Here is a 115,343-nt window from a genome sequence, read left to right on the forward strand (position 1 = left end):
AGATGTGTAATAAGAGACAGCCGTAGCCCTCGGCGATGCGCTGGTGGTACGTCTGGCGGTCGATGACCTCCAGGCCGACGATCTCCCAGGGCGGCAGCCCGGCCGTCCGGCGGTGTTCCCCCCACAGCCGCAGGGCGACGGCGGCCGCGTCGTGGAGGTCGCGGGCCTCCTCCCAGTAGCGGATCTCGGCGTGGTCGTGGGCGTAGCGGCTGGTCAGCAGGAAGGGGTGGTCGTGGGCGAGCTGTTCGAGTCCGCGCCGCACCTCCTTGAGGGGGGCCTCGGGTCCGGAGAGGCTCAGCGTGACGTGCCACAGCCGGGGCAGATCCTGCGGCTCCTCGACGCTGTCGCCCTCGTACGTGTCCGAGGAGGCGACGCTGGTCAGCGTCCGCTCCTCGCCGGCCGCACGGGAGGAACCACCACCACGGGACGCCGCGGCCCCGGGGCGCACTCGTCTCACGACGGCCTCCTTCGCAACGATGTCGTGCCTCGTCAATAGGTCGTGCAAGGGTTCCTGCGGAATCTCCCTGAGACAAAGTTGAGCAGGCTCAGGAGCTTCGCGTGGCGGTTTTACGGAACGCGCACCGCCGGGGCCCGTGCTCCGGCCCTCCCGGGGGGCCGCTGGTCAGGGACGCAGGAGAACGAGGTCGTCCCTGTGTACGACCTCTCGTTCGTACGCGGGACCCAGCTCGCGCGCCAGTTCCCGGGTCGAGCGGCCGATCAGCTGGGGGATCTCCTTGGCGTCGAAGTTCACCAGTCCGCGCGCGACCGCCCGGCCCGTGCCGTCGCGCAGCTCTACGGGGTCGCCGGCGGTGAAGTCGCCCTCGACGGCCGCGATGCCGGCCGGCAGCAGTGACGTACGCCGCTCGACGACCGCGCGGACGGCGCCCTCGTCGAGGACGAGCGCGCCCTGCGGGGTGGAGGCGTGCTGGAGCCACAGCAGCCGGTCGGCGGACCGCTTGCCGGTGGGGTGGAAGTACGTGCCGGTGTCGCCGCCGGAGAGGGCGTCCGCCGCGTGGACGGCGCTGGTCAGGACCACGGGGACGCCCGCGCCGGTGGCGATCCCGGCCGCCTCGACCTTGGTGACCATGCCGCCGGTGCCGACGCCCGCCTTGCCGGCGCTGCCGATCTCCACGTGCGCGAGGTCCTCGGGACCCCGTACCTCCGCTATCCGCGACGTACCGGGCTTGCTGGGGTCGCCGTCGTACACGCCGTCCACGTCCGAGAGCAGGACCAGCAGGTCCGCCCGGACGAGGTGGGCGACGAGGGCGGCGAGGCGGTCGTTGTCGCCGAAGCGGATCTCGTCCGTGGCGACGGTGTCGTTCTCGTTGACGACGGGCAGCGCGCCCATCGCGAGGAGCTTGTCGAGGGTGCGGGAGGCGTTGCGGTGGTGGGCCCGGCGGCTCATGTCGTCAGAGGTGAGGAGCACCTGGCCGACCCGGATGCCGTAGCGGGCGCAGGAGGCCGTGTAGCGGGCCACCAGCAGGCCCTGGCCGACGCTGGCGGCGGCCTGCTGCCGGGCAAGGTCCTTGGGACGGCGGCGCAGGCCCAGGGGCGCGAGCCCGGCGGCGATGGCACCGGACGAGACGAGCACGATCTCCCGCTCGCCGCCGCTGCGGGCCTTGGCGAGGACGTCCACGAGGGCGTCCACCCGGTCCGCGTCGAGGCCCCCGGAGGCCGTCGTCAGCGACGAGGAGCCCACCTTGACCACGATCCGGTGCGCGTCCCGCACGCCCTGCCTTGCCGCTGACACCTGTATCCCCAATGTTCCGAACCAGCCCGGTGTGTGCACTGCGCAATCTACGGGAGCGGGCGGTCCGGACGCGTTCTCATTTCGAGGGGCGGACGGCGGGGGTCGCCGGGGCGGAAGGAACGCTCCGGCTCGGAGCCCTTTATGAGGAGATGCTGTGACGTCCCTCAAGGTTCCATGGCGTTTTGCCCGACTGGCGGCAATTGCCCTCGCGGGAGATTGCTCCTCGGCCTGCCTAGGTCATACGGTCAGGGATCGGCCTCCTCAGGCCACCCCCAAGACTCACCTTCCCCCCTTCGTCCGTCGCACCCTCCGCAGGAGCCCAGCCCGTGCCCTCCGCAGGCCTCGCACCCCGCCGCATCGCGCAGCTGTCAGCGCTGTTCGCGATGTTCGCGCTCTTCACGGCCCAGATCGTCTCCGCGCTGCTGCCGAACATCCCGGTGTTCGTCGCCGCCGGCGCGGCGGGCCTCGTCCTGGACACGTTCCTCCAGTACCGGGATCCCGGACTGCTCGCACTGTTGGGCAAGGTCCGCTTCGACGCGCTGGTGCGCCAGCTGCTGCGCGACATGCTGATCCTGGTGGGGCTGCTGCGCATCGACGGCATCGATCCGCTGCGTGAGCAGGCGCCCCTCCTGGTCGCCCTGATCGCCTTCTACGCGGTGCACTTCGCCTGCCAGGCCGTCTCGGTGCTGGTCCGCCGCACCCGGACCCTGCCGATCGTCACCCGCAACATCGACGCCTCCGAGCTGCGTCTGACGGCCGCCCCGCCGCGCATCCTGGCCCGCCGCCAGGCCCACCGGCTGCTGACCTTCTCGCTGCCCGTCACGGCCGGTCTGATGCTGACCGCGGCCACGCAGGACGCCCTCTGGGGCTTCGCCGGCGTGGGCGCCGGGCTCGCCCTGCTCGTCGTGGGCACCGCCCACCTCGCGACCTGGCTGCTGCCGAAGAAGCGCGCGAAGAGCGAGCAGCAGGTCATGGAGTGGCTGGACCGGTGGCTCGCCGACTACCGGCCGACCACCGCGATGTACTTCTCCGGCGGTACGACGTCCGCCTACCAGGCGAACATGTGGCTCTCCACGCTCTCCCAGCTGGAGAAGCCGCTGATCGTGCTGCGTGAACGTTTCATGGTGCAGAAGATCGACGCGACGGACGTGCCGATCATCTGCTTCCCGAAGGTATCGACGATGTTCTCCCTGGAGAACTCGACGCTGAAGATGATGCTGCACCCGGCCAACGCCGCGAAGACCTCCCAGGTGCTGCGCATCCCCACGATCAAGCACGCCTTCATCAACCACGGCGAGAGCGACAAGCTCTCCTCCTGCAACCCGTACGCCAAGGCGTACGACGAGGTGTGGGTCGCCGGTCCCGCGGCGCGGGAGCGGTACGCGCTCGCCGAGGTCGGCGTGGAGGACAAGGACATCGTCGAGGTCGGCCGCCCGCAGCTGGCGCCGATCCGCCCGTACGCGGGCCCACCGACCGGCACGTACACCACTGTCCTGTACGCCCCCACCTGGGAGGGCTGGGACGGCAACCCCGGCAACACGTCCGTGGTCCTGGCCGGCGAGAACATCGTCCGGCAGCTCCTCGCCGACGACAAGGTCCGGCTGCTGTACAAGCCGCACCCGATGACCGGCTCGGTCGACCCGCGCGCGGGCGCCGCGAACGAGCGGATCAAGGCGATGATCCGGGAGGCCAACACCAAGCGGTCCGGGGCTCGCCCCGGCCCCGAGGCCGCCACCGAACTCGCTCGCCGTACGGCCGAGTTGGACGAGCTCACCTCGACGTCGTTCCGGTCCAGCGCGGACGAGATGGAGCGGATGCTGCTGCAGGGCACGCCGAGCGGGGACCGTGAGGCGGCCATCGCGGAGGCGACGCTGGCCTGGGAGAAGGCGTACTGGGCGTCGTTCCCGGAGTGGGAGCACCGGATCATCACCGAGGCGCGGCCCGCGATCTTCGCCTGCTTCAACGCGTCGGACCTGCTGATCAGCGATGTCTCGTCGGTGGTCTCCGACTGGCTGTCGAGCGAGAAGCCGTACTCGGTCGCCAACACGTCCGGGCTGCCGGAGGTGGCGTTCCGGGCGGCGTTCCCGACGGTCTCGGCGGGTGTCGTGCTGACGCCCAAGGCGGACGGGGTGCCGGCGCTGCTGGAGTCGGTGCGCAACCCCGAGAAGGACCGTTTCACGCAGGCCCGCGCCGAGCTCAAGGAGCAGCTGCTCGGCCCCTCGGACCCGCCCTCGCTGGTCCGCTTCGGCCTCGCGGTGAAGGCGCTCTGCGCCAAGGCCGACGACCGTCGCGCCCGCATGGAGTCGCGCCTCGCCGACGAGGTTCCCGCGCCCCGCAAGGCGCAGGAGTCGAGCGACGAACTCGCGGAGGGCGAGCCGACGGAGGCGCTGGCCTGACGCAGACCCACAGCGACGAAGGGCCCCTGCCCCGGTTCATCACCGGGGCAGGGGCCCTTCGTCGTGTGCGCGTCGTCCGGGGCCGCCCAATGGCTCGGGGGCTGAGCCTGTGCGGCGACTGCGGCGGGTACGTGGTTGCTCGCGCAGTTCCCCGCACCCCCCACGGGGCTGCTCGTCATTGTCTCGTCCTGGCTGCGGGCCGTCATGCCGCTGGGGGCGGCACGGGAGCGAAACCCCGCCCTCGCGCCCGGCACCGGCTGAGGGCGCCGAGGGCAGGCCGGGCGCGGCAGAGCCCTGCGGCAGCCCTAGAACGGCTCGAAGTCGTCGTACTCCTTCTGGAGCTCGTCCCGCTCCGCCTGCCGGTCACGGCGGCGCTGGACGGCCGGTCGGGGCGCCTCGAAGCGGTGGTCCTCACCACGCCGTCCCAGCATCTCCGCACCGGCCATGACGGTCGGCTCCCAGTCGAAGACGACCGCGTTGTCCTCGGGCCCGATGGCGACGCCGTCGCCGGAGCGGGCGCCCGCCTTCATCAGCTCCTCCTCGACACCGAGGCGGTTGAGCCGGTCGGCGAGATAGCCGACCGCCTCGTCGTTGTTGAAGTCGGTCTGCCGCACCCAGCGCTCCGGCTTCTCGCCCCGCACGCGGTAGAGACCGTCCTCCTCCCGCACGACCGTGAAGCCCGCGTCGTCGACGGCCTTGGGCCGGATGACGATCCGCGTCGCCTCCTCCTTGGGCCTCGCGGCACGCGCCCGGCCGACGAGGTCGGCGAGTGCGAAGGACAGTTCCCGCAGGCCGGTGTGGGCGACGGCGGACACCTCGAAGACCCGGTAACCGCGGGCCTCCAGGTCCGGCCGCACCATTTCGGCGAGGTCCTTGCCGTCGGGCACGTCGATCTTGTTGAGGACGACGATCCGGGGCCGGTCGCCGAGCCCGCCGTACTGCGTCAGCTCCTCCTCGATGATGTCGAGGTCGGAGACGGGGTCACGGTCCGACTCCAGTGTCGCGGTGTCGAGGACGTGGACGAGGACGCTGCACCGCTCGACGTGGCGGAGGAATTCGAGCCCGAGGCCCTTGCCCTGACTGGCGCCGGGGATCAGGCCCGGCACGTCGGCGATCGTGTAGACCGTCTCGCCGGCGGTGACCACGCCCAGGTTCGGGACGAGGGTCGTGAAGGGGTAGTCCGCGATCTTCGGCTTGGCGGCGGACAGGACCGAGATCAGCGAGGACTTCCCGGCGCTGGGGTAGCCGACCAGCGCCACGTCGGCGACGGTCTTGAGCTCCAGGACGATGTCGCCCGTGTCCCCGGGGACGCCGAGCAGCGCGAAGCCGGGCGCCTTGCGGCGGGCGGAGGCGAGGGCCGCGTTGCCGAGGCCGCCCCGGCCGCCCTGTGCGGCGACGAATGAGGTGCCGTGGCCGACGAGGTCGGCGAGGACGTTCCCCTGGCGGTCGAGCACGACCGTGCCGTCCGGGACCGGCAGGACCAGGTCCTGTCCGTCCTTGCCGGAACGGTTGCCGCCCTCGCCGGGCTTGCCGTTGGTGGCCTTGCGGTGCGGGGAGTGGTGGTACTCCAGGAGGGTCGTCACCGACTGGTCGACGGTCAGGATGACGTCGCCGCCGCGCCCGCCGTTGCCGCCGTCGGGTCCGCCGAGCGGCTTGAACTTCTCCCGGTGGACGGAGGCACAGCCGTGACCTCCGTTACCCGCGGCGACATGCAGTTCGACGCGGTCCACGAAGGTGGTCATGGTGGGGTGCCTCCTGGGGGTCCCCCCGGCCGGGCGGCCAGGGGTGGTACGGGTTCAGTTATTGGTTAACACGCGAAAGGCGGACCCGCCTTCCCGCACGGGAAGTGAGGTCCGCCTCGCGAAAGACTGTCCGAAGACTTTTCCGATCAGCCGACCGGAACGATGTTCACGACCTTGCGGCCACGGGCGGTGCCGAACTCGACCGCACCGGCGTTCAGCGCGAACAGCGTGTCGTCCTTGCCGCGACCCACACCCGAACCCGGGTGGAAGTGCGTGCCACGCTGGCGGACCAGGATCTCACCGGCGTTGACGACCTGACCGCCGAAGCGCTTCACGCCGAGCCGCTGAGCGTTGGAGTCGCGACCGTTCCGGGTGGACGATGCGCCCTTCTTGTGTGCCATCTCTCCTCAGTCCCTTACTTCGCAGCCGCGGGGATCTCAGTGACCTTGATCGCCGTGTACTGCTGGCGGTGGCCCTGACGACGGCGGTAGCCGGTCTTGTTCTTGTAGCGCAGAATGTCGATCTTCTGCCCCTTGTGGTGGTCCACGACCTCGGCCTGGACCTTGATGCCGGCAAGGACCCACGGGTCACTGGTCACGGCGTCACCGTCGACGACGAGCAGGGTCGAGAGCTCGACCGTGTCGCCGACATTGGCGGTGGAAATCTTGTCAACCTCAACGATGTCGCCGACAGCAACCTTGTGCTGGCGACCACCGCTGCGCACGATGGCGTACACGCGGATCTCACTCTCTCGCTCCGGAACGGCACCCCCGCAGTCCAGCCGCCCGACGTGCGGACGGCCTCTCCCACGGCGCCCGGCGCGCGGAAGGAATGAGGTTTACGGGGATGTGACGCGTCACTACCTACGGACACGCCGACGGTCAAGGTTACGGGGCGGTGCCCGAAGGGGTCAAACCGAGCCCCTTCCCGCTACGGGACCGAGCCCCTCCCCCGCTACGGGGCGGGCTTCTCGCCGTCCGCCGGCAGCGGCTTCACGCCCTTGCACAGGTCGGTGGTGTCGGCCTTGCCCGGGTAGGCGACACCGATCACCCTGTCGAAGTGCGTCCGGTACATGTCGTGCACCGCGTCGTCGTCGACCTTGACGATCGCCTCGTCGTTCTCGCGCAACGCGGGCCCGGTGTAGTTGCCCGACCCGGTGAAGCTGATCTTGTTGCGCACGCCGTCGTACTGGCCGTCCACGAGGATGTACTTGGTGTGGATGATGTACGGCGTGGTCAGCTTCTTCCCGGGGTTCAGCGGGTCCCGGTCGTCGTTGTAGCACCGCACCGTCGGGCCGCCGGACGTGTGCATCTTCTCCCACGTCCCCTGGGTCCCGCCGCTGCTCTTGGCGCTGTCGGACTCGGCGTACACGATGCTCACGTTGCAGCCGGCCTTCTTCAGGGCCACCAGTTTCTCGGCGATCGCCAGCCGCGTGATCTTGAAGATCGCGACCCGCACCCAGGTCTTCCGCGCCACCCCGGCGCTGTCCTTGTACGAGCACTGCACGTTGTTCAGCACCGAGTACACGGTGTCGGTGGCCCGGGTGTTCCCGGCCCGGGGGAAGAAGTACGCCTTGTAGAGGCCGTTGCTGACGGTCCGGTACTCCCATGCCGCCCAGTCCCGGCCCACCATCGTGTCGAAGTAGTCCGCGTACGCGTCGTACATCGTCGGGTTGTCCGGCAGCAGCAGCGCGTCGTTGAAGAACTTGGTGTGCGCGGAGGGGGTGGAGTTCGACGTGGTCTGCACAACCACGTTGGTGGCGCCCTCGACCGCCGAGAACAGCCAGAACTTGTTGTGCATGATCGACTGCCCGTACTTCGGGTCGCCGAGGCAGGACCGGTCGACGGCGCAGGTCGCTATGTACGACCCCTTCGTCCGGTCGGTGCCGAGCGCCGCGACCAGGCTGCCGTACGCGGTGTTCGTGGGGCGGTCGCTGACGCTCGACTCGTCCAGCAGGACCTGGACGCGCACGCCCCGGTCCTTGGCGGCCACGAGCGCGTTGACGACGGACGCCTCCCACACGTGGTAGACGGCGACCTTGATGGTGGAGCCGGGGAGCGCGGCGTCCGTCAGCTCGACGAGCCGGGTACGTATCGCGAGTTGCGCGCCCTCGTCGCCCAACGGGTCGTTGAAGAGCGGGCCTTCGGTCCAGGTCGGCGCGGCCTGCGCGACATCCGCGGCCGTCACCTGCGCACCGGCCGCCGCCAGCACGGTGGCCAGCGCCACCGCCCCCCGCACACGCACGCGCGCCATGCGATCCCTCCCCGTTCCCGCCCTGCCCGTATGTCCACGACAGCGCTCACACCAACGCACACGCCATCGCTCACGACCGCGTATACGACTGCGAATTCGACTACGTGAGTGTTACAGGCGCCCGAGGGTGCTCAAGGGGGGAGGGGGTACCGAGGAGACGGCAGAGGAGCAAAACCGCTCAAATCTTCCCAGCCGGTGTGAAGTTACTCTCCCGGGACGGACCGGTGCCCCCACCGGATGGTCAAACCACCCGGTGGGGGCACCAGTTGGAGCGGATCGAGGTCCGCCCCGTGGGGCTCAGCTCTCGTCGGTCGAGGCCGTCACCGTGGCCGAGGACTGCTCGGCGGCCACCGTGGTCTTCTTCGCGGCCGACTTCTTCGTGGCCGCCTTCTTGGCCGTGGCCTTCTTCGCGACCGTCTTCTTGGCGGCCGCCGTCTTCTTCGTGGCGGCCTTCTTCGCCGTGGCCTTCTTGGCCGTCTTGCGCGCCGCCGCCTTCTTGGCGGGCGCCTCGGCCTCGGTCTCCTCGGCCGCCGGAGCGGTCTCCTCGACCGGGGCCTCGACCGCGTCCTCGGCCGCAGCCGACGGGACCACGACCACGGCCGCCTCCTCGGACGCGGTGGGCGCGGTCGCCTTGCGCACGGCACGCCGACGCGGACGGGCCGGAGCCGCGCTCTCGGCGACGGCCGCCGCCTCGGGCTGCGTGGCCTCCTCGGCCGCGGACTCGCCGACCGGCTCGGCCACGGGCTCCGGTGCCGGCTCGGCGGCCGCCACCGTGACCACGGTCTCCTCAGCCTCCGCGCCTGCCGGAGCGCCCGCCGGAGCGGACACCTTCCGGGTCGCGCGACGACGTGTGCGGCCCTTGGGAGCGGCCTCCTCGGTGCTCGGCTCGGCGGCCGGCGGCGTCTCGACGACCGGGTCCTCCACCGCGACCGGCTCCGCCTCGGCGGCCTCCCGCGACTTCGGGGCACGGTCCTCGGAGACGGTGGTGACGGCCACGGCATCACGCGACTCACGAGTTTCGCGGGACTTCGGGGCCCCGGAGGGCGCGGACGCCCGACGGGTGGCCCGACGACGCGAACGGCCGCGCCCGACCGCCGCCTCGGCCTCGGCGACGCTGCTGTACAGCTCCTCGTCCGGCTCGAACTCGGGGGACGGCAGCGCCACGGGCTCGGCGACCTCGGCGGCGACCTCGGCAGCCGCCTCGGTCTCGACCTGCTCGGCCGACTCCGCGGGCTCGACGGCCTCGGGAGCGGACACGTGCTCGTGGTCGTGCTCGGCACCCCCACGCCCGCGCTTGCGGCGCTTGCCGCCACCGCCGGGAGCGGTCGGCTGGTCCATGTGCACGATCACGCCGCGCCCGTTGCAGTGGACACAGGTCTCGGAGAAGGACTCCAGCAGGCCCTGGCCGACCCGCTTCCGGGTCATCTGCACCAGGCCCAGCGAGGTGACCTCGGCGACCTGGTGCTTCGTACGGTCGCGCCCCAGGCACTCCAGCAGGCGCCGCAGCACCAGGTCCCGGTTGGACTCCAGGACCATGTCGATGAAGTCGATCACGACGATGCCGCCGAGGTCGCGCAGCCGCAGCTGACGCACGATCTCCTCGGCCGCCTCCAGGTTGTTCCTGGTGACCGTCTCCTCCAGGTTGCCGCCCTGGCCGGTGAACTTGCCGGTGTTGACGTCGACCACGATCATGGCCTCGGTCTTGTCGATCACCAGCGAACCACCGCTGGGCAGCCAGACCTTGCGGTCCAGCGCCTTCATCAGCTGCTCGTCGATGCGGTACGTCGCGAAGACGTCGACCTCGGAGGTCCACTTCTGCAGACGCTCCGCCAGGTCGGGCGCGACGTGCGAGACATACCCGTGGATGGTCTCCCAGGCGTCCTCGCCGCTCACGATGACCTTGGAGAAGTCCTCGTTGAAGATGTCGCGGACGACCCGGACGGTCATGTCCGGCTCGCCGTACAGCAGCGTCGGCGCGTTGCCGTTCTTGGCCTTCTTCTGGATGTCCTCCCACTGCGCCTGCAGTCGCTCGACGTCGCGGCGCAGCTCGTCCTCGCTCGCGCCCTCGGCGGCGGTGCGCACGATGACGCCCGCGTCCTCGGGGACGATCTTCTTGAGGATGGTCTTCAGCCGGGCCCGCTCGGTGTCGGGCAGCTTGCGGCTGATACCGGTCATCGACCCCTCGGGGACGTAGACCAGGTAGCGGCCCGGCAGGGAGACCTGGCTGGTCAGACGCGCGCCCTTGTGCCCGATCGGGTCCTTGGTGACCTGGACGAGCACGGACTGGCCGGACTTCAGGGCTGACTCGATCCGGCGCGGCCCGTTGGCCATGCCGAGCGCCTCGAAGTTGACCTCACCGGCGTACAGGACCGCGTTGCGGCCCTTGCCGATGTCGATGAAGGCGGCCTCCATCGACGGCAGCACGTTCTGCACCTTGCCGAGGTAGACGTTGCCGACGTACGAGGTCGACTGCTCCTTGTTGACGTAGTGCTCGACGAGCACGTTGTCTTCCAGGACGCCGATCTGGGTGCGCTCGCCGCTCTGGCGGACGACCATGACGCGCTCGACGGCCTCGCGGCGGGCGAGGAACTCGGCCTCGGTGATGATCGGGACGCGCCGGCGCCCCTGCTCACGGCCTTCCCGGCGGCGCTGCTTCTTGGCCTCCAGCCGGGTGGAGCCCTTGATGGACTGCACCTCGTCGGACGGCTCGGTGTCCTTGGCGCGCCGCTCGCGCGGCTCGCGGACCTTGACGACCGTCCGCTCGGGGTCGTCGGACGCCGCCTCGGCCTCGGTGCCGGAGTCCCCGGCGCGGCGACGGCGGCGACGGCGGCGACGGCTGCTGCTGGAGCCCGAACCGGACTCCTCGCGCTCGTCGCCCTCGTCCTCGGCGTCCTCGTCCAGCTGCTCGGCGGTGTCCTCGGCGTCCTGCTCGGCCTGCTCGGCGGCGAGCTCGTCGCCCTCGGCGGCGTCCTCGGCCTCGGCCGACTCGCCCCGGCGACGACGGCGGCCACCCCGGCGACGGCGGCGCCGCGACCCGGTGGACTCCTCCTCGCCGTACTCGTCGCCCTCGGCGGCGTCCTCGGCGGACTCCTCGGGCTCCTCAGGCTCCTCCGGCTCGTCGGCCGCCACGGTGGCGGCCGCGGGCTGCTGCTCGGCCTCGGCCGAATCGCCCCGGCGACGACGGCGACGCCGCGACCCACCGGTGGGCTCCTCCTCGCCGAACCCGCCCGCGCCGGTGGTCCCGGCGCTCTCGGCAACGTCGGCCGGCTCCGCCGTCACGGTCTCGGCCTCCGCCTCGGCGGCGGCCTGCGCGGCGGCCCGCTCCGGCGTCTGGAACATCGGCTCGGTGAACACCGGCGCCTGGAACACGGCCACGGCAGGCCGGGACGGACGCGACGGCGCGTCCTCCGCGACCGGCGCCGCCGGCTCGGAGAAACCAACGGCCGCCTTCCGGGTGGCCCGACGACGGGCCCGACGCGGACCCGCGTCCTCGGCCTCCGCCTGGGCGGCCGCACGCGGCGCCCTGACCGGCTCGGGCTCGGCGACGGCGGTCGTGGGGGCGGCCTCGGCGGCGGGCGCCTGCTCGGCAGGAGCCGACACGGTCTCGGCGGCCACGGCCTCGCTCACACGCTCGTCGGCGGACTCGCCCTCGGGCGCCCCGGCGGGCGCGGCGGCCCGGCGCGTGGCACGCCGACGGGTGCGCCGAGGCGCGGCCTCCTCGGCCGCCGCCTCCACCGGCGCGCTCTCCTGAACAGCGGCGGGCGCGGCTTCCCCGGCCTCCGCCGGGGCCTCGACGGTCTCGGCGGCCTTCGGCTCACCGGCGGGCGCGGACGCCCGGCGCGTGGCACGACGGCGCGGACGCGGCGCGGCCTCTTCGGCGGCGGGCGCCTCAACGACGGCGGCGGCCTCGGACTCGGCGGCCTTCGCGGTCTCGGCGGGGGTCTCCTCGGCGGCCTGAGGGGCGCTCGTGGGCGCGGAGGCTCGACGGGTGGCGCGACGGCGTGTACGCCCGGCGGGCGCGGCCTCCTCGGCGGCGGGCGCCTCGGCGACGGCGGCGGGCGCGGCTGTTGCCTCGGCGGAGGCGGCCGGCGCCACGGTCTCGACGACTTCGACGACCTCGGCGTCCTTGGGCGCACCGGCGGGCGCGGAGGCGCGGCGGGTGGCGCGACGGCGCGTACGCCCGGCGGGCGCGGCCTCCTCGGCAGCGGGCGCCTCGGCGACGGCGGCGGGCTCGGCCACTTCCGTGGCCTCGGCCTCGGTGACCTGCGCGTCCTCACCGGTCAGGCCGTCCTCGACGGTCTCGGTGGTCTCGTCCGCCTCGGTCGGCTCGACGGCCGCGAGGTCCTCGGACTCGGTGGCCGGTATGGCCGGCGCGGTGGTCTCCGCGGCCTCTTCGGCGGCGGACGGCGGGCCCGCGGGGCGGGACGCGGCGCGGCGGCGACGGCGCGGCGGCAGGGTGTCGCTCGGCGTGTTGCGGTCGGAGCCCTGCGCGGGCTCGGCGGGTTCGATCGGTTCGGGCATGCGGGCGTTTCTCCCGTCAGGCTCCCGGGCGCCGCACCCGGTCCGGCGTGGCCGGTGACGTCCGCGGCTCGCGTCGTACGCGACTGCCGCCGTCCGGGGCGCGGGCGCCGCACGGGAGCTCTCTGTGTCCTGTCTCGCCGGTTCCGTACGCCATGTTGCGTACGGCCTGGCGAAAGTCTTGTGGTCGGTGCGCTGCCCGACCCAGGTGGCTCCCGGATCAGAGGGCGGCGCTACGACGTCCGTCCTACGCGGGGCCTACCGGCGCCGACGCCTTCGCGGCGGCAGCGGGTTCGGCCGTTGAGGGGGCCGGCGCTGCCTCGCGGTCGGGCGCGAGCGGGTCGGTCACCGTGCCGGTCTCTTCATCGAAAAGCCCCTGCGCCAGCCTGGTCACCGCTGCGGGGACCGGCGGCGCCAGGTCGGCCACGGCGCGGAGACCGGACAGGACGTCGTCGGGTCGTACGGCAGGCGTCACGTGCCGAACAACCAGCCGCAGTATCGCACAGGGCTGGTCCGTCGGCCCAGCAAGGGGCCCGGCGCCGGCCGCTCCGGTGGAGCCGACGCTTGCGGCCGGCTGTGGACCGGCCGTCTCAGAACCGTTCGCTCCGGCGCCTGCGTCACGTCCATCACGCGCGTCGTGGCCGTCACGGCTGTCGAGGTCGACGACGGCGGCACGGGCGTCGAAGGTCCGTACGCCGTTCTTGGTCCTGCGCTGGACCTCGACGAGGTCCGACGCCTTGAAGGCCTCGACCGCGCGCGCGGCGTCCTCGGGGTCCACGCCGTCCAGGCGCAGCTCCCATTCGGAGGCCGTGAGCCGGTCGGCGAGCCCGGAGGTGCGGGCCTCGACCGCGTCGACGATGTCGAGGCCGGTGGGCAGCGACTCGTCGAGCAGGATCCTGAGCTTCTCCGGATCACGCGCCTCGGTGAGCGCGATCTCCAGATACTCCGCCTCACTGCCCGTGCCGGTGGGTGCGGCATTGGCGTACGACACCTTCGGATGCGGCGTGAACCCCGCCGAGTACGCCATCGGCACCTCGGCGCGGCGCAGCGCACGCTCGAAGGCGCGCTGGAAGTCACGGTGGCTGGTGAACCGGAGGCGGCCGCGCTTGGTGTAGCGCAGTCGGATGCGCTGCACCGCGGGTGCGGGCGGCGGGCCTTCGGGCTGTCGCTTGCCCAGTGTCGTTCAGTCCTTCGTGAGAGCGGTCGTACTGCTACCAAGAGTACGTGTCTCGGCGGCTCCCGGTTCCCGCCTGGGGACGGGCTTCGGTTCCGTCTGTTGTCCGAAGAGGGCCGAGCGTACGCTCGCGCGGGCCTGGCGGACGGTCTCGCGGGCGGTGCTCAGCGCCTGCCGGGTGGTGCGGCCCACGGCGCGGCCGGCCGCCGCGACCGGCTTCCACACCGCGTCCCGCACGAAATGACCGGCCGGTGTGAGGACGGTCCGGTACACCCACCGAGTCGGCTCGACCAGGAGCCACCGGAACAGGTTCGCCAGGAACCGCCCGACGGCGAGCGAGATCCACCCGGCCACCCGCCACGCGTGCCCGAGCGCCTCCCCGATCTCCCGGCCGACGACTGCGAGGAACCGTCCGACGGGCGCGAGCACCCAGCGCCACACGGCGAGCGCGGGCAGCACCAGCAGCACGCGCAGGGTCCAGTACACACCGAGCCAGAGCCCGGTGAAGATCATCCGTACGAGCCACACGGCGCCCATGGCCACCCACGCGATCGCGTGCCCCACGGGCGTCAGCATGTACCGGTACAGCCAACCGGCCGGCACGACGAGGAGGTGGACGACCAGCCAGGCGATGCCCTGCCCGACCGGCAGCACGGTCCACCGGTACAGCCACAGGAGCCCGGCCAGGACGCCTCGGGCGACCCAGCCGCACCCGGCCCCGACACCGGCCGCCAGCCAGGAGATCGCGTGCCCCAGGGGCGTCAGCACATACCGGTACGTCCACACCGCCGGTACGACCAGCAGCCGGTGCCCGAGCCATCCGAGCCCCTGGGCGAGCGGCACGACGGCGTACCGCCACAGCGCCACACAGGGCCGAACGAGGACGATCCGGCCGAGCCACAGCGCCGCACGGCCGGCCGGCCGCAGCACGGTGTCCGTCAACAGCCGCCCGCCCGCCACCAGCGCGTCCCACACCATGCGCACGGGCACGACCAGCACGAGCACCACGATCCGCACCGGAATCCGGATCGCGACGACGAGACACCCCTCGGGCGCCGGCTGTGCCTGCTGGGCGGGCCTTTTCTCCAGGTCCATGACGACGTAGACGCCTCAGCGTGTCGCCCGGATCCAGGCATCACCGACGAGTTCCCACCGCTCCGGGCTCGGCGGCCCCTGCGCCAGCGGCAGCCCGCGCCCTGGCCGCCCGGGGCCGCTACCGCTTGCGCCCGGAGGCCCTCGCGGACTTCGCGGACTTCGCCGACCCGGCCGTCCTGCCGTTCGGGGCGGCCTTGGGGCGCCGCACCACCGCGGACAGGTCCGAGGCGACAGCGTGCGGCGCGGAGAACTCCCGGTTGATCTCGACCTGGCGGCGGACGCGTTCGGGCAGGTCCCGCATGGCCAGCAGGCGGTCGCACGCCCCGAGCGCGGCGGCGTGGTCACCCACCCAGTGGGCGGTGATGGAGAACTCGAACAGCAGGCCCCAGCGGTACACCCAGGGCTTGGTGAAGAGCAGGTCGTCCGGCGCGGGCCGGTCGACAACGTCGACGAGAAGGGCGTGCGCGGTGTGGTGGCGGCGCCGGAGCCGGAGGCGGGAGGCCAGCTCGTAGCAGGCCTCGAGCCGGGTGGGGCGTGACTCCCAGGCGCGGGAGAACGTGTCCATGGCTCCCGGCCAGTCCCCCTCCTCGTCCGCCCGGAGGATTCCCGCCTCCAGGAGCGAGCAGTAGACCTCCTCGCCCCAGCCGCCCATCGCCGCACGTCGCTCGTACAGGTCGATCGCCTCCCGGGCGTGGCCGAGGTCACGTTCGGTGTTGGCCAGGTAGAAGACGGTGCGGGGGTTGGTGGGGTCGCGTTCCAGTTCACGTCTGAGCAGACCCGCGTCGCGCTCGAACTTGTCGCTGCGGCAACCGCCGTCCGCGTGGTCCTCGATGACGAGGGCGTCCAGGTTCTCCTGGACGTCGAGCCCGTCGGTGCACGGGTACTCGTGGGTGACCCCTTCGTAGCGCCAGAGCCGGTCCCCGCGCATCAGGTGCTTGAAGCGGTGCTGGGTACCCGGTGTGTCGTAGCGCAGCATGTACGAGGTCGCCGTGAGCCGGGGCAGTGGCGCGTCCTGACGCAGTACGTGGTCGGCGTCGACGGTGAGCACGAAATCGGCCTTTCCCCGGGCGTGTTGGATGTTCCGCGTGCGGTTGTGGCCGAAGTCGACCCAGGGCTCCTCGCGCAGTTCGCCCGGGACGCCGTCCAGCGCCGCGCGGATCAGGTCCTGCGTGCCGTCCGTGGAGCCGGTGTCGGTGATGACCCACGTATCGATCAGCGGCCGGACGGAGGCGAGGCAGCGCTCGATCACCCGCGCCTCGTTCTTGACGATCATGCAGAGGCAGATGGTCTGCGGCTTCACGGCTCACCGGTCCAGAGGTGTGGGAACGCCGCCCCGACGGCCGCGTGACGTATCACCTCATATCGCACAAATACATTCCACCGGCGCCGAATTAGCCCAGCCGTGAGACCTGTTTAGGCTGATTTGATGATCTCCATCCCCGTCCGGTCCCGCTCGCTGGTCGAGTCGGTTGACAGGGACGAGGCTCACGATCGAGTGCGGGGAAAAGCCCCGAACCGGTCGAAACAAGGAGCACATAGATGAGTCCTGAGCGCAGGACGATCTCGCTGATAGGCCCGCTGGCACGCCACAGAATCACCAAGGCCGGCACGTATGCCTCGCTCGCACTGGCGGTGACCGCAGGACTGGCCGGCCCCGCCGCGGCGGCAACGCTGAGCGTGTCCGAGCACTCCACCGTGGCGAGGGGCGGCAACGACGAGTGCCCGCCCGCCGACGATCACGGTGATCAGCACCACACCGACGCCGGACAACATCAGGACCAGTACGACGGATCCGCGCCCGACTGGTACGACGATCAGGACCAGAACCGCACGGCGGCACTCGGTGGCAACGACGACCACTGCGAGGTGGGCCCCGCCGGCCCGACCGGACCTCAGGGCCCGACCGGCCCCAGGGGCGACACCGGTCCTCAGGGCGAAGTCGGCCCCGAGGGCCCCGCAGGTGACACCGGCGAAACGGGCCCCACCGGTCCCACCGGACCCACTGGCGCAACCGGCGCGGACGGGCCCGCCGGACTCACCGGGGCGACGGGCCCCACCGGTCCCACCGGAGCGGACGGCTCCGTCGGGCCCCAGGGCCCCACCGGCCCCACCGGCCCCACCGGAGCGGACGGGTTGACGGGAGCCACCGGTGCCACGGGCGCCACGGGGCCCGCCGGCCCCTGCGCCGACATCGACGCGGTACAGGACTCCAAGAAGCGCGAGTTCCGGGTCGTACTGAGCGACGGACGGGTCTTCGCGGGCATCCGCGACCTCCAGGGCGAGGTCGCCCACCCGTTCCTGTGGACCGACCTCAGCGCCCACCCCAACTTCCCGGCAGGCGGCCGTGATTCACAGGACCGCTACGTCGGCTTCGCCTGCGGTGTCTCCGTCAACACGAGCGGCCACGGCCACGGGCACGGGCAGAAGGAAACCGGCACGGAGACGGGCAAGGAGCACGGCCAGAGCCAGGGCCACAGCCAGGGCCACAGCCAGCAGACCGGCCAGAGCCACGCCCAGCAGACCGGCCAGAGCCAGAGCCAGGGGCACAGCCAGAACACGGGGCAGAGCCACGGCCAGGGCACGAGCAGCGGGCAGGCCGAGCAGACCGGGCAGAGCCACAGCCAGGGATCGAGCAGCGGTCACAGCCAGGACACCGGCAAGGACCATGGCGGCGGCTCCGGCACGGACCACGGCGAGGACAAGGGCCAGCCCAAGGATGACCAGGCCGGCGCCTCGAAGGGGCTCGTCAAGTTCAATGTCGTCACCACCGTGGGCCAGGTCTGGGAGACCACCTGTGTGCCGGTGGACACGCGGCCCCACGCCACCCTGAACTGCGACGACGAACAGGGCGACCCGCGGCCGTGGTACCGGGTCGAACTCCAGCCGGCGGACAACATCGTCAACGGCGGTTCGACCGTCACGCCCCGCGTGACCGGCCGGTAGTAAGTGAGAAGGGGTGCCCGGAGACCGGCCGAACGGCCCTCCGGACACCCCTCTACGACCTGTCGGCCGCGGCCGGGTCAGTGACTGTGACTGTGCGGCGCACTCCCCACCGGCTGCTTGACCGACAACGGCAGCAGCTTCTTGCCCGTCGGGCCGATCTGGATGTGGGTGTCCATCTGCGGACACACCCCGAGACACAACTCCGAGCGCAGCCCCAGAGGAAGGCTGAAGCCTTCAAGAGCAGGACAACAGATGGTCGTTCTACTCGGGGCACCACCAACCGCTTGCAGCGTGCCAGTCCTTCACCCAGTTCGCGAAGCCGTGTTCCGGCTGCCCAGTGAGAGAACCGGTGTAAGGCGTGGCGCAGCCGTCACGGAGCCACCACACGCGCCCACGCTGCGGCCCGGCCACCACCAACGTCCAGTACTCACCAACTCCGTCGGCCCCCAGCAGCACTGAACCGTCCTGGTACGTCCAGTGCAGCAGGGACGAGTGGAGCGCGTGATCGTAGTAGTCGTATTCCCACTGCCACTCCTCCTCCAGGGGGAAGGGCCGGCCGGGCACTCGTTCGGCGGTACCGTCGAACGGCTCCGGGCTCATCCAGCAGTCCGCCTCCCAGGAAACCCAGCTGATCGGCTTCTCTCCCAGGGGCAACAATCCACCCACCGCAGGGGGGCCTTCGTTCGTCCCGTTCGCGATCTCGGCCACAAAGGTGCGATACGGCTCAGGCAACACCACGCCGTGCCTGCTCTCCCAGGCCCCGAGCGCTTCCCAGCCCAGAGGACGACAGCGACACTCCGCCGGAAAGGCTTCACTCAGCAGGGCCATCACACCCGAGGGTCGCGTCATCCATGCGCCAACAGTTACCACCAGGCACCGACACTCCGCCCTGGCCATCCGGCGGGCAACTGGTCAGCCAACAGACTCAGACCCTGAATGCCATCAGCCCCACTCCACCCCGGAGTAGGGCTGCAGGCAGTCTCCAGGAGGCGGCAATGGCGAGTACACCAGGCCAGCGGCGCCGGCGCCGCGCTCAAGGCGTGATGTAGTCTCCCCAGCCGAACGTCGCCACGTACGCGCGTCGCACGGCGTTCCATCCACGCCAATCGCGCAGACGCGCAACCAACAACGCCATGGAGTACCAGGCACCGAAACAGCCTGCGATTGTCCATGCCCATCCGAGGCTTCCCAGGGTGGCGACGACCACCACCGCCATGGCGGTCGCCACCAAGCCGATGTGAGCGCCGCGCACATCCACACTCATGGCGCGGCGCACCGACCGGCGGTCCGCAGGTGCATCCCGCGCAGGCCGATGCTCCGCAGCCGCACCTTCACCGTCGAAGTCAGCGCCGCCCGTCACGGGCACCTCCGAAGCGCTCGGTCACCCGCACCATGTCAGACCCACTGCACCTCGGACAGAACCCGCGAAGAGCCCCCGGGAGGCGGCAGCGGCGTCCTAGGCGCATCCCGTGAGGTCCGCTGCCGCCCGCCGCGAGCACCGAGCCCACGAAGCATGGCGGCAGCCTCCTCCTCCGTCACGTCTGACAACGCATCCGCGATGCGCCGCAGCGCCTCACTCACCTCAGTGCCCGTGCCCGTGTCCGCTGGTCGCAGCGTCCTTCTTGACCGTCAGCGGCAGCAGCTTCTTGCCCGTCGGGCCGATCTGGATGTGGGTGTCCATCTGCGGACACACGCCGCAGTCGAAGCACGGTGTCCAGCGGCAGTCCTCGACCTCGGTCTCGTCGAGGGCGTCCTGCCAGTCCTCCCAGAGCCAGTCCTTGTCGAGGCCGGAGTCCAGGTGGTCCCAGGGCAGGACCTCCTCGTAGGCGCGCTCGCGGGTCGTGTACCAGTCGACGTCGAGGCCGAAGTCCGCGAGGGCCTTGTCCGCGCAGCTCATCCAGCGGTCGTAGGAGAAGTGCTCGCGCCAGCCGTCGAAGCGGCCGCCGTCCTCGTAGACCGCGCGGATGACGGCACCGATGCGGCGGTCGCCGCGCGACAGCAGGCCCTCGACGATGCCCGGCTTGCCGTCGTGGTAGCGGAAGCCGATGGAACGGCCGTACTTCTTGTCGCCGCGGATCTTGTCGCGGAGCTTTTCGAGCCGGGCGTCGGTCTCCTCGGCGGAGAGCTGCGGCGCCCACTGGAACGGCGTGTGCGGCTTGGGAACGAAGCCGCCGATCGACACCGTGCAGCGGATGTCGTTCGAGCCGGAGACCTCGCGGCCCTTCTGGATGACGCGGGTCGCCATGTCGGCGATCTGGAGGACGTCCTCGTCGGTCTCCGTGGGCAGGCCGCACATGAAGTACAGCTTCACCTGGCGCCAGCCGTTGCCGTACGCCGTGGAGACCGTGCGGATCAGGTCCTCCTCCGAGACCATCTTGTTGATGACCTTGCGCATGCGCTCGGAGCCGCCCTCGGGCGCGAAGGTCAGACCCGAGCGCCGGCCGTTGCGGGTCAGCTCGTTCGCGAGGTCGACGTTGAAGGCGTCCACACGGGTCGAGGGGAGGGACAGGCCGATCTTGTCCTCCTCGTACCGGTCCGCCAGGCCCTTGGCGATGTCGCCGATCTCACTGTGGTCGGCGGAGGAGAGGGAGAGCAGGCCGACCTCCTCGAAGCCGGTCGCCTTGAGGCCCTTCTCGACCATCTCGCCGATGCCCGTGATGGAACGCTCCCGGACCGGGCGGGTGATCATCCCCGCCTGGCAGAAGCGGCAGCCACGCGTGCAGCCGCGGAAGATCTCCACCGACATCCGCTCGTGCACCGTCTCGGCGAGCGGCACGAGGGGCTGCTTGGGGTAGGGCCACTCGTCCAGGTCCATGACGGTGTGCTTGGACACCCGCCACGGGACGCCCGACCTGTTCGGCACGACGCGGCCGATGCGGCCGTCCGCGAGGTACTCGACGTCGTAGAACGCGGGGATGTACACCGAGCCCGTCTTCGCGAGGCGGAAGAGGACCTCCTCGCGGCCGCCGGGCCTGCCCTCCGCCTTCCAGGCGCGGATGATCTCGGTCATGTCCAGCACGGCCTGCTCGCCGTCGCCGATGATCGCCGCGTCGATGAAGTCGGCGATGGGCTCCGGGTTGAAGGCCGCGTGGCCGCCCGCCAGCACGATCGGGTCGTCGAGCGTGCGGTCCTTGGACTCCAGGGGGATCCCGGCGAGGTCCAGGGCGGTCAGCATGTTGGTGTAGCCCAGCTCCGTGGAGAAGGACAGACCGAACACATCGAACGCCTTCACCGGGCGGTGGCTGTCGACGGTGAACTGCGGGACGCCGTGCTCCCGCATCAGCGCCTCCAGGTCCGGCCACACGCTGTACGTGCGCTCGGCGAGGACGCCCTCGCGCTCGTTCAGCACCTCGTAGAGGATCATGACGCCCTGGTTGGGCAGACCGACCTCGTACGCGTCCGGGTACATGAGCGCCCAGCGGACGTCCGCGGACTCCCAGGGCTTGACGGTGGAGTTGAGCTCACCACCGACGTACTGGATCGGCTTCTGCACATGCGGGAGCAGGGCCTCTAGCTGTGGGAAGACCGACTCGACAGACATCGCGGGGGTTACCTTCGTGAGCTGACTGGGGGCACCCCCGGCCGGAGGCTGGGGGGGGAGGGTGACCATCTAGCGTAACGCCCCCGGAGACACACCTCGCACGCCCGTCGGGCGACGGAGCTCAGAAGGGCATGTCCGCGCTGATCCTCTTCCACTCCCCGGGCAGCTCCGCCTCCGCCAGCTCCGCCCGGCGCTCCTCCCTGCCGTACAGCAGCCCGTACGTGAAGGCGCTCTCCCCCGGTGCCGCGTGGGCCTGGTGGGCGAGGTCGCGCAGGGCCTCGCGGGCCATCACGCTGTCCTGGTGCTCGCCGAGGACGCTCTGCAGGGACTTCATGTCCTTGACGAGCGCCTTGGCCGCTTTACCCAGGAGGGGACGTGCCGCCTCGGCCGCGTACCGGGTCCGCTTGGTCTTCTTGCGGGCCTCGTGCATGGCGAGGTCGCGGTCGGCGCCGGGCGGCTGGGCCAGGGCCTCCTCGACGAGGGCCGCCACCTTGGCGAAGTCCTTCCTGATCGCCTTGGTGATCACTTTCTCGGGATCGCCGTGGGCGGCCTTGAGCAGCGGCGGGTCCGCGATCACGGCGTCGAGGGTTTCCAGCAGCTCCAGATAGCGCGGTCCGTCCAGGGCCTCGATCAGTTCGGTCCGGGGGCCGGTACCTCCGTCCTTCCGCGACCAGGCGCGCAGCCGTGCGTGGACCGGGCCCGTCACCAGGCTCTCGGGGAGGGCGTCCAGTGCCTCGGTGAGCCGGTCTGTCAGAACCTCCTGGTCACGGTCGACACCCAGCTCCCCAGCGAGCCATTTCAGCTCCTCGCCGATCGGGTCCGTGATCGACCGGTCCAGGACCTTGCCGAACGACTTGAAGGTGCTGCGCAGGCGACGCGTGGCGACCCGCATGCTGTGGACGGAGTCGGAGACGTCCCGGCGGACGGCGGGGTCCAGCTCGACGATCGCGTCCCGCTGGGCCCGGACGTACACGAGGACGTGGTCCACGGGCGTGACCGGCTCTCCGGGCCCCTCGGCCTCCGCCGGCTTCCCGCCCTTCCCGCCTTTGTCGCTCTTCCCGCCTTTGTCGCTCTTCCCGTCCTTCTTGGCCTTCTTCCCCTTCGCGGGTGCCGTCTCCTGGAGGGCCCTGGCGAGCTTGGACGGCGAGTCCGACGGCCGTACGCCCGCCTTGCGGAGCTTCTTCTCCACCTTGTCGAGGAACGCGGGGTCGCCGTCGTCGGCGAGTTCGACCTCGATCTCGGACCACTGCGCGGTCCGGCCCTTCTCGGTGAGCCGCTCGGCGACCACGGCGTCCACGCTGGCCTCGGCGAGGAGCCTGCCGTCGGCGTCGAGCAGCTCGCTGACGGCGCGGGTGGACAGGAGACGGACCAGCGGGACCAGCTCCGCCGCCCGTACCCGGGAGCGGACCAGTCCGGCGAGTTCGTCGGGCAGCGTGTCGGACAGCGGGGCCCGGATCTCGTCCCGTACGCCCGAGGAGACGGGGAACTTCAGATGCCAGCCCGCGTCACTGCCGCCCGTACGGCGGCGCAGGGTGATGGACGCGGCGGCGAGTCGTTCGTCGAGGGTGTCGTAGTAGACGGCATCCAGCTCCGCCACGCCCTTGTCTATGACGGTCGCGACCCCGGCCACACCGGTGAGGTCCGGCAGGCCGCTCTCGTCGGACTCGTACTTCCGCTCGATCTCGCGCTTCGTGTCCGCCATGAAATGAATCTAGTCGCATATGCGGCGAAGGGGCAGACCATCGCGCCCGTAAAGGGAGCGGAGGCCTGCCCCTGAGGGGCCCCGTGCCCTACGCAGACATGGGTCGCTGCACTCTGATGGACTGCAGCAACCCCACCGCCACCCACACCGCGAACATCGACGAACCGCCGTACGACACGAACGGCAGCGGCAGTCCCGCCACCGGCATGATGCCGAGGGTCATGCCGATGTTCTCGAAGGACTGGAAGGCGAACCAGGCGATGATGCCGCCGGCGACGATCGTGCCGTACAGCTCGGTGGTCTCACGGGCGATCCGGCAGGCCCGCCACAGGACGACACCGAGCAGCACGATGATCAGCCCGGCGCCCACGAAGCCGAGCTCCTCCCCCGCCACCGTGAACACGAAGTCGGTCTGCTGCTCGGGCACGAACTGTCCCGTGGTCTGCGAGCCCTTGAACAGCCCGGTACCGAGCAGCCCGCCGGAGCCGATGGCGATCCGGGCCTGGTTGGTGTTGTAACCCACGCCGGCCGGGTCGAGTTCGGGGTTGGCGAAGGCCGCGAAGCGGTTGATCTGGTACTCGTCGAGCACCCCGAGCTGCCAGACGGCGATCGCGCCCACCGCGCCCGTGCCGATGAGGCCGAAGACCCACCGGTTGGAGGCGCCGGAGGTGAGCAGGACGCCGAGCACGATCACCACCATGACCATGACCGAGCCGAGGTCGGGCATGAGCAGCACGATCAGTATCGGGACAGCGGCGAGCCCGAGGGCCTGGACGACCGTGCGGTGGTCGGGGTGGGGTTTGTCGCCCGCGTCCACCCGGGCCGCCAGCAGCATCGCCATCCCCAGGATGATCGTGACCTTCACGAACTCGGAGGGCTGGAGCGAGAAGCCGCCGCCGATGACGATCCACGCGTGCGCGCCGTTGATGGTCGCGCCCATCGGGGTGAGCACCAGCAGGATGAGCAGCACCGAGATGCCGTACAGGATGGGCACGGCCGTGCGCAGGGTGCGGTGGCCGAGCCAGACCGTGCCGATCATCAGGGCGAAGCCGATGCCGGTGTTGAGCAGGTGCCGGAGCAGGAAGTAGTACGGGTCGCCCTGGTTGAGCTCGGTGCGGTTGCGGGTCGCCGAGTAGACGAGGGCCGCACCGATCAGGGAGAGCGCGATGGCCGAGAACAGTATCGGCCAGTCGAGCCGGCGGGCGAGCGAGTCACGGGCGAACAGCCGGGTCCAGCCGGTGCGTTCGGGCCCGTACCCGGAGACGGAGAAACTGTTGCCGGTCATCCGGACCTCCTCCGTCCCCGACCACCGCGACTGCCACCGCCGCCTTCACCTCGACAGCCACCGCGACTGCCACCGCCGCTGCCGCTGCCGCAACGGCCTCCGCCGCCGCCCCTGCGCCGTCGACCGCGATCGTCGCGTCGGCGGGCGGCGCGGTTGCTGCCGCCGCCCCTCGTGTCGAGGATCGCCGCCGGGACGTCGAAGGAGACCGGCCGGGCGCCGGGCCCCGCGGCGACCGCCTGGGTGCCGTCCTCGGCGGCCTCCTTCTTCGACTTCTTCGGCGGGTAGGACTCCAGCTTCGGGGAGTCGATCGAACCGTCGGACTCGATCTTCGGCAGGCCCTTCTGCGGGGTGGGCAGCAGTGCCTTCTTCCTGTCGATCTTTCCGTCCTCGGAGACGCCGTAGAGCGCGTTGTAGAGCTTGCGCACGGCGGGTGCCGAGGCGCCGGAGCCCGTACCACCCTGGGAGATCGTCATGACGATCGAGTAGTCCTTGGTGTACGTGGTGAACCAGGAGGTCGTCTGCTTGCCGTAGACCTCGGCCGTACCCGTCTTGGCGTGGATCGGGATCTCGTCCTGCGGCCAGCCCTGGAAACGCCAGGCTGCCGTGCCTCGGGTCGCGACTCCGGCAAGGGCTTCGTCTATCTCGTCGCGGGTCTTCTTCGTCATCGGCAGTTTGCCGTGCGACTTGGGCGCGATCTCCTGCACGTTCTTGCCGTCGGCGCTGATGATCGCCTTGCCGACGGTGGGGTCGTAGAGGGTGCCGCCGTTGGAGATGGCCGCGTAGATGGTGGCCATCTGGATCGGGGTGACGAGGGTGTCGCCCTGGCCGATGGAGTAGTTGACGGAGTCACCGGCGCGCAGGCGGTTGCCTTCGAGGCAGTTCTCGTACGCGATCTGCTCGGCGTACGAGCCGCCCTTCTTGCCGTACTTGCACCAGGCGTCCTTGTTGTCCTCCCAGTACTTCTGCTTCCACTGGCGGTCCGGGATGCGGCCGGTGACCTCGTTCGGCAGGTCGATGCCGGTCTCGGCGCCGAGGCCGAACTGGTGCGCGGTCTTGTAGAACCAGTCGTTGGCGCCCTTCTTGGGCTTGATGCCTCCGTCGCGCTTCCACTCCTCGTGGGACAGGCGGTAGAAGACGGTGTCGCAGGAGACCTCCAGCGCCTTGCCGAGGCTGATCGCGCCATGGCTCTGGGACTCGAAGTTCTTGAAGACCTGGCCGCCGATCGAGTACGAACTGGAGCATTGGTACGGGCCGTTGAAGGAGTAGCCGGCGTTCACCGCGGCGGCCGTCGGGATCACCTTGAAGACGGAGCCGGGGGCCGACTGGCCCTGGATCGCACGGTTCAGCAGCGGGTAGTTGGACTTCTTGCCGGTGAGCTTGGCGTAGTCCTTGGCGGAGATGCCGCCGACCCAGGCGTTGGGGTCGTAGTCCGGGTTGGAGGCCATGGCGACCACACGGCCGGTCTTGGCCTCCATGACGACGACCGCGCCGGAGTCCGCCTTGTAGTTGGTCCCGGTGTTGCGGTCGTTCTGCTTGCGGGCTTCCTTCATCGCCTCGTTGAGTTCGTACTCGGCGATGCGCTGCACCCGGGCGTCGATGCTGGTGACGAGGTTGGCGCCGGGCTGGGCGGGGTCGGCCTCGGCCTCGCCGATGACCCGGCCGAGGTTGTCGACCTCGTACCGGGTGACGCCGGCCTTGCCGCGCAGCTCCTTGTCGTACTGGCGCTCCAGGCCGGAGCGGCCGACCTGGTCGGAGCGCAGATACGGCGAGTCGGTGTCCTGGGCCTTGGTGATCTCCTCGTCGGTGACCGGGGAGAGGTATCCGAGGACCTGGGAGGTCTTGGAGCCGCCCGGGCTGGCGTAGCGGCGGACGGCCTGGGGTTCGGCGGTGATGCCGGGGAAGTCCTCGGAGCGCTCGCGGATCTGCAGGGCCTGCTTGGCGGTGGCCTCGTCGGTGATGGGAATCGGCTGGTAGGGCGAGCCGTTCCAGCAGGGCTGGGGGGTCTCCGCGTCGCAGAGGCGGACCTTGTCCATGACGTCCTTGGGCTTCATGTCCAGGACGCCGGCGAGCTTGGTGAGGACGGCCTTGCCGTCGTCGTCCATCTTCAGCAGGTCGGTGCGGGAGGCGGAGACGACGAGACGGGTCTCGTTGTCCGCGATCGGCACTCCGCGTGCGTCCAGGATCGAGCCGCGCACGGCGGGTTGGACGACCTGCTGGACGTGGTTGCCCGAGGCCTCCTTGGCGTAGGCGTCGCCCTCGCGGATCTGGAGGTACCAGAGGCGGCCGCCGAGGGTGCCGAGGAGGGAGAAGACGAGGATCTGGATGATGACGAGCCGGATCTGGACCCGTGGGGTCCGCCCGGTCTCCGGGATGTTGGTCACTGCCTGTCTCCCCCTCTCAGTGCGTGTGCGGGCCGTGCGGGTGCGAGTCGTGAGTGTGCGGGTGGTGCGCGTGGTGCCGGTACATGGGGTACACCGCTCGGCGGTGATCGGTTCCCACGTCCGTTCCCGCGCCCGCCCCGGGTGTCATGTGCCGTGCCGTCACAGCCGCTTGACCCCCTTGATGCGTCCCGCCCTGGCCATCCGTGAACGTGCGGCCTTCATACGGAGTCCGCCACGCTGATTGCCGATGCGCAGGCCGGTGCCGGAGGAGAGCCAGCCGGAGGCGACGTCGGTCGCCTTGGCGGCGCTGCCCGTCTCGCCGAGCGGGTCGTTCTCGGCGCGCCGGGCGAGCGCGATGACGCCGGGGACGACGAAGGGCGCGAGCAGCAGGTCGTAGAGCGCGGCGGTGAACAGCAGGCTGGGCAGGCCGACGTGGCGGGCCGCGTCGTCGCCGACGAGAGCGCCGACACCGGCGTACAGGAGGGTGGAGCCGAGGGCGGCGACGACGACCACGACCATCGGTCCGGTCGCCGACTTCAGGCGGCCCGTCTCGGGCTTCGCCAGTCCCGCGAGGTAGCCGATGACGCAGAGGACCAGGGCGTACCGCCCGGCCGCGTGGTCGGCGGGTGGCGCGAGGTCGGACAGCAGCCCGGCGCCGAAGCCGATCAGGGCGCCGCCGACATGGCCGTAGACCAGGGCGAGGCCGAGCACGGTGAGGAGCACCAGGTCCGGTACGGCGCCCGGGAGATGGAGTCTGGCGAGGACGCTCACCTGGATCACCAGGGCGACGATCACCAGGGTGGTGGAGAGCAGCATCCGGTTGAAGCGCATCAGGGGGTCAGCTCCTACTGTCCAACGTCTACTGCTCTTGCGACTGTCCGTCGGCGCCGTCGCCCGGTTCGTCCGCGCCCGGTGTGACCGTGACCGTCACGGTGGGGGTGGGGGTGGCCTTCGGCTTGGCCGGCAGGACGGTGTCGCGCGGGTCCTTGCGGGGCGGCTGGACGACGACGCCGACGATGTCCAACTGGGTGAAGGCCACGAACGGCTTGACGTAGATCGTGCGGGTGAGGTCGCCGCCGGAGGGGTCGACGCGGGAGACGACACCGACCGGGACGCCCGGGACGAACGGCTTGTCGGCCTGGGAGCCGAAGGTGACGAGGCGGTCGCCCTCCTTCACCTTGGCCTTGCCGTTGAGCAGTTCGACGCGCAGCGGCCGGTCGCCCTGGCCGGAGGCGAAGCCGAGTTCGTCGGTGGCCTCCATCCGGGTGCCGACGGTGAAGTCGGGGTCGTTGGCGAGGAGGACGGTCGCGGTGTTCGGCCCGACGGTGGTGACGCGGCCGACCAGCCCGTTGCCGTTGAGGACGGTCATGTCGCGGGTGATGCCGTCCTCGGTGCCGATGTCGATGGTGACGGTCCAGGAGAAGCCCTGGGCCGCTCCTATGGCGATGACCTCGGCGCCCTTGATGCCGTACCGCCCGTTCGCGGCGGTCTTCAGCATCTTGTCGAGCTGTTCGACCCTGCTGTTGTTGCGGTCGTCACTGCCGAGGGCCGCCTTCAGTTCGGCGTTCTCCTTCTCCAGCGCGGCAAGGCGGTCGTGGCGGGAGCCGGAGTCGCGGACGGCGCTTATGGCGTTGCCGATGGGGTCGACGGCGGTCGACACACCGTCCTCGATCGGGCCGAAGACGGTGGCGGCGGCACGTCGGGCACCGTCGACCGGTGAGTCCTTTCCGCCGCGGATGTCCACCGTGATCAGCGCGAACGCGACGGCGATCAGCAGCACCAGGAGCAGCCGGCTCTCTCGTGTGTCCCTCACGTGCGGCGGCCGTGCCTTCCTCATAGGAATTCGACAGGAATTGGGGAATTCGGGTAGCCCCTGGGAATCCCGGCACGGGAACGACAGGGGCGCTTTGTGGAGCTTATGCCTCGATATCAACGATCCGCCGCACGAGAGGAGAACGTCCCGTACGGCGGAATCGAAGGGTTACGTCATCTGCGGGGCTGGGCGTCGAGCACCTGCTGCAACGCCTCGAACTCCTCGACACACTTGCCGGAGCCGAGCGCCACACTGTCGAGCGGGTCCTCGGCGATATGGATCGGCATTCCGGTCTCCCGGCGCAGCCGTTCGTCGAGACCGCGCAGCAGGGCGCCGCCGCCGGTGAGGACGATGCCACGGTCCATGATGTCGCCGGAGAGTTCCGGGGGGCACTTGTCGAGGGTCGTCTTGACGGCATCGACGATGGCGTTGACGGGTTCCTCGATCGCCTTCCGCACTTCCCCGGCGGAGATGACGACGGTCTTGGGCAGCCCGGACACCAGGTCCCGGCCGCGGATTTCGGTGTGCTCGTCAGCGTCGAGGTCGTACGCCGAACCGATCGTGATCTTGATCTGTTCGGCCGTCCGCTCACCGAGGAGGAGGGAGTACTCCTTCTTGATGTGCTGGATGATCGCGTTGTCCAACTCGTCGCCCGCGACGCGGATGGACTGGGCGGTGACGATGCCGCCGAGGGAGATGACCGCGACCTCCGTGGTGCCGCCGCCGATGTCCACCACCATGTTGCCCGTGGCCTCGTGGACCGGCAGGCCGGAGCCGATGGCCGCTGCCATGGGTTCCTCGATGATGTGCACCTGACGGGCGCCTGCCTGGGAGGACGCCTCGATGACGGCGCGACGCTCGACACCGGTGATGCCGGACGGCACGCAGACGACGACCCGAGGACGGGCGAGATAGCGCCGCTTGTGGATCTTCAGGATGAAGTAGCGGAGCATCCGCTCGGTGATCTCGAAGTCGGCGATGACGCCGTCCTTCAGCGGACGTACGGCAACGATGTTGCCGGGGGTCCGCCCGATCATCTTCTTCGCCTCCGCGCCGACCGCGAGAATGCCACCGGTGTTGGTGTTGATCGCGACGACGGACGGCTCGTTCAGTACGATCCCGCGACCCCTGACGTACACCAGCGTGTTGGCGGTCCCGAGGTCGACAGCCATGTCACGGCCGATGAACGACATTGAGTTCCCCATCAGGATTCGTGTGGCCTTCCCAAGCGGAGCACTGACGGCTTTTGAGGGCTTTTCAGGGCTTTTTCGGGTCGGCGAAGTGGGTGCTGTGACGTGAAGGCTTACATCGTAGTCTCGCCCGCACGAACACTGCGCGAGGGTCTTCGCCATTGTGGGCATGCGATGCGCCGCCTCGCCTCTGGAGACGGTCCATCGGGGGTGCACGTTCCCCCGATCGCCGCGCATATGCCGTTGTACGGCGCAATTCTAGGCGGGGTTGGCTGGTCAGCCGGGGTGTAGGCCGTGTGGGTGGTGGCCGGGTGTGGTGGAAGTGTCCCGGGGGGTTCCGGAGGCTTTTCCGGTCCGCCAGGGGTGGTTCGCGGGTCTTCCAGAGGTGGCTGCCGGAGTTCCAGCGGTGTTCGCGCGGCGGGAGCGAGCGACTCGCAGGCCCCCGCCGTCGCGAACGCTACTACGCGCGCCCGGGGAAGAAGATCTTGACCTCGCGCTCGGCCGACTCCTCGGAGTCCGACGCGTGGATGAGGTTCTCACGCACGATCACGCCGTAGTCACCACGGATGGAGCCGGGCGCGGCGGCGATCGGGTCGGTCGGTCCGGCCAGCGCGCGGACACCTTCGATGACCCGCTCGCCCTCGACGATCAGGGCGACGACCGGACCGGAGGCCATGAACGCGACGAGCGGCTCGTAGAACGGCTTGCCCTTGTGTTCGCCGTAGTGCTGCTCCAGCGTCTCCTGGTCCAGGGTCCGCAGCTCCAGCGCGGTGATCTGCCAGCCGGCCTTGCGCTCGATACGGCTGATGATCTCGCCGGTCAGGCCCCGCCGGACGGCGTCGGGCTTGAGCAGGACGAGGGTGCGCTGGCTCACTGTGGTGACTCCTTCGTTTCACGCGGGTGCGGAGCTCAGAGGCTACAGGGCGCGCCCGGCACCTTGTTACGCAGCGTCAGGACGCACCGGAGGACGCACCGGCCCCGGTGGCGGCCTGCGCGGCGAACCGGGCCTTGGCCTCGTCGATCTTCCGTCCGTAGTGGATCGAGGCCCACCACAGGGCGGCGAAGACCGCGCCCAGGAAGAACATCGTCGGGACGAAGAACCCGGAGAGGATCAGCGCGATCTGGAGCGCCCAGCCGAGCTGGATCCCACCGGGCCTGGTGACGAGGCCGCACAGCAGGACGCAGAGGAACATGGCGATGCCGCTGACCGTCCAGACCGTGGTCATGGTCAGGTCGGGGTCCTTCATGGCGACCAGCCCGGCGAAGCCGATGACGAAGAACTCGCCGATGAGCGTCGAAGCACAGAGAGTACGCATGTCGTGGAACTCAGCCCTTCCCCAGCAGCAGCCGGGCCTCGCCGACGGTGATGACGGAACCGGTGACGAGGACGCCACCGCCCGCGAACTCGCCCTCCTCCTCGGCGAGCGTGATCGCTGCCTCCAGGGCGTCGGGCAGCCGGGGCTCGACCTGCACACGCTCCTCGCCGAAGACCTCCACCGCGATACCGGCCAGTTCGTCGGCGTCCATCGCCCGATGGCTGGAGTTCTGCGTGATCACGACCTCGGCGAAGATCGGTTCGAACGCCTCCAGGACGCCCCGCACGTTCTTGTCGCCGCTCGCGCCGACCACACCGATCAGTCGGCTGAAATCGAACGCCTCACCGACGGCCTCGGCCGTGGCCCGGGCGCCCGCCGGATTGTGCGCGGCGTCCAGCACGACGGTCGGGGACCGCCGCACGACCTCCAGCCGGCCCGGCGAGGAGACGGTCGCGAAGGCCTTGCGGACCGTGTCGATGTCGAGCGGCTCGGGCCGCTGCGAGCCGACGCCGAAGAACGCCTCCACCGCGGCGAGCGCGACGGCCGCGTTGTGCGCCTGGTACGGGCCGTGCAGCGGGAGGTAGACCTCGGGGTACTCGCCGCCCAGGCCGCGCAGGGTCAGCATCTGTCCGCCGACGGCGACCTGACGCGAGACGACACCGAACTCCAGACCCTCGCGGGCCACGGTCGCGTCGACTTCCACGGCCTTCTTCAGCAGCACCTGCGCCGCGTCGACCGGCTGCTGAGCCAGGATCACCGTCGCGTCCTGCTTGACGATCCCGGACTTCTCGACGGCGATCTCGGCGGGCGTCGTCCCCAGCCGGTCGGTGTGGTCGAGGTCGATGGGGGTGACGACGGCGACGTCCCCGTCGATGACGTTGGTGGCGTCCCAGGTGCCGCCCATGCCGACCTCGACGACCGCCACGTCCACGGGCGCGTCGGCGAAGGCGGCGTACGCCATCCCCGTGAGCACCTCGAAGAAGGAGAGCCGGTACTCCTGGGCCGCGTCCACCATCTCGATGTACGGCTTGATGTCCTCGTACGTCTCGATGAACCGCTCGGCGGAGATGGGGGCGCCGTCGAGGCTGATGCGCTCGGTGATCGACTGGACGTGCGGAGAGGTGTAGCGGCCGGTGCGCAGTTCGAAGGCGCCGAGGAGGGCCTCGATCATGCGGGCGGTGGAGGTCTTGCCGTTGGTGCCGGTGATGTGGAGGGAGGGGTACGAGCGCTGGGGCTCGCCCAGGACGTCCATCAGCGCGGCGATCCGCGTGACCGACGGCTCCAGCTTGGTCTCGCCCCAGCGGGTCGCAAGCTCGGCCTCGACGTCGCGCAGGGCCTTGTCGACGGCCGGGTCGGCGGGCCTGGCCGGCACGTCGGCCTGCGGTGCGCCGCCCTGGGCACGCAGGGTTCGGCTGCCGGCCTCGATCACCGCGAGGTCCGGATCCCGGTCGGTCTCCGCGGCGATGATCTCCTCGAACGGGTCGGTCGGGTCGATCGGGTCGGGCTGCTGGTCACTGCGTTCGCTCACGGGGCCCAGTCTACGGGTGGGGCTTCGCCGGGCCGGGGCGCCTCATGACTCGGGGGTACGGGTTGTGTGGCGGTCGCGGGTGGGTCGTGGTTGCTCGCGGAGTTCCCCGCGCCCCTTTGATGTCCGGCGGCTTCAAGTGGCCCACTTCCCACCCGCGCCCAGCGGAAGGCCCCGGTGCTGGAAAAGCACCGGGGCCGCCGTATGAGCTGCGAGGAGTTACGCCTTCGGGAGGCGGTCCAGTTGGGCGGTGATGCGGGCGATGTCCTCGTCCGCCTTGGCGAGGCGGCCCCGGATCTTGTCGACGACCTGGTCCGGCGCCTTCGCGAGGAACGCCTCGTTGCCGAGCTTGGCCGTGGCCTGGGCCTTCTCCTTCTCCGCGACCGCGAGGTCCTTCGCGAGGCGCTTGCGCTCGGCGGCGACGTCGATGACACCGGAGAGGTCGAGGGCGACCTCGGCCCCGGCCACCGGCAGGGTCGCGGTGGCCGCGAAGCCCTCGCCCTCCGGCTGGAGCCGCAGCAGCTGACGGATCGCGGCCTCGTGCGGGGCCAGGACCGTTCCGTCGAGGGTCAGCCGGGCCGGGACGCGCTGGCCCGGCTGGAGGCCCTGGTCGGCGCGGAACCGGCGGACCTCGGTGACGACCTGCTGGACCAGCTCGATCTCGCGCTCGGCGGCGTCGTCGCGGAACCCGCTGTCCTTGGGCCAGTCGGCGATGACGAGGGACTCTCCGCCCGTCAGCGTGGTCCACAGGGTGTCCGTGACGAACGGGACGACGGGGTGCAGCAGCTTCAGGGTGACGTCGAGGACCTCGCCCAGGACCCGCTTGCTGACCTCGGCCGGCTCGCCGCCCGCCTGGAACGTGGTCTTGGACAGCTCCACGTACCAGTCGAAGACCTCGTCCCACGCGAAGTGGAACAGGGCGTCGCTGAGCTTGGCGAACTGGAAGTCCTCGTAGTGGGCGTCGACCTGCTCGACCGTCTCGCCCAGGCGGGCCAGGATCCAGCGGTCGGTCGCCGACATGCGGGACGGGTCCGGCAGGGGGCCCTCGACCGTCGCGCCGTTCATCAGCGCGAAGCGCGTCGCGTTCCAGATCTTGTTGGCGAAGTTGCGGGAGGCCTGGACCCAGTCCTCGCCGATCGGGACGTCGGTGCCCGGGTTGGCGCCGCGCGCGAGGGTGAAGCGGAGCGCGTCGGAGCCGTACTTGTCCATCCAGTCGAGCGGGTCGACGACGTTGCCGAAGGACTTCGACATCTTCTTGCCGCGCTCGTCGCGGACCAGGCCGGTCAGCGCGATGGTCCTGAACGGGACCTCGCCGTCCATCGCGTACAGGCCGAACATCATCATCCGGGCGACCCAGAAGAAGATGATGTCGTGGCCGGTGAGCAGGACGTCGGTCGAGTAGAACTTCCGCAGGTCCTCGGTCTGTTCGGGCCAGCCGAGCGTGGAGAACGGCCACAGGCCGGAGGAGAACCAGGTGTCCAGGACGTCGGTGTCCTGGGTCCAGCCCTCGCCGGTGGGCGGCTCCTCGTCGGGGCCGACGCAGACCGTCTCGCCGTTCGGGCCGTACCAGACGGGGATGCGGTGGCCCCACCAGAGCTGGCGCGAGATGCACCAGTCGAACATGTTGTCCACCCAGTCGAAGTAACGCTTCGACATGTCCTCGGGGTGGATCTTGACCCGGCCGTCCCGGACCGCGTCACCGGCAGCCTTGGCCAGGGGCGCGACCTTGACCCACCACTGCATGGACAGACGCGGCTCGACGGTGGTCTTGCAGCGCGAGCAGTGGCCGACGGAGTGGACGTACGGACGCTTCTCGGCGACGATCCGGCCCTGCGAGCGCAGCGCGCCGACGACGGCGGAGCGGGCCTCGAAGCGGTCCTGGCCGAGGAAGGGGCCGTGGACGGTGATGACGCCGTGCTCGTCCATGATCGTCATGGACGGCAGGTCGTGGCGCTGGCCGATCGCGAAGTCGTTCGGGTCGTGGGCCGGCGTCACCTTGACGGCGCCCGTGCCGAACTCCGGGTCGACATGGGTGTCGGCGACGACCGGGATGGAGCGGTCGGTCAGCGGCAGCTTGATCTGCTTGCCGATGAGGTGCTTGTACCGCTCGTCGTCCGGGTGGACGGCGACGGCCGTGTCACCGAGCATCGTCTCGGCGCGGGTGGTGGCGACGACAAGGCTGTCCTCGCCCTCGCCGTACCGGATGGAGACCAGCTCGCCGGCGTCCTCCTGGTGCTCGACCTCGATGTCGGAGATGGCCGTCAGGCACCGCGGGCACCAGTTGATGATGCGCTCGGCGCGGTAGATCAGCTCGTCGTCGTAGAGCCGCTTGAAGATGGTCTGGACGGCCTTGGACAGGCCCTCGTCCATGGTGAACCGCTCGCGGTCCCAGTCGACTCCGTCGCCGAGCCGGCGCATCTGCCCGAGGATCTTGCCGCCGTACTCCTCCTTCCACTGCCAGACGCGCTCGACGAACTCCTCGCGCCCCAGGTCGTGGCGGGACTTGCCCTCTTCGGCGAGCTGCTGCTCGACCTTGTTCTGCGTCGCGATACCGGCGTGGTCCATGCCGGGGAGCCACAGGGATTCGTACCCCTGCATGCGCTTACGGCGCGTCAGGGCGTCCATGAGGGTGTGCTGGAAGGCGTGCCCGAGGTGCAGGCTGCCGGTGACGTTCGGCGGAGGGATGACGATGGTGTACGCGGGCTTGTCACTCTTGGCGTCGGCCGCGAAGTAACCACGCTCTACCCAACGCTCGTACAGCGTCCCCTCTACATCGGCCGGCGCGTACTGGGTCGGCAGATCGGTGGCGGGCGCTGGAGGCTGCTGCTGAGCGTTCTCGGTCACCCGCTCAGTTTAGAGGTGTCACGGGGTCGTCCCGAAACCGGATTCTTCCGTAACGGTGTGCCCCCCGGTGCGTGGGACCCATCGCGTTTGCGCCAGGATGTCAGGAACACATAAGCATCTGGAGGGGAACCCAGAACATGAGTCACAACCAGCCGGGCCCGTACGGCGGGCAGCCCCAGCAGCCCGGACCGTACGGTCAGCCGGGCGGCCAGCCGGGCCCCTACGGCCAGCAGCCGCCGCAGGCAGCCCCCCAGCCCGGCTACGGCTACCCGCAGCAGGCGCCGCCGCAGCAGCCGGGTTACGGGTACCCCCAGCAGGCCCCCCAGGGCGTGCCGCCCCAGACCCCGCCGTACGGCCAGCAGGCCCCGTACGGCGGCCAGCCGGGCTACCCGACCGTGCCCCAGCCGCCGGCCGCACCCGGCGGTGGCGGCAAGAAGGTCGGCATCATCCTCGGCGCGGTCGCCGTGGTCGCGGCGGTCGCGGTCGGCGCGTACTTCGTCTTCGGCGCGAGCGGCGGCGGGGACATCGCGGACGACGGCCCGCACAAGCTGACCACGCCGGCGGCCGTCATCGACGGCCAGTACAAGAAGGGCGAGGGCGGCGGCAGCAGCGGGATGTCCGACAAGGAGATGAAGCAGACGGAGGACTGGGGTGTGCAGGACCCCAAGGACGTCACTGCGACCTACTCGTCGGGTGAGGGCATCACCGCCAAGAACCTGACCTTCTCCGGGGTGTACGGCACGGTCGAGGACCCTGAGAAGGTCATCGACGCGATGTTCGCCAGCATGAAGGAGGAGTCCGAGAAGGGATCCGACTCCGACGGCAAGCTCGTGGGCAGCCCTCAGGAAGTCACGCCCGACGGCTTCGAGAACGGCATCATGAAGTGCCAGGAGAGCGAGGGCACCGAGGGCGGCAAGACCATGACGCTGCCGGTGTGCATCTGGGGTGACCACAGCACGGTCGCGTACGTGATCTCCATCGACATGGCCTCGATGGCCGCCGGCAAGAGCACGACGATCGACGAGGCGGCCGAGTTGGCGGCCAAGCTGCGCAACGACGTGCGCGTCAAGGCCTGACACTCCGCTCGGATCACGAAGGGGCCCCGGTCGGTCGACCGGGGCCCCTTCGATGTCTGTGTACCGCTGAGGAGTTACGCCGTCTTCTGCTCCCCCGGCCCCCGGCCGCGGGCGTCGCGCGGGATCAGGGTCGGGTTCACGTTCGAGTGGACGACGTCCGCCGTGATGACGACCCGGGCCACGTCCTTGCGGGACGGGACCTCGTACATCACGGACATCAGGACTTCCTCCATGATGGCGCGCAGGCCGCGCGCGCCGGTCTGGCGGAGGATGGCCTGGTCGGCGATGGCTTCGAGGGCCTCGCGCTCGAAGTCCAGCTCCACGCCGTCGAGTTCGAAGAGGCGCTGGTACTGCTTCACCAGCGCGTTGCGGGGCTCGACCAGGATCTGCAGGAGGGCCTCGCGGTCCAGGTTGTGGACCGAGGTGATGACCGGGAGGCGGCCGATGAACTCCGGGATCATCCCGAACTTGACCAGGTCCTCCGGCATGACGTCCTCGAACTGGTCCTTGGACTCGAGTTCGCGCTTCGAGCGGATCGTGGCGCCGAAGCCGATGCCCTTGGCGCCGGCGCGGGACTCGATGATCTTCTCCAGGCCCGCGAAGGCACCGCCGACGATGAACAGGACGTTCGTCGTGTCGATCTGGATGAACTCCTGGTGCGGGTGCTTGCGGCCGCCCTGCGGGGGGACCGAGGCCGTGGTGCCTTCCAGGATCTTCAGGAGCGCCTGCTGCACACCTTCACCCGACACGTCGCGGGTGATGGACGGGTTCTCGCTCTTTCGGGCCACCTTGTCGATCTCGTCGATGTAGATGATCCCGGTCTCGGCTTTCTTGACGTCGTAGTCGGCGGCCTGGATGAGCTTCAGCAGGATGTTCTCGACGTCCTCGCCGACGTAGCCCGCCTCCGTCAGCGCCGTCGCGTCCGCGATCGCGAACGGGACGTTCAGCATGCGCGCGAGGGTCTGGGCGAGGAGCGTCTTGCCGGAGCCCGTGGGGCCCAGCAGGAGGATGTTGGACTTCGCCAACTCGATGGCGTCCTCGCGGCTTTGGCCGCCGCCGTTCTCACCGGCCTGGACGCGCTTGTAGTGGTTGTAGACCGCCACGGAGAGCGCCTTCTTGGCCGCCTCCTGGCCGACCACGTACCCCTCGAGGAACTCGTAGATCTCGCGGGGCTTCGGGAGCTCCTCCCAGCGCACCTCGCTGGTCTCGGCGAGCTCCTCCTCGATGATCTCGTTGCAGAGGTCGATGCACTCGTCGCAGATGTACACACCGGGCCCTGCGATGAGCTTCTTGACCTGCTTCTGGCTCTTGCCGCAGAACGAGCACTTGAGCAGATCGCCGCCGTCACCGATGCGTGCCACGGTGTGCTTCCCCTTCGCCTGGGAGACGCCTGGACGATTGGAATCCAGCGGCTCCTGGTGCTGCCTTATGTCGACGGTACCTTGCCGGGCCCCCCGTTCGGGCCCCCCTTGGCACGGTTCGCTTTGACGTGCACCTTGTCGTGCACTGGGTCAAACGGTGCCAACCATGCCAAGGGGCGGCAGACATTACAGCCTTTTCGCGGTCAGCGGACGCTGTTGTTGTTCATCTTCCGCGTGGAGATGATCTGGTCGATCAGGCCGTACGACAGCGCGTCCTCGGCCGTGAGGATCTTGTCGCGCTCGATGTCCTCGCGGATCTTCTCGATCGGCGTGGTCGAGTGCTTGGCCAGCATCTCCTCCAGCTGCGCACGCATACGGAGGATCTCGTTGGCGGCGATCTCCAGGTCGGAGACCTGACCGCGGCCCGTCTCGCTGTACGGCTGGTGGATCAGGACGCGGGCGTTCGGCAGCGCCATGCGCTTGCCCGGCGTACCGGCGGCCAGCAGGATCGCGGCGGCGGAGGCCGCCTGGCCCATGCAGACCGTCTGGATGTCGGGCTTCACGAACTGCATCGTGTCGTAGATCGCGGTGAGCGCCGTGAAGGAGCCGCCGGGGCTGTTGATGTAGACCGAGATGTCCCGGTCGGGGTCCATCGACTCCAGGCACAGCAGCTGCGCCATGACGTCGTTGGCGGAGGCGTCGTCGATCTGCACGCCGAGGAAGATCACCCGCTCCTCGAAGAGCTTCGCGTACGGGTCGTACTCGCGGATGCCCTGGGAGGTGCGCTCGACGAAGCGCGGGATGACGTAACGGGACTCGGCCGTCGGACCCGAGTACTGGGAGCGTGCGCCGTCGTGGAGGCCGCTGCCGGGGAAGTCGTTCACTTGTGTCTCCTGGGAGCCTGAGAGGGGCTGAGGCGGTCGGCTGGGGGCGTTGCGGGGGTGTGCGTGCCGGCGGGTGCCGTCACGCCTGCCCGGCCCCGGTGCCGCCGCCGCCCGGCATGCCCGCGGCGGTGGCGATGACGTCGTCGATGAGGCCGTAGTCCTTGGCCTCGAAGGCGTCGAACCAGCGGTCGCGGTCCGAGTCACGGGTGATCTGCTCGACCGACTGGCCCGTGTGCTGGGAGGTGAGCTCGGCCATGCGCTTCTTGGTGTGCAGCAGCCGCTCGGCGTGGATCTTGATGTCCGAGGCGGAGCCCGCCAGGCCCGCGGAGGGCTGGTGGATCAGGATCTCGGCGTTCGGCAGCGCGAAGCGCTTGCCCGGGGTGCCCGCGCTGAGCAGGAACTGCCCCATCGAGGCCGCCAGACCCATGGCGATGGTCACCACGTCGTTCTTGATGTACTGCATCGTGTCGTAGATCGCCATGCCGGCCGTGATCGAGCCGCCCGGGCTGTTGATGTAGAGGTAAATGTCCTTGTCCGGGTCGGCGGCAAGGAGCAGCAGCTGTGCGGTGATCTTGTTCGCGATGTCGTCGTCGACCGGCTGGCCGAGGAAGATGATCCGCTCGTTGAGCAGCCGGTTGTAGACATGGTCGCCGAGGCCACCGCCGATGGAAGGCTCGCCGGCGGCGGAGGGCATCAGATTCGTCACGTATCCACCTGCTCGTCTTACGACGGCGCCGGGCCGTCTTCACGTTTCCCTTCCGGGGGCCGAGCCGTTTTCCCGACGGCTCCGCCCTCGTATTCATGGACCCTAACGCGGTGGCTCCGCCGGTGAATCCCGCAGAGGGAACTGTTCGCTGTCAGCGCATGCGTGTGCGCTCCGCTGGTGGGGCGGGCACTGGTGGCCCCCGCGCCCCTGGGTAGGCCGACGGGCCCCCGGGTCATGAGTGACCCGGGGGCCCGTCTTCGAGCCTGCTGTTCGCGGGGTGATCAGGCCTCGGGGGCCTTCTCCTCCGCCTCGGCCGCAGCGGGGGCCTCTTCGGCGGAGCCCTCGGCGGAAGCGTCCTCGTCCTCGTCGTCGTCCAGGTCGACGATCTCGCCGTTGGTGTCCTTCACCGTGGAGGACTCGACGACCAGGGCCAGGGCCTTGCCGCGGGCGACCTCGCCGACGAGGAGCTGGACCTGGTTGTTCTGGACGACGGCCTGGGCGAACTGGTCCGGGGACATGCCGGAGGAGGCCGCACGGCGCATGAGGTGCTCGGTGAGCTCCTCCTGGTTGACGTTGAGCTTCTCCTTGGCGACCAGCTCGTCGAGGACGAACTGGGTCTTGATGCCCTTGACGGCCGCTTCCTTGGTCTCGGCGTCGAACTCCTCGACCGTCTTGCCCTGGATCTCGAGGTACTTCTCGAGGTCGAGACCCATCTGGCCGAGCTGGTGGTGCTCCAGGTTGTGCTTGCGGGTGTTGATCTCGTCCTCGAGCAGCTTCTCGGGGACGGGCACCTCGACGAGCTCCAGCAGCTTCTCCAGGACGCGCTCCTGGGCCTGCGTGGCCTGGTCGTACTGCTTCATGTTCTCCAGGCGCTTGCGGCTGTCGGCGCGCAGCTCCTCGAGGGTGTCGAACTCGGAGGCGAGCTGGGCGAACTCGTCGTCCAGGGCCGGGAGTTCACGGGCGGCGACCTGGGAGACCTTGACGGTCACCTCGGCCTCCTTGCCGGCCGCCGAGCCGCCCTTGAGCTCGGAGGTGAAGGTGGCCTCGCCACCGGCCTCCAGGCCCTTCACGGCGTCGTCGATGCCGTCCAGCAGCTCGCCGGAGCCGATGGTGTAGGACACACCCTCGGCGACGCCGTCCTCGAGGACCTCGCCGTCGACCTTGGCCTCCAGGTCGAGCGTCACGACGTCGCCGTCCTCGGCGGCGCGCTCGACCGGGGAGGTGGAGGCGAAGCGCTCACGGAGCTGCTCCACCGCCTTCTCGACGTCCTCCTCGGTGACCTCGACGGCGTCGACCTCGACCTCGATGCCGGAGTAGTCCGGGATCTCGATGGTCGGGCGGACGTCGACCTCGGCGGTGAAGTTCAGCGTCTCGCCGTCCTTCAGCTCCGTGATGTCGACCTCGGGCTGGCCCAGGACGTTGAGCTCGGCCTCGTTGACCGCGTCGGTGTAGAACTTCGGAAGCGCGTCGTTGACCGCCTCCTCCAGGACCGCACCGCGGCCGAACCGCTGGTCGATGACGCGGGCCGGGATCTTGCCCTTGCGAAAGCCCTTCACCGTGACCTGCTGGTTGATCTTCTTGTACGCCGCGTCGAGGCTGTCCTTGAGCTCCTCGAAGGGCACCTCGATGCTGAGCCGAACCCGGGTCGGGTTCAGGGTCTCCACGGCGCTCTTCACGGTTCGGTCTCCTTGGGGGCTGACTTCTTGGGGTTCTGCTGATGTCCCCCGCCGGTGCGGCGGGGCTTCAGCGGATTAGCGGCCCTTGAGAGACGTGAGAGTGCAGACACACGGGCGCGCAGCTTGCATAGTAACCGCAGGCGGTACACGCCCCAAAAGGTGATCTTGCCGGTGGCGGGCGGCGCCGTACCGGCGCGGTGGTCGGGGTGGCGGGATTTGAACCCACGGCCTTCCGCTCCCAAAGCGGACGCGCTACCAAGCTGCGCCACACCCCGTCTGGTGCGACACGTAGGGTACATGCCCGCAGGCCATACGGTTGCCGGATTAACCGAGTGCGCGGGCGCGTGCGACGGCGGGCGCGGGGCGCGGCCGGGAAGGGGTGTGCGGCGGAGCCGCCCGACCCGCTACGATGCCTTCTGTGCCGCGGTCCTCCGACCTGCGGCGCACGCTGTGCGGGCGTAGCTCAATGGTAGAGCCCTAGTCTTCCAAACTAGCTACGCGGGTTCGATTCCCGTCGCCCGCTCCATACGGCTCAGGGCCAGGCCGGAGGATCTTCTCTCCGCCTGGCCCTGATCGTTTCCCCTCACGGTCGGAGTGAGGACCGAGGAGGTTCCCTGCCGTGCACCGCTCCCGCTCGGTCACCGTGGCGGTCGGGGTCGTGACCGCCGCCCTGCTGGTCGGCTGTGGCTCCGGAAGTGCCGGGGAGGCATCCGCGCCGACATCGAGGAGCGGAGTGTCCGCCTCGCCGGGGGCCGACGGCTCGTTCGACGTCGAGGCGGCGCTCGAGAACGCGGATCCGGCGCCCTACTCGGCCGAGGTGCGGACGGAGACCTATGCGGGCTCCACGCTGACGGTGGTCATGACCGGCCGGATGAACTTCAACGCGTCGAGCCCTACGGGCCGGCTGACCGTGGCGACCTCCGACAGCGTCCCGAAGGACCGGGCGTTCGAGGCGGAAACGATCCTGCTGGAGGACGCGACCTACACGCGCACCGTGGACGGCGACGGAGCGGCCGGTGAGTGGCGCCGTACGGGACCGGGCTCCTCGGGTGCGGACGTGGCCGACTACGGCGCTTACGCACAACTCCTCCTGGATCTCGGGCCGAAGGCTCGCCGTGGCCCGGAAGAGGTGGACGGGATCCGGACGTATCGACTCTCCGGCGAGGTCACCCAGGACCGGCTCCGGACCGTGGACCGTCGGCTGTACGACAGGATGCGCGCCACGGGCACCGAGGAGTTCGCCTGCGAGGTGTGGGTCGACGAGGCCGGCCGGGTCGTACGGTTCGAGCAGCGGCTCGAGGTGTCCGGCAACGCGACGCGCAACGTCGTGACCCTCAAGGGCTTCAAGGGCCCGGTGACCGTGAGCGCGCCCGAGTAGCTCCGGGCGATCACCGCGCCTCTCCTGGGCCGCACATGGCGCCCGAGGCGGCCCATGACGGCTGACGACATCGCGCGAAGAGGCCGAATCGCGACCTACTGGGATCCGGTCGCATGCGCTCACACTCGGCTTTATGGGGGCGATTCGGGATGGCGACCGGTCGGCATGCGATGAATGCGGCGAGACCGGTGTCAGCGTGGGCGAGCGCGGTCGGTTCCGGCTGCTGGCGCGGCTCTGCGAGAAGTGCTGGAACACCTTCGCCAACGAGATGGCCGCGACCGAGGGAGCCACGGCCGCGCCGAGACCCGACCCCGGCCCCGATGACGTGACGTGGTTCGAACCGCCGGTTTGCCCCGAATGCGGCGCCTTGGTCCGCACATACCCGACGAACTACGACCGTTGGGTCAGCCTCGCCATGGTGGAACTGCCCGCCAAGGACGTGCCGGAGGCCTTCCGGTGGCGTCTGACGAGGGTTCCGGACCTCTCACCCGTCCCCACGGACGTCGTGGCCGTACGGGTGCGCGGGATCGATCCGCTGCCGGGCGAACCCGTCGTGCCCGCCCACCGCATGATGTGTGCCGACGGCCCGGGTTCACCGTCTCGCGGCGCGCGGCCCGGCGGGCGTTAGAACTGGATCGAGTTGATCGTGTCCGCTATCGAGTTCAGGAAGCGTTGGATGTCGTCCGCCATGCCCGTCGAGGCGAGGAAGAAGCCGAAGAGGATGGCGACGACGGCCGGGCCGGCCTTGATCGTCCCCCCTCGCATCAGAACCACCAGGATGATCCCCAGCAAGAGCACCACTGACAGCGAAATGGCCACACAGATCACACCCTCGGTCGGTCCGCACTCCCGGCCCGGGGCGCCGACCCCACGCGCACCCCGCCAGAACCATCGTGCCACCAACCAGGCCGTCATATGCAGCGGCTGAGACAACGTCGACCACGGCACCGCACCCGCGCCACCCCCGTCCCCGGCCAACGGGGGGACCGCGAAGGCGAATTCGACGTGATCGTTTCCGTGCACACACAACCCGAGCGCAGGGAATTCGAATTGTTGCCACAGACACACCAAGAGGCTCGCCCAGGGCGGTAATTAACCGGACATTTCACCGGAATCGCCTGCGCACGTTATGCACCATTTAGTCGGGATGAATGCGGACAGACCGGCGCAGGCCATGCACCTTGGGGTGTACGGACGGTGATGTTCTACGTGAGGCACACTTCACCGAATCCGGGGTACCCGTGAGTGACACGTACCCCTCAATACAGGATTCACGTCGGTGGTTTTACGAAATCGCACGGACACCGCTAGGGTGCCTCAGATGTTCACCGCTGCCTCGTCCCCCGCTTGCGCAGCGAGTGCTCGGACCGTCCCCCGGAGTTCCCGGCGGGAGGGTCTGTGACGAACTCGCTGCGACCGCACGACCGGTCCAGGGCGCCGCTCCCGCCGGCACAGTCACCACAGTCGCCGGCCGACGGAGTGCCGAGTCCGCGCTCGCTCAAGTCCTCGTCCCCTCACCCGCTGCCGGGTGGCGCCTCCCCGGAGGCCAGACCGGCCAAACAGCGTGACGCGTTCTTCGACAACGCGAAGTACCTCGCCATCGTGCTCGTCGCGATGGGGCACGCGTGGGAGCCGCTGACCGATCACAGCCGCGCCGCCGAGGCGCTGTACATGTTCGTGTACACGTTCCACATGCCGGCCTTCATCATCATCTCCGGCTACTTCTCGCGCAGTTTCGACATGCGCCCCGACCGGCTACGCCGGCTGATCACCGGCATCGCCGTGCCGTACGTCCTCTTCGAGATCGCGTACTCCTTCTTCAAGCGGTACGGCAACGACGACCCCTCGCACCCGATCAGCCTGCTCGACCCGTGGTACCTCACCTGGTTCCTGATCGCGCTGTTCGTGTGGCGGCTGACGACCCCGCTGTGGAAGGTGGTGCGCTGGCCGATCCCGGTGGCGCTCGGCATCGGGGCGCTCGCCTCCGTCTCGCCCGACATCGGCGACGACCTGGACCTGCAACGCGTCCTGCAGTTCCTGCCCTTCTTCGTCGTCGGTCTCTTCATGAAGCCCGCGCACTTCCAGTTCATGCGGCGCCGTGAGGTGCGGATCCTGTCCGTACCGGTGGCGGCCTCCGCGCTGGCGATGGCGTACTGGGTGGGCCCGCACATGAACTCGGCGTGGTTCTATCACCGGGACAGCGCACAGGAGCTGGGTGCGCCGTGGTGGGCCGGGGTCGTCATGACCTTCGCGCTCTTCGGCTGCTCCATGGTGCTCACCACCTGCTTCTTCGCCTGGGTGCCCCGGCGGAAGATGTGGTTCACCGTGCTGGGCGCGGGCACGCTCTACGGCTACCTGCTGCACGGGTTCCTCGCGAAGGGCTCGCGCTTCTGGGACTGGTACGACGCCAACGCGTGGGTGTACCAGCCGCTCGGCGAGCTGTTGGTCACGGTCTTCGCCGCGGCCGTCATCACCGTGCTGTGCACGCCGCCGGTGCAGCGGATGTTCCGGTTCGCCATGGAGCCGAAGATGGAGTGGGCGTTCAAGAGGGACGCCGCCGAGTTGGCTCGGGAGCGCGGGAAGGCCGGGGCCAAGGTCTAGCTTCCGCCGGCCGTCTCGCCTTCATGCCCGCTTTCGCCGGGTGCGTCACGTCGCCTCCTCGGCCGTCGGTTCGTCCGGCAGGCCGAGGAGGTTTCGCATGTGGGCGTACTTGGCGGTCAGACGGGTTCGGGTGGGGGCGTCGAGGGCTGCCAAGCGGGCGGGGTTCGCGTTGTGCGCCAGGTCGGACTGTTTGACCAGGAGGGCGCCGGGGGTGGTGAGGATGCGGGCGGCGTAGGCCTCCGGGGATTCGCCGGGGTGCTTGGTGAGGGCCCGGATGATGGCCTTCGTGCGGGGGGTCAGGGGGGCGGTGGTCAGCCATTCCTCGGTGAGGGCGTGGTCCTCGATGGCGTCGTGCAGCCAGGCTGCGGCGATCTGGTCGGGGTCGCCGCCGTGGGTGGCTACGCCGTGGGCGACCGCTTGGAGGTGCTCGGTGTAGGGGTGGCCTGCCTTGTCGGTCTGGGTGGCGTGGGCGGTGCGGGCGAGGGTCTCCACTTCGGGGAGGGTGAGGTGGGTCGGGGGCATCGGGGGCTCCTTTGCGGGTTCGCGGGTTCGTCGGTTGCGGTCTTGGGGTCGACCCCGCCGCCCCTACTCGTCCCGTCCTCCAGGGGCTGTGCCCCTTCGGCCCCCTGGGGGCGTGAGGGTTCGGGGGCGGGGGACGGGGCCGGGTGGGTGGGTGAGATTTGGGTGGGGAGGGATGGGTTGTCGGGTGCGGGTTCGTCGTGGTTGCTCGCGCGGTTCCCCGCGCCCCTGAAGGGCGCGGGGGTCCCCGCGGGCCGATCGGCGAAGGTCCAACCCTCGCGCCCGCGCCGATCGACCACGCTCAAGCTCCCGCCTCCGCGTCCATCAAGCACGCTCAAACCCTCGCCTCCGCGCTCGCGCTGATCGACCACGCCCAAGCCCCCGCGTCCGTGCCCATCGAGCACGTTCAAACCGCCGGCTCCGCGCCTGCGACGGTTGGTGACGGCGAGATCCCTGTGGGGCGATGTGCGGTGGTCGAAGCGGGGCTACCTCGTCGGGGTGGGGGCTTCTCGGCAGATCAGCAGGAGGGCTCGGTCGTCGTTGACGTCCTTGGCGACCGCTTCGATCAGGTGCCAGGCCGCGCCGTGGAAGCCGCCGGCGACGTAGCGGTCGGCCTCGCCCGTGAGGCGGTCGATGCCTTCGACGATGTCGCGGTCGGACGTCTCGACGAGGCCGTCGGTGAAGAGCATCAGGACGTCGCCGGGGCGCAGGGAGCCCTTGACGGGGTCGAACTGGGCGCCGTCGTAGACGCCGAGGAGGGGGCCCTCGGCGGCCTTCTCCTCCCAGCGGCCGGTGCCGGCGCTGAGCTGGAGGCCCGGCGGGTGGCCGGCGGAGAAGAGTTCGTAGTCGCCGGAGTCGAGGTCGAGGACGAGGTGGATGGAGGTCGCGAAGCCCTCGTCCCAGTCCTGGCGCAGGAGGTAGCCGTTGGCCGCCGGGAGGAACGCGTGCGGTGGGAGCGATCCCAGCAGACCGCCGAAGGCGCCGGAGAGGAGCAGGGCTCGGGAGCCCGCGTCCATGCCCTTGCCGGAGACGTCGGTGAGGACGACTTCCAGGGTGCGGCCGCCGTTCGTCCGGGCGGCCACGACGAAGTCGCCCGAGAACGACTGGCCGCCCGCGGGGCGCAGTGCCATCTCGCGGTGCCAACCGGACGGCAGCTGCGGCAGCTTGCTCTGCACCCGGATGCGTTCGCGCAGGTCGAAGAGCATGGTGCCGCCGCGCCGCCAGGGGACGCCGACGCGGCTGCGGAACTGGGCGATGAGCAGACCGAAGAAACCGCAGGCGGCGACCACGAGCACTATGCCGGGCGTCACCCGGGCCGGACCGTCGGTGTACGGGCCGAGCTTGACGGACTCCACGATGAGGGCGGTCGCGGCGGCGGCGTAGAGGCCGAGGAGGCTGGCGGGCCGGAGCAGCAGACCGCCGGCGACGATGGGGAGGACGAGGGCGGCGGGTGAGAACCACACCTCGTTGATCATCGTGAAGCAGGCGATCAGCGGGATCATCAGCAGCAGACCGGCCAGGGCGATCCAGTCGGAGCCGTCCCCGCGGAAGTAGTCGACGGCAGATTTGCGCACGCCGGTGCGGGCCCGGTGAACCAGCTTCTTCATCCGGGCCGTGAGCGTATCGGCCGCCGCGCGCCGCTCTCGTCCTGCTGCCATTGTTCGGGACCTTATCCATCGGACCAGCCCCTGTGCACAGGAGGTCCTACTTGTCCCCCTTCCGAGGGCCGGTTCACGACGAATCTCACACAGAACTCACACCGGAACGCGTTCATCGGCCCCCGTGCGCCCTCCGTGCGGCACCTGGGAAGGATCCCACGTCGAACGGCGACGCGCGGGCAAATTCGTTCGCTCGTACCGGATCGCCCTGCTAGGCATGGCGTATGACGACTGAGCTGCGGGCGCTGCGCAAGGAAGACTGGAACGTCTGGTACGACAACCTCGTCCGCGCCTTCGGCGGCGCTCCCGAACCCGTCGAGGAACGGGAGTTGTGGAAGGCGCTCACCCCGTACGACCGCTCGATCGGTGTGTGGGACGGCGACCAATGCGTGGGCACGGCCGGGGCGTTCGACTTCCGGATGACGGTGCCCGGGGGCGCGGTCGTCCCGACGGCGGGCGTCACGATGGTCGGCGTCGCGGCCACGCACCGGCGGCGCGGGGTGCTGACGTCCATGATGCGGCGGCAGTTGGACGACATCCGCTCCTGGGGCGAGCCGCTGGCCGTGCTGACCGCGTCCGAGCCGGTGATCTACGGCCGCTTCGGGTACGGCCAGGCCACACATCGGATCACCGCCGACATCGACACCACCCGGGTACGGCTGTCCGTGCCGCCCGGCACCGACGACGTACGACTGCGGTACGCGGACGCGGCCGAGGTGCTCGACGTGTGCGAGGAGGTGTACGCCCGTCTGGTGCCGGAGCGGCCGGGGATGATGGAGCGGCGGCCCGGCTGGGAGCGCGTGGACCTGCTCGACACGGAGCGCCACCGGGAAGGTGCCTCGCCGTTGCAGTGCGTGGTGGCCGAGCGGGCGGGTGAGGGGGCCGGTTCCGGGGTCGTGGGGTACGCCCGTTTCCGGATCAAGTCCGACTGGGGGCACGCCGGGCCGGAGGGGGTCGTCCAGGTGAGTTCGCTGGAGGCCGTGGACCCCGCCGCGCGGGCCGCGTTGTGGCGGTTCCTCTTCGACATCGACCTGACGCGGTGCGTGGTGGCCCACCGGCTGCCGGTGGACGAGCCGGTGCTGCACCTGGTGTCGGACGTCCGCCGGTGCGGGCTGCGGGTCAAGGACGATCTGTACGTGCGGCTCGTGGACGTCGGTGCCGCGCTGCGGGCGCGGACCTATCAGGCGCCGCTGGACGTCGTGTTCGAGGTCGAGGACGCCTTCTGCCCCTGGAACGAGGGGCGTTGGCGGCTCACCGGCGACGCCAAGGGAGCGACCTGCGAGCGGACCGCCGACGCCGCCGATCTCTCCCTCTCCGTACGGGAGTTGGGGGCGGCCTATCTGGGCGGTGTGAGCCTGGCCTCGCTGGGCGCGGCCGGGCGGGTGCGGGAACTGCGGGAGGGGGCGCTGGCGGAGGCGTCCACCGGCTTCCTGTCCTCGGGGCTCGCACCCTGGCTCCCGCACGGGTTCTAGGGGGCCGGGGCAACAGCGTCCGGTATCAGCGGTGTTGGCAGGACGGGCACCAGAAGAGGTTGCGGGCGGCGAGATCGGCGGTGCGGATCTCGCCGCCGCAGATGTGACAGGGCAGGGTCGCCCTGCGGTACACGTACACCTCACCCCCGTGGTCGTCGACGCGCGGCGGACGGCCCATCGCCTCCGGGAGGTGCTCGGGGCGGACCGTGTCGATGCGGTTGTGGCGTACGCCCTCGCGCATCAGAGCGACGAGGTCGGCCCAGATCGCGTCCCACTCCGCCGGGGTGATGTCCCTGCCCGCGCGGTACGGGTCGATGCCGTGCCGGAAGAGGACTTCCGCGCGGTAGACGTTGCCGACGCCCGCGATCACCTTCTGGTCCAGGAGGAGCGCGGCGATCGTCGTCCGGCTGCGGGAGATCCGGGCGTACGCGCGGGCCTGGTCGGCGTCGGGGCGGAGCGGGTCCGGGCCGAGGCGGGCGTGCACGGCCTGCTTCTCGGCGTCCGTGATGAGGGCGCAGGTGGTGGGGCCCCGGAGGTCCATGTACGACGTGTCGTTGCGCAGCCGGAGGCGGACGGTGTCCGTGGGCGGGGGCGCGGGGGCCGGGCCGAAGGTGACCTTGCCGAAGAGGCCGAGGTGGATGTGGACGCGTTCCTCGGCGGCCGCGTCGCCGAAGTGCAGGAAGAGGTGCTTGCCGTGGGCCTCGGCCGCGTGGAGGGGGGTGCCGGTGAGGAGGGCTGCGGCGTCGGCGAACTTGCCCTGGGGGCTGGTGACGTGGACGTTCCGGCCGACGCCGTCGCCGACGCCTTCGGGGGCGAAGTGGGTGCGGCAGTCTTCGGCGAGGCGGTGGATGGTGTGCCCCTCCGGCACGTTGTCCTCCGGGGTTCGGCAGGGTGGGTGGGGGGAGGTTGGGGGTGCGTTGTCGGGTGCGTTGTCGGGTGCGTTGTCGGGTGCGTTGTCGGGTGCGTTGTCGGGTGCGTTGTCGGGTGCGGGTGGGTGGGGGTTGCTCGCGCAGTTCCCCGCGCCCCTGAGAAGCAGGGGCTGCGCCCCCTGCTTCTCAGCCCACAGCCCCGTCGGCTTCACCGCCGACAGCCTCGTCGGCTTCACCATTGACAGCCCCGTCGGCCGCGCGGCCGACGGGGTCTGCGAGGTCGGTGACTACGCCTGGGGGTGGTGCGGCGGGATCGGCGGGAGGTCGCCTGTCGTCTCGTATGTCGCCAGCATGTCGATGCGGCGGATGTGACGCTCGTCACCGGAGAACGGCGTGTTGAGGAAGGTCTCGACGAACTTGGTCGCGTCCTCCTCGGAGTGCATCCGGGCGCCGACGGCGACGACGTTCGCGTTGTTGTGCTCACGGCCCAGCGCGGCCGTCTCGGCGCTCCACGCGAGGGCCGCGCGGACGCCGGCCACCTTGTTCGCGGCGATCTGCTCGCCGTTGCCCGAGCCGCCGATGACGACGCCGAGGGACTCGGGGTCCGCGGCCGTGCGCTCCGCCGCGCGGAGGCAGAACGGCGGGTAGTCGTCCTGGGCGTCGTAGATGTGGGGCCCACAGTCGACGGGCTCGTGGCCGGCGGCCTTCAGCCACTCGACGAGGTGGTTCTTGAGTTCGTATCCGGCGTGATCCGAGCCGAGGTAGACGCGCATGGTCCGAGTGTGACACGCGTGTTTCGGCGCGGCACGACGGGGTGCGGAACCAGGAAACTGTGAGCTGAACCACGGAACCTCAAGTAAACCTCAAGTAACGATCTGGATTCAAAGGTTCAGGATTCCTTTCACCTCCGATTCACTGGACCGATCTTTACAGCCGGCCCATCCGGCCCCCAGCTGTGCACTCTCGTCTCCCGCTCTGACGAGAGTCGATCGGGGGGTCCTTGGGCAGACGCACGGAAGTCCCCACAACGGCGCAAAGGAAACCTCCCCCCATGACCTCCCAGCCGACCCTGCCGGACCAGGCAGACACCCCAGGCTCTTCCTCTCCCCCCTCCCCCGGTCTGCACGCGGGCCTCAAGAACCGGCATCTGTCGATGATCGCCATCGGTGGTGTGATCGGCGCCGGTCTGTTCGTCGGGTCCAGTTCCGGCATCGCCACGGCCGGCCCCGGCATCCTGCTGTCGTACGCGCTCGTCGGCACGATGGTGGTGCTGGTGATGCGGATGCTCGGTGAGATGTCCGCCGCCAACCCGACCTCGGGTTCGTTCTCCGCCCACGCCGACCGCGCGCTCGGGCGCTGGGCCGGGTTCTCGATCGGCTGGCTGTACTGGTTCTTCTGGGTCGTCGTGCTCGCGGTCGAGGCGACCGCGGGTGCGGTGATCCTGGAGGGCTGGATCCCGGCCGTACCCCAGTGGGGCTGGGCGCTGATCGTGATGATCGTGCTGACCGCCACGAACCTGGTGTCGGTCGGCTCCTACGGTGAGTTCGAGTTCTGGTTCGCCGGGATCAAGGTCGTCGCGATCGCCGCGTTCATCGTGGTGGGCGGACTGGCGGTCTTCGGGGTGCTGCCGGGCGTCGACTCCGAGAAGGCCGGGCTGGCCAACCTCACCGACCACGGCGGCTTCCTGCCCAATGGCGCGGGCGCCATCCTCATCGGTGTGCTGCTGGTCGTCTTCTCCTTCATGGGCAGCGAGATCGCCACCCTGGCCGCCGGGGAGACGGAGAACCCGCAGAAGGCGGTGACCAAGTCCACCAACAGCATCATCTGGCGGATCGGCGTCTTCTACCTCGGCTCGATCTTCGTCGTGGTGGCCCTGCTGCCGTGGAACGACCCGTCGATCAAGGAGAAGGGCTCCTACGTGGCCGCCCTGGACTCCCTCGGCATCGCGCACGCCGGGCAGATCATGAACTTCATCGTGCTGACCTCGGTGCTGTCCTGTCTCAACTCCGGTCTCTACACCGCGTCGCGGATGGCGTTCTCGCTGGGGACGCGCGGGGACGCGCCGCGCGCGTTCGGCCGTACGAACACGCGGGGTGTGCCGATGGCGGCCATCCTGTCCTCGGTGGTCTTCGGGTTCGTCGCCGTCGTCTTCAACTACTTCTTCCCCGAGGGCGTCTTCCTCTTCCTGGTCAACTCCTCCGGTGCGGTCGCCCTGTTCGTGTGGCTCGTCATCTGCTTCTCCCAGCTGCGGATGCGGCGGATCATCGAGCGGGAGACGCCGGAGAAGCTCGTCGTGAAGATGTGGCTGTACCCGTATCTGACGTGGGCCACCATCGGACTGATCCTCTTCGTCCTCGGCTACATGCTCACCGACACCGAACACGGCAACCGCGAGATCCTGTTGCTGTCGCTGCTGGTCGCGGCGGTCGTCGTCGCCATCGCGCTCGTGAAGGAGAAGGTCGGTGGCGGGAAGCCCGCCGCCGAGTCCGCCGACAAGGTGTCCGACACCGTGCGCTGACCGACTCGTAGGTCGGATGAGGGGTCCGGTGGTGGTTCTTCCTCCGCCGGGCCTCTTCTTCTATGCCCAGGGCCTCCACGAGGCCCTCATGCGGCCCGTATGCGGCCCGCATGAGGCCTACAGCGGGGTGAAGCTCTCCTCGACCTTCTCGTAGACCGGGAGGGCGCGGTCCTCGATGTCGGGGTGGTACCAGGTGGTCAGCTGGTAGGACTTGCCGCCGGTGTTGAAGCCGAGGGAGCGGACGTGCCAGGGCAGTTCCTGGGCGGTGACGGTGTACTCCCACACGACGGCGGGCCTGCCACGGAACTCTGTCTCCTCCAGGCGGATCCGCTGGTATCCCGGCCCCTCGCTGGTGCTCTTCTCCTTCTTCCGCCACTGCTCCAGCAGGTCACCGCGCGCGAGCGAGGCCTTGCCGACGATCTCCTGCCGGGCGTCCGGCGAGGTGTAGTGCACCTCCGCGCCGGCGTGCACCTCCCGGGAGAAGCCGTCGGGCGGGACCCAGGCGAACACACCTGCCTCCGTACGGGCGCCCGGCGGCAGCTTCGGTGGCCGGGACGTGCCGGCGACGGTGGGGGACGGGGAGGAGCCGGAGGGCGAGGCCGTCGTCGACGACGCCTTGTCGTCCTTGCCGCCCTTGTCGTCGGGCGAGCCGTTCACCGCCGGTACGAGGACCGCGGCCACGGCGGCGGTCACGGCCACGGCGGCGGCCGCGACGAGGCCGATACGGCGGTTGCGCCGCCGGCGGCCCTCGGGGCCCGTGGGACCGTCCGGCTCCGTACGCCGGGACGGCACGGGCGGGCCGGGCAGTTCGCCTGGCGGCATGGGGGTGGGAGTGGGCGTTGGCGTGGGGTGGGCTGCGGGAGGGGGCGTCGAGGTGGTCCGGGGCCTGGTCGGCAGGTCGCTGTGGGTGGAGTGCTCGGGCGCCGGATCGGGGTCGGGGTCGGGGAGGCGGGGGTCTGCCGGAGGGTGAGACGCGGGAGGGGAAGAAGAGGTGGAGGGAGGGGTGCGGCGGAGGACGGGCGTGGTGGCTCGGTCGGGTTCCGGGGTGGAACGGACCGTGGGGGTGCGGTGTGCTGGTGGAGTCGGGTGGGGTGCGGGAGCGGGGTGTCGTGCGGGAGAAGGGGGCGTCGCCTCCGCCTCCGCTTCCGGGGCGGGGCCGGTCGGCGGTCGCCCGTTTCCGTCCGGTGGCCCCGGCCTCTCCTCCGGCTCCGGCATCGGCATCGGCGTCGGAGGGCTCGCGGTCGGCTGATCGAGGCCGGCTCCAGGGTCCCCCTGGCCCGGTTCGCTCGGCTCGCCGGTGGGCCGGGCTTCCGTCGACTCCGGCGGAACGGGTTCGGTCGGCCCCCTTGCCGCCTGTGGGGCGGCCGCCGGGGGTGTGGTGGCGGCGCGTAGTGCCTCGATGAGGTGGGGCAGGGCCGGCCGGGCCTCGGGGTCCTTGTCGAGGAGGGCGGCCAGGAGGTGTTGGAGGGAGCCCGCGGCGGCGGGGAGTTCGGGCTCCTCGTAGAGGACGGCGTGGAGGGTGGCGAGAGTGGTGGAGCGCGAGAAGGGGGAACGGCCGCCGAGGGCCGCGCAGAGCGTGGCGCCGAGGGACCAGAGGTCGGAGGGCGGGCCCTGGGGGCGGCCGGAGATCCGCTCGGGGGCCATGTAGTCGGGGGAGCCGACGAGCATGCCGGCCATGGTGAGGGCCTCGGCGTTCTGGATGGCGGCGATACCGAAGTCGGTGAGGACGGCCCGGTGGATGCCCGTACGCCTGATCAGGACGTTGGCCGGTTTGATGTCGCGGTGCAGGACGCCCTGGGCGTGCACCTGGCCCAGCGCGTCGACCAGTTCGAGGCCGATCCGGGCCGTGTCGTGCGCGTCCAAGGGGCCGTCCTCCGCCAACAACCGTTCCAGGGAGCGGCCGTCGACCAGTTCCATGACGATCCAGAGCCGCTCGCCGGCGTCGACGACGTCGTAGACGCGTACGACGTTGGGGTGGTCGATCCGGGCCGTGGCCCTGGCCTCGCGCAGGGTCCGCTCGCGTCGGGTGCGGCTGTCCTCCGGGTCCTGACCGTCGATACGCATTTCCTTGACGGCGACCTGCCGGTCGAGTATTTCGTCGCCGGCCCGCCAGACCCGACCCATTCCGCCTTGGCCGATGCATTCGACCAGCCGATAACGGTCGGCCACGACAAGACCCGGAACACCGCCCCGCGTTATTTCCGGCACCCCCATGCCCCCCTTCGGCAACGCTTTCCCAACCGACCGCACACGCCACAGATGAACCACATCGTCGCGCATTGGTCACACTTCGTGCCGCACCAGCATAGTGCTGGGAAATTTTGTGGTACCTCTTCATAGGCCGTGAATTCAGGCACGGCCAGGGGGACGCAAGGGGGATGGAACATGAGTTCTCATCGTAAGACTGCCATCGCCGGATCGCTGCTCACCGCGTCGTTCACGGCGGTGATGATTCTCGGCTTCACGGCCTCGGCGGACGACGAGGGGGGATTGAGCAATCATGGCGGAAAGACCGTGGACGCGGCACCGGCGGACGTGAAGCTCTCGACGCTGCTGTCCAAGGAGATCAAGGTCGACAACAAGTCCGGGGAAACCGATATCACCGGCGTCGTGAAGAACGAGGGCAGCAAGGCCAGCGGCAAAATCCGATTGCTCGTGGTCGGTTTCGACGGCATGACGGTCAAAAACGTGAAGGGTTGTTCGGCAATTCCGGAGGGGGATCTTCCCGACGGCGCGAACAGTGGTTTCGCGTGCACGATCGACGATCTGGCGGCCGGAAAGTCGAAGACCTATGCGATCGACGCCACGTACGACCTGAGCAAGCAGGGCAAGATCTGTCTGCCGGTGCAGAACGCCGACGGTTCGAAGACGTACTGGCAGCAGGGGCCTGTCCCGTTCGGCACGACCAACCAGGCACCGAACGAGCCCGCGACCCCGCTGCTCCTCGGCACCGACAACAGTCCCGTCACCCCCGGCGGCGGAGGCGGCGACGGTGACGGCGACGGCGACGGCGACGGGGGCAGCGATGGCGGTAGCGGTGGCGGCGGGAAGGACGACAAGCCGGACGAGCTGCCGCAGACCGGTCCGGCCGACCGGGTCCTGCCGCTGGGCCTGGCCGGCGCCGCGCTCGTCTCCGCCGGTGCGGCAGGCCTGTGGTGGAACCAGCGGCGGGCCCGACAGGAGTCCTGACCCGGGGGCCCGAACGTGGGAAGCGCGCACGCATGAACACACGTGACGGGCTCGCATGAACGCCGGAGAGGCTCGCCGTGGTGCGGTCGGTGGACGACCCGGCGAGCCTCTTCGGGGGCGACGCCCGCTCAGTGGCGGGGCGTCACCCGCGTCACTTCTTGAGCAGCTTCCACGCCGTCGGCAGCAGCCCCATGGCCAGTGCGACCTTGAGAGCGTCGCCGATCAGGAAGGGGGTGAGGCCGAGCGCGACGGCGGACGAGAGGCTGATGCCGGCGGCGGCCGCGAGGTACGGGACGCCGACGGCGTAGATGATCGCCTCGCCCACGAGCATCGTGCCGGCCATCCGCAGCGTGGAGCGGTCGCCGCCCCGACGGGCCAGGGCGCCCACGGCGGCGACCGCCAGGACCATTCCGAGGATGTAGCCGAAGGAGACGCCGACGCCGGACGTGCCGTTGGCGAACCACGGCACGCCGGCCAGGCCGGCCAGCGCGTACAGGGCGAGGGCGGCGACACCCCGGCCCGCGCCGAGGGTGGTGCCGACGAGCAGGGCCGCGAAGGTCTGGCCGGTGACCGGGACCGGCGAACCCGGCACGGGCACCGCGATCTGGGCGGCGAGGCCGGTCAGCGCGGCACCGCCCACCACGAGCGCGATGTCGCGGGCGCGGGCGCCGGTGAAGGGCAGACGGTCGGCGAGGACCTCGCCGGGGCGGGCTGTCGTGGCGACGGCGGTGCTCATGTTCGGGCTCACTCCGGCGGGTGACGGGGGCGGGGACACGGTGACGCTATCCCAGCCGACTCGGGCCGGACATCATCAGCGCTCGACAAAGGCATGAACGACGGCTTGGTTGACTTCGAACAAAGGATGCTGGTTACACCCGGTACGGCGTGACACCGGTCACTGAGGTGGAACCACTTGGGGCCTGACGGGGCATCGACTCACATCTGTAGGGTTTCGCCAATCGGGTCGACGGGGTGGACAGGTGCCGTCTCGCCCGTCGGTCGCCGTCTGGGCAGCGGTGGGCCGGTTTGCTAGCTTCGGACGCATGGTTGCCCAGGCCCGGTACTTCTCGTCGCGTCGCTACGTCGACCTGCGACGCGTGGGCGCGGCCACCTGTCGCCGACCCGGGTGAGGCGGCTCCGGCACGCCTCGCCCTCCGAGGCGCAGTGTCGGACCCGTTCCCGAGGATGATCGCCATGCCGCGTGCCGCGACAGCACCCACCCCTCACGCTCCCCCTCCCCCAACTTCCGCTTCTCCGGCTGCCCTTCGGGCCGCTCCCCCGTCGGCCCCCTCCGCCGCCGGGTCCGCCGTACCGCGTGCCGCCGACAGCGACCGGCGGCGGACCAGTGCCAGCGTGGTCCTGCGGTCCGTGCTGGAGCACGGCCCCGTCGCACGCAGCGTCATCGCCCGGGTGACCGGGCTGTCGCCGGCCTCGGTGACCGACTACTGCGCCCGCTTCACCGGGCTCGGTCTCATCCGTGAGGCCGAACCTCCCCGGCGCTCCAAGGGGGCGGGCCGTCCGCATGTGCCCCTGGACCTGGACGACTCGCGGTTCGTGGTGGGCGGGGTGCATGTGGCCGTTCCGTACACGACGGTCGCCCTGCTCGATCTGCGCGGACGGGTGCTCGTGGAGCGGCGGTCCAAGCACGCGTCCACCGAGCCCGGACCGGTCCTTGCGAGGGCGGCCGACGAACTCCGGGCCCTGCTGGAGAAGATGCCGGGCTGCCGACCCCTGGCCGTCGGTTTCGCGGCAGGCGGCCGGGTGGACCGCGAGAGCGGGACCGTCGTCGAGCATCCGCTGCTCGGCTGGCGCGAGGTGCCGGTGCGGGAGGTGCTCGGCGGCCTCACCGGCCTGCCGGTCCATGTGGACGGGCACGCGCGGGCGTTGGTGGCCGCCGAGCAGCTGTTCGGGCGGGCGCGGGGCAGCCGGAGCGTGCTGCACCTGTTCGTCGGCAACATGGTCGACGCGGCGTTCGCCACCAACGACGAGGTGCACCACGGGCCGCGCTCGCAGGCCGGTTCGGTCGCGCATCTGCCGTTGCCCGGGGGCACCGAGCCCTGCGACTGCGGGCGGGTCGGCTGCCTCCAGGTCGAGTTGAGCGAACTGACCCTGTGCCGGCGGGCCCGGGAGGCGGGGGTCGTCGAGGGGGCGAACCCGATGCGGGTGCTGGCCGCCGCGGCGGACGGCGACGCGACGGCCGTACGGCTGCTGGTGGAGCGGGCCCGGATGGTGGGGCGGGCGGCGGAGTTGCTGCTCGACGTGCTGAACCCGGAGACCGTGGTCGTCACCGAGATCGGGGTGATCGGCCGGGCGGACTGTCTCGCCGCGTTGCACGAGGCGGTCGGGGCGGGCCGGGCGGCGGCCGTGAGGCCGACGAGCTTCCCCGACTCCGTGCTGGCCACGGCGGGCGGGGCGGTGGCCCTGGACGTGCTGTTCCGGGATCCGATGGGGTCCGTGGAGCGTCTGGCGCACGCCTCGGCCGGGATCGGTTAATTCAGAAAGTCCGAATGTTGACAGGCCTTGTCCAAGACCGGGAACATCGTATTCATGCTGCTCACGAGTTGTCGCACCTTCTGTTGCTGACACGATGACGTCCCGGGGTGCCCACCGCGCCCCGGCCTACGCGGCACTTCTTCCTGCGTGAATTCACTTCCGCGGTTCCCTGCTTTTCTCGTCCGCTTCCGCGGGTCCTCCATGCGCGCTTCCGTGCGCGGTCCCACCGTTTCCCTCTGGGGGTTCTCCATGCCTTCTTCCGCCGCGTCCGGTTTCGACCGGCGACTCTTCCTCACCTCTCTGCTCGGCGTCACAGCCGCGGCGGCCGGGCTCAGCGGCTGCGCCGACAGCAGCGCGGCGACCGCCCGCACGGCGGCCGACGCGCCACTGCCCACCAAGGTCCCCACGGGTACGAGCCTGAAGATCTCCTCGTTCCAGAATCAACAGGAGTTGCAGCTCAAGCTCGCGAAACTCGACGATCTGCCTTTCCGGGTGAGCAGTTGGGCGAACATCGGCGCCGGCCCCGATGTCATCAACGCTTTCCGGTCAGGGTCGCTGGACGTCGCCAACAATGCGGGGATCCCGCCGATCCAGGCGCATTTCCAGGGATACGACGCGAAGATCGTCGCCATCAACATCACCCGGAAACCGAACTATCTCTTCGCCACCAAGCCCGGCAGCGACATCACCTCCGTCAAGGATTTCCGGGGCAAGAAGCTCGCCTTCTCCCAGGGGCAGGCGCAGGGTGTCGTCCTCCTGCGGGCGTTGAAGGAGGCGGGACTCGCCTACGACGAGGCCGAGCTGGTTCCGCTGACCAGCAACCAGTTCCTGACGGCCCTCCAGTCGGGCCAGGTGGACGTCGCGCCGCTCGCCAACCAGCAGGCGCCCGCCTATCTCCAGCAGTACGAGTCCAAGGGCGCCCGCACGATCCCCACGGATGTGGTGGACCTGCTCAGCCTGCTGTGGGCGCCGGCCTCCGTGCTGGCCGACTCCGCGAAGGCCGCCGCCGTCGCCGCGTACATCCCGTTCTGGGCGAAGGGCGCGGTCTGGCAGTACGAGAACCCGGACATCTGGAACGAGGAGTTCTACGTGAAGACCCAGAACCTGACGACCGCCCAGGCCGAGTCGATCAGCGAGCTCGCCAACAAGCCGCTTTTCCCGTCGAGTTGGGACGAGGCGATCAAGTGGGAGCAGGAGACCGCCGATCTGCTGGCCGAGGGCGGCTTCGTGAAGAAGTTCGACGTCGGCACGCTCTTCGACCGGCGGTTCGAGGGGATCGCCGCGAAGGCCGTGCCCGCGGAGTACCGGAAGTGAGCGCCGTGACCACGGGCGCGGCCACCACGGCAGGCGCGGCCACCACGGCAGGCGCGGCCACCACGGAGGGCACGGCCACCACGGAAGACGCGGCCACCGCGGCGAGCGCGACCACGGTCGACACGCCCCGCTCCGACGTCCTCGCGTCCGGCTCCGGCACGGCCGGGGAGGAGGTCGTCCCGGTCCGCAGGCGTCGTCGGCTCTCCCCCGGCAAGCGGCTGCCCGCCTCCCGGCTGGTCGGGCCGGCGCTGGTCCTCGCCCTCTGGGCCGTGGCCTCCGCCGCCGGCCAGCTCGACCCGGCGGCGATCCCGGCGCCCTGGACCGTGCTGGAGACCGGGGTCCGGCTGTGGACCGACGGGACGCTTCCGACGGACATCGTCACCTCGTTGCAGCGGGCCGGGTACGGATTCTCGATCGGGCTGACCGCCGGTGTCCTGCTCGCCCTGGCCTCCGGACTCAGCCGGACCGGCGAGGCGCTGATCGACGGAACCGTGCAGCTCAACCGGGCGATCCCGACGCTGGGTCTGATCCCGCTGTTCATCCTCTGGCTGGGCATCGGCGAGACCTTCAAGATCGCGATCATCGCCATCGTCGTCTACATCCCGATCTACCTCAACACCCATGCCGCGCTGGCCGGGATCGACAGCCGTTTCGTCGAACTCGCCGAGGTGCAGGGCCTGTCGAGGTTCCAGTTCGTCCGGCAGATCGTCATCCCCGGCGCGCTGCCCGGCTTCTTCGTGGGTCTGCGGCTCGGGGTGACCGGCTCCTGGCTGGGCCTGGTCGTCCTGGAGCAGATCAATGCCACCAACGGACTCGGCTACATGATGTTCCAGGCCACGAACTACGGCCAGAGCGACGTCATCCTCGTCGGCCTGGCCGTCTACGGAATCTTCGGCCTGGCCTCCGACAGCGCGGTCCGTCTCATCGAACGGAGGGTGCTGTCATGGCGACGCACACTGAGCAGCTGACGCCCGCGGGCCCCGAATCGCCGACGGCCACGGCCACCGTCGACCGCCCCGCCGTCCAGCTCCGGGACCTGACCAGGTCCTTCGACGGGCGCAAGGTCCTCGACGGTGTCGACCTGGACATCCCCGCCGGGCAGTTCGTCGCCCTGCTCGGGCACAGCGGCTCCGGCAAGAGCACGCTGCTGCGGGCGGTCGCCGGGCTGGACCACGAGGTGGCGGGCAGTGGTCGGCTCACCGCCCCGGCCAGGGTGTCCGTCGTCTTCCAGGACTCCCGGCTGCTGCCCTGGCGGCGGGTGCTGGACAACGTACTGCTCGGCACGGAGGGCAAGGAGGCCGTCGGCCGGGGCCGTGAGGCGCTCGCCGAGGTGGGCCTGAAAGGCCGCGAGCGTGCCTGGCCGAACGAGCTGTCCGGCGGTGAGGCCCAGCGCGCGGCGCTGGCCCGCTCGCTGGTCCGCGAACCCGAACTCCTGCTGGCCGACGAGCCGTTCGGCGCCCTGGACGCGCTCACCCGGATCAAGATGCACACCCTGCTCCGGCAGCTGTGGGAACGCCACCGCCCGTCCGTCCTGCTCGTCACGCACGACGTGGACGAGGCGATCGTGCTCGCCGACCGGGTGCTCGTGCTCGAAGAGGGCCGCATCGGCCTGGACCTGACCATCGACCGCCCGCACCCGCGCTCGTACCGGGACCCCCTGCTGGGCGAGTACCGCGAGCGGCTGCTGGCCGCGCTCGGTGTGAGAGAGGACCACCAATGACGTCAAGACAGCTCCATCTCAACGCCTTCCTGATGAACACCGGGCACCACGAGGCCTCGTGGCGGCTGCCCGAGTCCGACCCGTTCGCGCACGTCGAGCTGGACCACTACGTGCGGCTGGCCCGGATCGCGGAGCGCGGCACGTTCGACTCGCTGTTCCTGGCCGACGGGCCGCAGTTGTGGGGCAGCGTGGGCCAGCGTCCGGCGGGCGCCCTGGAGCCGCTGACCCTGCTGACCGCGCTGGCGACGGCCACCGAGCACATCGGTCTGATCGCCACCGCCTCCACCTCCTACAACTCCCCGTACAACCTCGCCCGCAAGTTCGCCTCGCTCGACATCCTCAGCGGCGGCCGGGCCGGCTGGAACATCGTCACCACCGCCGGTGCCGAGGCCGCCCGCAACTTCGGTCTGGAGGCCGAGCCCGCGCACGCCCGGCGGTACGCCCGGGCGGCCGAGTTCCTCGACGTGGCCCTGAAGCTCTGGGACAGCTGGGAGGACGACGCGATCGTCGCCGACAAGGAGACCGGCGTCTGGGGCGACGACACGAAGATCCATCCGCCCCGGCACAAGGGCACGTACTTCAGTGTCGAAGGGCCGCTCAACGTGCCGCGCTCACCGCAGGGGTATCCGCTGCTGGTGCAGGCCGGGTCCAGCGAGGACGGCAAGGAGTTCGCCGCGCGGTACGCGGAGGCCGTGTTCACCGCCCAGCAGACGATCGAGGACGCGCAGGCCTTCTACGCCGACCTCAAGTCCCGTACGGCCGCCGCCGGCCGGGACCCCGAGCGCATCAAGGTGCTGCCCGGAATCGTCCCCGTCCTCGGGTCGACGGAGGCCGAGGCGCGGGCTGCCGAGCGGGTCCTGGAGGACCACATCGTGTACACGCACGGGGTGGGCAATCTGGAACGGCTGCTGCAACTGCCCGCCGGTTCCCTGGAGCTGGACGCGCCGCTGCCCGCCGATCTGCCGCCGGAGAGCGCGATCGAGGGGGCCAGGAGCCGCTACACGCTCGTCGTCGAGCTGGCCCGGCGCGACCGGCTCACCGTACGGGAGCTGATCGGGCGGCTGGGCGGCGGGCGCGGGCACCTCACCTTCGCCGGGACGCCCGAGCAGGTCGCCGACACGATCGAGAGCTGGTTCACGCAGGGTGCCGCCGACGGCTTCAACATCATGCCCGCGGTGCTGCCGTCCGGCCTCGACGCCTTCGTCGAGCACGTCGTCCCGATCCTGCGCGCCCGCGGTCTGCTGCGGACGGAGTACGGCCCACGCCGGACCCTACGGGACCGCTACGGCCTGCCCCGCCCCGCCAACCAGCACGTCGGCACACCTGAATCCGCACCCGCACCCGCCCTCGTCTGATCCGCGAAAGGAACCAACGCCATGAGCATCGACATCGACATCCAGAAGGTCACCGGGAACATCGGCGCCCGGGTCTCCGGCGTGGACGTCTCCCAGCCCCTCGGCGAGGAGACGGTCGCCGCGCTGCGTGCGGCGCTCAACGTCCACAAGGCGCTCGTGTTCGACGACGTGCACCTCGACGACCACGGCCATCAGGCCTTCGTGCGCCACTTCGGTGACATCACCACCGCCCACCCGACGGTGTCGGCCGTCGCGGGCGCCGCGAACGTCCTGCCCGTGGACAGCGAGCGAGGACGCGCCAACCACTGGCACACCGACGTCACGTTCGTCCTCAACCCGCCGCAGGCCACCACCCTGCGCAGCATCACGATCCCGCCGTACGGCGGCGAGACGCTGATCGCGAACGCGGCGGCGGCCTACCGGGACCTGCCCGAGCCGCTGCGACGGCTGGCCGACGGTCTGTGGGCCGAACACACCAACGACTACGACTACGCGGTGCCGGACGAGGAGATCGACGCGGAGAAGGCGGCGCAGCGCGCCCAGTTCACCTCGATCAAGTACCGCACGGCCCACCCGGTGGTGCGGGTGCACCCGCTGACCGGTGAACGGGGCCTGTTCATCGGCGGGTTCGCGCAGCGGATCGTGGGCCTGTCGCTCGGCGAGTCCCGCAAGGTCCTGGACCTGCTCCAGTCGTATGTGACCCGGCCGGAGAACGTGCTGCGCCACCGCTGGTCGGAGAACCAGCTGGTCGTCTTCGACAACCGCATCACCCAGCACTACGCCGTCGACAACTACGACGGTCTGCCGCGCCGGCTGCACCGGGTGACCGTCGCCGGTGACGTCCCGGTGGGTGTCGAGGGCAAGGAGAGCTACTCGATCGAGGGGGACGCCTCGCACTACACGTCCGTCGCCGCCCGGGAGGGGGTCGCCGTAGCCGCGTAGTCGCGTAGCGGCGGAGTCACGATCCGTGACGGTCGCGTCCGGATAGCGGACGGCCCCTCCACGCGCCTGGAGGGGCTGTCCAGACTGTCGGCGTTTTTGCCGTCTCACGCATTGGACGAACCGCGCCCATGCCCAGCACCTCCGTCAAGGCTCCACAAGAGTCCGACGCGTCCCTGTCCCACGGCCTCAAGCAGCGTCACCTGTCGATGATCGCCCTCGGCGGTGTGATCGGCGCGGGTCTCTTCGTCGGGTCGGGGGCGGGCATCGCCGCCGCCGGTCCCTCGATCGTCCTCGCGTACGCGCTCTCCGGGCTCCTCGTCATGCTGGTGATGCGGATGCTCGGCGAGATGTCCGCCGCGTATCCCTCCTCGGGTTCCTTCTCCGCGCACGCCGAACGCGCCATCGGTCCGTGGGCGGGCTTCACGGCCGGCTGGTCGTTCTGGGTGCTGCTCTGCACGGCCGTGGGCCTGGAGGGCATCGGCGCCGCGAAGATCGTGACGGGGTGGCTGCCCGGGACGCCAGAGTGGGCCTGGGTGGCACTGTTCATGCTGGTGTTCCTGGGCACCAATCTGGCCGCCGTGAAGAACTTCGGCGAGTTCGAGTTCTGGTTCGCCGCGCTGAAGGTCGGCGCGATCTCCCTGTTCCTGGTGCTGGGCGTGCTGGCCGTCGCCGGTGTCCTGCCCGGCACCGACGCGCCCGGCCTCACCAACCTCACCGGCGAGGGCGGCCTGCTGCCGGGCGGCACGGACGGTCTGGTCATCGGCCTGCTGGCGTCGATCTTCGCGTACGGCGGTCTGGAGACCGTGACGATCGCGGCGGCCGAGTCCGAGGACCCGGTGAAGGGCGTGGCCACGGCGGTCCGTACGGCGATGTGGCGCATCGCCCTCTTCTACATCGGCTCCATGGCGGTCATCGTCACCCTCGTCCCGTGGGACTCCGAGGAGGTCGTGGAGAAGGGCCCGTACGTCGCCGCCCTCGACCACCTGGGGATCCCCGGCGCCGGTCAGGTGATGAACGTGGTCGTGCTGGTGGCCCTGCTGAGCGCGATGAACGCCAACATCTACGGCTCGTCCCGGATCGCGTACTCCCTGGTGGCGCGCGGGCAGGGCCCGAAGGCGATCGGCCGGGTGTCGGGCGGGGTCCCCCGGGTCGCGGTCCTGGCCTCCAGCGTCTTCGGCTTCCTCTGCGTCCTGCTCAGCTACTGGCGCCCCGACGACGTCTTCCCGTGGCTGCTGAACATGATCGGGGCGGTCGTCCTCGTCGTCTGGATCCTCATCGCCGTCTCCCAGTTGCTCCTGCGCCGCCGTATCGAGCGGGAGGCCCCGGAGCGGCTGGTCGTGCGGATGTGGGCGTTCCCGTGGCTGACCTGGGTGGCGCTCGCGGGGATGGCCGCCGTGTTCGTCCTCATGGCCCGGGAGCCGGGGACGCGGACGCAGTTGTACTGGACCGGCGGGATGACTCTGATCCTGGCGGCGATCGGGTACGCCCGGCAGCGGGTGCGCGCCGAGCGCTGATCCCGCTCGCACTTCAGGGCCCTCGCGCGGAGGACGGACGGTCGGTCCGCGCGAGGGCCCTTTGGCGTGCCCGGGCACACCCCCACAGTCTCTTGCTGCTAGCGTGCACTTGCAAGTACTTTGCAATAAGAGGTCGGAGGGGACCCCCATGCCCGTCTACACGCTTCCTGAACTGCCGTACGACTACGCGGCACTGGCACCCGTGATCAGCCCCGAGATCATCGAGCTGCACCACGACAAGCACCACGCGGCGTACGTCAAGGGAGCCAACGACACCCTGGAGCAGCTGGCCGAGGCGCGGGACAAGGAGAGCTGGGGGGCGATCAACGGCCTGGAGAAGAACCTGGCCTTCCACCTCTCCGGCCACATCCTGCACTCGATCTACTGGCAGAACATGACCGGCGACGGCGGCGGCGAGCCCTTGGAGAAGGACGGCGTCGGTGAGCTGGCGGACGCCATCGCCGAGTCCTTCGGCTCCTTCGCGGGCTTCAAGGCCCAGTTGACCAAGGCCGCCGCCACCACCCAGGGCTCGGGCTGGGGCGTCCTTGCGTACGAGCCGCTGAGCGGGCGGCTGGTCGTCGAGCAGGTCTACGACCACCAGGGCAACGTCGGCCAGGGCTCGACCCCGATCCTGGTCTTCGACGCCTGGGAGCACGCCTTCTACCTGCAGTACAAGAACCAGAAGGTCGACTTCATCGACGCCATGTGGGCGGTCGTGAACTGGCAGGACGTGGCCCGCCGTTACGCGGCGGCCCGATCCCGCGCGGATGTGCTGCTGCTGGCCCCCTGAGCCGGTGGCCGAGACGTCCTGCTCGTGATCGTCTTCTCAACCTTCACCGGGCAGGCGGGAAAAGGGAGAACCCCCGCGAGGACGTGACTCGCGGGGGTTCTCGTTCTCCGGGCCGCCGGAACACGCCACGGCGGGACGCATTCCGGTCTGACCGCTTCCTCATTTTTCGCCCTATGCTCCCGTTTCCGGCCGGATTCCCGATCCGGCGGACCGGACCGACGGGAGGTCGCGTGGACACGAGCTACAAGCACTGCCCACCGTGCGGCGGCGGTAAGCCCCTGCCGTTCTACAAGGCGGACAAGGAGGTACGGCAGTACCTGGAGTCCCTGGGCAAGAACCCGGCCGGCTGGTGGCGCTGCGGCAACCGCGGAGAGAAGGGCCGCTGCCTCTTCGTCCAGCCGTACGGCAGGCAGAGCGAGGGCCTGACCCTCCCCGAGTCCTTCCGGTGAGCTTTTCCCCGTGCGACGACCGCCGGCCACCGACGGGCGAGTGAGCCGACGGTCACCTACGGCGAGTGAGCCGAAGGGGCGCGCCTGTGTCGAGAGGCCGAACGCGCGCAGGCCCGACGAAGGAGGGCCGAGCACGATCGGCCTCTCGACACGGGCACCAGCGCCCCGGAGGCGAACCGAGCCTCAAGAAATGAGGTGGGCCGAGCACGATCGGCCTCTCGACACAGGCACCAGCGCCCCGGAGGCGAACCGAGCCCTAGGAAACCAAGTTGCTGAAGTCCGGGCCCTTGGTGCGGGTGCGCTTGATCTCGTAGAAGCCGGGGACCGACGCGACGAGGAGGGTGCCGTCCCAGAGCCGGGCGGCCTCCTCGCCCTTCGGGGCGGGGGTGACGACCGGGCCGAAGAAGGCGATCTGCTCGCCGTCGGCGCCGGGGACGGCGATCACGGGGGTGCCGACGTCCTGGCCGACCTTGTCGATGCCTTCCTTGTGGGAGGCGCGCAGCTCGGCCTCGTACGGGGTGTCGTCCCAGTGGTCCATCAGGGACTCGGGCAGGCCGACGTCCTTCAGCGCGGCGGCGACCGTCTCCTTCTCGGGGCCCTCGCCCTGGTTGTGGATCCGGGTGCCGAGCGCGGTGTAGAGGTCGCCGAGGATCTCGGGGCCGTGCTCCTGCCGGGCGGCTATGACGATCCGCACCGGGCCCCAGGCCTTGGTGGCCAGCAGCTCGCGGTACTCCTCGGGCAGCTCGTCGATCTTGGGCTCGTTGAGGACCGCGAGGCTCATCACGTGCCAGCGGACCTCGATGTCCCGGACCTGCTCCACCTCCAGAACCCAGCGCGAGGTCATCCAGGCCCAGGGGCACAGCGGATCGAACCAGAAGTCGACAGGGGTCTTGCCGGAGGTCTGCTCGGACATGGTTCTCCTCGAAAGGGATACGAAGCGGAGTCGTGCGGGCTCGGTTTACCGGGCAACAAACCCGGCAACACCGAGGACCGCCCCGGCCATTCCCGCGGTGCATGGCAGGATCGGGCTGTCCGCATACTGAACACCACCCCGAGGGAGTGCCGCCCGTGCCCGGTGAGAATCTGACCCGTGACGAGGCCCAGGAGCGGGCCGCGCTGTTGTCCGTCGACGGTTACGAGGTCTCCCTCGACCTGCGGTCCGCCGTCGGGGACTCCGGTGACCTCGCCGGTGAACCGCGCACGTTCCGGTCGGTGACGACCATCCGCTTCCGGTGCGCCGACCCGGGCGCCACGAGCTTCGCCGATCTGGTCGCCCCGCGGGTGACGGCCGTCTCCCTCAACGGCAAGGACCTCGACCCGAGCGAGGTCTTCGACGGCTCCCGGATCACCCTCGACGACCTGGCCGCCGAGAACGAGCTGGTGGTCGACGCCCAGTGCGCCTACTCCCGCACCGGCGAGGGCATGCACCGCTTCGTCGACCCCGAGGACGGCGAGGTCTACCTCTACACGCAGTACGAGCCGGCCGACTCACGCCGCGTCTTCGCCAATTTCGAGCAGCCCGACCTCAAGGCCCCGTACCGCTTCGAGGTGCGCGCGCCCGAGGACTGGGTCGTGTGGAGCAACGGGGTCGGCGAGCGCACGGACGGGGTGTGGCGGTTCGCGGAGACGAAGCCGATCTCGACGTACATCACGGCGGTCGTCGCCGGCCCGTACCACTATGTGACGGACACCTACGAGCGGACCTTCGAGGACGGTACGCGGGTGGAGATCCCCCTCGGCGCGATGTGCCGCAAGGGTCTCGCCCCCTACTTCGACTCCGACGACGTCTTCGAGATCACCAAGCAGGGCCTGGACTTCTTCCACGACCACTTCGACTACCCGTACCCGTTCGGGAAGTACGACCAGGCGTTCGTGCCCGAGTACAACCTCGGCGCGATGGAGAACCCGGGGCTGGTCACCTTCCGCGAGGAGTTCATCTTCCGGGGCAAGGTCACCCGGGCGTCGTACGAGCGGCGGGCCAACGTCATCCTGCACGAGATGGCGCACATGTGGTTCGGCGACCTGGTGACCATGGTCTGGTGGGACGACCTGTGGCTGAAGGAGTCCTTCGCGGACTTCATGGGCTCCTTCTCGATGGTCGAGGCGACCCGCTTCACAGGCGGCTGGGTCACGTTCGCCAACAACCGCAAGTCCTGGGCGTACCGCGCCGACCAGCTGCCCTCCACCCACCCGATCACGGCCGACATCCGTGACCTGGAGGACGCCAAGCTCAACTTCGACGGGATCACCTACGCCAAGGGCGCGTCCGTGCTGAAGCAGCTGGTGGCGTACGTGGGGCGCGAGGCGTTCCTGGAGGGCGCCCGGCGCTACTTCAAGCGGAACGCGTACGGCAACACCAAGCTGGGCGATCTGCTGTCGGTCCTGGAGGAGACCAGCGGCCGGGACATGGCGTCCTGGTCGCGGGCCTGGCTGCAGACGGCGGGGGTCAACTCCCTGACGCCGCAGGTGCTCCTGGATGCCGAGGGCCGGATCGACGAGCTGGCGGTGGTGCAGGAGGCCGCGGAGTCGCATCCCGAACTGCGGCCGCACCGGGTGGCGATCGGTCTGTACCGGCGCGCGGACGCCGACGGGGAGGGCGGCTCCGGAGCGCTGGAGCGGTACGCGCGCGCCGAAGTCGATGTCGACGGGCCTCGTACGGTCGTCGCCGAGCTGGCGGGGGCCGAGGCGCCCGCACTGGTGCTGGTCAACGACGACGACCTGACCTACTGCAAGATCCGCTTCGACGCGGCGTCGCTGGACACGCTGCGGGCCGGGCTCGGGGACGTCACCGACCCGCTGGCGCGGGCGCTGTGCTGGTCGGCGCTGTGGAACCTGACGCGGGACGCGCTGCTGCCGGCGCGGGACTTCGTCGACCTGGTGCTGCGTTTCGCCGGGCGGGAGTCCGACATCGGGGTGCTGCAGATGCTGCACGCGTGGGCCGGTTCGGCGCTGACGCACTACGCGGCGCCCCAGTGGCGGGAGACCGGGGGCAGGCTGCTCGCGGAGGGTGCGCTGCGGGAGCTGCGGGCCGCCGAGGCGGGGAGCCAGCACCAGCTGACGTGGGCCCGGTTCTTCGCTTCGGTGGCCTCGGGCGAGTCCGAACTGGCTTTGCTGCAGGAGCTGTTGAACGGGACCGAGAAGGTCGACGGGCTGGAGGTCGACCAGGAGCTGCGGTGGGCCTTCCTGGAGCCGCTGGCGACGCACGGGGTCGCCGACGAGGGCGCCCTGGCCGCCGAGTTGGCGCGGGACGACACGGCCTCCGGGAAGCGGCATCAGGTGCGGTGCCTGGCGGCGCGGCCGTCCGCCGCGGTCAAGGCGCAGGCGTGGGCGTCGGTCGTGGAGTCGGACAAGCTGTCCAACGCGCTGGTCGAGGCGACGATCGCGGGGTTCGCGCGGCCGTCGCAGCGGGAGTTGACGGCTCCGTACGCGGTGAAGTACTTCGAAGTGATCGAGCGGTTGTGGGCCGAGCGATCCATCCAGATCGGGATGGACGTGGTGCGGGGGCTGTTCCCCTCGCTCCAGGACTCGCCGGGGACGCTGGAGGCGACGGACGCGTGGCTCGCCTCGCACGAGTCGGCGCCGCCGGCGCTGCGGAGGCTGGTGATCGAGGCCCGGGACGACCTGGCCCGGGGGCTGCGGGGTCAGGAGTGTGACGCGGCGGCGGAGTAACTGCCGCGAGGGCGCGGCCCTTTGAGAGCCGCGGGGACTGCGCGAGCAGCCCCCGCGGCCCGCGGCCGCCCGAGCGGGACGCGCCCCCCGAGCTCATGGACGCCGGGGCCGGTTCAGGGTTACGAAATTCGGGTAATCAGAGCCGTAACCTTTTTCGGCCCCCGTCCGGACCAGCGGATATCGGCAGTCGAACGCACGTACTTTAGTGCGGTCTTGTCCGGATTTGTCGACGGGCGTGTAACAGAGGTTCATGAGCGGGCCCGACACGGGAACCTCCGGGTCATGACGCACAACACCCCGCTCTCCCCCCGCCCCCTCCGTCGCCTCTCGGACGTCACGCGCCGGGTGCTGACGGCCGCGCAGCTGCGCGCGCAGGGTGTCACCGCCGCCGAGACGAACGAGCAGTGCCGGCCCGGTGGCTCCTGGCAGCAGATCCTGCCGGGTGTGTTCCTGCTGCACCCGGGCCCGCCCACCTCGGAGGAGCGCCTGCACGCGGTGCTCTCGTACGCGGCCCGCTCCCCGTTCCGCGAGTCCTCCACCGGGGCCGGCGGCATCGCCGGGGTACCCGCGCAGCCCAACGCCGACGAGCCCCGCCCGGCGCCGGTGCCCCGCTACCCGGACGCGGTGATCACGGGGCTCGCCGCCCTGACACTGCACGGCTTCGCGTCCGCTCCCCCGCTCCCCTCCCTCGACACGATCGACGTCCTGGTCCCGCGGCTGCGCCGGCTGCGGACCGTGGGATGCGCGCGGATCGTGCGCACCCCGGCCGTGCCCACCCCGTCGTACGTGACCGGCTTGCCCGTCGCCCCCGTGCCGCGCGCCCTCGCGGACGCGGTCGGGGAGCTCTCCGACGTGGCCACCGTGCGCCGACTGCTCACGGAGGCGGTACGCGGCGGGCACACCGAACCCGCCGCCGTTATCCGGGAGCTGACCGAGGCGCGGCTGCTGAACCGCCCGCACGTGGCCGACGCGGTGGAGTCGCTGCTCGCGGAGGGGCGGGCCGTCGCGGAGGACCACCTGTACCGGATGGTCCGCGAGCACGCCCTCCCGGACCCCGTCTGGAACGTGGACCTGCGCCTCCCCGGCGGGCCGCACCTCGGCGGCCTCGACGCGTACTGGCCGGAGCAGGCCGTCGCGGTCGAGCTGGACACGCGGGCCCCGCGGCAGGAGGACGACGCGCTGTGGTCGGAGTACGCCCGCAAGCGCGAGGTGTTGGAGCGGCTCGGCATCACGGTCGTCCACATCACGCCCCGCAAACTGCGTGACTCGCTGGAACAGCAGGCGGCCGTCGTCCGCACCGCGTTGATGGCGTCGTGCGACCGGGATCCGGCGGCGTACGTCGTGGTGCTTCCCCGGTAACCGGGAACCCGGACCACCAGGAGGGGAGGGGAAGGGCCGCCGATCGCTTCGGCGGCCCTTCCTCATGTCCCCGGCCGGGGGCGGGACGCCGCTCACGCCACCCGGCAGGATCCAGCGCCTACTTCGTGCAGAACTCCGCCTCCACGATCGGCAGACTGTCGCCCGCCCAGTCGCTGTTGAAGTTGTAGGTGAGGGTGTGGCGGCCGTCGGCGGTGGTGGCGGTCTCGGAGAGGGAGCCGTGGATGCCGCCGCTGTGGCCCCAGAGCCGGACACCGCAGGAGAGTTCGTAGGTGATGAGGCCGAGGCCGTAGCCGCCGCGGTCGCCGTCGACGGGGACGGTGGTCTTCATCTCGGCGAGCTGTTTCCTCGGCAGGAGCTTGCCGCGCAGCAGGGCTGAGTAGAAGCGGTTCAGGTCGTCGGCATCGGAGATCATCTCGCCCGCCGCGCCGGCGATCGAGGGGTTGAGCTTCGTCGCGTCGTACGTCTTCCCGTTCGTGGTCTCCGCGAGCTTGGAGTAGGCGCGGCTGTGCGGCTTCGGGAGGGTGGGGTCGGTGCCGGGGACCCTCGTGTCGGTCAGGCCCAGGGGTTTGATGATGCGGGCGCGGATCTCGTCGCCGTACGAGCGGCCCGTGGCCTTCTCGATCACCAGGCCGGCGAGGACGTAGTTGGTGTTGGAGTAGCTCCAGTCGGTGCCCGGGGCGAAGGTCGGCTCGTGCTTCATGGCGATGCCGACCAGTTGGCGCGGGGTCCAGGTGCGGTAGCGGTTCTTGAGGAACCCCTCGGCGAGGAACACGTCCTTCACGAACTGCTCGTCCGAGGTGTACTCGGCGATTCCGCTGGTGTGGTTGAGGAGTTGGCGGAGCGTCACCTTGCGCCCGTCGTGGCCCTTGCCGCGGACGACGCCCGGCAGCCACTTCTCCACCGTGTCGTCCAGGGACAGCCTGCCTTCGGCCGCCAGTTGCAGCAGCACGGTGGCGGTGAAGGTCTTGGTGATGCTGCCGACGCGGAAGTGGTCGTGGGCCGAGCGCGGCTTGCCCGTCCTGAGGTCGCCCACGCCGGACGTCGCCTTCCAGACGCCGCGTTCGTCCTTCGCCTGGACCGCGATGCCGACGACACCGTCCTCGACATTGGCGTCCATGGCCTTCCGCGTCGCGCGGTGGTCGCCCCCGGCCGACGCGGCGGCGGGTGCCGCCGCGACCGTCGGAGCGGCGAGCGCGAGCGCGGCGACGACGGCCGTGGCCGCCACGAGACCCGCGCGTGCCGCACGGGCCCTGCGTCCCGCGCGGGCTGTGCGGACCGCGTGAGCTGTGCGTGTCGTACCTGCTGACATGTGGTTCTCCCCCTTCGCCCGGTCCTCTCGGTGACTCCGAGAACGTCCGGTCGCGAAGGGGGACACGGCATCGCACACCCGGGTTGACCGGGTCGACACCGGTTGAGCGCTTTTCAGCCTTTGCGGAGGACCAGCTCGGTGTTGCGGTCGCCGGCCTTGCCCGTGAGGGTGTCGCGGCGGCCCGGGGCATTGTAGGAAAGCTCTCGGTAGAGGGCGGCGAGGCCGGTCTGCGAGAGGTCCGTGAAGTCGGTGGCGTGCGGGGCGGCCGATTCGATCAGGGTGGTGAAGACGGAGAGCGTGCCGTCCTTGTTGTCCACCAGCTCGATGACGCGGGCGAGTTGGGGGAAGTCGATGTGGGAGGCCGTGGAGATCTCCCAGAAGGAACCGCCGCCCGAGGACGCGTGCGGGGTGATGCGGTTGCGGTGGCTGTGGCCGTTCACCCAGGCCAGGACATTGCGGTGGCGGCCGAGCAGTGCCAGCACCTCGTCGCCGCCGTGGCGGGCCTCGGTGGGACGGGCGGGGTCCTTGCGCAGGTTCCGCATGGACTTGCTGGTGTGGTGGCTGAAGACGACGGCGTACGAACCGTCCTTGGCGGCCTCCTTCAACGTACGGTCCAGCCACTTGAGCTGGGCCGTGCCGAGCGAGCCCTCGTAGTGCCCGCCCGGGTCGGTGGAGTCGAGGCTGATGCCGATGACGTCGTCCGCGACGCGGAAGGCGTAGTACTGGGTGCGGGCGTCGAGGTTGGCCTGTGAGTAGCCGTGGCCGACCGGGCCGGGGCCGGTGTGGGCCGGGTCCAGGTGGGCCCTGAGGTACTCCTGCGGGGTGAAGGGCGCGCGGTTCTCGTCCGGGGTGACCGAACGCATCTTCTTCGCCTGGGCCTTCATGATGGCTTTCCACTCGGCGCCCTTGGGGTCGCCGCCGCTCTTGACGTTGTCCCAGATGGCCTTGCCGATCTTCTCGTCCAGCGTCATCAGCTTCTTGCCGCCGACCGCGAAGTCGGCGAACCAGGAGTCGCCGGGGGCGTAGCAGCCGCCGGGGAGGGAGTCGTGGTTGCCGACCGTGGAGTACCAGGGGACGTTCAGGCCGGGGCTGTTGACCTCGCGGATCGCGGCGGCGAGGAAGCCGTTCAGGCGCGGGAAGCCGAGCTGCTTGTCGGCGTCGCGGAGGGCCGCGTCCGGCTGCCAGTAGAGCTTCAGGCCGCTGTTCTGGACGCCCTCGTAGCGGCGCGGGTCACCGGAGTTGGGGGTGACCCGGCCGCCGCTCATCACCTTCAGGAACCAGTCCAGTTCCGTCCGGGAGTTGTTGTCGGTGTTGTCGCCGGTCGTCATCACGAAGTGGAGCGGGGAGCCCGTCACCGGGGCGCCGCGCAGCGCGTTCACGCGCTCGACGAGCGAGACGGCGCCGGCCACGGACAGCGCCTCCTGGGGCCGCCACGCGCTGGCGGTCTGGGCGCGCAGGTACTCGTAGCGCAGCGGGTGCTGGACGTCGACCACGTGCAGGTCGGTGAACTGCACGAAGGACGCCAGAGCCGTACGGCGCTTCTCGCGGCCGGACTTGGGGGTGGCGAGGTCGCCGCGCACGACCCGCGCCCAGGCCGGACCGGAGCCGAGGCGGCGGTAGCCGGAGGAGCCGCGGGGCGTGGCGACCGAGGCGAGGGTGGTGCCCCGGGTGTACGGCGCGAGGGGGGCGGCCGGGGCCTCTCTGTTGGAGAGGTTGGCCAAGGGGACCTCGGTGGCCGCGGCGCGGTCGGCGGCGGAGGCGGCGGCGTGGGCTTCGGTCTCCGGCCGCAGGGCGAAGCCCACGCCCGCGGCGAGGCCGACCGCGCCGGTGGCGGCGAGGAAGGCCCGGCGGTCAGGGTTGGTGGCGGCAGCAGCGACTGAGCGTATGCGCGACATGGCGCGGTCTCCCCGAGTGCGAACGCGTCGGAAGTGGTCGCGGGGCCGCTCCGCGGTGGGGGCCGGAGTGGGGTTCCCGCTCTTCCTTGATGCTTGGCAGCGGGGGTGGCCTGGACGTTAACGACGTCGCAACGGGTGGCGCCGATCACCGTACGTCGATCTTCGGGGACGGGGCGCGTTCACTGGGGGTTCCCTAATGTGAGGGGGAGGGACGGGAAGGAGTCACTCCCTGTTCATCTGACGGGGTACAGCACCTATTCGCCGTGGGGGCGCCGGTGATGGTGTGTCCGGGGCGCGTGGTGGCTCGCGCGGTTCCCCGCGCTCCTAAAGCGTCGCCGGTGGTTCCAGGTGGCCGTCGGCCGGGCGCTCGCGCCACAGACGTAGGCCCACGTCCACCAGGCCCACCCGTTCCAGGGTCGGAACCTCGTCCAGGGGGTGCCAGGCGGCCATGTCCGTGGAGCCGTTGGTCTCGTGGCGGAGGTCGCCGCCGGTGACGCGGGCCTCGTAGACGATGCGGAGGGCCTGGTGGTCGGCGCGGGTGCCGAGGCGGCGGGGGTAGGTGCGCCGACCGGTGTCGATGCCGAGGAGGGCCGTGGGCTCGACGGTGTAGCCGGTCTCCTCGGCGGCCTCCCGGACGACCGTGGCGTAGGGGTCCTCGCCGTGATCCATGCCGCCGCCGGGCAGGGTCCACCGCTTCTCTCCGGTGTCCTTGGCGACCCAGCGGGCCAGCAGCAGATGTCCGTCGCGTACACAGACGGCGTAGGCCGCCACCCTCAACTCCTCGCGCATGCACAGACGTTAGCCAAAATGTCCGCTCATGGACGGTCATCGACCCTATACCCGGTGGCGGGTTTACGCCATGACACAATCCCGCCGCGGTCAACCCTCCCCAAACATGTGTCACTTCGGTAAGGCTGAGCGATCATCCGGCACCGCATAACGGACCGGACCGATCCGAACCCGCCGCTCGGATCATCAATGTTCGTTCTCACCTGAATTCCTTACCTACAGGGATGCTGATGACCCTCACCCCCCACCCCGGCTCTGGCCCGGGTGCGAGACGCGTGGCCCGGATAGCCGTGGCCGCGGGACTGGTCGCCGCGCTCTCCGCGGCCGGGCCGATACCCATGGCCTTCTCGGCGGACGACCCGTCCGCCGCCGTCCCGGCGGACGGCGGCGTCAAGTCCGCGCACGACAAGCTCGGTTCGACCGACGCCGATCTGCTCGCCGAGGCCAAGGCCGACGGCGACAAGAACGTCACGATGATGATCGCCACCACGCCCGGCAAGACCGAACAGGTCGCCGAGCAGCTGGACGCGGTCAAGGGCGGCTCCGTGGGCCGTACCTACGACAAGCTCGGCTACGTCCGCGCCACGGTCCCGACCAAGGGCGCCGACTCGGCCATCTCGGCCGCCGCGAAGCTCTCCTCCGTCCAGGGCATCGACCTGCGCCAGGAGATCGTCCTCGACGACCCCTCGCCGGTCTCGGACAAGGACGCGAAGTCGCAGGCCAAGGCCGCGAAGAGCTATCCGGCCCCGGGCAAGAAGACCCCGGCCGAGAACCCGTACAACCCGTCCTTCGAGACGGGCGCCGTCGACTTCGTGAAGCAGAACCCGAAGGCGGACGGCCGGGGCATCACCATCGGCGTCCTGGACTCCGGCGTCGACCTCGCGCACCCCGCGCTGCAGAAGACCACCACCGGCAAGCGCAAGATCGTCGACTGGGTGACGTCCACCGACCCGATCGTCGACGGCGACGGCAGCTGGCGCCCGATGACGAACTCGGTCGCCGGTCCCACCTTCACCTACGGCGGCGGGACCTGGACCGCGCCCGCGGGCTCGTACTCCGTCAACCTCTTCCGTGAGTCGATCACGGCGGCCGGTGACGCGGCGGGCGACGTGAACCGCGACGGCGACACCACCGACGCGTGGGGCGTGCTGTACGACGCGGCGGCCGGCACGGTCACCGTCGACGTCAACCAGAACTTCGACTTCACCGACGACAAGCCGATGAAGCCGTACAAGGACGGCTACCAGATCGGCTACTTCGGCACCGACAACCCGGCGACCGACGTCGCCGAGCGTCAGCCGTTCGTCGTGGAGTACCGCAAGGACGTCCCGATGGACCCCTTCGGGGGCGACTGGGTCGGCAAGAAGGCCGACTTCGTCAACATCGGTCTCATCTCCAGCGAGCACGGCACCCACGTCGCCGGCATCACCGCCGCGAAGGGCCTGTTCGGCGGCAAGATGAACGGCGCCGCTCCCGGCGCACAGATCGTCTCCTCCCGCGCCTGCGAGTTCGGCCCCGGCTGCACCAACGTGGCGCTCACCGAGGGCATGATCGACCTCGTCGTCAACCGCGGTGTCGACATCGTCAACATGTCGATCGGCGGCCTCCCCGCGCTGAACGACGGCAACAACGCGCGCGCCGAGCTCTACACGCGTCTCATCGACACCTACGGCGTCCAGCTGGTCATCTCGGCCGGCAACTCGGGCCCGGGTGCCAACACGATCGGCGACCCCGGCCTGGCCGACAAGGTCATCTCGGTCGGCGCGTCCATCTCCAAGGAGACCTGGGCCTCCAACTACGGCTCGCGGGTCGCCAAGGACTACCAGCTGTTCAACTTCTCCTCGCGCGGCCCGCGCGAGGACGGCGGCTTCACGCCGACCCTGGTGGCGCCCGGTGCCGCGGTCAACACCGCGCAGACCTGGCTGCCGGGCGTCATCGCCCCCGAGGCGGGCTACACGCTCCCGGCCGGCTACCAGATGCTCAACGGCACCTCGATGTCCTCCCCGCAGGCGGCCGGCTCCTCCGCGCTGCTGCTCAGCGCCGCGAAGCAGAAGGGCATCGACCTGACGCCCGCGAAGCTGCGCACCGCGCTGACCTCGACGGCCGACCACATCAGCGGTGTCCAGGCGTACGCCGAGGGCGCGGGCCTGATGAACATCGTCGACGCGTGGAAGTCGATCAAGAAGGGCGCGACCGCGCACGAGTACTCGGTCAAGGCACCCGTCGACACCGCGATCGACTTCGCGCTGAAGACGCCGGGCTTCGGCACCGGCATCTACGACCGTGAGGGCGGCCTGAAGGTCGGGCAGAAGAAGACGTACGAGGTGACCGTCACCCGTACCACGGGCGCCGCCAAGGCGATCCGCCACGAGCTGCACCTGGAGAACAACCGGGACAAGACATTCCGGATCGTCGGCGACGACGTGGTCTCCCTGCCGCTGAACAAGCCGGTCACCGTGAAGATCGCCGCCAAGCCGGCGAACTCCGGCATCAGCAGCGCGATCCTGGAGATCGACGACCCGAAGACCGTCGGCATCGACCGGCAGGTCCTCAACACGGTGGTCGCGTCCGCGCCGCTGAAGTACACCCACTCGGCGTCCGGCACGGTCCAGCGCAACTCCTTCAAGTCGTACTTCATCACCGTCCCCGAGGGTGCCAAGACCCTCGAGGTCGCGATGAGCGGGCTGAAGGGCAAGAGCCAGACCCGGTTCATCGCCAACCACCCGTACGGCCTGGCGGTCGAGAGCACCAGCTCGCTGACCTGCTACAGCAACTTCCAGGACGGCGGAGGCTGCAAGCCGGACGTGCGCTCGTACGCCAACCCGACGCCCGGTGTCTGGGAGATCGAGGTCGAGTCGCGCCGTACGTCGCCGCTGCTCGACAACCCCTACAAGCTGAACTTCGCGGTCTACGGCGCGAGCTTCGACCCGGAGGTCGTCACCGTCCCCGAGGCCAAGGTCGGCACCCCGACCGCCGCCACCTGGAAGGTGACCAACGCTCTCGCCCCCGTCGACGGCAAGCTGGCGGGCGGCCCGCTGGGCTCGGCCAAGACCGACCGGCCGACCATCGCGACCGGTGTCACCCAGACCACCACGGTCGAGGTGCCCGCGGGCGCCGAGTCCCTGGACGTGGCCATCGGCAACACCGCCGACACGGGTGCGGACCTCGACCTGTACGTCCGCGACGCCGCGGGCAACGAGGTCGCGAGCTCCGCGGACGGCGACTCCGAGGAGTCCGTCTCCGTCCCCAAGCCGGCCGCCGGCACGTACACCATCGAGGTCGTCGGCTACGCGGTGCCCTCCGGGTCGACCGCGTACGACTACCGCGACGTGTTCTTCTCCTCCGCCCTCGGCGAGGTGAAGGTCGCGGACACCGCCGTCAAGCTCGGCACGGGCGCGTCGGCCACCGTCTCCGGTGACGTCGTCGCGGCCGCCGAGGCCCCGGCCGGCCGGGAGTTCTTCGGCCAGGTGCAGCTGGTGAACGCGCGGGGCACCGCCGCGGGCACCGGCAGTGTGCGGATCGAGAAGGTCACGCCGTAGTGCGCCGGCAGTGAGTGAGCCGTACTGAGGCGAACGGAGGGGCGGGTGTCCGGATGGACACCCGCCCCTTCGTCTCGCTCCCCTTCCGGCTTCCCCGGTCGTTCAGCGGGTCAGCCGCACTTGATCCGCTTCGACTCCGGCAGCGCCGCCTCGATCCAGGCCCGCTCGCGGGCGATCTCCGCCTCCTTCGTGGTCCAGATGTCCGGCTGCGCGCTGTCCCGGGGGAAGCCGAGGAGGACGTGGTCGCCCTCCTTCAGCCGGGGGTCGACGTCCTGGCTCATCGGGAAGACGATCCGGTCCTCCCCCTTGTCGGGCTTGATCCAGTGGTCCACCTCCACCGTGATCCGGTCCTGCTCGGCTCCTGGCACGGGTTCGACCTCGGTGACGGTGCCCTCCACGATCGTGCGGGCACAGGCGACGTACCCCTCCCGGCTGAGCGAGGCGGACCCGTCCCCCCGGTCGGGGGCCGTCTTCCCGGTGTCCCCGCTCGACTGCTCGGAGACACTGCCGCCGCGGGCGTCCTTGCTGCTCGCCCCGCCACCGGGCTGCATGACCCCCCAGCCGATGACGAGGACCACGGAGGCGGCGGCCGCGGCGGCGAGGGTGCGGCCGGTGATCCGCAGGGCGCGCCGGGCGCGGGACGGCCGCGACGGCAGGGGGGTCACCGACGCGGTGGGGGCCGACGCGGGCCCGGACACCGGCCCGGGGTCCGTCTCGGCACCGGCCGTGTCCCCCGGCCGCGCGGCCCCCACTCGCCCCGGCGCGACCCCGGTCGCGGCGTCCTCGCCCGGCGCCGCCAGCGCCTCGCCGATCAGCCCCAGCTGCTCCCGCAGCAGCGCGAGGTCGGCGACGGCCGCCTCGTGGGACGCCATGTACTCGGCGTCCCGCAGGGCGTCCTCGGGCACCGGTTCGTCGAGAAGGGCCGCCATCAGCGCGTCCATGCCGGCGTAGGCGGTGTCGGCGTAGGCGGTGTCGGCGTAGGCGGTGCCGCCGTACGCGGGCCCGTCGTACGGGTGCTCGTCGTGCGTGGCGCCGTCGCGAGCAGCGGAGCCGTCGTGTCCGGGGCCGTCGGGCGCAGGGCCCTCGTGGCCGTGGAGCGCCTCCTGCTCGGTGTCGCGTCGGCTGTCGTCCCGGGCGGTCATGTCACACCACCTCGTCCTCGTGCAGGCGGGTGCGCAGGGCGCGGACCGCCGAGTGGAGCCTGCTCTTGACCGTGCCCTCGGGGATGCCGAGCTCGTCGGCGATCCCGCGTACCGGCAGGTCGGCGTAGAAGCGCAGGACGAGGACCTGGCGCAGGGCGTCGGGCAGCTCGTCCAGGCCTCGGGCGACGGCGAGCGAGAGCACGCTGGAGTCCTCGCCCGAGGGGTGCTCGTGCTGGCGCAGCGAGGCGAGCCGCTCCCCCAGGCGCTCCTGGCGGCGCTTGGCGCGGTGCCAGTCCATCGCCAGGTTGGAGGCGACCACCGCCGCCCACGCGGACACGTCCCGCGGCGCCTCCCGGCCGCTCGCGGCCCGCTCCAGCAGCCGCAGCCGTACCTGCTGTACCCCGTCCAGCAGGTCCGACTGCGGCACACCGCCGAGCGCGAGCACGGCCCGCACCCGCCGCTCCTGGGCCGCGTCCAGTGGGTCGTCCGGCTCCTGGACCCCCTCGACGTGGCGCGCCTTTCTGCGCAGCACAGCCACCCCTCCCCTCCCGCGTTTCCCCTACGACGCCGCCGCGGGCCGAAACGTTCGGCGGGTTCGGCACGACTTTGACGGTCCGGCGCAGAGGCGTACGTCACACCTTCGCGTGCACCCGGTCGGCGTGGGCAGGGTCGAGGCAGTACAGCTTGCGGCACGGAGCCGCCGTAGGGCGAATTTCTCCAGCTCAGCAGGGGTGCCTCCCGAAGAAGCGGCTCCCCTGCCGGGGGCGGGGCCGTCCCGTCCCTCGGGCGTTCCGGTCAAAGGATTGGACAGGCGGACCCGGGCTGACCGCATGATGGAAAGGCCTCGGCCATGCCGCAGACACACACAAGCCACGTCAAAGGAGTCGCCGTGAGGGTCGGAATCGTCGGAGCCACCGGTCAGGTCGGCACGGTCATGCGCAAGATCCTCAAGGACCGCGACTTCCCGACGCGCGAGCTGCGCCTGTTCGCGTCCGCCCGCTCGGCCGGTTCGGTCATCGACGGCGTGACGGTGGAGGACGCGGCGACCGCCGACTACTCCGGCCTCGACATCGTCCTGTTCTCCGCGGGCGGCGCGACCTCGAAGGCGCTGGCCGAGAAGGTGGCCTCGCAGGGCGCGGTCGTGATCGACAACTCCTCGGCGTGGCGCCGCGACCCCGAGGTGCCCCTCGTGGTCTCCGAGGTGAACCCGCACGCGATCGCGGACCGCCCCAAGGGCATCATCGCCAACCCGAACTGCACGACGATGGCCGCGATGCCGGTCCTGCGTCCGCTGCACGAGGAGGCGGGCCTCGAAGCGCTGGTCGTCGCCACCTACCAGGCGGTCTCCGGTTCCGGTCTGGCCGGCGTCGCGGAGCTGCACGGCCAGGTCCAGAAGGTCGCGGCCGACGCGGACAAGCTGACGCACGACGGCTCGGCGGTGGACTTCCCCGAGCCCGGGGTGTACAAGCGGCCCATCGCCTTCAACGTGCTCCCGCTCGCGGGTTCGATCGTCGACGACGGTCTGCACGAGACGGACGAGGAGCAGAAGCTCCGCCACGAGTCCCGCAAGATCCTGGAGATCCCCGGTCTCAAGGTCTCCGGCACCTGCGTCCGCGTCCCGGTCTTCTCCGGGCACTCCCTCCAGGTCAACGCCCGCTTCGCCCGCCCGATCAGCGTGGAGCGCGCCACCGAGCTGCTGGCCGGCGCCCCGGGCGTGGCCCTCTCCGACATCCCGACCCCCCTCCAGGCCGCCGGCCAGGACCCCTCCTTCGTCGGCCGTATCCGCGCCGACGAGACCGTGGACAACGGCCTCGCCCTGTTCGTCTCCAACGACAACCTCCGCAAGGGCGCCGCGCTGAACGCGGTCCAGATCGCGGAGCTGGTGGCGGCGGAGCTGAACGAGAAGTAGGCGCACGACACGCGGAAGGGGCGCCCACCGGATGCCGGGGGCGCCCCTTTTTTGCCTGCCCGGTGGCGCATACCCGCACACCCCCACCCCATGGAAGGATGGCGCAACCCACACATACCGAGGAGATGACCGCGTGCCTGGCACAAACCTGACCCGCGACGAGGCTCAGCAGCGGGCGGCGCTGCTGAGCGTCGACTCGTACGAGATCGATCTCGACCTCTCCGGCGCGCAGGAGGGCGGCACCTACCGGTCCGTCACCACGGTGCGCTTCGACGTCGCGGAGAACGGCGCGACGTCCTTCATCGACCTGGTGGCCCCGGCCGTCCACGAGGTGACCCTCAACGGCGACGCGCTGGACCCGGCGGAGCTCTTCGCCGACTCCCGGATCGCACTGCCCGGCCTGCTCGAGGGCCGCAACATCCTGCGGGTCGTGGCCGACTGCGCCTACACCAACACGGGTGAGGGGCTGCACCGGTTCGTGGACCCGGTCGACGAACAGGCCTACCTGTACACCCAGTTCGAGGTCCCGGACGCGCGCCGGGTCTTCGCGTCGTTCGAGCAGCCGGACCTGAAGGCCACCTTCCAGTTCACCGTGAAGGCCCCGGCCGGCTGGACCGTCATCTCCAACTCGCCGACGCCGGAGCCCAAGGACGACGTCTGGGTCTTCGAGCCGACGCCCCGGATCTCTACGTACATCACGGCGCTGATCGTCGGCCCGTACCACTCGGTGCACAGCGTGTACGAGAAGGACGGGCAGAGCGTGCCGCTCGGCATCTACTGCCGCCCGTCGCTCGCCGAGTACCTGGACTCCGACGCGATCTTCGAGGTCACCCGGCAGGGCTTCGACTGGTTCCAGGAGAAGTTCGACTACGCCTACCCGTTCGAAAAGTACGACCAGCTGTTCGTGCCGGAGTTCAACGCGGGCGCGATGGAGAACGCGGGCGCGGTGACCATCCGCGACCAGTACGTCTTCCGCTCGAAGGTGACGGACGCCGCGTACGAGGTCCGCGCCGAGACCATCCTCCACGAACTGGCCCACATGTGGTTCGGCGACCTGGTGACGATGGAGTGGTGGAACGACCTGTGGCTGAACGAGTCGTTCGCCACCTACACGTCGATCGCCTGCCAGGCGGACGCCCCCGGCTCGCGCTGGCCGCACTCCTGGACCACGTTCGCCAACTCCATGAAGACCTGGGCGTACCGGCAGGACCAGCTGCCGTCCACGCACCCGATCATGGCGGAGATCAACGACCTGGACGACGTGCTCGTCAACTTCGACGGCATCACCTACGCGAAGGGGGCTTCCGTACTGAAGCAGCTCGTCGCGTACGTCGGCCAGGAGGAGTTCTTCCGGGGCGTGCAGGCGTACTTCAAGGCGCACGCGTTCGGCAACACGCGCCTGTCCGATCTGCTGGGCGCCCTGGAGGAGACCTCCGGCCGTGATCTGAAGGCCTGGTCGAAGGCGTGGCTGGAGACGGCCGGCATCAACGTCCTGCGCCCGGAGATCGAGACCGACGAGCACGGCGTCATCACCTCCTTCGCGATCCGTCAGGAGGCCCCGGCGCTGCCGACGGGCGCGAAGGGCGAGCCGACGCTGCGCCCGCACCGCATCGCGGTCGGCCTGTACGAACTGGACGACGACAGCGGCAAGCTGGTCCGTGACGAGCGCGTCGAGCTGGACGTCGACGGGGAACTGACCGCCGTGCCGCAGCTGGTGGGCAGGCGCCGCCCGGCCGTGGTCCTCCTCAACGACGACGACCTGTCGTACGCGAAGGTCCGCCTCGACGAGCAGTCCCTCGCCTTCGTCACCGAGCACCTCGGCGACTTCGAGTCCTCCCTGCCGCGCGCCCTGTGCTGGGCCTCGGCCTGGGACATGACCCGCGACGCCGAGCTCGCGACCCGCGACTACCTGTCCCTGGTGCTCTCCGGCATCGGCAAGGAGTCCGACATCGGTGTCGTGCAGTCGCTGCACCGTCAGGTGAAGCTGGCGATCGAGCTGTACGCCGACCCGACGGCCCGCGAGGCGCTGCTGACCCGCTGGACGGACGCCACGCTCGCGCACCTGCGCGCGGCCGAGGCCGCCTCCGACCACCAGCTGGCGTGGGCCCGCGCGTTCGCCGCGACCGCCCGCACCCCCGAGCAGCTGGACCTCCTGGAGGCCCTGCTGGAGGGGACGCAGACGATCGAGGGGCTGGCCGTCGACACCGAGCTGCGCTGGTCGTTCGTGCAGCGGCTCGCGGCGGTGGGCCGCTACGACGAGGCGGAGATCGCCGGCGAGTACGAGCGCGACAGGACGGCCGCCGGTGAGCGTCACGCGGCCACCGCCCGTGCCTCCCGCCCGACGCCCGAGGCCAAGGCCGAGGCCTGGTCGCAGGTCGTCGAGTCGGACAAGCTCCCCAACGCGGTCCAGGAAGCGGTCATCGGCGGCTTCGTCCAGACCGACCAGCGTGACCTCCTCGCCCCGTACACCGACAAGTACTTCGAGGTGGTCAAGTCCATCTGGGACTCCCGCTCCCACGAGATCGCCCAGCAGATCGCGGTCGGCCTCTACCCGACCGTCCAGGTCTCGGCCGACACCCTGCACAAGACGGACACCTGGCTCGCCACCGCCGAGCCGAACGCGGCCCTGCGCCGCCTGGTGTCGGAGTCCCGCTCGGGCGTCGAACGCGCCCTGAGGGCCCAGGCCGCGGACGCGGCGGCGCCCGCGGAGTGACGAGGCCGCCGCCATGACGATGGGGGGCGCCCGGTGACTTCACCGGGCGCCCCCCGCCGTCGTCCGGGCGCCACCCGCCGCCGTCGTCGGGCGCGGTGAGCGGCGCGGTGAGCGGCCGTCCGTGGCGGGGCCGGTCCTGGGCGCGGTCGGGCCGGGGCGGAGCTGGCCCAGGACGGTCGCGCCGAAGGCGATGGCCATGCCCAGGAGCTGGAGGGGCGTGAGGGCCTGCCCGAGCGCCGCCCAGCCGACCACGGCCGCCGTCAGGGGGGAGAGGGGGCCGAGGAAGGTGACCTGGGTGGCGGAGAGGCGGCCGATGCCCCGGAACCAGAGCCAGTAGGAGACGGCGGTGTTGGCGAGGGCGAGGTAGAGGTACCCGCCGATCGCCCGGCCGTCCAGGGCCGGGGGCGCGCCCTCGACGAGCAGGGCGAGCGGGGCGATCAGCAGGCCGCCCGCGGTCAGCTGCCACCCGGTGAGGGCGCGCGGCCCCACACCGGCCGGGCGGCCCCAGCGCTTGGTGAGGACCGTGCCGGTGGACATGGAGGCCGTGGAGGCCAGCGCCGCCACCAAGCCGACCGGGTCCAGCGCGCCCGCCGCCTTCAGGACGACCAGGCTGACGCCGAGGGCGGCGGCGATCCCGGTGAGGAGGGTGCGCAGGGTCGGCCGCTCCCCCAGGAGCACGGTCGCCAGACCCGCGACGAAGAGCGGGCCGACCGAGCCGACGACCGCCGCCATTCCGCCGGGCAGCCGGTAGGCGGAGAGGAAGAGCAGCGGGAAGAAGACGCCGATGTTCAGCGCGCCCAGCACCGCGGCCTTCCCCCACCAGATCCCGCGCGGCAGCGTGCGGGAGATCGCCAGGAGCAGCAGACCCGCCGGGAGCGCCCGCACCAGGCCCGTGAACAGGGGACGGTCGGCCGGCAGGAACTCCGTCGTCACGGCGTAGGTGGTGCCCCAGGAGATGGGGGCCAGCGCGGTCAGGGCGATGAGGGGGAGCCGGCTCGCGGCGGGTGCGGCGTACGCGGTGTGCGCGGTCATGGGACGCGTCCTTCCCGAGGGTTTAGCTTACTTTCCATTAGCTTAGCGCTAAGCAACTTTCCGTCAAGCTACTTTCTTGCGGCCGACCCATCGGCGTCCGATACTCACCTCATGAACCCGCGTTCCGAGCCCGACCAGCCGCTCCGCGACCCCGTCGACGCGATCATCGACCAGTGGGCGGCCGCCCGGCCCGACCTCGACACCACCGCGATGGCGGTCTTCGGCCGCGTCAACCGGCTCTCCCGGACCCTCGGCGACCTGATGGAGAAGACCTACGGGCGGTTCGGGATCTCGCGCGGCGAGTTCGACGTGCTCGCGACCCTGCGGCGCTCCGGCGAGCCGTTCACGCTCTCGCCGCGCCAGCTCTCCGCCACGCTCATGCTCACCACCGGCGGCATGACCGGCCGCCTCGACAAGCTCGAACGCGCGGGTCTGCTGCGCCGCTCCCCCGACCCGCACGACCGCCGCGCCCTCCAGGTCACCCTCACCGAGCAGGGCCTGCGCCTGATCGACGAAGCCGTCGCGGCTGGCGTCGCCGTCCAGACCGAGGCGCTCGCCCACCTGAACGAGGAACAGGCCGGCCAACTGGCCGACCTGTTGAGGCTGCTGGTGGTGGGGGCGGGGTCCTGAGCGGTGACGGGGGGCGGGCCCTGAGCGATGACGGGGACGGGGTCCTGATCGGGTCCTGAGGCGCCGCCTGTGCGGCCGCCCGCCCGAGCCGCCCGCATGAGCCGCCCGCATGAGCCGCCCCGCCCGAGCCACCAGTCCGGCGAAACCCGTCAGGCTGCCGCGCCCACCCACTGCGCGAGCGCCCCCTCGACCGCCGCGTCGTCCGCGTCCTCCGCCGCCCAGGCCACATAGCCGTCCGGGCGGACGAGGACGGTGGTGCGGCGGTCGCTCGTCCAGGTCGCCGCGGCGAGGCGGTCCTTGCGTGCGCCGAGAACGAGGGACCTGTCCGCACCCCGCGGGCCGTCGAGGGCGGTGGTCCGGTCCGCGCCGCGCGGGCCGACGAGGACGAAGCGGCCGCCGCGCAGGGCCTCGTAGAGGCGGCCGGTGGAGAGGGCGACGTCCGGTACGCGGGTGCCGACCAGGCGGTGGGCGCCGCGTGGCGCGGGGTACTGGTAACCGATGCCCGTGATCTGGCCGACCGCGCGGGTACGGGCCGGGGGGACGTGGTTGACGAAGGTGGTCAGGGCGGTGCGGAGCGCCAGCATCCAGGGGGACTTGGCCATGGCGAGACGGACGATGCCGCCGCTGCTGCGGAGCACGGCCCTGCCGACGGGGTGGCGTTCGGCCTGGTAGCTGTCGAGGAGGGCGGGGTCCGCGTGGCCGCCCAGGACAGCGGCCAGCTTCCAACCCAGGTTGGCGGCGTCCTGGAGCCCGGTGTTCATGCCCTGCCCGCCGGCCGGGGTGTGCACATGGGCGGCGTCACCGGCGAGGAAGACCCGGCCGACCCGGTACGCGGGGGCCTGGCGCTCGTCGCAGTGGAAACGGGACATCCAGCGGGCGTCCCGCATGCCGTAGTCGCGGCCGAGCGCGAGCCGGGTGATCTCCCTGACCTCGTCGAGGTCGAGCGGCTCGCTGTCCGGGACGTCACGGCCCCGGTGCCAGCCGATGACCCGGTGGTAGCCGTCGCCGAAGGGCGCGATGAAGGCGAAGGCGTCGCCGACGGCGTTGGCGGTCAGCACCTCCTCCGGCTGTTCGTCGAGCCGTACGTCCGCGAGGACCACGGAACGGATGACGGACTTCCCCGGGAACGGCAGCCCCACCGCCTCGCGGACCGCGCTGCGGTGCCCGTCCGCCCCGACGACGTACGCGGCGGTCAGTCGGCCGGTGCCCCCGTCCGCCGTCCGTACGTCGACCGCGACACCGTGCGCGCCCCCGGCGCCGCCCACGCCCTCGCCCTGCTGGATCGCCGTCACCTCCGTCTCGTACCGGAACCGCACCCCGGCCTCCACCGCCCGCCGCTGCAGAACCTCCTCGACCTCGTACTGCGGGATCACCAGGAGGTGGTTGAAGCGCGAGGGAAGGGTGTCGAGACGAACGGAGAGGCGCCCGAAGAGGGCGATGCGGTCGAGGCGCCGGCCCCTGGCCTCCAGCTCGTCGGCGAGGCCCCGGGCGTCGAGCTGCTCCAGGGTGCGGGCGTGTGCGACGAAGGCCCGGGAGAGGTTGCTGATCCGGTGCTCGCGCTTCTCGACGAGGGTGACGGGGACACCGGCGGCGGCGAGGTCGCCGGCGAGCAGCAGCCCGGTGGGCCCAGCGCCCACCACGACGACACCGTGGGGGTCGTCAGCGTCCTGGGCGTTGTCCTGGGCGTTCTGGGGGCGAGGGGTGCGGGTGGTGTCGTCGTCGCGCTTGCCGTTCATGGCGGCCTCCTGCCAACACATGTTGGTCAACGGTTGTTGGCCAACGCCTGTTGTCAAACGTAGAGACGCAGCCCTGGACTGTCAACAGCTGTTGGCCTACGTTTGTTGGCATGAACGAAACGGCAGCACCCACACCCCGCCGGTCCGACGCGACCCGGCACGCGATCCTCCGGGCGGCGCGCGAGCGGTTCGCGGCCGACGGGTACGACGGGGCCACCATCCGGGCGATCGCCAAGGACGCCCGGATCGATCCGTCGATGGTCATGCGGTACTACGGCTCGAAGGAGGGGCTGTACGCCGCCGCGCTCGACGTCGACCTGCGGCTGCCGGACCCGGGCGCGATCGACGCGCGGGAGGTGGGCCGGGTGCTGGTGAGCCATTTCCTCGACCTCTGGGAGGAGAACGAGATGCTCACCGCGATGCTCCGGGTCGGCACCACGAACCAGGCGGGCGCCGAACGGATGCAGGGGGTCTTCCGGGACCAGTTGCTGCCGCTCGCCCGGCAGGTGTGCCCGCACCCCGAGGAGGCGGGGACCCGGGCCGCGCTCTGCGCGTCACAGGTGCTGGGGCTGGCTCTGACGCGTTACGTCCTGCGGTTCCCGCCGACCGTGGCGCTGAGCCGCGAGGAGATCGTGGAGTGGATGGGGCCGACGGTGCAGCGGTATCTCACGGCGCACCGGGCGTAGCACGCGACGAGGGCACCCTCGGCGCACTGGTGTGCGGAGGGTGCCCTCGGCCGAACGTGTTGAGGAAGGTGTGGCGCCAGGCGGTCAGGCCTTCGCCTTGGCCTTGGCCTTCGGCTGACGGTCCGTGGAGCCGTCCAGGACCATGACGAGGCCGGTGATCACCGCGAACAGGGCGAGCGGCGCGACGACGAAGAGGCCGAGCGTCTCGATCACGCTGAGGCCCGGGCCCGGGTCGTCGCCGTCGTCGGGCGTCAGCGCGAGGGCGGGGGACGACATGAGCAGCATCATCAGCGTCGTACCGGCAGCCAGGGCGCCGGCGCGCAGGGCGTTCTTCTTGTCCACGCGCTAAAGGTAACGAACGTGGGTGGGGCGCGCGCGGGCGGGGGGGCGCCTTGCGGGATGCGGGAGCGCCCAACAGCTCGGGAGGTGCCGGTTTCGCGGGCGGGTGCGGGTGCGTCGTGGTTGCTCGCGCAGTTCCCCGCGCCCTGGAAAAGCAGGGGGCTGCGCCCCGCGCTTTCCCCCCACGGACCCACCGCCTTCCAGGCCCGCAGGGCCTGGTCCTTCAGGGGCGCGGGGAACTGCGCGAGAAGCCCCACCGGAGGGCACCCGCCGACGCACCCGGCCCTCCGAGCTATGAGGCGCCCCCACCCACCCCCCGCAGCACATCCACCAACGCGTGCAACCGGGGCGACGCGGCCAGTTCCTCCAGCGTCACCGCCCGCCCCTCCGCGTCAGCGATCGGCAGACGCCAGTTCGGGTACTGATCCCACGTCCCCGGCAGATTCTGCGGTCGCCGGTCACCGAGCGCGTCGGGGAGCCAGAGGCCGATCATGCGCGCGGGGGTCCGGAGCAGAAAGCGGTGGAGCGCCTGGATCTGCGCCTCCTCGGAGGTCGTGGAGATCCCCCCGCCGGCCCCGTCGAGCAGCCCCAGCCGGGCGAGGACGGCCAGCCACTCCCCCGCGTCGGCGGCCGCCTCCGCCCGTTCCTCCTCCAGGGAGCGGGTCAGCAGACCCAGACCGTGGCGGAGGTCGACGTGGTCGCAGGTCAGCCGGGAGGCGGTGGGCGGCAGGTCGTGCGTGGTGGCGGTGGCGAGACAGTTCGCGCGCCAGCGTTCGGGCGGGAGCGGGCGGCCCGTGCCCTCCCAGTCCCGTTCGAACCAGAGCACGGACGTGCCCAGCACCCCGCGGGCGTCGAGGGCCTCGCGGACGCCGGGTTCGACCGTGCCCAGGTCCTCGCCGATCACCAGGGCGCCGGCCCGCCCCGCCTCCAGGACCAGGATCGCGAGCATGGCGTCGGCGTCGTAGCGGACGTACGTGCCCTCGGTCGGGGCCTCGCCCTGCGGGACCCACCAGAGGCGGAACAGACCCATGACGTGGTCGATGCGGAGGGCGCCCGCGTGGCGCAGCAGGGCGCGCAGGAGGTGCCGGTAGGGGGCGTACCCGGATTCGGCGAGACGATCGGGGCGCCAGGGCGGCAGGCCCCAGTCCTGGCCCCGTGAGTTGAAGGCGTCGGGGGGCGCGCCGACGGACATGCCGGCCGCGAAGTACTCCTGCTGGGCCCAGGCGTCGGCGCCGCCGGGGTGGACCCCGACCGCCAGGTCGTGCACCAGGCCGATGGGCATGCCGGCGTCGCGCGCGGAGCGCTGCGCGGTGCCGAGCTGCGCGTCGGTGAGCCAGGCGAGGCGGGTGTGGAAGTCGACGCGGTCCATCAACTCGCCGCGGGCGCGGGCGGTTTCGGCGGAGCGCGGGTCGCGCAGGCCGGCGGGCCAGCGCGACCAGTCGGAGCCGTGGACCTCGGCGAGCGCGCACCAGGTGGCGTGGTCCTCCAGCGCCTGGCCCTCCTCGGCGAGGAAGTCCCAGTACGCGGCTCGCCGCCCGGGACCGAGCGGGACGGCGCGCACCAGCTCCAGGGCCTCCCGTTTGAGGTCCCACACCGCGTCCCGGTCGATCAGCTCACCCTTGGCGAGCACGGAGTCCCGCAGGCGCGCGGCCCGCTCCGACAGCGCGCCGAGGCGGTCGCGGTCGTCGGGGGACGAGGCAGCGGCCTCCGCGAGGGCGTAGGCGTACTCCGGGACGTCCTCCACACGCAGGTGGACGGGGTCCGGGTAGCGGCGGGAGGAGGGGCGGTACGGGGAGGGGTCGGTGGGGGCGCCGGGTACGGCCGCGTGCAGCGGGTTGACCTGGACGAAGCCGGCGCCGAGGGCGCGGCCGGCCCAGGCGGACAGCTCGGCGAGGTCCCCGAGGTCGCCCATGCCCCAGCTGCGCCGCGAGAGGAGGGAGTAGAGCTGGACGAGGAGGCCGTAGGTGCGGCCGGGCGGGGCGGGCAGCCGAGCCGGGGCCACGACGAGGTGGGCCTCGGCGGTGCGGCCGTCGGGGGTGGTGGCGCGCAGGGCGTGCACGCCCGGGGGCAGCTGCTCGGTCGTCGAGCGGAGTTCGCCCTGCTCGGTCTCGACGCGCAGCCGGGTGCCCTCGGGGAGGGAGGCCAGCGCGGCCGGGGGTCCGCCGTCGGTCCACTGGACCAGGGTCGGCGGCAACAGCCGTGCGGAGATCTGGCGTTCGCGGGCGGCGAGGGCGGTGCACACGGCCTCGGGGGTGCTCGCGTCGACGTCGAGCGCGGCGAGGACGGCCACGACCGCACCGTCCGAGGCCGCGACCGTTCGGTCCGGTGAGGGGCTGTAGGAGGTGGCCACGCCGTGCAGGGCGGCGAGCCGGGCCAGCGGGGTCTCGGGCGCCGGGCCCGAACCCCCTGGGTCTTCTGTCATCTAGACCCCCGATGCGGCGCCGTGGGACGTGGGTTCACTGGTGAGGGGAGCCGCGTCGGCGAGGGGCGGCTCACTGGTGAGGGGGGCCGCGTCCGGGAGCGGCGGTTCGCTGGTGAGCGGGACGTCGGCGCAGGGCCCTTCGGCGCTGAACACGCAGACGTGCGGCTCGTGGAGCTCGTAGGGCTCCGCCTCGCGTTTGGAGCGGGCCTGGGTCGGCAGGGGGGTGGTCGTGGCCACGGGGGCCTCCTAGTCGTCGTACGGCGATGGGGTGCGGGTCCGGGGTACTCCAGCCCTACCCAGCGCGCGCCGCCGCAGACGTGGGCGGGCGGACATCGTGGGCTTGTTCACTTCCTCGCCGGATCCGGAACACACGCCGGGGTCGCTCCGGGGCCGCTCCGGGGCCAGCTATTCACTCAGTACATATACTCAGTGCATACTGAGGGGCATGAGCACCCGTCACATCCTGTTGGGGCTGCTCGCCAGAGGGCCGAGCCATGGCTACGACCTCAAGCGACGGCACGACGAACGCTTCCCGCAGGCCCGTCCGCTGGCCTACGGGCAGGTCTACACGACCCTGCAGCGGCTGGTCCGCGACGGGCTCGCCGAGGTCGACGGCACCGAGGCGGACAGCGGCCCGGAACGGACGATGTACCGCTCGACGGACGAGGGGGCGCGCGAGCTGGCCAGGTGGGCCGGGGAGATCACCGCGCCGGCGCCGTTCGTGACGAACGAGATCTTCGCCAAGCTCGTCGTCTCGATCCTCACCGACGGCGACCCGGCCGCCTACCTACGGGGGCAACGCACCGCGCACATGGCGCGCATGCGGGAGCTGACCGCCGTGAAGACCGCGCCGGGCGCCGACCTCTCGACCGTGCTCGCGGCCGACTACGCCCTCAACCACCTCGACGCCGACCTCCGCTGGATGAACACCACGGCGGCCCGGCTGATCACCCTGACCGCGGAGGTCGACGCAGCATGACCGAGAAGAACACCCGTCCCTCGCCGGTGCTCACGGCCCGCGGACTGGTCAAGGAGCACGGCAGGACACGGGCGCTGCGGGGCGCCTCGCTGGAGCTCCGGGAGGCCGAGATCCTCGCCGTCACGGGGGCCAGCGGCAGCGGGAAGTCCACGCTGCTGCACTGCATGGCGGGCATCGTCCGGCCGGACGAGGGCTCGGTCGCGTACGCCGGGAAGCGGCTCGACCAGCTCCCCGAGAAGGACCTGAGCGAGCTGCGCCGGACGGACTTCGGGGTCGTCTTCCAGTTCGGCCAGCTCATACCCGAGCTCACGGCCGTCGACAACGTCGCGCTGCCGCTGCTGCTGGCCGGCACGGACCGCGGCACCGCGCGGGAGCGGGCCGGCGAGTGGCTGGAGCGGTTCGGGGTGCGGGGGCAGGAGGAGCAGCGGCCCGGGGAGATGAGCGGCGGCCAGGCGCAGCGGGTGTCGCTGGCGCGGGCGCTGGTGACCGGGCCGAGGGTGGTGTTCGCGGACGAGCCGACCGGGGCGCTGGACTCGCTGGCGAGCGAGCAGGTGATGGCGGCGCTGACACACGCGGCCCGGGAGTCCCGCACTGCGGTGCTGCTGATCACGCACGACGCGCAGACCGCGGCGTACGCGGACCGCGAGGTCACGCTGCGGGACGGGGTCGTTGTCTCCGAGGCCGACGCCTCCCTGGAGGTGTCCCGGTGAGCACCCTGGCGAACGATGCGCGCCTCGCCCTGCTGCTGACGCAGGGCTCGGACCGGCGCGAGTGGTGGCGGGTGTCGCTGACAGGCCTGGGCGCCGCGCTGGCGACTGCCCTCGGACTGGCGGCGGGCGTGCTGGCCTCGTTGGAGGGCCGGTACCGGGTGGGCATGGCCAACGGTCTGCTGGACAACCCTGGTCAGCGCTCCGGGGTGATCGCCACCCTGCTGCTCCTGCTCGTTCCGGTGCTCGGGTTCCTCGGCCAGTGCACGCGGGTGGGCGCCGTCCACCGGAACCGGCGCCTGGCCGGACTGCGGCTGGCGGGCGCCTCGGCGGGACAGGTACGCCGGATCGCGGCGTTGGAGACAGGGTTGGCCTGCCTGGCCGGTTCCCTGGTCACGACCGTCGCCTTCGTGGTGTTCCTGCTCAGCGAGTGGCGAAGCCCGAGCGTGGTGGCCTGGATCGTGATCGCGCTGATGGCCCTGGGTGTGCCGGTGGCGGGCGCGGGCGTGAGCGTGCTGGCCCTGCGCCGGGTGGTTGCCTCGCCGCTGGGCTGGGTGCGCCGGGTCACGCCGAGCACGGGCCGGCGACCCGGGTGGGTGTTCCTGGGGGCGGTGGGACTGCTGGTGCTCACGACGCTGGTCGCCGTCGCCAACACCAACCGGGACATGCCCGACTACAAGTCCGGCCAGTCTGCGCTGCTCTTCTGCGGCGCGCTGCTCGCGGTGGGCGCGGGCGTGGTGCTGCTCTCGGGCACCGTCTCCAGGCTCACCGGGCAACTGCTCGCCAGGCGCACCGGGAATCCGGCGGTGCTGATCGCCGCCGAGCGGCTGCGTGACGACCCCTGGGCCTCGGCCCGCATCCACGCGGCCGTCGTCATGGGGACCGTGGTCGGCAGCGGGTACGTCGGCGTACGGCAGGGGATGCTCTCGGACATCCGCAGGCACGACTACCTGCTCGATCGGGCGGACTTCTACTACACCGGCCTGAACTTCACCGCCGCCGCCATCATCGTCGGCTTCGCCGTCACGCTGTTCGGACTGGCCGTGGGCACCGCCGAGTCGCTCGCCACGCGCCGTCAGGGGCTGGCCGCGCAGGTCGCCGCCGGGGTGCCGCACGAGACGCTGGGCCGGGCACTGCTCCTGGAGACCGCGCTGCCACTGGCGCCCACGGTGCTGTTGGCAGGGGCCGGGGGCACGGTGATCGCCTTCGGGTACGCACTGGGCATGAGCGACTTCTCGGTCATGCCGTACGGGGCGCTGCTGGTGCCCGTCGCCGTGTACGGCGTCTGTCTGCTGGCGGCGGCCACGTCGCTGCCGCTGCTGCGCCGGACGGTCCGTCCCACCGAGCTGCGGTACGCATAGGGTCCCCGTCCGGTGTCCCAGGGGAAACGGGGGTGCTCCTGGGGCACGGAACAGGGGTCGGAAAAGAAAAGGGGGCGCCTGGAGAGATCCAGGCGCCCCCACGGGCGTACACACCATGGCGCACGCCTCTACGCGCTACTTCGGCACGCCCGAGGGCGCGATCGGTGTCGCCCGCTCCGACTGCGGCGATGTGGTGGACGCGTAGGCCGACGGGGGCGCCACACCGGCCGCCGGGTCGGCGTCCTCGTCGGCCGCGAGGGCCGGGGCACCGCCCACGATGCGGATGTCGGCGGCGTCGAAGGCCTTCTTGATGCGCCAGCGCAGCTCCCGCTCGACCGTGAGGGCCTTGCCCGGCATGGTCTTGGCGGAGACGCGGACGACCATCGAGTCCAGGAGCACGTCGTCGAGGCCGAGGACCTCGATGGGGCCCCACAGGAGCTCGTTCCAGGGCTCCTCCTTGCTCATCGCCTCGCCGACCTCCGCGAGGGTGCGGCGGACCTTGTCGAGGTCCTCGTCGTAGCGGACGGTGACGTCGACGCCGGCCGTGGCCCAGCCCTGCGACAGGTTGCCGATGCGCTTGACCTCGCCGTTGCGGACGTACCAGATCTCGCCGTTGTCGCCGCGCAGCTTGGTGACGCGCAGGCCGACCTCGATGACCTCGCCGGACGCGACGCCCGCGTCGACGGTGTCACCGACGCCGTACTGGTCCTCAAGGATCATGAAGACACCGGAGAGGAAGTCCGTGACCAGGTTCCGGGCGCCGAAACCGATGGCGACGCCGGCGACACCGGCGGAGGCCAGCAGCGGGGCGAGGTTGATCTCGAAGGTGGCGAGGACCATCAGGGCGGCCGTGCCCAGGATCAGGAACGACGCGACCGAGCGCAGCACCGAGCCGATGGCCTGGGAGCGCTGGCGGCGGCGCTCGACGTTGACCAGCAGACCACCGAGGGTGCCCCCCTCGACGCCCGGCACCGAGCGGTTCATCCGGTCTATGAGCTTGGTGATGGCCCGCCGGACCACCACTCTCAGCACCGCCGCTATCACCACGATCAGCAGGACGCGGAGACCGATGGCCAGCCATGTGGACCAGTTCTCCTCCACCCAGCTGGCGGCGTTGGTCGCGCTCTCCTGTGCGTCCTCCAGCGACGGCACGGCCGGTGTCGTCGCCGTCTCCGAGGGGGACGGCGACGGCGCGGCGGCGGCCAGGAGGAGGGACAGGGAAGAAACGGACGGCACGGCGGGAACCTCCAAGGTGCGTTATCTGCCTTCCGGCACGGCGGTCAAGATCCATCGGGTCACGGAAAGGTCACCGGACGGGCAGGCCCACCACACTAACGGGGCATTGTGTGGAGGTCGCCGCCATGTTCGAGGGAGACAGGGCGCTCACCAGGGAGTGAAGGGCGCACACGACGGGGGATGAATGAGGTGTGGTCGAAAACACTCCCAGCCCGTTACCGGGACATGGTGGCGCTTTCACCAGGCCTGAGGGGAGACTGACTACGGATCGTCCACGGCGCGAGCCACGCGCCGCCGGCGTACAAGGAGGCATCCGTGCCGCACGTCCTGGTCCTCAACGCGTCGTACGAGCCGCTCGGCGTCGTACCGCTCCGCCGCGCGCTCGTCCTCGTCCTGGAGAACAAGGCCGTCTCCCTGGAAGAATCCGGCGCCTATCTGCACAGCGCGACCGTCACAGTCCCCGCACCCAGCGTGGTCCGGCTCAAGCGATTCGTCCGGGTTCCCTATCGGGGGCCCGTTCCTCTGACCCGTCGGGCGCTGTTCGCCCGCGACGGGGGCCGGTGCATGTACTGCGGTGGCGTCGCAACCAGCGTCGACCACGTCATCCCACGCAGTCGCGGGGGCAAGCACGTCTGGGACAACGTCGTCGCGTCGTGCCGCCGCTGCAACCACGTCAAGGCCGACCGCCATCTCGTCGAGATCGGCTGGCGGCTCCGCCACAAACCCGCACCGCCCACCGGGCTGGCCTGGCGCATCATCGGCACGGGGCACAGGGACCCGCGCTGGCTGCCGTACCTGCAGCCGTTCGGCGCGGACGACGCGTTGGCCCGGATCGACGGCATCTCCGCCTGACGGTCCGGGTTTTTGCATGGCCGGGTGCCCTCGCCGCAGGGGCACCCGGTACCCATCGCGGGGGTCACCTGGAACGCTCGCATCCGCTTGACCTGCGCCTTCGGAACCGTCTTCACAGGTACCCCGCATTCCCTTCGCATGCATGATCGCCTAGTGTCACCCCCACAGCGGGCCCTTGTTCTGGAGCTCAACGCCCAGGGGCCCGCCACGAATGTGGGGACTCATGCACAAGCTCGCCATAGGCGCCGTCGTGTCCGGCGCCCTGGCTCTCACCGGCGTCGCCGCGCCCGCCGCGCTGGCCGACTCGCCGGCTCTGGCCTTCGGCGCCATCACGGTCAACAGCGGCAAGCCGATCGCGGTCGGCACCAGGGCCGAGGTGACCGTGCCGGTCACGTACAGCTTCACCCGGCCGGACGACTTCGTCATCGACTACAAGAACACCTTCCTGGGCGTCGCCCTCTACCGGGGCAGGCTCGCGGATCCCGCCAACGTCGTCGAGGACTCCTCCCGGAAGCCCGTCTGCACGACGACGGCGACGACCGACACCACGGTGACCGAGTCCTGCTCGACGAAGCTCACCATCGACCCCCGCCAGCTCTACACGGCCGCTGACGCCACCGAGTGGAAGGCCGCCGCCCTCTACATGGAGTCCGCGATCGACGAGGACGACTCCGACGGACACATCGGTTTCCACAGCGGCACCGACGTCTGGGGCAACCTCGGCACCGCCAGGCTCCAGCGCATCTCCAAGGTCACGGTGAACGCCACCCCGGAGCCGGTCGTCAAGGGCAGGACCCTGACCGTCAAGGGCGCGCTCACCCGTGCCGACTGGAACACCGGCAGGTACGCCGGCTACAAGGGCCAGAAGGTCACCCTCCAGTTCAAGGCGAAGGGCGCCGCCGCCTACACCGACGTCAAGACGGTGACCTCCGGGACGGGCGGGGCCCTGTCCACCACCGTGAAGGCGTCGAAGGACGGCTCGTACCGCTACAAGTTCGCGGGTACGTCCACCACCGCGGCGAAGACGTCCGCGGCGGACTTCGTCGACGTGAAGTAGTCGACGTGGAGTAAGGGCACCGCACCCCGGCCCCCGGACGGCGACCGCGCCACCCGGGGGCTTTTTCATGGCCGGATATTGACGCTCGCCTGGTCTAGTCCTATCGTCCTGGCATCCGATAGGAAACTTTCCTAACAGTTGGGCAGGTGGCGGACCCATGGCAGGAACCCCTCGTGTACTGCGCGCCATGAACGACCGCGCCGCACTCGATCTGCTGCTGGAGCACGGCCCGCTCTCCCGGACCCGGCTCGGCAGGCTGACGGGACTGTCCAAGCCGACCGCCTCCCAGCTCCTGGCCCGCCTCGAAGCCGCCGGCCTCGTGGTCGCCACCGGCACCGGCGCGGACCGACCCCGCGACGGCGGCCCCGGCACCGGCGGGTCCGGCGCCGACGGGACCGGCACGGGCCGACCCGGCCCCAACGCCCAGCTCTACGCGGTCGATCCGACCGCCGCGTACGCCGCAGGCCTCGACGTCACCCCCGAACGGGTCCTGGCCGCCGTCGCCGACATCACCGGCCGCACGGTCGGCGAGCACGCCGTCCCCACCCCCGGACGCCGTGCCGCCCAGCCGGTCGTACGGCAGGTCACCGCCGCCCTCGACGGGGCGGCCAAGGCCGCCGGACTCACCCGGTCCGACGTGCACCGGCTGGTCATCGGCACACCGGGCGCCTTCGACCCCACCACCGGACGGCTGCGGTACGCCTCGCACCTGCCCGGCTGGCACTCCCCCACCCTCCTCGACGAACTCGCCGCCGCGCTGCCGATGCCGGTGGAGTACGAGAACGACGTGAACCTCGCCGCCCTCGCCGAACAGCGGCTGGGCGCGGCCAAGGGCCACGACGACTTCGTTCTGCTGTGGAACGAGGGCGGCCTCGGCGCCGCGGTCGTCCTCGGCGGACGGCTGCACCGGGGGTTCACCGGGGGCGCCGGCGAGGTCGGCTTCCTGCCGGTCCCGGGCGTGCCCCTGGTCCGCCATGTCACCAAGGCGAACAGCGGCGGCTTCCAGGAGCTCGCCGGTTCGCAGATCATCCCCCGGCTCGCCCGTGAGCTGGGGATCTCTCCGGTGCCGGAGGGGCCGTACGCCGAGGTCGCGGCGGCGCTCGTGGCCCGGGCGGCCGAGGTCGACTCCGGGGCCCACCGGCAGCTTCTGTCCACGTACGCCACGGGGCTCGCGACAGGTATCGCGTCCCTCGTGGCCGTGCTCGATCCCGAACTCGTCGTCCTCAGCGGCACGGCACTGACCGCCGGCGGCGAGCCGCTGCGGGCGCTCGTCGAGGCCGAGCTGGCGGAGCTGGCGGCTTCCCGGCCGCGGCTCGTGCTCGGTGACGTACGTGAACACCCCGTGCTGCGGGGCGCGTTGGAGAGCGCGCTCGCGGCGACGCGTGACGAGGTCTTCGACACGTTGACGCTCCGCTGAGTCGGCCGCCTTTCAGGTCGCTCGAACACTGCCGGTCCGCCGTGGCTGGTCGCGCAGTTCCCCGCGCCCCTGGGGTTTCCCGGGCGCGCCCCGTTCCTCTCAGATCCCCCTTCCTTCCCCAGGAGACTCCGCCATGTCCGGAATATCCAAGAACGCGGCGGTCGCCCTCGCCGCCACCGCCTCCCTCGCCCTGCTCGCCACCGCCTGTACGGGGCAGTCCGGGGCCACCGCCTCCGACGACCCGAACGCCAAGACGACGATCACCTTCTGGCACGGGTGGAGCGCCCCCGGCGAGGTGAAGGCGATCCAGGCGAACGTGGACCAGTTCGAGAAGGAGCACCCGAACATCACGGTGAAGGTCGTCGGGAACATCAACGACGACAAGCTCAACCAGGCGCTGCGGGCGGGCGGTTCGAAGGGGCCGGACGTGGTGTCCTCGTTCACCACGTCCAACATCGGCAAGTTCTGCTCCTCCGGGGCCTTCGCCGATCTGAAGCCCTTCATCGAGAAGTCCAAGCTCGACCTCGACAAGATCATCCCGAAGCCGATGCTGGACTACACACAGTTCGAGGGCACCCGGTGCGCGCTGCCGCTGCTGGGGGACGCGTACGGGCTGTACTACAACAAGGACGCGTATCGGAAGGCCGGCATCGAGGCGCCGCCGAAGACGTGGTCCCAGTTCGCCGAGGTCGCGAAGAAGCTGACCAAGTCGAAGGGCGACAGCTACTCCCAGCTGGGCTTCATGCCGAACTACCACGGCTACGAGACGGTCGTGGACCACTACATGTCGCAGTGGGACCACGCCTACTTCGACGCGGACGGCAAGTCGAACATCGCCAAGGACCCGGCGTTCGCGGAGATGTTCACGTACCAGAAGAAGCTGGTGGACTCCCTCGGCGGCTTCGAGAAGCTGGAGAGGTACCGCAACACCTTCGGTGACGAGTGGGGGGCCAAGCACCCGTTCCAGACGGGGCAGGTGGCCATGCAGCTGGACGGCGAGTGGCGGCTCGGGATGGCGAAGGCCGCCGGGACCGACTTCGAGATCGGCACCGCGCCGATGCCCGTGGCCGACGACGAGGTGGACGAGTACGGCAAGGGCTTCCTCTCCGGCACGATCATCGGCATCGCCCCGCAGAGCGACAAGCAGAACGCGGCCTGGGAGCTGGTGAAGTACCTGACGACCGACACCGAGGCCGTCGTGTCCTTCGCCAACGCCATCCACAACGTGCCGTCCACGTTCGCGGCGCTGAAGTCGCCCGACCTGAAGGTGGACGAGGGCTTCCAGACGTTCCTGGACATCGCCCAGAACAAGCACTCGAACACCCCGCCGGCCTCGGTCAACGGCTCCACCTACCAGACGACGCTGCAGGACTTCGGCTACCAGTACGAGTCCGGCAAGGTGACGGACCTGCAAAAGGGGCTGGAGAAGACCGCCCAGCAGATCGACACCGACATCGCGCAGGCGAAGTAGCGGCAGCGGTATCCGTCGGATGTCCACGCACTCGCTGCGCGTGTCCTCGCACACGCTCCGTTCGAAGCGCCGCAGGTCGGCGCTTCGGACGGTGGCCTTCCTGTCACCGTGGCTCATCGGGTTCGGCGTCTTCTTCGCCTATCCGCTGGTGTCCACCGTGTACTTCTCGCTGATGAAGTACGACGGATTCGGCACCCCGGTCTTCCGCGGCCTGGGCAACTGGTCCTACGTCTTCTCCGACTACCCGATGTTCTGGCCGGCCCTGCGCAACACCCTCTGGCTGGTGCTGGCCATGGTCACCTGCCGGGTGCTCTTCGGGCTCGGTGTCGGCCTGCTGATCACCAGGATCAGGACCGGGGCGGGTGTCTTCCGCACCCTCTTCTATCTGCCGTACCTCGCCCCGCCGGTCGCCGCGACCCTGGCCTTCGTCTTCCTCCTCAACCCCGGGACCGGGCCGGTCAACGCGATCCTGGGCGACCTCGGTCTGCCGACACCCGGCTGGTTCACCGACCCCACGTGGTCCAAGCCGGCGCTGACCGCGCTCGCGCTGTGGGGTGTGGGCGACCTGATGGTGATCTTCATGGCCGCCCTGCTCGACGTGCCGAAGGAGCAGTACGAGGCCGCGGAACTGGACGGGGCATCGGCCTGGCAGCGGTTCCGGTACGTGACCCTGCCGAGCATCTCGCCGATCGTGATGTTCGCCGTGGTCACTGGCGTGATCCAGACCATGCAGTACTACACGCAGCCCCTGGTGGCCGGGAAGGTCGCCTCCGGCATCATCGGCGGCTCCGGGCAGCAGTTCGAGCCGGGCTACCCGGACAAGTCGACCCTGACCTTGCCCCAGCTCGTCTACAACCTGGGCTTCCAGCGCTTCGACTACGGCTCCGCCTGTGTGGTCGCCCTCGTGCTGTTCGCCCTGTCGATGGTGTTCACGGCGCTGCTGATGCGACGCCGGGGCGGACTGATCGGAGCAGGTGGCTGATGACCCAGGTACTGGACGTACGCGAGGAACCCCTCGTGACGGTGGCCGCCCCGGACAGCCGGCGGGCCGCCCGCCGCCGGGCCCTGCTGGAGTGGATCGCCGTCCACTCGCTGGGCGTCGCCGCCGCGCTGTTCTTCACGCTGCCCTTCGTCTTCGTCGTGCTGACCTCGTTGATGAGCGACCAGCAGGCACTCACCCGCGATCTGCTCCCGGACACCTGGGAGTGGGGCAACTACCGCCAGGTCCTCGACACCCCCGGCTTCCTGACCTGGTGGCGCAACACCCTGGTCTACGCGGGACTCGGCACGGTCCTCACCGTCGTGTCGTCCGTCCCCGTGGCGTACGCGCTCGCCAAGTTCCGCTTCCGCGGCCGTAATCTGGCGCTGATGCTGGTCATCTCGATGATGATGCTGCCGCCGCAGGTCGTGGTGATCCCGATGTACCTGTTCTGGGCCAAGCAGCTGGACCTGTCCGGTTCGCTGTGGCCGCTGATCATCCCGATGGCGTTCGGTGACGCGTTCTCCATCTTCCTGCTGCGGCAGTTCCTGACGACCATCCCCGACGAGTACCTGGACGCGGCCCGGGTCGACGGCTGCGGCGAACTGCGCACCCTGCTGCGGGTCGTCCTGCCGATGGCGAAGCCCGGCATCGCTGCCGTCGCGCTCTTCCAGTTCTTCTACGCCTGGAACGACTACTTCGGACCCCAGATCTACGCCTCCGAGAACCCGGCCGCCTGGACGCTCAGTTACGGCCTGGAGTCCTTCAAGGGCGCGCACCACACCGACTGGAACCTGACCATGGCCGCGACCGTGCTGGTCATGGCCCCGGTGATCCTCGTGTTCTTCTTCGCCCAGAAGGCGTTCGTCGAAGGCGTCACCCTGACCGGAGTAAAGGGTTGATACAGCTATGAAGCTCACCGTGGTCGGCGGAGGGTCGACCTACACTCCCGAACTCGTCGACGGGTTCGCCCGGCTCAGGGACACGCTGCCGATCGAGGAGCTGGTGCTCGTCGACCCGGCCGCCGACCGGCTGGAGCTGGTCGGCGGCCTGGCCCGGCGCATCTTCGCCCGGCAGGGGCACCCGGGCCGGATCGTCACCACCGGTGACCTGGACCGGGGCGTCGAGGGCGCGGACGCCGTGCTCCTCCAGCTCCGCGTCGGCGGCCAGGCCGCCCGTGAGCGCGACGAGACCTGGCCGCTGGAGTGCGGCTGCGTCGGACAGGAGACCACCGGCGCGGGCGGCCTGGCCAAGGCGCTGCGCACGGTCCCGGTCGTCCTGGACATCGCCGAGCGGGTGCGCCGGACCAACCCGGACGCCTGGATCATCGACTTCACCAATCCGGTGGGGATCGTGACCCGCGCCCTGCTCCGGGCCGGTCACAAGGCGGTCGGCCTGTGCAACGTGGCGATCGGCCTCCAGCGGAAGTTCGCCGCGCACCTCGGCGTGGCCCCGGCCGAGGTCCACCTGGACCACGTGGGCCTCAACCACCTCACCTGGGAGACCGGGGTCCGCCTCGGCGGCCCCGCGGGCGAGGACGTCCTGCCGAAGCTGCTGGCCGACCACGGCGAGCGGATCGCGGCCGACCTGCGCCTGCCCCGCCCGGTCCTGGACCGCCTCGGCGTGGTCCCGTCCTACTACCTGCGCTACTACTACGCCCACGACGAGGTCGTACGGGAGCTGGGGACCAAGCCCTCCCGCGCCGCCGAAGTGGCCGCGATGGAGCGGGAGTTGCTGGAGATGTACGCCGACCCGGCGCTCGACGAGAAGCCCGCGCTGCTCGCCAGGCGGGGCGGGGCCTTCTACTCGGAGGCGGCCGTCGACCTCGCCGCGTCGCTCCTGGGCGACGGGGGCAGCCCGCACCAGGTGGTGAACACCCTCAACGGCGGCACGCTGCCGTTCCTGCCCGCCGACTCGGTGATCGAGGTGCAGGCGGCCGTGGGTCCGCACGGCGCGGCCCCGCTGCCGGTCCCGACCGTGGACCCGCTGTACGCGGGCCTGATGGCGAACGTGACCGCGTACGAGGACCTGGCCCTCGACGCGGCCCTGCGCGGCGGCCGGGACCGGGTGTTCCGAGCCCTGCTCTCCCATCCCCTGATCGGCCAGTACGAGTACGCCGAGGCCCTGACCGACCGGCTCCTCGCCCACAACCGGGAGCACCTCGCGTGGGCATGAGCGACGGCGTACGCGAGGGTTCGACCGCGGGTGCCCGGGCCGATTCGGCCTCGGGCGTGCGCGGGCCCGACGCCGGGTCCGGCAGTGTGCTCGCCGTCGACGCGGGCAACAGCAAGACCGACGTCGCGGTGATCGCGCCCGACGGGGAAGTGCTGGGCGCGGCGCGCGGCGGGGGGTTCCAGCCGCCGACGGTCGGGGTGACCACGGCGGTCGACGGCCTCGCGGAGGTCGTACGACGGGCCTTCGCCGAGGCCCGGGTCGCCTCGGTCGACCATGTCTCGGCCTGTCTCGCGAACGCCGACTTCCCCGTGGAGGAACAGCGCCTGGCGGCGGCGTTGCGCACGCGCGCCTGGGGCACGACCGTCGAGGTCCGCAACGACACCTTCGCGATCCTGCGGGCCGGGGTGGCCGAGCCCCGGGGCGTGGCGGTGGTGTGCGGCGCCGGCGTGAACTGCGTCGGCATGCGCCCCGACGGCCGCACCGCCCGCTTCCCCGCGCTGGGGCGCGTCTCCGGTGACTGGGGCGGCGGTTGGGGCCTCGCGGAGGAGGCGATGTGGCACGCGGCGCGCGCCGAGGACGGGCGGGGCGGCCCCACGGCACTCGCCCGGACACTGCCCGCGCACTTCGGCCTGGACTCCGTGTACGCCCTGATCGAGGCCCTGCACCTGGGACACCTCCCGGCCGTCCGCCGCCACGAGCTGACCCCGGTCCTCTTCGCCACGGCGACCGGCGGCGACCCGGTGGCCCGTGCACTGGTGGACCGGATGGCCGAGGAGGTGGTGGCCATGGCGACGGTCGCCCTGACCCGCCTGGACCTCCTCGGCGAGGAGACCCCCGTCCTCCTCGGCGGCGGGGTCCTCGCCGCCCGGCATCCCCTGCTCGACGCCCGGATCCGCGAGGCGCTGGCCGCCGCCGCACCCAAGGCCGTCCCCCGGGTGGTCACGGCCGCCCCGGTGCTGGGCGCGGCGCTGCTCGGCCTCGACCACGTGGGCGCGCCGCGCGGCGCGCACGCCCGCGTGCGGGCGCACTACGAAAGAGGCTGACCGCGCCCCCCGCACCACCCCCGATCTCCCCCTCGAACGTGTTCGAACCCCCAGGGAACCGAACCCGAACCCACCGCGTATTCATGGGCAGGGGGTGGTGCGGGAAGCCTTGTGCTGCGCCGGAATTCGACACGCACGGTGCCTACGGACACGATCGGGGAACAAGATCGAGTCAAGGTCTGTGCGTCGTCAGTCCCGACGGCGATACTTGCGGCCGTGCACCTCTGTCCGCGCGAGCGGGCGGAAGCGATGGACGGATGACCAGGGGGAGGTCAGGTGACATTCACGCCGGAGGGCAGCGCGGCACCGACGGCACCACCCACGGGCCCGGGCCCCGCCGTGCCGTCGCAGGCCGCACCCGTACCGAGGTCCCCCGCGCCGGCCCCGGACGGCGGGCCGCCGCGCCGGACGGCGTTCGCCGAGGGCGTCGACCAACTGCGCGCGGCCGCAACGACGGAGCCCGGCCGGCTGCGCATCATCGGCGCCGTCCTCGCCCTCCTCGTCATCGCGTTCGGCTCGGTCACCGCCTGGCAGATGAACGACCGCGCGGCCGCCGCCGACGACGTCCTCCACGGCAGCCAGCCGCTCAGCTCGGCGGCGGCGGAGATCTACAGTTCCCTGGCCGCCGCCAACACGGCCGCCTCCAGCGGCTTTCTCGCGGGTGGGCAGGAGACCCCGGAGTCACGCGAGGTGTACGAGCGGGAGATGGGGAACGCCGCGCGGAACCTGGCCTTCGCCGCGACCGCGTCCAAGTCCGGCTCCGACTCCGAGCAGCGCATCGCCAAGCTGAACGCCCTGCTGCCCGAGTACAAGGGTCTGGTGGAGCGGGCCCGCGCCAACAACCGGCTGGGCTACCCGCTGGGCGGCGCCTATCTGCGTTACGCGAACGACAAGATGCAGAACATGCTCGGCGAGGCACAGAGCATCTACGACAACGAGAACGAGCGGCTCCGCGACGACTACGCGGACGCCACGGCGTATCCCTGGGCCGCGCTCGGCCTCGGCGCCCTCGCCATCGGCGGCCTCGTCTGGGCGCAGCGGCGCAACTACCGGCGCACCAACCGGGTGCTGAACCACGGCCTGGTCGCGGCGACGGCCGCCTCCACCGTGGTCCTGCTGTGGCTGGCCGGGGGCCACACCCTCGCCCGTGCGGGGCTGAACGACTCCTACGAACACGGCGTACGGTCGCTGACCGTCCTCAACGACGCCCGCATCGCCTCCCTCACCGCCCGGGGCAACGAGAACCTGACGCTGATCAGCCGGGGTGCGCAGTCGATCAAGATCACGGTCGACGGCGAGGAGACGACCGTGGACGAGTTCGACCACAACTTCAAGAAGGAAATGCGCAACCTCGAGGACCGGTTGGCCGCCGCCGAGCGACTGGCCGACGACAGCGGCGGCGCGAAGCCCGTGCGGGCCGCGGGCCTCGCCATGGAGGAGTGGAAGGCGCGGCACGGCAAGGCCCGCAAAGCCGACGACAGGGGCGACTACCAGTGCGCTCGGGACCAGGTGATCGGCGGCAAGGCCACGGACGACTGCCCGGACGGTGACAGGCCGACAGGGCAGTGCTTCGACCAGGTCGACACGAATCTGGGCCTCGCGAGCACCTACGAGAAGGACGAGTTCAAGGCTGCTGCCCGAAGTGGCCGTGCCGCCATGCTCGGGCTCCCGGTGGGCGCCGCCGTACTGGCCGTCCTGGGCGCGGCGGGCGCGGTGCTGGGCATCGGGCGCAGGCTTTCGGAGTACCGGTGACGGCGGCGGGAGGAGGCACGGTGGAAGGGCTCGCGACACGTGCGGTACGGCGCCTGCGGGCCGGCCTCAGTGGTTGGGGCGGCGTGGGCGCGATGGCGGTCCTCTGCGCCCTGACCCTGGTCTTCGCCCTGGTGCTGCCGGTGAAGAGCACCCGCGGCGACGGCGGAACGGGCGCCGGGGGCCAGGGCACGGCCCGGGGCACACAGGTGCGGGCCGACGACTGCAAGACCATGAAGGACCCGCAGAACAAGAGCCTGCGGCCCTCCTCCGACGCGTCCGACAAGGCGATCGAGCGCATCGAGAAGAACGACCACATCACGGTCGGCGTCGACCAGAACAGCTACCGCTGGGGCTACCGCGACCCGAACAGCACGAACGACGACGCCCAACTGGAGGGCTTCGACATCGACATCGCGCACCGCATCGCCGAGGAGATACTCGGCGACCGGGAGAAGGTGCGCTTCAAGGCGATTCCCACCAGCCGACGGATCCCCGCGCTCCAGGAGGGGGAGGTCGACATGGTGGTCCGCACGATGACGATCAGCTGCGACCGCATGCAGGATGTCGCCTTCTCCCAGCCGTACTTCAAGACCGGGCAGCAGATCCTGGCCCCCAAGTCCTCGACGATCAAGGGCTACGGCGAGACGCTGGCGGACAAGAAGGTCTGCACGGCGGACACTTCCACCGCCTGGTCCACCCTGGAGGCGGGGAAGAAGTCGGGCAAGCTGCCCGACTCCACCGACATCTCCCTGACCGTTCCCAACCAACTCGACTGCCTGGTGAGGCTCCAGCTCGGCCAGGTCGACGCCGTGGTCACCGACGGCGCCCTCGCCGCGAGCCAGGCGGCGCAGGACCCGACCGTGAAGCTGGTGGGCGAGCCGTTCACCACCGAGTACTACGGCGTGGCGATGAACCAGGAGGACAGGGATCTGGTACGCCGGGTCAATCAGGTGCTGGTGGACTACCTCAAGGACGGCTGGCAGGACTCCTACGACAAGTGGTTGTCCGAGACCCTCGGGCCGGACTTGGCGCGGTCCAAGCCACCCGCCCCCCAGCAGTACCGAGACTGACGTACCAGGACCGACGTACGAGGACCGCATTCAACTGACGGACACCGACAGCAGCGAGAGGTGATCGATGGGCGTCGCGGGATCCACCGGGCCGGTGATGGACCGGGACGAGGTGGACCGTGCGCTCGCGCGGCTCGGCGCGGAGCACGAGGCCATCGAGACCTCGCTGCTCGCCCTCCAGGACCACGCGGGCCGCAGGCTGCTCGAAGGCGCCGAGCTGACCGGCGTCACCAAGGAGCGCTGGACCGCCGCGGACGCGTCGATCACGCTGCTGTGGGCGTACTTCGACGCGTACACGGACGCGTTGCACAGCGCCCGGCAGATCCGTTCGCGGCGCCGCTGGTCCAGCCGTGAGGACCTGGTGGAGCTGACCGAACTGCTGCGCGGCGAGGCGGTCACGGTCGCCGGCTCCGCGACGGCGATGGCGAACGCGCCGACGCTGCAGGGCACGACCCGGCTCAGCGAACAGTTCTCGCTGGTCACACTCGTGGACCGCATGAACGACCTGTACGCGTCCTCGCTGGACATGGTCGTGGCCGCCGACGCGGTGTGGTCCGCGCTGCCCGCCAGGATCGATCTACTGGCCGCCGAGCTCCAGCGCACCCGTCAGCTCGCGCACTCCGTGGGCGTACGCCCCGGCGAGCATCCGGCCGGCGACGACCTGGAGCGGATCACCCGCACCCTGACCCGGCTCCGTGAGCAGGTCGTCTCGGACCCGCTGGCCTTCTGGGTGCCCGCGCCGGGCAGTTCGGCGCCCGGTGGCGGCCGCCCGGACACCTCGACGTACGACCGCGAGGCACGCGCCCTGGAGGACGTGCGGCGGGAGATCGACGCCGTGCTGACGGTCCGGCAGGACGCGGAGGCCCGGCTGGTGAAGCTGCGGGACGTCCTCAGCCGCGCGGACCGCACGCTCGCCGAGGCGCGCAGCGCGCGCGGTGAGGTGCTGGCGAAGATCGCCGCGACGGAGGTGCCCGTGGTGAGCGGCCCGCCGACGGTGCTGCAGGAGCAGTTGGCGATGGCGGCGGAGTACCGCAGACACGCGCAGTGGCACCGGCTCTCCCCGCTCCTGGAGTCGTTGGAGCAGAAGGCGGACGACGAACTGCTGCGGGCCCGCGAGTCGTTGACGGCGGTCACCGCGCCGCTGGCGGTCCGCGCGGAGCTGCGCGGCCGCCTCGACGCGTACAAGGCGAAGGTCGCGCGGCACGGCTTCGCGGAGGACTCGCTGCTGGTGGAGCGGTACGACGCGGCGCGCCGCATGCTGTGGAGCGCCCCGTGCGACCTGCGGGTCGCCGAGATGGCGGTGCTCCGCTACCAGCAGGCGGCGGCCGAGCTGCTGGGCCAGTCGGTGCCGGTCCAACGCGCGCCGCAGGACCGGAGGGAGGAGCAGTCGTGAGTCAGACGCAGGAGAGCCCGGCGGGTGAGGAGACACCGCGGCAGTCGTGCCAGCGGCCCGGTTGCTCGGGTGCGTACGAGGACGTGGGCGGCGGCGAGCTGTACTGCGACGAGTGCGGTCTCGCGCCGGTCGTCTCGGCGAGCGGCATGGTCAACTCCCCGCCCACCGGCATCACCGGGGGTGGGCGGGGCTCGCGCGGCTCCGGTTCCGGCAGCTCGCGCTCCGCGCGCACCTCCGGGCGCTCCTCTCAGTCCCGGCGCTCGGTCTCCGGGCGGCTCTCCCGCGCCCTGTCGGGGCGGTCGACGGGCCGTTCGGTGTCGGTGCGCAGCTCCGGCAAGACCTCCGGCACCTCGGGGCGGGCACGGCTCGGCGTGGGTCTCGTCCAGGTCCCGGACGTGCCGCGTCCCGACCCGCGTTCGATGGTGCTGGAGACCGCCGAGGTGCCCGAGCGGAAGCGGTTCTGCTCGCGCTCCGACTGCGGGGCCCCGGTCGGCCGGGCGCGCGGTGACCGGCCCGGCCGCACGGAGGGCTTCTGCACCAAGTGCGGCCACCCGTACTCCTTCGTGCCGAAACTGCACTCGGGCGACATCGTGCGCGGCCAGTACGAGGTGGTGGGCTGTCTCGCGCACGGCGGTCTGGGCTGGATCTATCTGGCCATAGACCGGGCGGTGTCGGACCGCTGGGTCGTGCTGAAGGGCCTGCTGGACACCGGCGACCAGGACGCGATGGCCGCCGCGATCTCCGAGCGTCGCTTCCTCGCCGAGATCGAGCACTCCAACATCGTCCGGATCTACAACTTCGTCGAGCACCTCGACCAGCGCACCGGTTCGCTGGACGGGTACATCGTCATGGAGTACGTGGGCGGCAAGTCGCTGAAGGAGATCGCCAACGACCGCCGCACGGCGGACGGGCGCCGCGATCCGCTGCCGGTGGAGCAGGCGTGCGCGTACGGCATCGAGGCCCTGGAGGCGCTCGGTCACCTGCACAGCCGGAACCTGCTGTACTGCGACTTCAAGGTCGACAACGCGATCCAGACCGAGGACCAGCTCAAGCTGATCGACATGGGCGCGGTGCGCCGGATGGACGACGACGAGTCGGCCATCTACGGCACGGTCGGCTACCAGGCTCCCGAGGTCGCCGACGTGGGCCCGTCGGTCGCCTCCGACCTGTACACGGTCGCCCGCACGCTGGCGGTGCTCACCTTCGACTTCCAGGGCTACACGAACGTGTTCGTGGACTCCCTGCCCGACCCCGACAACATCGAGGTCTTCCGTCAGTACGAGTCGTTCTACCGGCTGCTGGTACGTGCCACCGACCCCGACCCGGCCCGCCGGTTCGCCTCCGCGCAGGAGATGTCGGAGCAGCTGACAGGTGTGCTGCGGGAGGTCGTCTCCCTCCAGACGGGCCGCGCCCGGCCCGCCCTGTCGACGATCTTCGGGCCCGAGGTGAAGGTCACGGACACGGAGCTGTTCGCGAAGCTGGACGGGGACGTGTCCCGGCTGGGGGTGCGGCGCGACAAGGTGACCGGGAAGAACGGCGGTTCGCCCTCCGGTTCCCTCGCCGGGAACGGCGGTTCGCCTTCCGTCTTGCTGGCCGGGAACGGCAGTTCGCCTTCCGGTACGCCCATCCTGCTGACCGGCGGCGCGGCCGTCCCCGCCCGGCTCACCCGGCAGCTCGACACCGCCGCCGCGGCCCTCGCGCTGCCGGTGCCGCGCGTGGACCCGGGGGACCCGAACGCCGGGTTCCTGGCGGGGCTGATGACCTCCGCGCCGACCGAGCTGATCACGGCACTGCACGCGGCCCCCAGCGGCTCGCTGGAGCTGCGGCTGCGAGAGCTGCGGGCCCGGCTGGAGATGGCCGAGTTCACCATCGCCCTGGCCACCCTGGACGCCCTGGAGCGGGACCACCCCGACGACTGGCGGGTGGTCTGGTACCGGGGCGTGGCCGCGCTCGCCACCGGCGACCACGAGAACGCCGCGCTGTCCTTCGACGCGATCTACGACGCCTTCCCGGGCGAGCCGGCCCCCAAGCTGGCCCTCGGCCTGTGCGCCGAGGTGCTGGGGCAGCTGGACAACGCCGCCGAGTACTACCGCCTGGTGTGGACGACCGACCCCAGCTTCGTGAGCGCCGCGTTCGGGCTCGCCCGGGTGCGGCTGACCGCCGGGGACCGGCAGAACGCCGTGCGGACCCTGGAGTCCGTACCGGAGGCCTCGATCCACTACACCGCCGCCCGGGTCGCCGCCGTACGGGCGCGCCTCAGACACCGCGCCGAGGCGACGCTCGGAGCGGGGGCCTTGGCGGGCGGAACCGGGTCGGCGGGGACGGTGACTCCGGGGACCGCGACCGCCGGGACCACACCTCCCGGGACCACACCTCCCGGGGCCGACCCGTCCGCAACCGTCCCGTCTGCGTCCGGAGCGTCCGGAGCCGTCCCGACCGGGGCCGGACTGTCCGGAACCATCCCCTCCGCGGCCGCGCCGACCGGAGCCTCCCCCGAGACGCCCCTCCTGGACGACCTGACCGCGGCCGCCGGGCAGATCGAGGCGCTCGCCGGATACGGTCTGGACGCGGTGCGCCGCGAGCAGTTGTCCACAGAGGTCCTCGGCTGCGCCCTGGACTGGGTACTCTCCGGAGGCCAGGGCGCCGCGCCCCCGGCCGGCGAGCGGGTGCTGCTGGGCAGCACGCTGGACGAGCGCGGCCTCCGCTTCGGACTGGAGCGGGCGTACCGCACACTGGCCCGGCTCGCCCAAGGCGGCGAGGAGAGGATCGACCTGGTGGAACGTGCCAACCGTTACCGCCCCCGGACGTGGGTGTAGTTGATGTCGCAGATGCCCCAGCCGACCGCGCTGACGAAGTGCCCGATCTGCGAGTGGCCCCTCGCATCGGACGACCGCTTCTGCGGTGCGTGCGGCCATGACCTCTCGGCGGCCCCCGCACGGCCGCAGGACCAGCCGACCCTCACCATGAACGGGACGCCGGGCGCCGCGCCCGACGAGGCGGCGCCCGTGGACTGGCCCGTCGCCTCCGAACCCAGCACCGACACACCCCCGCCGGTGGTCCGCCCCTCCGACATCCAGGGCACCGACTCCGGCGGCGGCGAACTGTCCGGACCGGGACGGGGCGTACGGTTCGACCGGCCCCGCGAGCCCGACGAGTACCCGCTGGCCGCGCCCCGGCCGCCGGACCCGCGCACCACCGACCTCGACACCCCGCCGGCCGGCATGAAGGTGTGCGTGGCCTGCCGCGCGGGCCACGTCGACCGGGACGGCTACTGCGAGAACTGCGGACACGCCCAGCCCCGCGAACGCGATCACATGGAACTGGAGTTGGGCGCGGTCGCCGCCGTCAGCGACCGGGGCCTGCGCCACCACCGCAACGAGGACGCGTTCGCCATCTCCTCGACCGCCCTGCCCGACGGCTCCCCCGCGGTCGTCGCGATCGTCTGCGACGGCGTGTCCTCCGCGACCCGCCCCGACGACGCCTCGCTCGCCGCGGCCCGCGCAGCCAACGAGACGGTCCTGGAGTCGCTGCCGCGCGGCACCCACCCGCAGCAGGCCATGCACGACGCGATCGTCGCCGCCGCGAGCGCCGTCAACGCGCTCGCCGAGGAGCCGGAGACGGCCCAGGAGCACGCCCCGCACCAGAACGCGCCGGCCTGCACCATCGTCGGCTCGATCGTCACCCCGAACCTGCTCGTCGTCGGCTGGGTCGGCGACAGCCGCGCCTACTGGGTGCCGGTGGACCGCAGCGCGCCCCCGGCCCGGCTCACCGAGGACGACTCGTGGGCGGCACAGATGGTGTCCGCGGGGCTGATGAGCGAGGCCGAGGCGTACGCCGACGAGCGCGCGCACGCGATCACCGGCTGGCTCGGCGCGGACGCCTACGAACTGGAGCCGCACACCGCTTCCTTCAAACCGGACCGGCCGGGTGTAGTCGTGGTGTGCACCGACGGCCTGTGGAACTACGCGGAGGCCGCCGAAGAAATGGCCGAGGCCGTGCCGCTGGACGCGGCCGAGCGTCCGTTGCGCTGTGCGCAGGTTCTGGTGGGCCGCGCACTCGACGGAGGTGGCCACGACAACGTAACAGTGGCGATCCTGCCGTTCCCGGCCCCTCCTCAGGGGGCAGGATCGGCCTGAGGGTGCTCGCGGGCCGGATGTTCGCGGGCGCCCCGGCGGCCGGACGGGAACGGCCGACGGACCGGAGGGGACCGGTCCGGGTACGGGCACGCACGATCATCACCCCACGTCCTGTGGGGCCGCTAGGGGGATCAGAGTAGGCATGGCCAATTTCTCGAAGTCGAACGTGCCGCAGTTCTCGGTCGAGGTGTACCAGAACGAGTACCTGCCCGAGGGCGGCCGCGAGGTGAACGCCATCGTGACGGTCAGCGCGACCGGCGGCGGCACCATCGGCAGCGCGGTCGCCGCGCCGCACCTGTACTCGCCCGGACAGGGGCCCTCCGCCGCCGTGGCGCTCATGGTCGACTGCTCGGGGTCGATGGACTACCCGCCGACCAAGATGCGCAACGCCCGGGACGCCACGGCCGCCGCGATCGACACGCTGCGCGACGGCGTCCACTTCGCGGTGATCGACGGCACCCACGTGGCCCGGGAGGTCTACCCCGGCGGCGGCAGGCTCGCGATCGCCGACTCCGCCACCCGGGACCAGGCCAAGCAGGCCCTGCGCAGGCTCAGCGCGGGCGGCGGCACCGCCATCGGCACCTGGCTGAAGCTCGCCGACCGGCTGCTCGCCTCGGCGGACGTCGCCATCCGTCACGGCATCCTGCTCACCGACGGCCGCAACGAGCACGAGTCGGCCGAGGATCTGAAGGCCGCGTTGGACGCCTGTGCCGGACGGTTCACGTGTGACGCGCGTGGAGTGGGCACCGACTGGGAAGTGAAAGAGGTCACGGGCATCGCCTCCGCGCTGCTCGGCACCGCCGACATCGTGGCCGACCCGGCCGCCCTGGCCGCGGACTTCACACAGATGATGGAGGCGGCCATGGGCAAGGAGGTCGCCGATGTCGCCCTCCGGGTCTGGACCCCGGTCGGCACGAAGATCAAGTTCGTGAAGCAAGTGGCGCCCACGGTCGAGGAGTTGACCGACCGTCGCACCGAGGCGGGACCGCGCGCCGGGGACTACCCGACCGGCTCGTGGGGGGACGAGTCCCGCGACTACCACGTGTGCGTCGAGGTCCCGGCCGCCGACCTGGGCCAGGAGATGCTGGCCGCCCGGGTCTCCCTCGTCATTCCCCAGCCCGACGGAAGCGCGCAGAACCTCGGCGCCCAGGGTCTGGTGAAGGCCGTGTGGACCGACGACATGGTCGCGTCCACGTCGATCAACCCCCAGGTCGCGCACTACACGGGCCAGGCCGAACTGGCACAAGTCATCCAGCAGGGTCTGGATGCCCGTAAATCCGGTGATTTCGACGGAGCAACGGCCAAGCTGGGACGGGCCGTTCAGCTCGCCAGCGCCTCGGGGAACGCGGATACTGCGAAACTGCTTGCGAAGGTGGTGGACGTGGTCGACGCGGCGACAGGTACTGTGCGACTGAAGGCGAAGGTCACAGAGGCCGACGAGATGACTCTCGAGACACGGTCCACAAAGACTGTTCGTGTAAAGAAGTAGCTGCAAGCAAACTGGAAACACCCGGAAACACCGCTGCACTGAGCCTGGCTCCCCCACCGGGGATCCGGACGGAAGCGGCCACACCGGCCCGTCGCGGCCACAGGAACCGGCCGTGAGGCCGGAAAGGAGAGGGGGAAGCGCCGACATGCCGACCTGCCCGAACGGACACCAGTCGGGTTCCGACGACTGGTGCGAGGTCTGCGGTCACCGTATGGCCGGTGCCGTGCCCCCGCCGCCTCCACCGCCGCCTCCGGGCGCCGGTTACGGTTACCCGCCGCCCGGCTCCCCTCCCCCGCCTCCCGGCGCGGGCGGCCCGGGGGGTCCCGGAGGCCCGGGACCTGGAGGTCCAGGGGGCCCAGGGGGTCCCGGTGGACGCCCGCACCTCGCCGCCGAGCCGGAACTCTGCCCGCAGTGCCGCACGCCCCGCGAGGGCGGCGCGCCCTTCTGCGAGGAGTGCCGGTGGAACTTCCTGACCAACACGGCGACGACGTACACGCCTGCCGCGCCGAGGCCCCCGGCTCCCGGGCCGGGTCCCGGTCCGGGTGGACCCGGCGGCCCCGGCGGCCCCGGTCCGTCGGGTGCCGGTCCCGGCGGTCCCGGCGCCGGCGGGAACCCGGCGCTCCGCTTCCAGCAGCCGCCTCCGCCGTCCTACGGCGGCGGTGACGGGTACGACTACCAGAGTTCCCGCCCCTCCCAGGTGAACCGTCCCGCCGAGCCGATCCCGCCGGGACCGCCGTTCGGCGGCGAGCCGTCGGGCCCGGGTGGGCCCGGCGGGCACGCCGGTCAGGGTCCCGGTGGCTCCGGACGCCCGGGGGGTCCCGGTGGCCCGTCGGGGCCGGGAGGCCCCTCCGGGTTCGGCGGCGGGCCTTCGGGCCAGCCGGGCCCCGGCCAGGGCGGTCCGTCCGCGTTCGGCGGAGACCCCTCACGCCCCGGGGCCTCGGCCTTCGGTGGTGACCCCTCGCGACCCGGCCCCTCGGGCTTCGGCGGCGACCCCTCACGCCCCGGGCCCTCGGGCTTCGGCGGTGAACCCTCACGTCCCGGGCCCTCCGGCTTCGGCGGCGACCCCTCGCGACCGGTTCCGCCG

General features: G+C 70.9%; 89 protein-coding genes and 2 tRNA genes (1 of these 91 cut by a window edge). 44 read left to right on the forward strand and 47 right to left on the reverse strand.

Annotation, left to right across the window (positions count from 1 at the left end):
* Together GWK25_RS34580 and proB are read right to left on the reverse strand one after the other, a co-directional pair.
* On the reverse strand, nt 1-448 hold a 448-nt coding region (locus GWK25_RS34580), incomplete at its 3' end, for a hypothetical protein (RefSeq protein ID WP_215457814.1).
* A gap of 174 nt (nt 449-622) precedes the next feature.
* Nucleotides 623-1,729, reverse strand: a complete 1,107-nt coding sequence (gene proB, locus GWK25_RS34585; protein WP_215457815.1) for a glutamate 5-kinase — start codon at nt 1,727-1,729, stop codon at nt 623-625.
* 347 nt (nt 1,730-2,076) lie between these two features.
* Here proB and GWK25_RS34590 point away from each other — a divergent pair, with 347 nt between their 5' ends.
* Complete coding sequence (locus GWK25_RS34590) at nt 2,077-4,146, forward strand: hypothetical protein (RefSeq protein WP_215455459.1); 2,070 nt, start codon at nt 2,077-2,079, stop codon at nt 4,144-4,146.
* 305 nt (nt 4,147-4,451) lie between these two features.
* Here GWK25_RS34590 and obgE read toward each other — a convergent pair whose 3' ends face one another.
* The 8 genes from obgE to GWK25_RS34630 all read right to left on the reverse strand — a co-directional run bounded on the left by obgE (nt 4,452) and on the right by GWK25_RS34630 (nt 16,201).
* On the reverse strand, nt 4,452-5,888 hold the full coding sequence (gene obgE, locus GWK25_RS34595; RefSeq protein ID WP_215455460.1) for a GTPase ObgE: 1,437 nt from the start codon (nt 5,886-5,888) through the stop codon (nt 4,452-4,454).
* Nucleotides 5,889-6,034: 146 nt separating this feature from the next.
* Nucleotides 6,035-6,289, reverse strand: a complete 255-nt coding sequence (gene rpmA, locus GWK25_RS34600; protein ID WP_033525817.1) for a 50S ribosomal protein L27 — start codon at nt 6,287-6,289, stop codon at nt 6,035-6,037.
* A 14-nt stretch (nt 6,290-6,303) separates the two neighbouring features.
* Nucleotides 6,304-6,624: a 50S ribosomal protein L21 gene (rplU, locus tag GWK25_RS34605; RefSeq protein ID WP_033525816.1), complete on the reverse strand. Its 321-nt coding sequence runs from the start codon at nt 6,622-6,624 to the stop codon at nt 6,304-6,306.
* Between the two features lie 218 nt (nt 6,625-6,842).
* Nucleotides 6,843-8,141, reverse strand: a complete 1,299-nt coding sequence (locus GWK25_RS34610; RefSeq protein ID WP_215455461.1) for a phospholipase D-like domain-containing protein — start codon at nt 8,139-8,141, stop codon at nt 6,843-6,845.
* Nucleotides 8,142-8,438: 297 nt separating this feature from the next.
* The gene (locus tag GWK25_RS34615; protein WP_215455462.1) at nt 8,439-12,662 is read right to left on the reverse strand and encodes an Rne/Rng family ribonuclease; all 4,224 of its coding nucleotides are present in this window, start codon (nt 12,660-12,662) and stop codon (nt 8,439-8,441) included.
* 244 nt (nt 12,663-12,906) lie between these two features.
* Nucleotides 12,907-13,794: a TIGR03936 family radical SAM-associated protein gene (locus tag GWK25_RS34620; protein ID WP_215455463.1), complete on the reverse strand. Its 888-nt coding sequence runs from the start codon at nt 13,792-13,794 to the stop codon at nt 12,907-12,909.
* Nucleotides 13,795-13,842: 48 nt separating this feature from the next.
* The gene (locus GWK25_RS34625) at nt 13,843-14,928 is read right to left on the reverse strand and encodes a hypothetical protein (RefSeq protein ID WP_215455464.1); all 1,086 of its coding nucleotides are present in this window, start codon (nt 14,926-14,928) and stop codon (nt 13,843-13,845) included.
* A gap of 118 nt (nt 14,929-15,046) precedes the next feature.
* Nucleotides 15,047-16,201, reverse strand: coding sequence for a glycosyltransferase (locus GWK25_RS34630; protein ID WP_251829174.1), 1,155 nt, complete (start codon nt 16,199-16,201; stop codon nt 15,047-15,049).
* 266 nt (nt 16,202-16,467) lie between these two features.
* On the opposite strand from GWK25_RS34630, the gene GWK25_RS44380 reads away from it, so the two are divergent.
* Nucleotides 16,468-17,871: a collagen-like protein gene (locus GWK25_RS44380; RefSeq protein WP_286014569.1), complete on the forward strand. Its 1,404-nt coding sequence runs from the start codon at nt 16,468-16,470 to the stop codon at nt 17,869-17,871.
* A 261-nt stretch (nt 17,872-18,132) separates the two neighbouring features.
* On the opposite strand, the gene GWK25_RS34640 is transcribed toward GWK25_RS44380, so the two are convergent.
* From GWK25_RS34640 to GWK25_RS34700, 13 genes are all read right to left on the reverse strand, one after another.
* A complete protein-coding gene (locus GWK25_RS34640; RefSeq protein ID WP_215455466.1) occupies nt 18,133-18,699 on the reverse strand; it encodes an SMI1/KNR4 family protein in 567 nt (188 codons plus the stop codon).
* Between the two features lie 205 nt (nt 18,700-18,904).
* A complete protein-coding gene (locus GWK25_RS34645) occupies nt 18,905-19,231 on the reverse strand; it encodes a hypothetical protein (protein ID WP_308404387.1) in 327 nt (108 codons plus the stop codon).
* A gap of 222 nt (nt 19,232-19,453) precedes the next feature.
* On the reverse strand, nt 19,454-21,412 hold the full coding sequence (locus tag GWK25_RS34650; protein ID WP_215455467.1) for a TIGR03960 family B12-binding radical SAM protein: 1,959 nt from the start codon (nt 21,410-21,412) through the stop codon (nt 19,454-19,456).
* Nucleotides 21,413-21,533: 121 nt separating this feature from the next.
* Entirely contained in the window at nt 21,534-23,114 is a 1,581-nt protein-coding gene (locus tag GWK25_RS34655; RefSeq protein ID WP_215455468.1) for a CYTH and CHAD domain-containing protein, read from the reverse strand.
* Nucleotides 23,115-23,202: 88 nt separating this feature from the next.
* Nucleotides 23,203-24,399 carry a rod shape-determining protein RodA gene (gene rodA, locus GWK25_RS34660; RefSeq protein ID WP_184894121.1) on the reverse strand — a complete coding sequence of 399 codons (1,197 nt, stop codon included), beginning with the start codon at nt 24,397-24,399 and terminating at the stop codon, nt 23,203-23,205.
* Nucleotides 24,396-26,780, reverse strand: coding sequence for a penicillin-binding protein 2 (gene mrdA / locus GWK25_RS34665; RefSeq protein WP_215455469.1), 2,385 nt, complete (start codon nt 26,778-26,780; stop codon nt 24,396-24,398). The genes rodA and mrdA overlap by 4 nt, the downstream gene beginning before the upstream one ends.
* Before the next feature lie 159 nt (nt 26,781-26,939).
* Nucleotides 26,940-27,611, reverse strand: coding sequence for a rod shape-determining protein MreD (gene mreD / locus GWK25_RS34670; protein ID WP_215455470.1), 672 nt, complete (start codon nt 27,609-27,611; stop codon nt 26,940-26,942).
* 28 nt (nt 27,612-27,639) lie between these two features.
* Nucleotides 27,640-28,593 carry a rod shape-determining protein MreC gene (gene mreC, locus GWK25_RS34675; RefSeq protein WP_215455471.1) on the reverse strand — a complete coding sequence of 318 codons (954 nt, stop codon included), beginning with the start codon at nt 28,591-28,593 and terminating at the stop codon, nt 27,640-27,642.
* 173 nt (nt 28,594-28,766) lie between these two features.
* On the reverse strand, nt 28,767-29,786 hold the full coding sequence (locus GWK25_RS34680; protein WP_005479350.1) for a rod shape-determining protein: 1,020 nt from the start codon (nt 29,784-29,786) through the stop codon (nt 28,767-28,769).
* 457 nt (nt 29,787-30,243) lie between these two features.
* Nucleotides 30,244-30,657 carry a nucleoside-diphosphate kinase gene (ndk, locus tag GWK25_RS34685; protein WP_184894113.1) on the reverse strand — a complete coding sequence of 138 codons (414 nt, stop codon included), beginning with the start codon at nt 30,655-30,657 and terminating at the stop codon, nt 30,244-30,246.
* A 76-nt stretch (nt 30,658-30,733) separates the two neighbouring features.
* Complete coding sequence (locus tag GWK25_RS34690) at nt 30,734-31,099, reverse strand: DUF4233 domain-containing protein (RefSeq protein ID WP_215455472.1); 366 nt, start codon at nt 31,097-31,099, stop codon at nt 30,734-30,736.
* Between the two features lie 10 nt (nt 31,100-31,109).
* Entirely contained in the window at nt 31,110-32,627 is a 1,518-nt protein-coding gene (locus GWK25_RS34695; RefSeq protein WP_374200660.1) for a folylpolyglutamate synthase/dihydrofolate synthase family protein, read from the reverse strand.
* A 216-nt stretch (nt 32,628-32,843) separates the two neighbouring features.
* Nucleotides 32,844-35,468, reverse strand: coding sequence for a valine--tRNA ligase (locus tag GWK25_RS34700; protein WP_215455473.1), 2,625 nt, complete (start codon nt 35,466-35,468; stop codon nt 32,844-32,846).
* A gap of 137 nt (nt 35,469-35,605) precedes the next feature.
* Here GWK25_RS34700 and GWK25_RS34705 point away from each other — a divergent pair, with 137 nt between their 5' ends.
* Entirely contained in the window at nt 35,606-36,544 is a 939-nt protein-coding gene (locus GWK25_RS34705; protein ID WP_215455474.1) for a hypothetical protein, read from the forward strand.
* Nucleotides 36,545-36,618: 74 nt separating this feature from the next.
* On the opposite strand, the gene clpX is transcribed toward GWK25_RS34705, so the two are convergent.
* The 5 genes from clpX to GWK25_RS34730 form a co-directional block, all read right to left on the reverse strand.
* On the reverse strand, nt 36,619-37,905 hold the full coding sequence (gene clpX / locus GWK25_RS34710) for an ATP-dependent Clp protease ATP-binding subunit ClpX (RefSeq protein WP_184894103.1): 1,287 nt from the start codon (nt 37,903-37,905) through the stop codon (nt 36,619-36,621).
* 203 nt (nt 37,906-38,108) lie between these two features.
* Nucleotides 38,109-38,789, reverse strand: a complete 681-nt coding sequence (locus tag GWK25_RS34715) for an ATP-dependent Clp protease proteolytic subunit (RefSeq protein WP_215455475.1) — start codon at nt 38,787-38,789, stop codon at nt 38,109-38,111.
* Nucleotides 38,790-38,868: 79 nt separating this feature from the next.
* Nucleotides 38,869-39,483 carry an ATP-dependent Clp protease proteolytic subunit gene (locus tag GWK25_RS34720; RefSeq protein ID WP_033526458.1) on the reverse strand — a complete coding sequence of 205 codons (615 nt, stop codon included), beginning with the start codon at nt 39,481-39,483 and terminating at the stop codon, nt 38,869-38,871.
* Between the two features lie 293 nt (nt 39,484-39,776).
* Entirely contained in the window at nt 39,777-41,171 is a 1,395-nt protein-coding gene (gene tig / locus GWK25_RS34725) for a trigger factor (protein ID WP_215455476.1), read from the reverse strand.
* Nucleotides 41,172-41,369: 198 nt separating this feature from the next.
* Nucleotides 41,370-41,446 (reverse strand) — tRNA-Pro (locus GWK25_RS34730).
* Between the two features lie 177 nt (nt 41,447-41,623).
* Between GWK25_RS34730 and GWK25_RS34735 the strand changes: the two genes are divergently transcribed.
* The 3 genes from GWK25_RS34735 to GWK25_RS34745 all read left to right on the forward strand — a co-directional run bounded on the left by GWK25_RS34735 (nt 41,624) and on the right by GWK25_RS34745 (nt 43,177).
* Nucleotides 41,624-41,697: transfer RNA gene (locus GWK25_RS34735), tRNA-Gly, on the forward strand.
* A 93-nt stretch (nt 41,698-41,790) separates the two neighbouring features.
* A complete protein-coding gene (locus tag GWK25_RS43990) occupies nt 41,791-42,549 on the forward strand; it encodes a hypothetical protein (RefSeq protein WP_251829176.1) in 759 nt (252 codons plus the stop codon).
* A gap of 196 nt (nt 42,550-42,745) precedes the next feature.
* Nucleotides 42,746-43,177, forward strand: a complete 432-nt coding sequence (locus GWK25_RS34745; protein WP_308404388.1) for a DUF6083 domain-containing protein — start codon at nt 42,746-42,748, stop codon at nt 43,175-43,177.
* Here the strand turns inward: GWK25_RS34745 and GWK25_RS34750 are convergent.
* Complete coding sequence (locus tag GWK25_RS34750; protein WP_033526477.1) at nt 43,174-43,368, reverse strand: hypothetical protein; 195 nt, start codon at nt 43,366-43,368, stop codon at nt 43,174-43,176. The genes GWK25_RS34745 and GWK25_RS34750 overlap by 4 nt on opposite strands.
* Nucleotides 43,369-43,947: 579 nt before the next feature.
* On the opposite strand from GWK25_RS34750, the gene GWK25_RS34755 reads away from it, so the two are divergent.
* Nucleotides 43,948-45,150, forward strand: coding sequence for an acyltransferase family protein (locus tag GWK25_RS34755; RefSeq protein WP_215455478.1), 1,203 nt, complete (start codon nt 43,948-43,950; stop codon nt 45,148-45,150).
* Between the two features lie 45 nt (nt 45,151-45,195).
* On the opposite strand, the gene GWK25_RS34760 is transcribed toward GWK25_RS34755, so the two are convergent.
* Together GWK25_RS34760 and GWK25_RS34765 are read right to left on the reverse strand one after the other, a co-directional pair.
* Nucleotides 45,196-45,672, reverse strand: a complete 477-nt coding sequence (locus GWK25_RS34760) for an HD domain-containing protein (RefSeq protein WP_215455479.1) — start codon at nt 45,670-45,672, stop codon at nt 45,196-45,198.
* A gap of 482 nt (nt 45,673-46,154) precedes the next feature.
* Entirely contained in the window at nt 46,155-47,327 is a 1,173-nt protein-coding gene (locus GWK25_RS34765; protein WP_215455480.1) for a PP2C family protein-serine/threonine phosphatase, read from the reverse strand.
* Between the two features lie 224 nt (nt 47,328-47,551).
* Between GWK25_RS34765 and GWK25_RS34770 the strand changes: the two genes are divergently transcribed.
* Entirely contained in the window at nt 47,552-48,799 is a 1,248-nt protein-coding gene (locus tag GWK25_RS34770; protein ID WP_215455481.1) for a GNAT family N-acetyltransferase, read from the forward strand.
* A gap of 25 nt (nt 48,800-48,824) precedes the next feature.
* On the opposite strand, the gene GWK25_RS34775 is transcribed toward GWK25_RS34770, so the two are convergent.
* Together GWK25_RS34775 and GWK25_RS34780 are read right to left on the reverse strand one after the other, a co-directional pair.
* Nucleotides 48,825-49,667 (reverse strand): Fpg/Nei family DNA glycosylase, encoded by an 843-nt coding sequence (locus GWK25_RS34775; protein WP_215455482.1) that lies wholly within the window; start codon nt 49,665-49,667, stop codon nt 48,825-48,827.
* A gap of 288 nt (nt 49,668-49,955) precedes the next feature.
* Nucleotides 49,956-50,441, reverse strand: coding sequence for a ribose-5-phosphate isomerase (locus tag GWK25_RS34780; RefSeq protein WP_215455483.1), 486 nt, complete (start codon nt 50,439-50,441; stop codon nt 49,956-49,958).
* Between the two features lie 278 nt (nt 50,442-50,719).
* Between GWK25_RS34780 and GWK25_RS34785 the strand changes: the two genes are divergently transcribed.
* Nucleotides 50,720-52,186 (forward strand): amino acid permease, encoded by a 1,467-nt coding sequence (locus GWK25_RS34785; RefSeq protein ID WP_215455484.1) that lies wholly within the window; start codon nt 50,720-50,722, stop codon nt 52,184-52,186.
* A 117-nt stretch (nt 52,187-52,303) separates the two neighbouring features.
* Here the strand turns inward: GWK25_RS34785 and GWK25_RS34790 are convergent, their stop codons facing one another.
* Nucleotides 52,304-54,466, reverse strand: a complete 2,163-nt coding sequence (locus GWK25_RS34790; RefSeq protein ID WP_215455485.1) for a serine/threonine-protein kinase — start codon at nt 54,464-54,466, stop codon at nt 52,304-52,306.
* A gap of 105 nt (nt 54,467-54,571) precedes the next feature.
* Here GWK25_RS34790 and GWK25_RS34795 point away from each other — a divergent pair, with 105 nt between their 5' ends.
* The gene (locus tag GWK25_RS34795) at nt 54,572-55,375 is read left to right on the forward strand and encodes a cell wall protein (protein WP_215455486.1); all 804 of its coding nucleotides are present in this window, start codon (nt 54,572-54,574) and stop codon (nt 55,373-55,375) included.
* Between the two features lie 151 nt (nt 55,376-55,526).
* On the opposite strand, the gene GWK25_RS34800 is transcribed toward GWK25_RS34795, so the two are convergent.
* On the reverse strand, nt 55,527-56,111 hold the full coding sequence (locus GWK25_RS34800) for a biotin transporter BioY (protein ID WP_215455487.1): 585 nt from the start codon (nt 56,109-56,111) through the stop codon (nt 55,527-55,529).
* A gap of 458 nt (nt 56,112-56,569) precedes the next feature.
* Between GWK25_RS34800 and GWK25_RS34805 the strand changes: the two genes are divergently transcribed.
* From GWK25_RS34805 to GWK25_RS34845, 9 genes are all read left to right on the forward strand, one after another.
* Entirely contained in the window at nt 56,570-57,868 is a 1,299-nt protein-coding gene (locus GWK25_RS34805; protein ID WP_215455488.1) for an ROK family protein, read from the forward strand.
* Between the two features lie 249 nt (nt 57,869-58,117).
* Nucleotides 58,118-59,182 carry an ABC transporter substrate-binding protein gene (locus GWK25_RS34810; RefSeq protein ID WP_215455489.1) on the forward strand — a complete coding sequence of 355 codons (1,065 nt, stop codon included), beginning with the start codon at nt 58,118-58,120 and terminating at the stop codon, nt 59,180-59,182.
* Entirely contained in the window at nt 59,179-60,150 is a 972-nt protein-coding gene (locus GWK25_RS34815; RefSeq protein WP_215455490.1) for an ABC transporter permease, read from the forward strand. The genes GWK25_RS34810 and GWK25_RS34815 overlap by 4 nt, the downstream gene beginning before the upstream one ends.
* On the forward strand, nt 60,126-60,902 hold the full coding sequence (locus GWK25_RS34820) for an ABC transporter ATP-binding protein (RefSeq protein ID WP_251829178.1): 777 nt from the start codon (nt 60,126-60,128) through the stop codon (nt 60,900-60,902). The genes GWK25_RS34815 and GWK25_RS34820 overlap by 25 nt, the downstream gene beginning before the upstream one ends.
* Nucleotides 60,899-62,257: an LLM class flavin-dependent oxidoreductase gene (locus GWK25_RS34825; RefSeq protein ID WP_215455491.1), complete on the forward strand. Its 1,359-nt coding sequence runs from the start codon at nt 60,899-60,901 to the stop codon at nt 62,255-62,257. The genes GWK25_RS34820 and GWK25_RS34825 overlap by 4 nt, the downstream gene beginning before the upstream one ends.
* 27 nt (nt 62,258-62,284) lie before the next feature.
* Nucleotides 62,285-63,199 carry a TauD/TfdA dioxygenase family protein gene (locus GWK25_RS34830; RefSeq protein ID WP_374200708.1) on the forward strand — a complete coding sequence of 305 codons (915 nt, stop codon included), beginning with the start codon at nt 62,285-62,287 and terminating at the stop codon, nt 63,197-63,199.
* A 128-nt stretch (nt 63,200-63,327) separates the two neighbouring features.
* Complete coding sequence (locus GWK25_RS34835; protein ID WP_215455493.1) at nt 63,328-64,713, forward strand: amino acid permease; 1,386 nt, start codon at nt 63,328-63,330, stop codon at nt 64,711-64,713.
* A gap of 148 nt (nt 64,714-64,861) precedes the next feature.
* Nucleotides 64,862-65,503: a superoxide dismutase gene (locus GWK25_RS34840; RefSeq protein WP_215455494.1), complete on the forward strand. Its 642-nt coding sequence runs from the start codon at nt 64,862-64,864 to the stop codon at nt 65,501-65,503.
* A 230-nt stretch (nt 65,504-65,733) separates the two neighbouring features.
* A complete protein-coding gene (locus GWK25_RS34845) occupies nt 65,734-65,952 on the forward strand; it encodes a hypothetical protein (RefSeq protein ID WP_184898903.1) in 219 nt (72 codons plus the stop codon).
* 256 nt (nt 65,953-66,208) lie between these two features.
* Here the strand turns inward: GWK25_RS34845 and GWK25_RS34850 are convergent, their stop codons facing one another.
* Entirely contained in the window at nt 66,209-66,865 is a 657-nt protein-coding gene (locus GWK25_RS34850; protein ID WP_215455495.1) for a DsbA family protein, read from the reverse strand.
* 155 nt (nt 66,866-67,020) lie between these two features.
* Here GWK25_RS34850 and pepN (GWK25_RS34855) point away from each other — a divergent pair, with 155 nt between their 5' ends.
* Both pepN (GWK25_RS34855) and GWK25_RS34860 read left to right on the forward strand, forming a co-directional pair.
* Nucleotides 67,021-69,621 (forward strand): aminopeptidase N, encoded by a 2,601-nt coding sequence (pepN, locus tag GWK25_RS34855; protein WP_215455496.1) that lies wholly within the window; start codon nt 67,021-67,023, stop codon nt 69,619-69,621.
* A gap of 282 nt (nt 69,622-69,903) precedes the next feature.
* Entirely contained in the window at nt 69,904-70,980 is a 1,077-nt protein-coding gene (locus GWK25_RS34860; protein ID WP_215455497.1) for a hypothetical protein, read from the forward strand.
* A gap of 118 nt (nt 70,981-71,098) precedes the next feature.
* On the opposite strand, the gene GWK25_RS34865 is transcribed toward GWK25_RS34860, so the two are convergent.
* From GWK25_RS34865 to GWK25_RS34875, 3 genes are all read right to left on the reverse strand, one after another.
* Entirely contained in the window at nt 71,099-72,226 is a 1,128-nt protein-coding gene (locus tag GWK25_RS34865; RefSeq protein ID WP_308011078.1) for a serine hydrolase domain-containing protein, read from the reverse strand.
* Nucleotides 72,227-72,423: 197 nt separating this feature from the next.
* Nucleotides 72,424-74,205: a TIGR03767 family metallophosphoesterase gene (locus GWK25_RS34870; protein WP_215455499.1), complete on the reverse strand. Its 1,782-nt coding sequence runs from the start codon at nt 74,203-74,205 to the stop codon at nt 72,424-72,426.
* 324 nt (nt 74,206-74,529) lie between these two features.
* Nucleotides 74,530-74,994: an NUDIX hydrolase gene (locus GWK25_RS34875; protein ID WP_215455500.1), complete on the reverse strand. Its 465-nt coding sequence runs from the start codon at nt 74,992-74,994 to the stop codon at nt 74,530-74,532.
* A gap of 224 nt (nt 74,995-75,218) precedes the next feature.
* On the opposite strand from GWK25_RS34875, the gene GWK25_RS34880 reads away from it, so the two are divergent.
* Nucleotides 75,219-78,533, forward strand: a complete 3,315-nt coding sequence (locus GWK25_RS34880) for a S8 family serine peptidase (RefSeq protein WP_215455501.1) — start codon at nt 75,219-75,221, stop codon at nt 78,531-78,533.
* Nucleotides 78,534-78,643: 110 nt separating this feature from the next.
* On the opposite strand, the gene GWK25_RS34885 is transcribed toward GWK25_RS34880, so the two are convergent.
* Together GWK25_RS34885 and GWK25_RS34890 are read right to left on the reverse strand one after the other, a co-directional pair.
* Nucleotides 78,644-79,675, reverse strand: a complete 1,032-nt coding sequence (locus tag GWK25_RS34885; protein ID WP_215455502.1) for a hypothetical protein — start codon at nt 79,673-79,675, stop codon at nt 78,644-78,646.
* A 1-nt stretch (nt 79,676) separates the two neighbouring features.
* Entirely contained in the window at nt 79,677-80,207 is a 531-nt protein-coding gene (locus tag GWK25_RS34890) for a sigma-70 family RNA polymerase sigma factor (RefSeq protein WP_033526404.1), read from the reverse strand.
* A gap of 357 nt (nt 80,208-80,564) precedes the next feature.
* On the opposite strand from GWK25_RS34890, the gene GWK25_RS34895 reads away from it, so the two are divergent.
* Together GWK25_RS34895 and pepN (GWK25_RS34900) are read left to right on the forward strand one after the other, a co-directional pair.
* Nucleotides 80,565-81,584, forward strand: a complete 1,020-nt coding sequence (locus GWK25_RS34895; protein WP_215455503.1) for an aspartate-semialdehyde dehydrogenase — start codon at nt 80,565-80,567, stop codon at nt 81,582-81,584.
* Nucleotides 81,585-81,717: 133 nt separating this feature from the next.
* Entirely contained in the window at nt 81,718-84,297 is a 2,580-nt protein-coding gene (gene pepN / locus GWK25_RS34900; RefSeq protein WP_215455504.1) for an aminopeptidase N, read from the forward strand.
* A gap of 39 nt (nt 84,298-84,336) precedes the next feature.
* On the opposite strand, the gene GWK25_RS34905 is transcribed toward pepN (GWK25_RS34900), so the two are convergent.
* Nucleotides 84,337-85,329 carry an EamA family transporter gene (locus tag GWK25_RS34905; protein WP_251829181.1) on the reverse strand — a complete coding sequence of 331 codons (993 nt, stop codon included), beginning with the start codon at nt 85,327-85,329 and terminating at the stop codon, nt 84,337-84,339.
* Between the two features lie 111 nt (nt 85,330-85,440).
* On the opposite strand from GWK25_RS34905, the gene GWK25_RS34910 reads away from it, so the two are divergent.
* Nucleotides 85,441-85,959: a MarR family winged helix-turn-helix transcriptional regulator gene (locus tag GWK25_RS34910; protein WP_215455505.1), complete on the forward strand. Its 519-nt coding sequence runs from the start codon at nt 85,441-85,443 to the stop codon at nt 85,957-85,959.
* A 149-nt stretch (nt 85,960-86,108) separates the two neighbouring features.
* On the opposite strand, the gene GWK25_RS34915 is transcribed toward GWK25_RS34910, so the two are convergent.
* The gene (locus GWK25_RS34915; RefSeq protein ID WP_215455506.1) at nt 86,109-87,695 is read right to left on the reverse strand and encodes an FAD-dependent monooxygenase; all 1,587 of its coding nucleotides are present in this window, start codon (nt 87,693-87,695) and stop codon (nt 86,109-86,111) included.
* 110 nt (nt 87,696-87,805) lie between these two features.
* Between GWK25_RS34915 and GWK25_RS34920 the strand changes: the two genes are divergently transcribed.
* Nucleotides 87,806-88,381, forward strand: a complete 576-nt coding sequence (locus GWK25_RS34920) for a TetR family transcriptional regulator (protein WP_215455507.1) — start codon at nt 87,806-87,808, stop codon at nt 88,379-88,381.
* Nucleotides 88,382-88,465: 84 nt separating this feature from the next.
* On the opposite strand, the gene GWK25_RS34925 is transcribed toward GWK25_RS34920, so the two are convergent.
* The 3 genes from GWK25_RS34925 to GWK25_RS34935 form a co-directional block, all read right to left on the reverse strand.
* Nucleotides 88,466-88,723: a hypothetical protein gene (locus GWK25_RS34925; protein ID WP_215455508.1), complete on the reverse strand. Its 258-nt coding sequence runs from the start codon at nt 88,721-88,723 to the stop codon at nt 88,466-88,468.
* Between the two features lie 289 nt (nt 88,724-89,012).
* Entirely contained in the window at nt 89,013-91,142 is a 2,130-nt protein-coding gene (malQ, locus tag GWK25_RS34930) for a 4-alpha-glucanotransferase (protein WP_215455509.1), read from the reverse strand.
* Nucleotides 91,143-91,379: a hypothetical protein gene (locus GWK25_RS34935; protein ID WP_215455510.1), complete on the reverse strand. Its 237-nt coding sequence runs from the start codon at nt 91,377-91,379 to the stop codon at nt 91,143-91,145.
* 208 nt (nt 91,380-91,587) lie between these two features.
* Between GWK25_RS34935 and GWK25_RS34940 the strand changes: the two genes are divergently transcribed.
* Genes GWK25_RS34940 through GWK25_RS34950 form a run of 3 tightly spaced genes read left to right on the forward strand, consistent with a single transcriptional unit; the run spans nt 91,588 to nt 94,189 of the window.
* Complete coding sequence (locus GWK25_RS34940) at nt 91,588-92,121, forward strand: PadR family transcriptional regulator (RefSeq protein ID WP_215455511.1); 534 nt, start codon at nt 91,588-91,590, stop codon at nt 92,119-92,121.
* Nucleotides 92,118-92,831, forward strand: coding sequence for an ABC transporter ATP-binding protein (locus GWK25_RS34945; RefSeq protein ID WP_215455512.1), 714 nt, complete (start codon nt 92,118-92,120; stop codon nt 92,829-92,831). Before GWK25_RS34940 ends, GWK25_RS34945 begins: the two co-directional genes overlap by 4 nt.
* A complete protein-coding gene (locus GWK25_RS34950; protein ID WP_215455513.1) occupies nt 92,828-94,189 on the forward strand; it encodes an ABC transporter permease in 1,362 nt (453 codons plus the stop codon). The genes GWK25_RS34945 and GWK25_RS34950 overlap by 4 nt, the downstream gene beginning before the upstream one ends.
* Before the next feature lie 135 nt (nt 94,190-94,324).
* Here the strand turns inward: GWK25_RS34950 and GWK25_RS34955 are convergent, their stop codons facing one another.
* Entirely contained in the window at nt 94,325-95,425 is a 1,101-nt protein-coding gene (locus GWK25_RS34955; RefSeq protein WP_215455514.1) for a mechanosensitive ion channel family protein, read from the reverse strand.
* 315 nt (nt 95,426-95,740) lie between these two features.
* Here GWK25_RS34955 and GWK25_RS34960 point away from each other — a divergent pair, with 315 nt between their 5' ends.
* From GWK25_RS34960 to GWK25_RS35030, 15 genes are all read left to right on the forward strand, one after another.
* On the forward strand, nt 95,741-96,277 hold the full coding sequence (locus GWK25_RS34960; protein ID WP_086753161.1) for an HNH endonuclease: 537 nt from the start codon (nt 95,741-95,743) through the stop codon (nt 96,275-96,277).
* Nucleotides 96,278-96,500: 223 nt separating this feature from the next.
* Nucleotides 96,501-97,334 (forward strand): hypothetical protein, encoded by an 834-nt coding sequence (locus GWK25_RS34965; RefSeq protein ID WP_215455515.1) that lies wholly within the window; start codon nt 96,501-96,503, stop codon nt 97,332-97,334.
* Between the two features lie 157 nt (nt 97,335-97,491).
* Complete coding sequence (locus GWK25_RS34970; protein WP_215455516.1) at nt 97,492-98,751, forward strand: ROK family transcriptional regulator; 1,260 nt, start codon at nt 97,492-97,494, stop codon at nt 98,749-98,751.
* Between the two features lie 133 nt (nt 98,752-98,884).
* A complete protein-coding gene (locus tag GWK25_RS34975; RefSeq protein ID WP_215455517.1) occupies nt 98,885-100,222 on the forward strand; it encodes an ABC transporter substrate-binding protein in 1,338 nt (445 codons plus the stop codon).
* Nucleotides 100,223-100,262: 40 nt separating this feature from the next.
* Nucleotides 100,263-101,204, forward strand: a complete 942-nt coding sequence (locus GWK25_RS34980) for a carbohydrate ABC transporter permease (RefSeq protein WP_215457819.1) — start codon at nt 100,263-100,265, stop codon at nt 101,202-101,204.
* Nucleotides 101,204-102,103 carry a carbohydrate ABC transporter permease gene (locus GWK25_RS34985; protein ID WP_215455518.1) on the forward strand — a complete coding sequence of 300 codons (900 nt, stop codon included), beginning with the start codon at nt 101,204-101,206 and terminating at the stop codon, nt 102,101-102,103. The genes GWK25_RS34980 and GWK25_RS34985 overlap by 1 nt, the downstream gene beginning before the upstream one ends.
* Nucleotides 102,104-102,110: 7 nt before the next feature.
* Nucleotides 102,111-103,376 (forward strand): 6-phospho-beta-glucosidase, encoded by a 1,266-nt coding sequence (locus tag GWK25_RS34990; protein WP_215455519.1) that lies wholly within the window; start codon nt 102,111-102,113, stop codon nt 103,374-103,376.
* An 86-nt stretch (nt 103,377-103,462) separates the two neighbouring features.
* Nucleotides 103,463-104,419, forward strand: coding sequence for a BadF/BadG/BcrA/BcrD ATPase family protein (locus GWK25_RS34995; RefSeq protein WP_215457820.1), 957 nt, complete (start codon nt 103,463-103,465; stop codon nt 104,417-104,419).
* Nucleotides 104,420-104,695: 276 nt separating this feature from the next.
* Nucleotides 104,696-106,171: a hypothetical protein gene (locus tag GWK25_RS35000; protein ID WP_215455520.1), complete on the forward strand. Its 1,476-nt coding sequence runs from the start codon at nt 104,696-104,698 to the stop codon at nt 106,169-106,171.
* A gap of 20 nt (nt 106,172-106,191) precedes the next feature.
* Nucleotides 106,192-107,241: a glutamate ABC transporter substrate-binding protein gene (locus GWK25_RS35005; protein WP_215455521.1), complete on the forward strand. Its 1,050-nt coding sequence runs from the start codon at nt 106,192-106,194 to the stop codon at nt 107,239-107,241.
* Between the two features lie 67 nt (nt 107,242-107,308).
* On the forward strand, nt 107,309-108,634 hold the full coding sequence (locus GWK25_RS35010; protein WP_215455522.1) for a hypothetical protein: 1,326 nt from the start codon (nt 107,309-107,311) through the stop codon (nt 108,632-108,634).
* Entirely contained in the window at nt 108,631-111,450 is a 2,820-nt protein-coding gene (locus GWK25_RS35015; RefSeq protein WP_215455523.1) for a serine/threonine-protein kinase, read from the forward strand. The genes GWK25_RS35010 and GWK25_RS35015 overlap by 4 nt, the downstream gene beginning before the upstream one ends.
* The gene (locus GWK25_RS35020; protein ID WP_215455524.1) at nt 111,451-112,770 is read left to right on the forward strand and encodes a PP2C family serine/threonine-protein phosphatase; all 1,320 of its coding nucleotides are present in this window, start codon (nt 111,451-111,453) and stop codon (nt 112,768-112,770) included.
* Nucleotides 112,771-112,912: 142 nt separating this feature from the next.
* Complete coding sequence (locus tag GWK25_RS35025; RefSeq protein WP_215455525.1) at nt 112,913-114,259, forward strand: VWA domain-containing protein; 1,347 nt, start codon at nt 112,913-112,915, stop codon at nt 114,257-114,259.
* 145 nt (nt 114,260-114,404) lie between these two features.
* Nucleotides 114,405-115,343, forward strand: partial view of an FHA domain-containing protein gene (locus GWK25_RS35030; protein WP_215455526.1) — the 5' portion only. 819 nt of this gene lie beyond the right edge of the window; the window shows 939 of its 1,758 coding nt (coding positions 1-939); its start codon is at nt 114,405-114,407; its stop codon lies off the right edge, out of view.

It is taken from the genome of Streptomyces sp. ATCC 21386 (assembly GCF_018728545.1).
In the GTDB taxonomy this organism is placed as follows: Bacteria; Actinomycetota; Actinomycetes; order Streptomycetales; family Streptomycetaceae; genus Streptomyces.

Bases quoted from the DNA above. Each gene is read 5' to 3' on its own strand.
- GWK25_RS34875 (WP_215455500.1), bottom strand. From the start codon at position 74,994: ATGCGCGAGGAGTTGAGGGTGGCGGCCTACGCCGTCTGTGTACGCGAC.
- GWK25_RS34795 (WP_215455486.1), top strand. From the start codon at position 54,572: ATGAGTTCTCATCGTAAGACTGCCATCGCCGGATCGCTGCTCACCGCG.
- GWK25_RS34805 (WP_215455488.1), top strand. From the start codon at position 56,570: ATGCCGCGTGCCGCGACAGCACCCACCCCTCACGCTCCCCCTCCCCCA.
- GWK25_RS34615 (WP_215455462.1), bottom strand. From the start codon at position 12,662: ATGCCCGAACCGATCGAACCCGCCGAGCCCGCGCAGGGCTCCGACCGC.
- GWK25_RS34985 (WP_215455518.1), top strand. From the start codon at position 101,204: ATGACCCAGGTACTGGACGTACGCGAGGAACCCCTCGTGACGGTGGCC.
- GWK25_RS34785 (WP_215455484.1), top strand. From the start codon at position 50,720: ATGACCTCCCAGCCGACCCTGCCGGACCAGGCAGACACCCCAGGCTCT.
- GWK25_RS34610 (WP_215455461.1), bottom strand. From the start codon at position 8,141: ATGGCGCGCGTGCGTGTGCGGGGGGCGGTGGCGCTGGCCACCGTGCTG.
- GWK25_RS34910 (WP_215455505.1), top strand. From the start codon at position 85,441: ATGAACCCGCGTTCCGAGCCCGACCAGCCGCTCCGCGACCCCGTCGAC.
- GWK25_RS34630 (WP_251829174.1), bottom strand. From the start codon at position 16,201: ATGATCGTCAAGAACGAGGCGCGGGTGATCGAGCGCTGCCTCGCCTCC.
- rodA (WP_184894121.1), bottom strand. From the start codon at position 24,399: ATGACCGGCAACAGTTTCTCCGTCTCCGGGTACGGGCCCGAACGCACC.
- GWK25_RS34800 (WP_215455487.1), bottom strand. From the start codon at position 56,111: ATGAGCACCGCCGTCGCCACGACAGCCCGCCCCGGCGAGGTCCTCGCC.
- GWK25_RS34915 (WP_215455506.1), bottom strand. From the start codon at position 87,695: ATGAACGGCAAGCGCGACGACGACACCACCCGCACCCCTCGCCCCCAG.
- obgE (WP_215455460.1), bottom strand. From the start codon at position 5,888: ATGACCACCTTCGTGGACCGCGTCGAACTGCATGTCGCCGCGGGTAAC.
- GWK25_RS34705 (WP_215455474.1), top strand. From the start codon at position 35,606: ATGAGTCACAACCAGCCGGGCCCGTACGGCGGGCAGCCCCAGCAGCCC.
- GWK25_RS34625 (WP_215455464.1), bottom strand. From the start codon at position 14,928: ATGGACCTGGAGAAAAGGCCCGCCCAGCAGGCACAGCCGGCGCCCGAG.
- GWK25_RS34820 (WP_251829178.1), top strand. From the start codon at position 60,126: ATGGCGACGCACACTGAGCAGCTGACGCCCGCGGGCCCCGAATCGCCG.
- GWK25_RS34765 (WP_215455480.1), bottom strand. From the start codon at position 47,327: ATGGCAGCAGGACGAGAGCGGCGCGCGGCGGCCGATACGCTCACGGCC.
- GWK25_RS34990 (WP_215455519.1), top strand. From the start codon at position 102,111: ATGAAGCTCACCGTGGTCGGCGGAGGGTCGACCTACACTCCCGAACTC.
- GWK25_RS34970 (WP_215455516.1), top strand. From the start codon at position 97,492: ATGGCAGGAACCCCTCGTGTACTGCGCGCCATGAACGACCGCGCCGCA.
- malQ (WP_215455509.1), bottom strand. From the start codon at position 91,142: ATGACAGAAGACCCAGGGGGTTCGGGCCCGGCGCCCGAGACCCCGCTG.
- GWK25_RS34780 (WP_215455483.1), bottom strand. From the start codon at position 50,441: ATGCGCGTCTACCTCGGCTCGGATCACGCCGGATACGAACTCAAGAAC.
- GWK25_RS34770 (WP_215455481.1), top strand. From the start codon at position 47,552: ATGACGACTGAGCTGCGGGCGCTGCGCAAGGAAGACTGGAACGTCTGG.
- GWK25_RS44380 (WP_286014569.1), top strand. From the start codon at position 16,468: ATGAGTCCTGAGCGCAGGACGATCTCGCTGATAGGCCCGCTGGCACGC.
- GWK25_RS34940 (WP_215455511.1), top strand. From the start codon at position 91,588: ATGAGCACCCGTCACATCCTGTTGGGGCTGCTCGCCAGAGGGCCGAGC.
- GWK25_RS34810 (WP_215455489.1), top strand. From the start codon at position 58,118: ATGCCTTCTTCCGCCGCGTCCGGTTTCGACCGGCGACTCTTCCTCACC.
- GWK25_RS34680 (WP_005479350.1), bottom strand. From the start codon at position 29,786: ATGTCGTTCATCGGCCGTGACATGGCTGTCGACCTCGGGACCGCCAAC.
- GWK25_RS35025 (WP_215455525.1), top strand. From the start codon at position 112,913: ATGGCCAATTTCTCGAAGTCGAACGTGCCGCAGTTCTCGGTCGAGGTG.
- GWK25_RS34860 (WP_215455497.1), top strand. From the start codon at position 69,904: ATGACGCACAACACCCCGCTCTCCCCCCGCCCCCTCCGTCGCCTCTCG.
- GWK25_RS34790 (WP_215455485.1), bottom strand. From the start codon at position 54,466: ATGCGCGACGATGTGGTTCATCTGTGGCGTGTGCGGTCGGTTGGGAAA.
- GWK25_RS34965 (WP_215455515.1), top strand. From the start codon at position 96,501: ATGCACAAGCTCGCCATAGGCGCCGTCGTGTCCGGCGCCCTGGCTCTC.
- GWK25_RS34720 (WP_033526458.1), bottom strand. From the start codon at position 39,483: ATGCCCTCCGCCGCCGGCGAGCCTTCCATCGGCGGTGGCCTCGGCGAC.
- GWK25_RS34835 (WP_215455493.1), top strand. From the start codon at position 63,328: ATGCCCAGCACCTCCGTCAAGGCTCCACAAGAGTCCGACGCGTCCCTG.
- GWK25_RS34945 (WP_215455512.1), top strand. From the start codon at position 92,118: ATGACCGAGAAGAACACCCGTCCCTCGCCGGTGCTCACGGCCCGCGGA.
- GWK25_RS34650 (WP_215455467.1), bottom strand. From the start codon at position 21,412: ATGTCTGTCGAGTCGGTCTTCCCACAGCTAGAGGCCCTGCTCCCGCAT.
- GWK25_RS34640 (WP_215455466.1), bottom strand. From the start codon at position 18,699: ATGGCCCTGCTGAGTGAAGCCTTTCCGGCGGAGTGTCGCTGTCGTCCT.
- mreD (WP_215455470.1), bottom strand. From the start codon at position 27,611: ATGCGCTTCAACCGGATGCTGCTCTCCACCACCCTGGTGATCGTCGCC.
- GWK25_RS34905 (WP_251829181.1), bottom strand. From the start codon at position 85,329: ATGACCGCGCACACCGCGTACGCCGCACCCGCCGCGAGCCGGCTCCCC.
- GWK25_RS34690 (WP_215455472.1), bottom strand. From the start codon at position 31,099: ATGCGTACTCTCTGTGCTTCGACGCTCATCGGCGAGTTCTTCGTCATC.
- GWK25_RS34655 (WP_215455468.1), bottom strand. From the start codon at position 23,114: ATGGCGGACACGAAGCGCGAGATCGAGCGGAAGTACGAGTCCGACGAG.
- GWK25_RS34880 (WP_215455501.1), top strand. From the start codon at position 75,219: ATGCTGATGACCCTCACCCCCCACCCCGGCTCTGGCCCGGGTGCGAGA.
- GWK25_RS34825 (WP_215455491.1), top strand. From the start codon at position 60,899: ATGACGTCAAGACAGCTCCATCTCAACGCCTTCCTGATGAACACCGGG.
- GWK25_RS34760 (WP_215455479.1), bottom strand. From the start codon at position 45,672: ATGCCCCCGACCCACCTCACCCTCCCCGAAGTGGAGACCCTCGCCCGC.
- GWK25_RS34885 (WP_215455502.1), bottom strand. From the start codon at position 79,675: ATGACCGCCCGGGACGACAGCCGACGCGACACCGAGCAGGAGGCGCTC.
- GWK25_RS34850 (WP_215455495.1), bottom strand. From the start codon at position 66,865: ATGTCCGAGCAGACCTCCGGCAAGACCCCTGTCGACTTCTGGTTCGAT.
- GWK25_RS34840 (WP_215455494.1), top strand. From the start codon at position 64,862: ATGCCCGTCTACACGCTTCCTGAACTGCCGTACGACTACGCGGCACTG.
- rpmA (WP_033525817.1), bottom strand. From the start codon at position 6,289: ATGGCACACAAGAAGGGCGCATCGTCCACCCGGAACGGTCGCGACTCC.
- GWK25_RS34870 (WP_215455499.1), bottom strand. From the start codon at position 74,205: ATGTCGCGCATACGCTCAGTCGCTGCTGCCGCCACCAACCCTGACCGC.
- GWK25_RS34975 (WP_215455517.1), top strand. From the start codon at position 98,885: ATGTCCGGAATATCCAAGAACGCGGCGGTCGCCCTCGCCGCCACCGCC.
- GWK25_RS35010 (WP_215455522.1), top strand. From the start codon at position 107,309: ATGGGCGTCGCGGGATCCACCGGGCCGGTGATGGACCGGGACGAGGTG.
- GWK25_RS34920 (WP_215455507.1), top strand. From the start codon at position 87,806: ATGAACGAAACGGCAGCACCCACACCCCGCCGGTCCGACGCGACCCGG.